95 protein-coding genes and 1 tRNA gene (1 of these 96 running past the window's edge) are annotated in these 115,343 nt (G+C 66.6%); 66 read left to right on the top strand and 30 right to left on the bottom strand.

Annotation, left to right across the window (positions count from 1 at the left end; all coding sequences use genetic code 11):
• From AC5P60_RS12065 to AC5P60_RS12020, 10 genes are all read left to right on the top strand, one after another.
• Nucleotides 1-14, top strand: partial view of a type B 50S ribosomal protein L31 gene (locus AC5P60_RS12065; protein WP_005410871.1) — the end only. 229 nt of this gene lie to the left of the window's left edge; the window shows 14 of its 243 coding nt (coding positions 230-243); its start codon lies beyond the left edge, outside the window; its stop codon occupies nucleotides 12-14.
• A gap of 296 nt (nucleotides 15-310) precedes the next feature.
• Nucleotides 311-1,588 (top strand): citrate synthase, encoded by a 1,278-nt coding sequence (locus AC5P60_RS12060; protein ID WP_033834945.1) that lies wholly within the window; start codon nucleotides 311-313, stop codon nucleotides 1,586-1,588.
• Between the two features lie 436 nt (nucleotides 1,589-2,024).
• Nucleotides 2,025-3,095, top strand: coding sequence for a hypothetical protein (locus AC5P60_RS12055; protein WP_483693668.1), 1,071 nt, complete (start codon nucleotides 2,025-2,027; stop codon nucleotides 3,093-3,095).
• Between the two features lie 428 nt (nucleotides 3,096-3,523).
• Nucleotides 3,524-3,889 (top strand): NirD/YgiW/YdeI family stress tolerance protein, encoded by a 366-nt coding sequence (locus AC5P60_RS12050; RefSeq protein ID WP_033834960.1) that lies wholly within the window; start codon nucleotides 3,524-3,526, stop codon nucleotides 3,887-3,889.
• 340 nt (nucleotides 3,890-4,229) lie between these two features.
• On the top strand, nucleotides 4,230-4,736 hold the full coding sequence (locus AC5P60_RS12045; protein WP_049453695.1) for a CS1 type fimbrial major subunit: 507 nt from the start codon (nucleotides 4,230-4,232) through the stop codon (nucleotides 4,734-4,736).
• 51 nt (nucleotides 4,737-4,787) lie between these two features.
• Entirely contained in the window at nucleotides 4,788-7,511 is a 2,724-nt protein-coding gene (locus AC5P60_RS12040; protein WP_495201746.1) for a TcfC E-set like domain-containing protein, read from the top strand.
• A 20-nt stretch (nucleotides 7,512-7,531) separates the two neighbouring features.
• On the top strand, nucleotides 7,532-8,641 hold the full coding sequence (locus AC5P60_RS12035; RefSeq protein ID WP_483693680.1) for a CblD like pilus biogenesis initiator family protein: 1,110 nt from the start codon (nucleotides 7,532-7,534) through the stop codon (nucleotides 8,639-8,641).
• An 18-nt stretch (nucleotides 8,642-8,659) separates the two neighbouring features.
• Nucleotides 8,660-9,367, top strand: a complete 708-nt coding sequence (locus AC5P60_RS12030) for a pilus assembly protein (RefSeq protein ID WP_483693665.1) — start codon at nucleotides 8,660-8,662, stop codon at nucleotides 9,365-9,367.
• Nucleotides 9,368-9,431: 64 nt separating this feature from the next.
• Nucleotides 9,432-14,552, top strand: a complete 5,121-nt coding sequence (locus AC5P60_RS12025) for an ESPR-type extended signal peptide-containing protein (protein WP_483693664.1) — start codon at nucleotides 9,432-9,434, stop codon at nucleotides 14,550-14,552.
• Between the two features lie 69 nt (nucleotides 14,553-14,621).
• Entirely contained in the window at nucleotides 14,622-15,365 is a 744-nt protein-coding gene (locus AC5P60_RS12020) for a hypothetical protein (protein WP_483693679.1), read from the top strand.
• A gap of 176 nt (nucleotides 15,366-15,541) precedes the next feature.
• On the opposite strand, the gene AC5P60_RS12015 is transcribed toward AC5P60_RS12020, so the two are convergent.
• Both AC5P60_RS12015 and AC5P60_RS12010 read right to left on the bottom strand, forming a co-directional pair.
• Nucleotides 15,542-16,186 (bottom strand): hypothetical protein, encoded by a 645-nt coding sequence (locus AC5P60_RS12015; RefSeq protein ID WP_483693663.1) that lies wholly within the window; start codon nucleotides 16,184-16,186, stop codon nucleotides 15,542-15,544.
• Between the two features lie 207 nt (nucleotides 16,187-16,393).
• The gene (locus AC5P60_RS12010; RefSeq protein ID WP_164133533.1) at nucleotides 16,394-18,817 is read right to left on the bottom strand and encodes a PBP1A family penicillin-binding protein; all 2,424 of its coding nucleotides are present in this window, start codon (nucleotides 18,815-18,817) and stop codon (nucleotides 16,394-16,396) included.
• A gap of 219 nt (nucleotides 18,818-19,036) precedes the next feature.
• Here AC5P60_RS12010 and AC5P60_RS12005 point away from each other — a divergent pair, with 219 nt between their 5' ends.
• The 13 genes from AC5P60_RS12005 to tkt all read left to right on the top strand — a co-directional run bounded on the left by AC5P60_RS12005 (nucleotide 19,037) and on the right by tkt (nucleotide 34,897).
• The gene (locus AC5P60_RS12005) at nucleotides 19,037-20,095 is read left to right on the top strand and encodes a pilus assembly protein PilM (protein ID WP_010484061.1); all 1,059 of its coding nucleotides are present in this window, start codon (nucleotides 19,037-19,039) and stop codon (nucleotides 20,093-20,095) included.
• Nucleotides 20,095-20,973: a PilN domain-containing protein gene (locus tag AC5P60_RS12000; protein WP_049453328.1), complete on the top strand. Its 879-nt coding sequence runs from the start codon at nucleotides 20,095-20,097 to the stop codon at nucleotides 20,971-20,973. The genes AC5P60_RS12005 and AC5P60_RS12000 overlap by 1 nt, the downstream gene beginning before the upstream one ends.
• Nucleotides 20,970-21,626 carry a type IV pilus inner membrane component PilO gene (locus tag AC5P60_RS11995; protein WP_005410857.1) on the top strand — a complete coding sequence of 219 codons (657 nt, stop codon included), beginning with the start codon at nucleotides 20,970-20,972 and terminating at the stop codon, nucleotides 21,624-21,626. The genes AC5P60_RS12000 and AC5P60_RS11995 overlap by 4 nt, the downstream gene beginning before the upstream one ends.
• 26 nt (nucleotides 21,627-21,652) lie before the next feature.
• The gene (locus tag AC5P60_RS11990; RefSeq protein ID WP_044571441.1) at nucleotides 21,653-22,156 is read left to right on the top strand and encodes a pilus assembly protein PilP; all 504 of its coding nucleotides are present in this window, start codon (nucleotides 21,653-21,655) and stop codon (nucleotides 22,154-22,156) included.
• A gap of 21 nt (nucleotides 22,157-22,177) precedes the next feature.
• A complete protein-coding gene (locus tag AC5P60_RS11985; RefSeq protein ID WP_033834937.1) occupies nucleotides 22,178-24,145 on the top strand; it encodes a type IV pilus secretin PilQ in 1,968 nt (655 codons plus the stop codon).
• Nucleotides 24,146-24,343: 198 nt separating this feature from the next.
• Nucleotides 24,344-25,369 carry an AAA family ATPase gene (locus AC5P60_RS11980; RefSeq protein WP_049404036.1) on the top strand — a complete coding sequence of 342 codons (1,026 nt, stop codon included), beginning with the start codon at nucleotides 24,344-24,346 and terminating at the stop codon, nucleotides 25,367-25,369.
• Between the two features lie 8 nt (nucleotides 25,370-25,377).
• A complete protein-coding gene (locus tag AC5P60_RS11975; RefSeq protein WP_049453324.1) occupies nucleotides 25,378-26,307 on the top strand; it encodes a DUF58 domain-containing protein in 930 nt (309 codons plus the stop codon).
• Entirely contained in the window at nucleotides 26,304-26,753 is a 450-nt protein-coding gene (locus AC5P60_RS11970; RefSeq protein ID WP_049453322.1) for a DUF4381 family protein, read from the top strand. The genes AC5P60_RS11975 and AC5P60_RS11970 overlap by 4 nt, the downstream gene beginning before the upstream one ends.
• Nucleotides 26,750-27,754, top strand: coding sequence for a vWA domain-containing protein (locus AC5P60_RS11965; RefSeq protein ID WP_483693662.1), 1,005 nt, complete (start codon nucleotides 26,750-26,752; stop codon nucleotides 27,752-27,754). The genes AC5P60_RS11970 and AC5P60_RS11965 overlap by 4 nt, the downstream gene beginning before the upstream one ends.
• Complete coding sequence (locus AC5P60_RS11960) at nucleotides 27,751-29,595, top strand: VWA domain-containing protein (RefSeq protein ID WP_483693678.1); 1,845 nt, start codon at nucleotides 27,751-27,753, stop codon at nucleotides 29,593-29,595. Before AC5P60_RS11965 ends, AC5P60_RS11960 begins: the two co-directional genes overlap by 4 nt.
• Nucleotides 29,592-31,307: a BatD family protein gene (locus AC5P60_RS11955; protein ID WP_483693661.1), complete on the top strand. Its 1,716-nt coding sequence runs from the start codon at nucleotides 29,592-29,594 to the stop codon at nucleotides 31,305-31,307. Before AC5P60_RS11960 ends, AC5P60_RS11955 begins: the two co-directional genes overlap by 4 nt.
• Before the next feature lie 57 nt (nucleotides 31,308-31,364).
• A complete protein-coding gene (locus tag AC5P60_RS11950; protein WP_005410848.1) occupies nucleotides 31,365-32,684 on the top strand; it encodes a dicarboxylate/amino acid:cation symporter in 1,320 nt (439 codons plus the stop codon).
• Nucleotides 32,685-32,899: 215 nt separating this feature from the next.
• Nucleotides 32,900-34,897, top strand: coding sequence for a transketolase (tkt, locus tag AC5P60_RS11945; protein ID WP_005410847.1), 1,998 nt, complete (start codon nucleotides 32,900-32,902; stop codon nucleotides 34,895-34,897).
• Nucleotides 34,898-35,022: 125 nt separating this feature from the next.
• On the opposite strand, the gene AC5P60_RS11940 is transcribed toward tkt, so the two are convergent.
• Nucleotides 35,023-36,975, bottom strand: a complete 1,953-nt coding sequence (locus tag AC5P60_RS11940; protein WP_033834930.1) for an acetyl-CoA hydrolase/transferase C-terminal domain-containing protein — start codon at nucleotides 36,973-36,975, stop codon at nucleotides 35,023-35,025.
• Nucleotides 36,976-37,009: 34 nt separating this feature from the next.
• On the bottom strand, nucleotides 37,010-37,567 hold the full coding sequence (locus AC5P60_RS11935; protein ID WP_033834929.1) for a flavin reductase family protein: 558 nt from the start codon (nucleotides 37,565-37,567) through the stop codon (nucleotides 37,010-37,012).
• Between the two features lie 118 nt (nucleotides 37,568-37,685).
• Here AC5P60_RS11935 and AC5P60_RS11930 point away from each other — a divergent pair, with 118 nt between their 5' ends.
• From AC5P60_RS11930 to AC5P60_RS11920, 3 genes are read left to right on the top strand one after another with little or no spacing between them, the layout of a single operon-like run.
• The gene (locus AC5P60_RS11930; protein ID WP_033834928.1) at nucleotides 37,686-38,051 is read left to right on the top strand and encodes a BlaI/MecI/CopY family transcriptional regulator; all 366 of its coding nucleotides are present in this window, start codon (nucleotides 37,686-37,688) and stop codon (nucleotides 38,049-38,051) included.
• Nucleotides 38,044-39,243 (top strand): M56 family metallopeptidase, encoded by a 1,200-nt coding sequence (locus AC5P60_RS11925; RefSeq protein WP_049404053.1) that lies wholly within the window; start codon nucleotides 38,044-38,046, stop codon nucleotides 39,241-39,243. Before AC5P60_RS11930 ends, AC5P60_RS11925 begins: the two co-directional genes overlap by 8 nt.
• A complete protein-coding gene (locus AC5P60_RS11920; protein WP_024958475.1) occupies nucleotides 39,240-39,803 on the top strand; it encodes a hypothetical protein in 564 nt (187 codons plus the stop codon). The genes AC5P60_RS11925 and AC5P60_RS11920 overlap by 4 nt, the downstream gene beginning before the upstream one ends.
• 55 nt (nucleotides 39,804-39,858) lie before the next feature.
• Here the strand turns inward: AC5P60_RS11920 and AC5P60_RS11915 are convergent, their stop codons facing one another.
• The 3 genes from AC5P60_RS11915 to AC5P60_RS11905 form a co-directional block, all read right to left on the bottom strand.
• Complete coding sequence (locus AC5P60_RS11915; protein ID WP_322535007.1) at nucleotides 39,859-40,659, bottom strand: MBL fold metallo-hydrolase; 801 nt, start codon at nucleotides 40,657-40,659, stop codon at nucleotides 39,859-39,861.
• 11 nt (nucleotides 40,660-40,670) lie between these two features.
• Nucleotides 40,671-41,489, bottom strand: a complete 819-nt coding sequence (locus AC5P60_RS11910; protein WP_024958473.1) for a S1/P1 nuclease — start codon at nucleotides 41,487-41,489, stop codon at nucleotides 40,671-40,673.
• Nucleotides 41,490-41,721: 232 nt separating this feature from the next.
• Complete coding sequence (locus AC5P60_RS11905; RefSeq protein ID WP_005410839.1) at nucleotides 41,722-42,351, bottom strand: OmpW/AlkL family protein; 630 nt, start codon at nucleotides 42,349-42,351, stop codon at nucleotides 41,722-41,724.
• Between the two features lie 191 nt (nucleotides 42,352-42,542).
• On the opposite strand from AC5P60_RS11905, the gene gap reads away from it, so the two are divergent.
• The 8 genes from gap to AC5P60_RS11865 all read left to right on the top strand — a co-directional run bounded on the left by gap (nucleotide 42,543) and on the right by AC5P60_RS11865 (nucleotide 54,366).
• Nucleotides 42,543-43,547, top strand: a complete 1,005-nt coding sequence (gene gap / locus AC5P60_RS11900) for a type I glyceraldehyde-3-phosphate dehydrogenase (RefSeq protein ID WP_005414333.1) — start codon at nucleotides 42,543-42,545, stop codon at nucleotides 43,545-43,547.
• 125 nt (nucleotides 43,548-43,672) lie between these two features.
• Complete coding sequence (locus AC5P60_RS11895) at nucleotides 43,673-46,342, top strand: DUF2339 domain-containing protein (RefSeq protein ID WP_495201745.1); 2,670 nt, start codon at nucleotides 43,673-43,675, stop codon at nucleotides 46,340-46,342.
• Nucleotides 46,339-47,715: a DUF3999 domain-containing protein gene (locus AC5P60_RS11890; RefSeq protein WP_495201744.1), complete on the top strand. Its 1,377-nt coding sequence runs from the start codon at nucleotides 46,339-46,341 to the stop codon at nucleotides 47,713-47,715. Before AC5P60_RS11895 ends, AC5P60_RS11890 begins: the two co-directional genes overlap by 4 nt.
• 666 nt (nucleotides 47,716-48,381) lie before the next feature.
• Nucleotides 48,382-49,557 carry a phosphoglycerate kinase gene (locus AC5P60_RS11885; RefSeq protein ID WP_012481128.1) on the top strand — a complete coding sequence of 392 codons (1,176 nt, stop codon included), beginning with the start codon at nucleotides 48,382-48,384 and terminating at the stop codon, nucleotides 49,555-49,557.
• Nucleotides 49,554-50,207: an HAD hydrolase-like protein gene (locus tag AC5P60_RS11880; RefSeq protein ID WP_111187921.1), complete on the top strand. Its 654-nt coding sequence runs from the start codon at nucleotides 49,554-49,556 to the stop codon at nucleotides 50,205-50,207. Before AC5P60_RS11885 ends, AC5P60_RS11880 begins: the two co-directional genes overlap by 4 nt.
• A 216-nt stretch (nucleotides 50,208-50,423) precedes the next feature.
• Nucleotides 50,424-51,890 (top strand): pyruvate kinase, encoded by a 1,467-nt coding sequence (gene pyk, locus AC5P60_RS11875; protein WP_005410833.1) that lies wholly within the window; start codon nucleotides 50,424-50,426, stop codon nucleotides 51,888-51,890.
• Nucleotides 51,891-52,086: 196 nt separating this feature from the next.
• The gene (locus tag AC5P60_RS11870; RefSeq protein WP_005410832.1) at nucleotides 52,087-53,091 is read left to right on the top strand and encodes a class I fructose-bisphosphate aldolase; all 1,005 of its coding nucleotides are present in this window, start codon (nucleotides 52,087-52,089) and stop codon (nucleotides 53,089-53,091) included.
• Between the two features lie 129 nt (nucleotides 53,092-53,220).
• The gene (locus tag AC5P60_RS11865; protein ID WP_495201743.1) at nucleotides 53,221-54,366 is read left to right on the top strand and encodes an ABC transporter substrate-binding protein; all 1,146 of its coding nucleotides are present in this window, start codon (nucleotides 53,221-53,223) and stop codon (nucleotides 54,364-54,366) included.
• 92 nt (nucleotides 54,367-54,458) lie between these two features.
• Here the strand turns inward: AC5P60_RS11865 and AC5P60_RS11860 are convergent, their stop codons facing one another.
• Both AC5P60_RS11860 and cysK read right to left on the bottom strand, forming a co-directional pair.
• Complete coding sequence (locus AC5P60_RS11860; protein ID WP_049406609.1) at nucleotides 54,459-55,058, bottom strand: O-acetyl-ADP-ribose deacetylase; 600 nt, start codon at nucleotides 55,056-55,058, stop codon at nucleotides 54,459-54,461.
• A 266-nt stretch (nucleotides 55,059-55,324) separates the two neighbouring features.
• The gene (gene cysK / locus AC5P60_RS11855; RefSeq protein ID WP_005410829.1) at nucleotides 55,325-56,284 is read right to left on the bottom strand and encodes a cysteine synthase A; all 960 of its coding nucleotides are present in this window, start codon (nucleotides 56,282-56,284) and stop codon (nucleotides 55,325-55,327) included.
• A gap of 207 nt (nucleotides 56,285-56,491) precedes the next feature.
• Between cysK and AC5P60_RS11850 the strand changes: the two genes are divergently transcribed.
• The 8 genes from AC5P60_RS11850 to AC5P60_RS11815 all read left to right on the top strand — a co-directional run bounded on the left by AC5P60_RS11850 (nucleotide 56,492) and on the right by AC5P60_RS11815 (nucleotide 68,175).
• The gene (locus tag AC5P60_RS11850; protein WP_483693659.1) at nucleotides 56,492-57,475 is read left to right on the top strand and encodes a LysR family transcriptional regulator; all 984 of its coding nucleotides are present in this window, start codon (nucleotides 56,492-56,494) and stop codon (nucleotides 57,473-57,475) included.
• Between the two features lie 585 nt (nucleotides 57,476-58,060).
• Nucleotides 58,061-58,492, top strand: coding sequence for a DUF2946 domain-containing protein (locus AC5P60_RS11845; protein ID WP_033834416.1), 432 nt, complete (start codon nucleotides 58,061-58,063; stop codon nucleotides 58,490-58,492).
• Nucleotides 58,493-58,565: 73 nt separating this feature from the next.
• On the top strand, nucleotides 58,566-60,629 hold the full coding sequence (locus AC5P60_RS11840; RefSeq protein WP_483693658.1) for a TonB-dependent copper receptor: 2,064 nt from the start codon (nucleotides 58,566-58,568) through the stop codon (nucleotides 60,627-60,629).
• 275 nt (nucleotides 60,630-60,904) lie between these two features.
• Entirely contained in the window at nucleotides 60,905-62,011 is a 1,107-nt protein-coding gene (locus AC5P60_RS11835) for an efflux RND transporter periplasmic adaptor subunit (RefSeq protein WP_033834418.1), read from the top strand.
• On the top strand, nucleotides 62,008-65,133 hold the full coding sequence (locus AC5P60_RS11830; protein ID WP_005410824.1) for an efflux RND transporter permease subunit: 3,126 nt from the start codon (nucleotides 62,008-62,010) through the stop codon (nucleotides 65,131-65,133). The genes AC5P60_RS11835 and AC5P60_RS11830 overlap by 4 nt, the downstream gene beginning before the upstream one ends.
• On the top strand, nucleotides 65,126-65,722 hold the full coding sequence (locus AC5P60_RS11825) for a GNAT family N-acetyltransferase (RefSeq protein WP_483693657.1): 597 nt from the start codon (nucleotides 65,126-65,128) through the stop codon (nucleotides 65,720-65,722). Before AC5P60_RS11830 ends, AC5P60_RS11825 begins: the two co-directional genes overlap by 8 nt.
• A gap of 106 nt (nucleotides 65,723-65,828) precedes the next feature.
• Nucleotides 65,829-67,349, top strand: a complete 1,521-nt coding sequence (locus AC5P60_RS11820; protein ID WP_005414320.1) for an alanine/glycine:cation symporter family protein — start codon at nucleotides 65,829-65,831, stop codon at nucleotides 67,347-67,349.
• Complete coding sequence (locus AC5P60_RS11815) at nucleotides 67,342-68,175, top strand: TrmH family RNA methyltransferase (RefSeq protein ID WP_483693656.1); 834 nt, start codon at nucleotides 67,342-67,344, stop codon at nucleotides 68,173-68,175. Before AC5P60_RS11820 ends, AC5P60_RS11815 begins: the two co-directional genes overlap by 8 nt.
• 161 nt (nucleotides 68,176-68,336) lie before the next feature.
• Here AC5P60_RS11815 and AC5P60_RS11810 read toward each other — a convergent pair whose 3' ends face one another.
• The 4 genes from AC5P60_RS11810 to AC5P60_RS11795 all read right to left on the bottom strand — a co-directional run bounded on the left by AC5P60_RS11810 (nucleotide 68,337) and on the right by AC5P60_RS11795 (nucleotide 71,515).
• Nucleotides 68,337-69,758 carry a M28 family peptidase gene (locus AC5P60_RS11810; RefSeq protein WP_033834422.1) on the bottom strand — a complete coding sequence of 474 codons (1,422 nt, stop codon included), beginning with the start codon at nucleotides 69,756-69,758 and terminating at the stop codon, nucleotides 68,337-68,339.
• Between the two features lie 224 nt (nucleotides 69,759-69,982).
• A complete protein-coding gene (gene mscL, locus AC5P60_RS11805; protein ID WP_014038282.1) occupies nucleotides 69,983-70,387 on the bottom strand; it encodes a large-conductance mechanosensitive channel protein MscL in 405 nt (134 codons plus the stop codon).
• Nucleotides 70,388-70,441: 54 nt separating this feature from the next.
• Complete coding sequence (locus tag AC5P60_RS11800; RefSeq protein ID WP_350259533.1) at nucleotides 70,442-71,158, bottom strand: fumarylacetoacetate hydrolase family protein; 717 nt, start codon at nucleotides 71,156-71,158, stop codon at nucleotides 70,442-70,444.
• Between the two features lie 75 nt (nucleotides 71,159-71,233).
• The gene (locus tag AC5P60_RS11795) at nucleotides 71,234-71,515 is read right to left on the bottom strand and encodes a hypothetical protein (protein WP_005410817.1); all 282 of its coding nucleotides are present in this window, start codon (nucleotides 71,513-71,515) and stop codon (nucleotides 71,234-71,236) included.
• Between the two features lie 178 nt (nucleotides 71,516-71,693).
• Between AC5P60_RS11795 and AC5P60_RS11790 the strand changes: the two genes are divergently transcribed.
• The gene (locus AC5P60_RS11790) at nucleotides 71,694-72,029 is read left to right on the top strand and encodes a Rieske (2Fe-2S) protein (RefSeq protein WP_049452127.1); all 336 of its coding nucleotides are present in this window, start codon (nucleotides 71,694-71,696) and stop codon (nucleotides 72,027-72,029) included.
• Nucleotides 72,030-72,215: 186 nt separating this feature from the next.
• Here AC5P60_RS11790 and AC5P60_RS11785 read toward each other — a convergent pair whose 3' ends face one another.
• The 4 genes from AC5P60_RS11785 to thiS all read right to left on the bottom strand — a co-directional run bounded on the left by AC5P60_RS11785 (nucleotide 72,216) and on the right by thiS (nucleotide 75,971).
• Nucleotides 72,216-74,063, bottom strand: coding sequence for an SLC13 family permease (locus tag AC5P60_RS11785; protein ID WP_033833121.1), 1,848 nt, complete (start codon nucleotides 74,061-74,063; stop codon nucleotides 72,216-72,218).
• A gap of 27 nt (nucleotides 74,064-74,090) precedes the next feature.
• On the bottom strand, nucleotides 74,091-74,825 hold the full coding sequence (gene trmB / locus AC5P60_RS11780) for a tRNA (guanosine(46)-N7)-methyltransferase TrmB (RefSeq protein WP_033833120.1): 735 nt from the start codon (nucleotides 74,823-74,825) through the stop codon (nucleotides 74,091-74,093).
• The gene (locus tag AC5P60_RS11775; protein ID WP_049452335.1) at nucleotides 74,825-75,619 is read right to left on the bottom strand and encodes a thiazole synthase; all 795 of its coding nucleotides are present in this window, start codon (nucleotides 75,617-75,619) and stop codon (nucleotides 74,825-74,827) included. The genes trmB and AC5P60_RS11775 overlap by 1 nt, the downstream gene beginning before the upstream one ends.
• 151 nt (nucleotides 75,620-75,770) lie before the next feature.
• Entirely contained in the window at nucleotides 75,771-75,971 is a 201-nt protein-coding gene (thiS, locus tag AC5P60_RS11770) for a sulfur carrier protein ThiS (RefSeq protein WP_005410812.1), read from the bottom strand.
• Between the two features lie 206 nt (nucleotides 75,972-76,177).
• On the opposite strand from thiS, the gene AC5P60_RS11765 reads away from it, so the two are divergent.
• The 4 genes from AC5P60_RS11765 to AC5P60_RS11750 all read left to right on the top strand — a co-directional run bounded on the left by AC5P60_RS11765 (nucleotide 76,178) and on the right by AC5P60_RS11750 (nucleotide 80,139).
• Nucleotides 76,178-78,013: an autotransporter domain-containing esterase gene (locus AC5P60_RS11765; RefSeq protein WP_049431796.1), complete on the top strand. Its 1,836-nt coding sequence runs from the start codon at nucleotides 76,178-76,180 to the stop codon at nucleotides 78,011-78,013.
• 115 nt (nucleotides 78,014-78,128) lie between these two features.
• Nucleotides 78,129-78,202, top strand: a tRNA-Gly gene (locus AC5P60_RS11760).
• A gap of 303 nt (nucleotides 78,203-78,505) precedes the next feature.
• Nucleotides 78,506-78,910, top strand: coding sequence for a DUF805 domain-containing protein (locus AC5P60_RS11755; RefSeq protein ID WP_033833118.1), 405 nt, complete (start codon nucleotides 78,506-78,508; stop codon nucleotides 78,908-78,910).
• 74 nt (nucleotides 78,911-78,984) lie between these two features.
• Entirely contained in the window at nucleotides 78,985-80,139 is a 1,155-nt protein-coding gene (locus AC5P60_RS11750; protein WP_483693677.1) for a hypothetical protein, read from the top strand.
• Here AC5P60_RS11750 and AC5P60_RS11745 read toward each other — a convergent pair whose 3' ends face one another.
• The gene (locus tag AC5P60_RS11745; RefSeq protein ID WP_483693655.1) at nucleotides 80,140-80,577 is read right to left on the bottom strand and encodes an acyl-CoA thioesterase; all 438 of its coding nucleotides are present in this window, start codon (nucleotides 80,575-80,577) and stop codon (nucleotides 80,140-80,142) included.
• 128 nt (nucleotides 80,578-80,705) lie between these two features.
• On the opposite strand from AC5P60_RS11745, the gene rimK reads away from it, so the two are divergent.
• From rimK to AC5P60_RS11715, 6 genes are all read left to right on the top strand, one after another.
• Nucleotides 80,706-81,584, top strand: a complete 879-nt coding sequence (gene rimK, locus AC5P60_RS11740) for a 30S ribosomal protein S6--L-glutamate ligase (RefSeq protein WP_033833116.1) — start codon at nucleotides 80,706-80,708, stop codon at nucleotides 81,582-81,584.
• Between the two features lie 246 nt (nucleotides 81,585-81,830).
• On the top strand, nucleotides 81,831-82,307 hold the full coding sequence (locus AC5P60_RS11735) for a hypothetical protein (RefSeq protein WP_483693654.1): 477 nt from the start codon (nucleotides 81,831-81,833) through the stop codon (nucleotides 82,305-82,307).
• 89 nt (nucleotides 82,308-82,396) lie between these two features.
• A complete protein-coding gene (locus AC5P60_RS11730; RefSeq protein WP_005410805.1) occupies nucleotides 82,397-82,867 on the top strand; it encodes a hypothetical protein in 471 nt (156 codons plus the stop codon).
• A gap of 8 nt (nucleotides 82,868-82,875) precedes the next feature.
• Nucleotides 82,876-83,553: a response regulator transcription factor gene (locus AC5P60_RS11725; protein ID WP_005410804.1), complete on the top strand. Its 678-nt coding sequence runs from the start codon at nucleotides 82,876-82,878 to the stop codon at nucleotides 83,551-83,553.
• A gap of 4 nt (nucleotides 83,554-83,557) precedes the next feature.
• Nucleotides 83,558-84,886: a sensor histidine kinase gene (locus tag AC5P60_RS11720; RefSeq protein WP_005410803.1), complete on the top strand. Its 1,329-nt coding sequence runs from the start codon at nucleotides 83,558-83,560 to the stop codon at nucleotides 84,884-84,886.
• Nucleotides 84,887-85,380: 494 nt separating this feature from the next.
• Nucleotides 85,381-85,767, top strand: a complete 387-nt coding sequence (locus tag AC5P60_RS11715) for a hypothetical protein (protein WP_005410802.1) — start codon at nucleotides 85,381-85,383, stop codon at nucleotides 85,765-85,767.
• A 192-nt stretch (nucleotides 85,768-85,959) separates the two neighbouring features.
• On the opposite strand, the gene coaE is transcribed toward AC5P60_RS11715, so the two are convergent.
• From coaE to AC5P60_RS11700, 3 genes are read right to left on the bottom strand one after another with little or no spacing between them, the layout of a single operon-like run.
• Nucleotides 85,960-86,571 carry a dephospho-CoA kinase gene (coaE, locus tag AC5P60_RS11710; protein WP_483693653.1) on the bottom strand — a complete coding sequence of 204 codons (612 nt, stop codon included), beginning with the start codon at nucleotides 86,569-86,571 and terminating at the stop codon, nucleotides 85,960-85,962.
• Between the two features lie 11 nt (nucleotides 86,572-86,582).
• Nucleotides 86,583-87,446 (bottom strand): prepilin peptidase, encoded by an 864-nt coding sequence (locus tag AC5P60_RS11705; RefSeq protein WP_005410800.1) that lies wholly within the window; start codon nucleotides 87,444-87,446, stop codon nucleotides 86,583-86,585.
• A gap of 7 nt (nucleotides 87,447-87,453) precedes the next feature.
• Nucleotides 87,454-88,713, bottom strand: coding sequence for a type II secretion system F family protein (locus tag AC5P60_RS11700; RefSeq protein WP_033833111.1), 1,260 nt, complete (start codon nucleotides 88,711-88,713; stop codon nucleotides 87,454-87,456).
• A gap of 352 nt (nucleotides 88,714-89,065) precedes the next feature.
• On the opposite strand from AC5P60_RS11700, the gene AC5P60_RS11695 reads away from it, so the two are divergent.
• The 3 genes from AC5P60_RS11695 to pilB all read left to right on the top strand — a co-directional run bounded on the left by AC5P60_RS11695 (nucleotide 89,066) and on the right by pilB (nucleotide 92,016).
• Nucleotides 89,066-89,500 (top strand): pilin, encoded by a 435-nt coding sequence (locus tag AC5P60_RS11695; RefSeq protein ID WP_062605782.1) that lies wholly within the window; start codon nucleotides 89,066-89,068, stop codon nucleotides 89,498-89,500.
• A gap of 152 nt (nucleotides 89,501-89,652) precedes the next feature.
• Entirely contained in the window at nucleotides 89,653-90,060 is a 408-nt protein-coding gene (locus tag AC5P60_RS11690; RefSeq protein ID WP_164133196.1) for a pilin, read from the top strand.
• A gap of 222 nt (nucleotides 90,061-90,282) precedes the next feature.
• Nucleotides 90,283-92,016 carry a type IV-A pilus assembly ATPase PilB gene (gene pilB, locus AC5P60_RS11685; protein WP_005414305.1) on the top strand — a complete coding sequence of 578 codons (1,734 nt, stop codon included), beginning with the start codon at nucleotides 90,283-90,285 and terminating at the stop codon, nucleotides 92,014-92,016.
• 110 nt (nucleotides 92,017-92,126) lie between these two features.
• Here pilB and AC5P60_RS11680 read toward each other — a convergent pair whose 3' ends face one another.
• Both AC5P60_RS11680 and AC5P60_RS11675 read right to left on the bottom strand, forming a co-directional pair.
• On the bottom strand, nucleotides 92,127-93,500 hold the full coding sequence (locus AC5P60_RS11680) for a sigma-54-dependent transcriptional regulator (protein WP_005410795.1): 1,374 nt from the start codon (nucleotides 93,498-93,500) through the stop codon (nucleotides 92,127-92,129).
• 60 nt (nucleotides 93,501-93,560) lie between these two features.
• Nucleotides 93,561-95,174 carry a sensor histidine kinase gene (locus tag AC5P60_RS11675; protein ID WP_005414304.1) on the bottom strand — a complete coding sequence of 538 codons (1,614 nt, stop codon included), beginning with the start codon at nucleotides 95,172-95,174 and terminating at the stop codon, nucleotides 93,561-93,563.
• Between the two features lie 357 nt (nucleotides 95,175-95,531).
• Between AC5P60_RS11675 and sucC the strand changes: the two genes are divergently transcribed.
• The 3 genes from sucC to AC5P60_RS11660 all read left to right on the top strand — a co-directional run bounded on the left by sucC (nucleotide 95,532) and on the right by AC5P60_RS11660 (nucleotide 99,464).
• Complete coding sequence (sucC, locus tag AC5P60_RS11670; protein WP_004154430.1) at nucleotides 95,532-96,701, top strand: ADP-forming succinate--CoA ligase subunit beta; 1,170 nt, start codon at nucleotides 95,532-95,534, stop codon at nucleotides 96,699-96,701.
• 21 nt (nucleotides 96,702-96,722) lie between these two features.
• Complete coding sequence (gene sucD, locus AC5P60_RS11665; protein ID WP_005410793.1) at nucleotides 96,723-97,598, top strand: succinate--CoA ligase subunit alpha; 876 nt, start codon at nucleotides 96,723-96,725, stop codon at nucleotides 97,596-97,598.
• A gap of 231 nt (nucleotides 97,599-97,829) precedes the next feature.
• Nucleotides 97,830-99,464, top strand: coding sequence for an NAD+ synthase (locus tag AC5P60_RS11660; protein ID WP_483693652.1), 1,635 nt, complete (start codon nucleotides 97,830-97,832; stop codon nucleotides 99,462-99,464).
• Nucleotides 99,465-99,536: 72 nt separating this feature from the next.
• Here AC5P60_RS11660 and AC5P60_RS11655 read toward each other — a convergent pair whose 3' ends face one another.
• Complete coding sequence (locus AC5P60_RS11655) at nucleotides 99,537-100,736, bottom strand: lipase family protein (RefSeq protein ID WP_184013981.1); 1,200 nt, start codon at nucleotides 100,734-100,736, stop codon at nucleotides 99,537-99,539.
• A 190-nt stretch (nucleotides 100,737-100,926) separates the two neighbouring features.
• Nucleotides 100,927-101,814 carry an outer membrane protein assembly factor BamD gene (locus AC5P60_RS11650; protein ID WP_024956778.1) on the bottom strand — a complete coding sequence of 296 codons (888 nt, stop codon included), beginning with the start codon at nucleotides 101,812-101,814 and terminating at the stop codon, nucleotides 100,927-100,929.
• A 113-nt stretch (nucleotides 101,815-101,927) separates the two neighbouring features.
• On the opposite strand from AC5P60_RS11650, the gene rluD reads away from it, so the two are divergent.
• Genes rluD through AC5P60_RS11630 form a run of 4 tightly spaced genes read left to right on the top strand, consistent with a single transcriptional unit; the run spans nucleotide 101,928 to nucleotide 104,626 of the window.
• Nucleotides 101,928-102,917 (top strand): 23S rRNA pseudouridine(1911/1915/1917) synthase RluD, encoded by a 990-nt coding sequence (rluD, locus tag AC5P60_RS11645; RefSeq protein WP_019660164.1) that lies wholly within the window; start codon nucleotides 101,928-101,930, stop codon nucleotides 102,915-102,917.
• Entirely contained in the window at nucleotides 102,917-103,687 is a 771-nt protein-coding gene (gene pgeF, locus AC5P60_RS11640) for a peptidoglycan editing factor PgeF (RefSeq protein WP_266192586.1), read from the top strand. The genes rluD and pgeF overlap by 1 nt, the downstream gene beginning before the upstream one ends.
• Nucleotides 103,688-103,689: 2 nt before the next feature.
• Nucleotides 103,690-104,214 (top strand): DUF4166 domain-containing protein, encoded by a 525-nt coding sequence (locus tag AC5P60_RS11635; RefSeq protein WP_033833012.1) that lies wholly within the window; start codon nucleotides 103,690-103,692, stop codon nucleotides 104,212-104,214.
• Nucleotides 104,189-104,626: a thiol-disulfide oxidoreductase DCC family protein gene (locus tag AC5P60_RS11630; protein WP_266192587.1), complete on the top strand. Its 438-nt coding sequence runs from the start codon at nucleotides 104,189-104,191 to the stop codon at nucleotides 104,624-104,626. Before AC5P60_RS11635 ends, AC5P60_RS11630 begins: the two co-directional genes overlap by 26 nt.
• A 70-nt stretch (nucleotides 104,627-104,696) precedes the next feature.
• On the opposite strand, the gene otsA is transcribed toward AC5P60_RS11630, so the two are convergent.
• The 4 genes from otsA to AC5P60_RS11610 form a co-directional block, all read right to left on the bottom strand.
• Nucleotides 104,697-106,061 (bottom strand): alpha,alpha-trehalose-phosphate synthase (UDP-forming), encoded by a 1,365-nt coding sequence (otsA, locus tag AC5P60_RS11625; protein ID WP_005410785.1) that lies wholly within the window; start codon nucleotides 106,059-106,061, stop codon nucleotides 104,697-104,699.
• Nucleotides 106,058-107,839 (bottom strand): glycoside hydrolase family 15 protein, encoded by a 1,782-nt coding sequence (locus AC5P60_RS11620; protein ID WP_012481088.1) that lies wholly within the window; start codon nucleotides 107,837-107,839, stop codon nucleotides 106,058-106,060. The genes otsA and AC5P60_RS11620 overlap by 4 nt, the downstream gene beginning before the upstream one ends.
• A 41-nt stretch (nucleotides 107,840-107,880) precedes the next feature.
• Nucleotides 107,881-108,639, bottom strand: coding sequence for a trehalose-phosphatase (gene otsB / locus AC5P60_RS11615; protein ID WP_005410783.1), 759 nt, complete (start codon nucleotides 108,637-108,639; stop codon nucleotides 107,881-107,883).
• A 214-nt stretch (nucleotides 108,640-108,853) separates the two neighbouring features.
• Nucleotides 108,854-111,289, bottom strand: a complete 2,436-nt coding sequence (locus AC5P60_RS11610) for a TonB-dependent receptor plug domain-containing protein (protein ID WP_483693651.1) — start codon at nucleotides 111,287-111,289, stop codon at nucleotides 108,854-108,856.
• Nucleotides 111,290-111,504: 215 nt separating this feature from the next.
• On the opposite strand from AC5P60_RS11610, the gene AC5P60_RS11605 reads away from it, so the two are divergent.
• From AC5P60_RS11605 to AC5P60_RS11595, 3 genes are all read left to right on the top strand, one after another.
• Nucleotides 111,505-111,987, top strand: a complete 483-nt coding sequence (locus tag AC5P60_RS11605) for a DUF3574 domain-containing protein (RefSeq protein ID WP_483693650.1) — start codon at nucleotides 111,505-111,507, stop codon at nucleotides 111,985-111,987.
• A gap of 36 nt (nucleotides 111,988-112,023) precedes the next feature.
• Entirely contained in the window at nucleotides 112,024-112,881 is an 858-nt protein-coding gene (locus AC5P60_RS11600) for an XAC2610-related protein (protein ID WP_495201742.1), read from the top strand.
• 131 nt (nucleotides 112,882-113,012) lie between these two features.
• On the top strand, nucleotides 113,013-114,731 hold the full coding sequence (locus tag AC5P60_RS11595; protein WP_483693648.1) for a thiamine pyrophosphate-dependent enzyme: 1,719 nt from the start codon (nucleotides 113,013-113,015) through the stop codon (nucleotides 114,729-114,731).
• 478 nt (nucleotides 114,732-115,209) lie between these two features.
• Here AC5P60_RS11595 and AC5P60_RS11590 read toward each other — a convergent pair.
• On the bottom strand, nucleotides 115,210-115,343 hold a 134-nt coding region (locus tag AC5P60_RS11590; RefSeq protein ID WP_197586112.1), incomplete at its 5' end, for an integrase core domain-containing protein.

The following is a 115,343-nucleotide window of genomic DNA, read 5'->3' as shown; positions in this document are numbered from 1 at the left end:
GCTACGCGCGCTGATCTGTCGATCCAGCTTCGAACCAACGGCCGCGCTCTGCGCGGCCGTTTGTTTTTCCCCAACGCCAACCCAACGGGCGTTTGGATGGACGGAACACTGCGTTCGTGTGACAACGCTTTTGCCGATCCGGGCCGCTCAACGGCCGGTGTCTGGCTGCCTGTCGTATACGACTTCTGTCTAGCGCCGGGCAAATGCTGCTGTGCGATAATGACCTGATCCCCGGCACAGGCCGAGGACGTCATTCACGTGCCTGACCAATGCGCTTGGGCAGGCGCCTTCCCATGAAGGAGCGCACACAGTGTCCGATCTTGATCAGGTCACGCTCAACGCCGGCGACAAGTCGGTCGTTCTGCCCGTCATCAAACCCACCCTTGGCAACGACTGCGTCGACATCGCGAAGCTGACCAAGGAAACGGGGTTCTTCACCTACGATTCCGGCTTCACCGCGACGGCCAGCTGCAAGTCCGCCATCACCTACATCGACGGCGACAAGGGCGTGCTGCTGTACCGCGGCTACCCGATCGAACAGCTGTCGGAAAAGTCGAGCTACGTCGAAGTGGCCTACCTGCTGATCAACGGCGAGCGCCCGAGCGCCGAGCAGCTGAAGGCCTTCACCGATGAGCTGACCGCCGAAGCCAACGTCGATGAGTCGATCAACACCCTGATCGGCAGCTTCGCCAAGGATGCCCATCCGATGGCGATCCTGGCCGCTGCAATCGCGCAGCTGTCGGCCATCTACCACGACTCGCTGGACCTGTCCGACGCCGAACAGCGCCGCCAGGCCGCCGTGCGCCTGATCGCCAAGGTGCCGACCCTGTCGGCGCTGATCTACCGCCACGGCAAGGGCCTGCCGGCCAACAAGCCGGACACCTCGCTGGACTACGTCAGCCGCTTCCTGAAGCAGACCTTCGAGTCGGCTGACGGCCAGTACGACCTGAACCCGGACGTGGTGAAGGCGCTGGACCTGCTGTTCATCCTGCACGCCGACCACGAGCAGAACGCCTCGACCTCGACCGTGCGCCTGGTCGGTTCGACCGGTGCCAACCCGTACGCGTCGGTCGCCGCTGGCGTCACCGCGCTGTGGGGTCCGGCCCACGGCGGTGCCAACGAAGCCGTGCTGAAGATGCTGGAAGAGATCGGCACTGCCGACAACGTCGAGTCCGCCGTGGTCAAGGCCAAGGACAAGACCTCCGGCTTCCGCCTGATGGGCTTCGGCCACCGCGTCTACAAGAACTTCGACCCGCGCGCCAAGGTCATCGGCGAGATGACCAGCAAGGTGCTCAAGCAGCTGGGCGTGCAGGATCCGCTGCTGGACGTGGCCGTGAAGCTGGAACAGGCCGCCCTGCAGGACGAGTACTTCGTCGCCCGCAAGCTGTACCCGAACGTCGATTTCTACAGCGGCATCATCTACAAGGCGCTGCAGATCCCGACCGAAATGTTCACCGTCATGTTCGCCCTGGGCCGTACCTCCGGCTGGGTCTCGCATTGGCTGGAACAGCAGGTTGATCCGGAAATGAAGATCGGCCGTCCGCGCCAGGTCTACACCGGCAGCGACGTGCGCGACTACCAGGGCTGATCGCCCCGCGTGAGTTGTGAGAAGAACGCCCCGCATCCGCGGGGCGTTTTTTTGGGGCGGACCTGGTAGGTGCGGACCGTTGGTCCGCACGATTTCGGCGCCCGCGAAAAATCATCCACGCACGGCGTGGATCTACCACCGCAACCGCCTTCGGTAGGTGCCAACCTTGGTTGGCACGCTTTCCCATCCGTGCACGGCGCGGATCTACCACCGCAACCGCCTTCGGTAGGTGCCAACCTTGGTTGGCACGCTTTCCCATCCACGCATGGCGCGGATCTACCGCCGCACCCGCCTTCGGTAGGTGCCAACCTTGGTTGGCACGCGCTTCATCGCGCCAAGACCGCGTGATTCAAGGGTCTCACCAGCTTCACAAGCGCTCGCGCAGCCTCAGGACGCCAGCTGCATCCGCAGCACCTGAAATGGAGCGTCCATCCCGATGAATACCCGATTCGACCCACCCGAGCGCGGACCGCTCGGCCCTGACGTCGCCGCCGTCGTCACCGCCCCCATCGTCGCCCCTCCCAGCGAAAGCGCCGTTTCCTGGGGCGCGATCTTCGCTGGCGCCACCGCTGCCGCTGCACTCTCCCTCATCCTGCTGATCCTCGGTGTTGGCCTCGGCCTGTCGTCGGTGTCGCCATGGTCGTTCGAAGGCGTCAGCAAAGAGACCTTCGGTTGGTCCAGCATCATCTGGCTCACCTTCACCGCATTGGCCGCGTCCGGCCTGGGTGGCTATCTGGCGGGCCGCCTGCGTACCAAGTGGACGCAGATCCATGGCGATGAAACCTATTTCCGCGATACCGCGCATGGCTTCGTGTCGTGGGCGGTGGCCACGCTGCTGACCGCGGGCCTGCTCACATCGGCCATCGGTGGCGTGCTGGGCGCCGGCGCAAAGGTGGCGGGTGCCGCCGCAGGCGCTGCCGCATCCACGGCCGGCGTTGCCGCAGCGGGCGCGGGCAGCACTGCTGCGGCGGCCCCGGAAGGCGACCTCAACTACTGGGTGGATTCACTGTTCCGCAGCACGACCAGCGCAGGGCCGTCTGATCCGACAGCGCCGCCGCCGGGTGCGCCGATGGATCCGAATGCTCCCTCGCCGCCGCCGCCGGCCGCTAGTGTCGGCCCGCGCGACGCGCGCATGGGTCCGCCGCCACGCCCGATGCCGGGCAACGGCCCGGTGGGCGACCGCCGCGAAGTCCGCGCCGAAGTGAACCGCATCATCGTCAACAGCCTGCAAGGCGATGGCCTCGACCCGGCCGATACCCAGTACCTGTCGCAGCTCATCGCGCGCGAGACCGGCATGAGCCCGGCCGAAGCGCAGGCCCGTGTGACCGATGTGCAGACGCGCATGCGTGCCGCGCTGGAGAAGGCAAAGACCACCGCCAAGCAGGCGGCCGACGATGCCCGCAAGGCCGCAGCGTATGCCGCGCTGTGGCTGTTCATCACCCTGCTGATCGGCGCGTTCTTCGCCAGCCTCAGCGCCACCTGGGGCGGCCGCCGCCGCGACCTTTGAACGAGGAGACCTGAGATGAAAATGATTCTGCTCTGGCTGTTGGGCGTGCCGATTCCGCTGCTGATCCTGTACGCAATCTTCTTCTGAGATTGCATCGTTGAGTGGGACCCGTCAGGCCGCCGCACGGCGGCCTGATGCCATCCCGTCGTGCGTGAGCATGTGTCTGCAGCGTCGAGTCCTGCTCGACGCTACAAAAGCAAGACGCGGCAGCTGAACTACGACTCCGCATACCGGCTCGGCGAACACCCCAGCGCACGCCGGAAGGCCGCAGAAAATGCGCTCGGAATCATTCCTGAAAGACGTGTCGGGTCCACGATGAATGGTTTCTGACATTGGATGTCGTTTTCACATCTTTTCGGAGTTATTGCATGGGCGCCACAGTCGAGACGAAGGAAGCTGTGGGCACCTATCCCTGCATGGACAACACCATGAACCGACGACTCACCCTTGCGCTCATCGCCACCACGTTGAGCCTGCTCAGCGCTGGGGCCTTTGCCCAGTACACCGGCCCGGGCGCCACCCATGCCGTCACCACGGTGGCCGAGGCGCGCGCCCAGCGTGACGATCAGCCGGTGGTGCTGCGGGGCACGCTGGTGGCCAGGATCGGCCACGAGCGCTACCGCTTCAAGGACGCCACCGGTGAGATCGATGTGGAAATCGACGACAAGGATCTGCCCAGCCACCAGGCCGTCAGCGCGACCACCGTGGTGGAGCTGCACGGTGAGGTGGATACGCACCGCTTCAAGCCCATCGACATTGATGTGGAGTACGTCGCCGTGGTGCCTGCGCATTGAAGGTCGTTCGCGATTTCTACACGTAGCGTCGAGCCGTGCTCGACTCATGCGCACACGGTGCGCCTCAAGCGACAGTCGAGTATCGCTCGACGCCACAAATGCAACGCAATGAGGTTTCTTGCATTCAAGTCGTGAGGAAATTTGCATAATCCTCAAACATTGAAAGCCCTCAAGAATTCTTCTTAACGTCCAGCTCTTTAGGAATCGTTGCATGGCCTGCGTGCGGTAGGCCTACCTACCATTCTCTCGTCGCCCGTGACCACCTCCACGGGCGGCGCCTCCCTCCCTTTCTCCTTGGGGAGGGGGGCTTTCAAATTCCCCCTGTCCGAGAGAGACACACATGCACGCCATTCTGAAGAAGGCCACGCTCGCTGCAGCGCTGGCCACCGTTTCGCTGTCCGCCAACGCGTTCGACGCCGACATCAAGGTCTGGGCCAACGTCGACCCGACCCTGGCCCTGCTGAAGGCCGATGGCACCGCGCTGGACTCCGTCGTGAACCTGGTCCACAACCCGGTTAGCGGCCTGGTGCCCTGGACCCAGCAGGTGCGCATCTACTCCAACGACGAAGACAAGGACATCGAAGTGCGCGTCGGCAGCGCCCCGCAGCTGCTCAATACCGATGGCAGCGGCGCCCCGGTACCACTGACCGTCAGCCTCAACGGCAAGGCGCTCACCGTGGCCGCACAGGACTTCACCGCCTCCGACCTGTTCGACGGCGCGCTGCCGGGCGCATCGATCCCGATGCCGCTGCGCATTGCGCAGACCACCCAGGCGCCGATCGCCAAGGGCGGTACCTACGAAGGCATCGTCACCATCGCCATGCAGCAGAAGACCGCCAGCCCGTAACGCGCCCGCGCCGGCCCGCATCCCGGGCCGGCCGCTTCCGGTAACACCCCCATGAAATTTCCCGCACCCGCCGTCACCCGGCTGGCGGTCGCGCTCGCCCTGTCGTTGGCCACGCCCCTGGTCGCGGCGCGAGGCGTTCCCGCCGGTTTCGAGGATCTGGTCGAAGGCCAGACCGAACAACTCGAGGTGCGCCTGTTCGGTCGCTCGACCGGGCTGGTGCCGGTGCGCGTGACCCTGGAGCACGTGCAGCTGGAAGCCCCGGCCGATGCGCTGCAGGCATTGCAGCTGCCCGCCGAGGCACAGGCCGCGTTGTTGCCAGCGCTGTCGCAGCCGCTACCGCGCAACAGCCATCTGGCCTGCCGTTACGGTGGCGCCAGCGCCGGTTGCGGTTACATCGATCCCCCCGAAGAGCCCACCGCCGTGCGCGCGCTGTATGACGAAGGCGAGGGCGCCGTGCGCCTGTTCGTCGCCCGCCAATGGATTCCCGGCGAACCGGCCGCCGAGCGCTACCACCAGGTCAGCGCCAATGCCGAAAATGCCTTCCTGCACCAGCACACGCTCAACGTCAGCGGCGGCCGCAGCTACCAGTCGCTGGCCGCGCAGGGCATGGGCGCGCTGGGCGTGTTGCAGCGCGGGCACCTGTCTGCCGATTGGACCTTCAGCCAGCAGCACTATCGCGGCGGCCGCGCCAACCGCGACTTCCAGCTGGACAACGCCTATTACCGCCATGACCTGGGGCAGCAGCACTACCTGCAGGCCGGGCGCATGGACCGCCGCAACCTGAGCAGTCCGCAGGGCGGCACCTTCAGCTTCAGCATGCTGCCGATGGACCGCTTCCAAGGCCTGCGCCTGGGCACCACGCAGGCCTACGTGGATTCGGCGGCCGCCGTACAAGCCACGCCGCTCACCGTGCTGCTGGCACGCGATGCACGGGTGGATGCGTTCGATGGCGAGCGCCTGCTGCAGACCTTCTACCTGCAGGCCGGTATCAACCAGCTCGATACGCGCCGGTTTCCGCTGGGCAACTACACCGTCACCCTGCGCATCTACGAAGACGGTGTGCTGGTGCGCAGCGAGGACGCGCCATTCGACAAGGGTGGCGACTGGACCGACAGCAGCGTGCAGTGGTTCATGCAGGGTGGCCGCCGTAACGAGCGCCGCAGCGACCGTTTCAACGACGAGCTGGCAGCGATGGCCGGCCTGCGCGTGCCGGTATCGCGCAACGTGGCAGTGACGGCCGGCATCGCCGACCTCGGCGGCTTCAGCTATGGCGAACTGCGGCTGGACCTGCGCCATGTGTTCGCCACCCAGGAGATTCGCGGCACCTTCAGCGGCATGCACGGCAGCGATGGCAGCCGTGGCCAGCAGCATCAGCTTTCGTATCGTCGCCGCGCCTCGTGGAATGTGTACCACCAGCGCATGCGCGGCCGTGCCTGCCAGTTCGAGGACGACGCACGCGACCGGCTCGGTTGTGCTGATTCGCTCAGCGCCTCGATGGCGCTGCCGGTGGCGGGCGGCAACGCCTACGTGGCCTACACCCGCCGTCAGACCTGGCGCGCAGGCACGCTGCAGCCGGGGCTGGGGGATGACCCGCTGGCCGGGCTCGACCCGCTGTTGCCGCCGTGGGTGCCACAGCCCACGCGCGTGCCGCAGCTCAGCCGCACCTGGCAGGCCAGCTACAGTCGCAGCCAGCGCTGCGGCGAGTTCAGTGTCTCCAGCCGCATCGGCGTGTGGCAGCAGACCAGTGGCGGCGGCCTGCGCGATGGTCGTGACCGCGGCATCTATTTCAACGTCAGCCTCAACCGCCTGCAGCGCGGCGACCACGGCAGTTCGCAGCGTCGCTACGGCCTGGATGTGCGCCAGCCGCAGCATGCACGGCCGGACGTCAACTACAGCGCCGGTCAGACCCTGCGCCAGGAATACGAAGACCAGTACCGCGAAGTGTCGGGCGAACTGCGCGGCAACAACAACGAACGCTACAGCGCCACGCTCAGCGGGCAGCTGCAGAACCGCATCGGCCAGACCGGTGCCACGGTATCGCGCTACCAGCACCAGGGTGGCAATGAAGTGGCGTACAGCGCCACGCACAGTTCCGGCCTGGCCATCGGCTCGCGTGGGCTGTACTGGGGCGCAGGCGTGGGCGCCGATGCCGGGCTGGCGGTGCAGGTGGATGACACCGACGACCTGGACCTGACCGGCGTTGCCGCCGAACTGCAGGTGGGTGGACTGCGCCGGCAGCGGCTGAAGCTGGGCGAACGCCGCCTGCTGCCGGTGTCCGCCTACCAATCGCACCGCGCCGAAGTGCAGGACGCCAGCGCACTGGACAGCATCGCCGCGGTGCGTGTGAGCGGTGTGGGCGGTGCGCGCCCGCTGTTTCTCTCGCCCGGGCGGCTGGTGCGCATGCCGGTGCCGATTGAAGTGACCTACACCTTCATCGGCAACGCCCACGACATCGCCGGTGCACCGCTGCGCGGCGCCCGCATTCTCAATGCGCCGGTGCCCGGCACCGGCAACAACGGAGGCTTCGTGGCCGACTTCCCACGACGCGAGAAGACCCTGTACCTGCTGCAGGACGACCGCCTGCTGCACTGCCCGCTGCAGGTGCGCGAGCGCCGCAGCGTGGTGATGCTGGTGGGTGCCGTGCAGTGCGAACCGCTGGCCGTGGCGCAGCTGCCTGCCAACATCCGCCATCAGGCACGGGTGACGCGACTGCTGCAGGAGCAGGCATTGATTGCCGCCACGCCGCAGACCGCGGCAGCGGGAGGTGCGCAGTGAACCGGCGGGTGTGGTGGGTGATGGTGGTGTTGTGTGCGCTGGTGGTACTGGCGCCGCGGGCGATGGCGCAGCGGCCGCCGGAAACGCATCCGACGAGTGAGCATCGCGACATCGTGATGAGCTGGGATCGCGCTGCGATGCCTGGGGATATCGAGTTGTGGGCGGCAGATACATTGCTCGCCTACCAATCAACAGGCGGACTCCCCTACGCAAAATCCCATCTTGTCTGCTCGTCGGCTAGCGAATCATCCAACGGCAAGTGCCCTGTGCTCGGCTCAGAGGCGAGCTTGCATGGCGCCGGAGAAATATGGATTCAGGCAATCGAAACCAGATCAGGCCTGCGAGAGGAAATCCGGGCAATCGGTAGCCGACGCCGCCCCATGACCGGGCAGGCCTGCTCGTCCGACTATTGGGCACCTGTAATCAGGCCTCTTTGGGCTGCGGACATCGATGTTTGCGGGAGAGACCAGTCGGCCGGCATTGGAGCGAGTCTCCGAGTCCCTGTCTCTGAGTTGAATCGGCTCGTAGCAGGAAAATGGCGTGCACAGCTGGTGCTTGGCATGTACAGCGAAATCGCGGGTGCGTTGCTGGCTGAATACACCTTTGCATTCGAGTTCACCATCACCGACTACAACGCGGTCTCCATCTACTTCCCGCTGTTCGACCAGGTCACCCCGCACGTCGGCCTGAACCTGCAGTACGACCCGATTGCACAGACCGTCGGCGGCCGAACCCAACTCGACATGTGCCTGTATGACGGTCTGGGCTCGCAAAGCCAGTACCTGGGCGTCACCGTGCGCGACAGCGGGCCACGTCCTCCGGGACCTTCCGGCTATTCGGTCTGGCATACCGACGGCGGCAGCGACGCCACGCAGCGCGTGGACTACACCGTCACCCTCGATCACAACGGCAGCGCTTTGCCCATGCGCAACGGTGTTGAGCAACTGCTGCACGGCATCGATACCGCAAAGCTGCGCCTGGTGCTGTTGCCCGGCATGACGCAGCCGGTGTTCTGCGTGCCCACGCCACTGACGCTGGATACCCCCCGCGTGCCGGTCAGCAGCAAACGCCCCGGCTACTACGACGGCGACCTCAAGGTGGAACTGCGCGTTCCCACTGTCACGCCCTGATTCCCATGGAGCCCCCCGATGAAGCCTTTCATTCGCTGCCTGCTTCCCTTGTCGCTGCTGATGGCGATGCCTGTCCACGCCAATCTCACCGTGCACCCCATGCGCACGTCGGTAGACGTGAAGAAGGGTGCGCAGATTCGTATCTATTCGCAGTCCACCCAGCCGCAGTACGTGCAGGCCTCGATCAAGCGCATCGTCAATCCAGCCAGCGCGGATGAGCAGGAGGTCGAGATCGAGCCCGGCGAAGCGGCCATCGCCATCACCCCCGGCAAGTTTGCGCTGGCCGGCGGCGGCAATCGCCTGATCCGGGTGATTCCGCTGCAGCCGGTCGAGAAGGAAACCGCCTACCGCGTGTATTTCGAAGGTGTGCGTGGCCCTGAAGGGATCGAGCGCGCAGGCGAGGGTGAGCGTGCACAGGCCAACATCGGCGTCAGCCTGGTCTGGGGGGCGCTGGTCAATGTGCTGCCCGCGCAGCCAGCCATGGCGGTACAGGTGGAGGGCAATCGCCTGCGCAACACCGGCACGGTGCGCGTGGGCATCACCAGCATCGCCGACTGCGATGGCGCGCGCTGCACCGCGCACGATGTGTCGCGAAGCCTGTACCCCGGCAGTGCGTTGGAGCTGCCGTTCCCCGTGCAGCCGGGACACACGTTGCAGATGCGTTACCGGCTGACCCGCGATGGCTATCGCGAGCACGTACAGACCCTGGCGCCCAGCGCCGGTTGATTCCCCAGCCCCGCCAGCGGGTGCTGGCGGGCTTTCACTTGAACTGGCTGTTAAGGAGTAAGCAATGAACCGTATCTACAGACGTGTGTGGAATCGAACCCGCCAATGCTGGGTTGTCGCCAGCGAACTGGCGTCGACCGCAGGTAAGCCGCGGTCAACGGCTGCGGGCGCAGTGTTGCTTGGGCTTGTTCTTGCGGTTCCCTCTGCGGAAGCCAGCGACATCATCGCGGCTGATGAGTGCGATGAGTCCATCTGGCAGGCGCTTTGCCTGAACGCGGGGGGGCGCGCAGGATCCTCTTCCGCATACTCGCTGTTCTCAGCTACGCCACGTGCGGGCATCAATGCGCTGGAACTTGGCTATCAAGCGAAAGCCAATGGCTATGGCAGTTCGGCCGTGGGTCCGGAAGCGAAGTCCGAAAACTTCTACTCCGCTGCGTTCGGCTGGAGGGCGCTTGCCGGTGCATCCTACAGTGTTGCCGCGGGTGCCAACGCTCAGGCGACCGAGTCCTTCGCCATAGCGATGGGCAGGGATTCAAAGGCATCCGCCATGAGTGCAGTTGCTATTGGTGGTCAGGCCGCCGCCAGTGGACGATCATCGGTCGCACTTGGAAGTTCTGCAGTTGCCTCAGCCGAGACCGCACACTCGCTTGGCTACCTCAGCCAAGCAACCTCACAGTACGCGACCGCGGTGGGGGCCGTCTCCAAGGCATTCGGCGCATACTCAATCGCGGTGGGCAACCACGCGACGGCCATTGGCGACGACGCCATCGCAATTGGACGAAGCGCGAGGACCGTGGACAGTTCCGCTGGCGTCTCGCGAATTGCCATCGGTGGTGGAGCGTTTGCCGGAACAGGCGGCTACACGGGAGCCATCGCTATTGGTGGCTCTGCCAGTTCGGAGTACGACGCAGTTTCAATTGGTTACGGTGCGAAGGCAGCAGCCTCCAGTAGCGTCGCGCTGGGGGCTCATTCACAGGCCAACGAGGCCAATTCCATCTCTGTTGGCAATGGTTCGATCAAGCGGCGCATCGTGAATCTGGCCGACGCACGACTGTCGACAACCAGTACCGATGCGGTAACGGGCAAGCAGCTCAATGCCACCAACGGTAATGTAGCCAGTGCTCAGGCCGCAGCCGATGCTGCAAAGGCGACGGCCAGTACGGCCAATACCAATGCCAATACAGCGTTGGCCAAGGCCAATGCGGTCAGCGGCCTGGTCAGCCAGGTCTCGGCCAGTGGCAACGTGCGCCTGGGCGGCGAGAACACCGGCACCGTGCTGGATGTCCGCAACAAGTCCAATGCTGTTCGAAGCATCACCGGCCTGAAGGATGCGGCGCTTTCTACATCCAGCACTGAGGCCGTGACGGGTAAGCAACTCAATGCAACCAACGCCAATGTCAGCAAGGCGCAGGCAGCAGCCGACGCAACGGCTGCACGGCTGAATGCCATTGCGGTGGCACTGGGCCCGGGAGCTGTCGCGGAGCAGGCCAGCTACGGCATCAGTACGGCGCTGGGCAACAACGCCAAAGCCTACAACGGCAAGAGCGTCGCCATGGGCGCAGACGCTCGCGCGACGGTGGATGACGCGGGTAACAAGATCAGTGGCAACGCGGGTGTGTCCATCGGTGCTGGAACCCGCAGTGGCAACGGTGCGGTGGCACTTGGACTGGACGCTGTGGCAACGGGTGATCGTGGTATTGCCGTCGGTCATGAGGCATCCGGCAAAGGCACGCACGCAATGGCACTAGGCTTCCAGAGCAACGCGTCGGCCAACCAGGCCACGGCCGTTGGGCGCGGGGCCGTAGCCAGCAGCCTGTATGCCTCGGCACTGGGCAATCAGGCCACTGCCACGGCGCAGAGCGCATTGGCCCTCGGTGATCGCGCCAGTGCGACACATGCGGGCGCGGTTGCGCTGGGCAATGGCTCAGCCACGACTGCAACCAATCAGGTCTCGGTGGGCAACGGCTCGTTGAAGCGCAAGGTGGTGAACGTGGCGGACGGCGCCTTGAGTACGTCCAGCAGTGAAGCGGTGACCGGCAAGCAGCTGCATGCCACCAACACTAGCGTGGCTGCTGTGAAGGCGACCGCAGACGGTGCGCAGGCGCGGCTGGCGGTACTGGATGGCCTGGTGGGGCAGGTGTCGGCAACCGGCAACATGCGCCTGGGCGCCGACAACACCGGCACCGTCATCGACGTGGCTAACAAGACCGGGGCCAAGCGCAAGCTGCAGAATCTGGCCAATGGCGTGCTCAGTACGTCCAGCACGGATGCAGTGACCGGGCAGCAGCTCAATGCCACCAATAGCGAAGTGACCAGCGTGCGCACGGCGGCAACCGCGGCGAAGACGGCGGCCGACGCTGCCCGTGGCGTAGCCGATGGCGCTGTTCTGAAGGCTGATGCCTTGGGCGGACTGGTGGGCCAGGTGTCTGCCAGTGGCAACGTGCGCCTGGGTGCGGAGAACACTGGGACTATCGTGGATGTTGCAAACAAGAGCGGTGGCAAGCGGCGCATCTACAACATCGCCAACGGCACGCTGAGTACGGGCAGCACGGATGCGGTGACCGGACAGCAGCTGTTTGCGACCAATGCCACGGTGGAGACACAGCGACAGGATTTGGCTGGGCATGCGCAGCAGCTGGCGGATCAGGATGGGCGTATCACCGACAACCGGGTCGAGTTGGATACGCTGCGTGCGGACTTCGATAACTTCGATCCGGATCTGGATGGTGTGGTGAAGTTCAGTGCTGATCGTCTTCTGGTGGATATGGAGGGTGCCCGCGTATCCGGTGTGGCGGCGGGTGATATCAGCTCTTCGGCCAGTACGGATGCGGTGAATGGCGGGCAGCTGTTTGCGACCAACTCTCGGATAGGAGCGCTTGAGTTGAAGGATCGCTTGGTTGACTTCGGCAAGGAGCTTGGAGCTATGGAGGCAGAATCCGGGCTGTTTGGCGTCGCCCTTGGAAATGGTGCGCAGGCGTCGCTCCGTACAGAGGGGGGAACTGCAGTTGGCAGCTACTCCACTGCATTGGGCGAAAATTCGGTTGCATTAGGTCGTGGCTCGCTAGTCGAGGAAATTGCTGAAGCGGGTTTCGCGTTGGGTGCTGGCGCTTCAGTTGCTCAGGACCACGGCGTCGCCTTGGGGTCATACTCAGAGGTGAGGGCTGGTGCGTTTAACTCGGTTGCACTAGGTGCAAATTCGATCGCCGAGGAGGAGCGAGTGGTATCCATAGGGAGCTCAACCCTGAAGCGCAGGCTTACGAATGTTGCGCGGGGTACCTCCGGTGACAACGCCGCAACCATCGCGCAGTTGAGCGAGTCTGTCTCTGCCCTCGGTGGAGGTGCCGGTGTCGATTCAAATGGTAGCGTTGTAGCCCCTGTCTATGGCATGCAGGGCGGAACTCAGAATAACGTCGGGGACGCTTTGGCCGTCCTGGACGGCGCGGTGGTCAGAGCTGATGGCCGCGTAGAGAACATCGAAAGCCAGTTGCGTGCGACGTTCCAACAATCATCCTCGACCGGGGTGGATGGAGTTGGTCAGCTGAATCTGGCCGGTGCGCAAGGCATGGTTCTTTCGAATCTGGCCGATGGACGCATTGCTGCAGGCAGCCGTGATGCGGTGACTGGCAATCAGCTGCATGCCACGGAGCAGAAGATCGAGCGCAACAGACGCGACCTTGATGCAATGCAGCGCGATTGGAGCTCGGATCAGAAGAATCTTCTGACTGAGACCAGCGATGGAAACCTCATCGATTTCGGCGGCGCACGCCTGACCGGTGTTGCCGATGCGCACCTCTCCGCTGATAGTTCGGATGTGGTGCGTGGGAGCCAGCTTTACAGCACGAACCTACGACTGAGCTCCATTGAAGAAATGGGCAGCAACTTCGCATTTGGCTGGATCCCTGAGGATTGGCAGTATCCAGCTCAAGCAGGCCCAGCTGGGTTGGCGATTGGCAAGAACGCAAAGGCATCATTGCATTCAGAAGGCGGCGTGGCTGTAGGTGCATGGGCAACGGCCCAAGGAAAAAATTCGGTGGCATTGGGGCGCGCGTCCTACGTCCATGAGCAAGCAGAAGATGGCTTCGCTGTGGGTGGCAGGACCCAAGTGGCTGCTAGAGGGGGCATCGCTCTCGGTGCAGGGAGTGAGGTCCGTTCTAATGCCAGCAATTCGGTTGCCATCGGCTATCAATCTATCGCCGATGATGCAGACACTGTGTCCTTCGGCAATGACTGGCTGAAGCGCCGTCTCACGGGCGTAGCCAACGGCCGCAACGCCAACGACGCAGCCACCATCGGCCAGCTCCGCGGCGCCCTGTCCACCCTCGGCGGCAACATCGACGCCAACGGCAACGTCACCACCCCCGGCTTCACCGTCCAGGGCCAGCACCAGAACACCGTCAACGACGCTCTCACCACGCTGGACTCCGCCGTAGTCACCACCGGCTCCCGCATGGACCGCGTCGAAACCCAGCTCCGCTCGGTCTTCCAGGAAACCCCGTCCACCCGCAGCGACGGCACCGCCCAGCTCACCCTGGCGGGCGCCAACGGCATGGTCATCTCCAACGTGGCCAACGGCCTGATCGCGGCCGGCAGCCGCGAGGCGGTCAACGGTGGCCAGCTACACGCCGTGCAGCAGCAGCTCAATGGCCGCATGGATGGTCTGGAGCAGCGCGTCGATGGCCAGCCGCAGTCGCGTGCGCTGGCTACGGCTTCGGCCGCGCCCACCGAACAGGCCACGCCGACGCCGGAAGCCAGCGATTCGCCGCAGGTGGCCTCGGCAGGCGAGGGCACTTCGCCTACGCCGCAGCCGAAGTCGAAGCAGGACGACACGCCGTCGCCCACGCCGCAGGTCGATACCGCTGAACTGGAGAAGATGCTGGCCCGCGCCAACGAGTACACCGATGGCGCCATCAGCAACTTCGAGCGTCGCCTGGACAAGATGGACAAACGCTTCAACCGCATGGCCGCGATGAGCAGTGCGCAGACGGCCATGGCCATGAACACCGCCGGCCTGGCCACCTACAACCGTCTCGGCGCGGGCGTGGGCTATGCCGAGGGTGAGTCCGCCATGGCGGTGGGCTACCAGCGCGTGCTCAACGAAAAGGGCTCGGCCACCTTCAGCCTCAATGGTGCGTTCACCAACAGCGGTGAACGCAGCATGGGCGTGGGTGTGGGCATCGGCTGGTAAGCGATGGAGCCCCGGCGTGACGCGCGTAATCCACCCCGTCGCGCCGGGGTCCTGGCCAAGGAGATGGCAATGTACAGATGGGTAAGCGGCTTCATCAGCTATCGCACGTTCTATATCTGGCGGGCGCGCTTTCGCTACTACACCCGGAACCTGGATCTGTGGACGCTGATGAGCGGTCTGTGCATCGTCGGTCTACTGCTGGTCCTGTGGTACCTGTGGCAGATGCTGGGCGTGCCGCCGCCGCGCATACATCCGGATACAGCGGCGCTGCGCATCGAGGGCGTCACCCACGAGGCGATCCATCGCATCGTGCTGGTGCGCCACGCTGGCAGCACGCGGGGGGCCGAGTTCACCACGCCGGAGGACGTGCGGGCGAGTACGCTGCGCATGATGCGGGTGCGGCAGGTGATGGACAGCGAGGTGGTGTGGCGTCTGAAGGCCGACATGCTGGCGGACATTGCTGACTACATCAACGTCACAGGCGGGTGCTTCCCCTACGACTGCCGGCAGATTCGGGATCGGTTGGATCCCGTGCGCAAGGCCGCTGTGGAGAATGCGCAGATCAACGCCTCACTGGCGACGATCCTGGACGTGCCGCTGGACCAGATGCCGCTCTTGAAGGGCGGCGAGCGTGAGCGGGTGAAGAGTGGGTGGTCGGATACGTTCAACGACGTCTACTTTCAGGCCGGCTTGCTGCGGGACCTGCAGGCCATGCATGCGCAGATGATGCGGGAGTATCCGCAGCGGGCCCCCGCGCCCTGGTTGCCGCGGTTGCTCAGCGACCCGCTGCGCGATACCCGTTTCGTCTGGTAGCGGGAGCATGATGGGCGCCATCTGCCAGAGCAGGTAGCGCAGCTTTTGTAGAGTCGAGCCGCGCTCGACTGCTCTTCGGCCAGCAATCGATTGCCTGAAGCACGGTGCGGACCAACGGTCCGCACCCACCACTGGCAGGTACCGCTGCGCTCGCCGGCCATGGGCCGGCGCCACCGTCATCCGCCGATGTACGCGGTGATCTCGGCCTCGGCCAGCACCCGCCGCAACTGCGCGACAGACGCGCGCCGCATCGGCTTTTCGTCCACCGGCGACAACGGCGCCTGACGCAGGGCGTCGTACGGCAGCACGGCCAGGTCGAAGGTCAGTTCCTCGGCACTGAACACCCACACCGGCACGTCCAGGCAGCGTTCGCGGTCCATGCGCAGGCGGCGCGTCCGTGATTCGGCGGGAATGCCGTGCTCGTCCAGGAAGCGGTGCACGGCTTCCGGGTCGTCGCTGTGCAGGTGCAGCTGCACGGGGCTGTTGGCGTCGGCGGTGCCCTCCAGCACCGGGCCGGCTAGGCGAGGGGCGAAGCCGTGCAGGAACTCCAGCGCACGCATGGCGGCCTCGCGGCGGCGCTGCAGTTCGTTGCCGTGTTGGGGGCCGGAGAACAGCCGCTGGTACTCGCGCAGGGCGTCTTCGATCTCGGTGTTGCGGGGCAGGGAGGCATCGTCGTGGATGCCGAGCCGGCTGGCGGCCTTCAACTTGGCCTGGTGGTAGTCGCGGATGCCGCCTTCGGCCATCAGGCGGGCGGCTTCGTGGGCGAGGCGGTGGCGACGCTCGCGGGTCTGGCTGGCAGCATGCTGACGGGCGCGATGCATGCGATGACTCCCTGTTGCGACCTGGCTACAGAGTAGCGCAGGGATGTGACATCTGCGTGGGTATGGCGCAGAGATGCCAACCAACGGTTGGCACCCACCAACGCTTTGGTAGGTGCCGACCTTGGTCGGCACGAGGCGCCAACCAAGGTTGGTAGCTACCGGAGCCGCATCGGTGCCAACCAAGGTTGGCACCCACCTGATCCTTCCTCAGAAGATATCGAACGCGGCGGCGTCGGCCTGCGGCGTATTGAGGTTCAGGTCGTAGTCGGTCAGGCGGTCCATGTCTTCCACCTTCACCCATTCGGTCGCGCCGTTGAGGGTGGCCTGGACCATGCCGCTGGGCGGCTCGTTCTGCGCGATCGGGGTGTCCTTCAGCGCGGTGCGCATGTAGTCGATCCAGATCGGCAGGGCGGCCTTGCCACCGTATTCGCGGTAGCCCAGCGAGCGGAAGTCGTCGCGGCCCACCCACACAGTGGTCACGTACGGGCCACCGAAGCCCGAGAACCAGGCGTCGCGGTGGTCGTTGGTGGAGCCGGTCTTGCCGCCCACGTCCTCGCGGCCGAGCACCTTGGCCTGCACGCCGGTACCGCGCTGGACCACGTCGCGCATCATCGACACCAGCTGGTAGGCGGTGCGGGCGTCGATCGCGCGCGGGGCGGTGCGGGCATCGGGGTTGGCCGGCGTGGCCGGGGTTTCGGTCTTGGCTTCGGCCTTCGCCGCAGCCGCCGGGTCCACCTTCGGGGCCGGGGCGCCGAAGTTGAAGCCGTCCACGACCTGGTTGACCGGCTGGTCGCTGCTGCCGGCACAGTCGCGGCAGGCCAGGGCGGGGTTTTCCTTGAACACCAGGTTGCCGTCGCGGTCGTTCACCTGGTCGATCAACCAGGTATCCACCCGCGAGCCGCCATTGGCGAACACGGCGTAGCCACGGGCCACCGACAGCGGGGTCAGCGAGGCGGTGCCCAGTGACATCGACAGGTTCGGCGGCAGTTCGGATTCGGCGAAACCAAATTCGCTGATGTACTTGCGCGCGTAGTCCACGCCCATGCCGTCGAGCAGGCGCACCGAGACCAGGTTGCGCGACTGCACCAGCGCCTCACGCAGGCGCATCGGGCCGCGGAAGCCGCCGCCGTCGTTCTGCGGGGCCCAGGTCTTGCCGCGGCGATCGCGGAACACGACGGGCGCGTCGAGCACGATCGAGGCCGGGTTGTAGCCCTTGTCGAAGGCCGCGGCGTAGATGAAGGGCTTGAAGCTCGAACCCGGCTGGCGGCGGGCCTGGGTGGCACGGTTGAACTTGTTGCCGGAGAAGCTGAAACCGCCAACCAGCGCCTTCAGTGCACCGCTGTGGGCATCCAGCGAGACCAGCGCGGACTGGCCGCGCGGGATCTGGTCCAGCAGCCACTCACCTTCCTTGGCACCGGCACGCACGCGCACGATGTCGCCGCGCTGCACCAGCTTGCCCGGGGTCTTGTTGGTCCACTTGGCGGCGCCGGCCGGCAGCACGATCTCGCTGCGGTTGGCCAGCACCACGGTGGCGCTGCCATCGGAGCCGGTGCTGGCGACGATCGCCGGCAGCAGGCCGGCCTGGCCGTACAGGCCGCGCAGGTGCTCGGCCAGGGCGGCGGCGTCTTCGCCGGCACCCACCTGCACCTGCTTCTCCACGCCGTGCCAGCCGTGGCGGTGGTCGTACAGCAGCAGGCCGTCGCGCACCGACTGGTTGGCGGCGGTCTGCAGGGTGGAGTCGATGGTGGTGGTGACGTGGTAACCCTTGTTGACCACATCCCCGCCGAAGCGGGCGATCATTTCCTGGCGCACCAGTTCGGCCACGTACGGCGCGTCGACCTGCACCGGCGGCTCATGGGCGGTGGCGTGCATCGGCACGGCCTTGGCCGCGTCGGCTTCGGCCTGGCTGACGAACTTCAGGTCGGCCATGCGCTGCAGCACGTAATTGTCGCGGCGCTGGCGGGCGCGCTCCGGATTGGAGATCGGATTGCCCGAGGACGGGAACTTGGGGATGCCGGCCAGCGAGGCCATCTCGTCCAGGTCCAGCTCGTTCAGCTTCTTGCCGTAATAGAACTCGGCGGCGGCGGCCACGCCGTAGGCACGATTGCCGAAGAAACTCTTGTTCAGGTACAGCTCGAAGATCTCGTCCTTGCTCAGCTCGGACTCGATCTTCCGCGCCAGCAGGATCTCGGCCAGCTTGCGGGTGTAGCTGTACTCAGAGCTGAGGAAGAACTGGCGGGCCACCTGCTGGGTGATGGTGGAGCCACCCGGCACGCGCTTGTCGTTGGTGGTGGCCAGCAGCCACACCGCACGGCCGATGCCCATGTAGTCCACGCCGCCGTGCTCGTAGAAGCGGGCGTCCTCGGTGGCCAGGAAGGCCTGCTTCAGGCGCTCGGGCACGTCCTTCATGGTGATCGGGGTACGCCGGGTCTCGCCGAACACCGCCATCAGCTTGCCGTCGGCGGCATAGACGTACATCGGCTCCTGCATTTCCACGTCGCGCAGGGTCTGCACGTCGGGAAGCTTGGAGGACACGGCGTAGTACAGACCGCCCACGGCGGCCGCGCCGATCAGCGCCAGGACCAGGACAATCAGGAAGATCCAGCGCAGCCAGCGGCGGAGTCGAGTCATCGGGTTCAGATTCCGATTGCGAATTTCGTGGTCGCAGAGTATAGATTACGCAAGGTGGCGGCTGGGGTCGGCACCGGGGAGCGCAAGGGGAACAGTCAGGGGCTGCATGGTGAATCCGTGAGGGACTTCACAGCAGGGCCGTTGCCATTTGCTAAGAATACGTTATTAATGCTCGGGCGCAGGTCTTGCGTCCAAGTGCCCGTCGGCAGGGGAGAAACCGTGGGGCTCATCCCAAAAAGTCAGTCGCCGCTTGTAGGCGTCGACATCAGTTCGACTGCGGTAAAGCTTTTGCAGCTGTCCCGCAGTGGCAACCGTTTTCGTGTGGAACATTACGCCGTGGAACCTCTTCCGCCGAACGCGGTGGTGGAGAAGAACATCGTGGAAGTGGAGGCCGTGGGTGAGGCCATCCGCCGTGCGATGAACCGCTCGGGGAGCAAGGCCAAGCTGGCCGCTGCCGCCGTCGCCGGTTCGGCGGTGATCACCAAGGTGATCCCGATGCCGGCCGAGCTCGACGAGAACGACATGGAAGCCCAGATCGAGCTGGAAGCGGTCAACTACATTCCGTACCCGATCGAGGAAGTGAACCTGGACTTCGAGGTGATCGGGGCGATCCCGAACAACCCGGAGATGGTCCAGGTGCTGCTGGCCGCGTCGCGTTCGGAGAACGTGGAACTGCGCCAGTCGGCATTGGAGCTGGGGGGCCTGCAGGCCAAGGTGATGGACGTGGAGGCCTTCGCGGTCGAGAACGCCTATGCCCTGGTGGCCAGCGAGCTGCCGGTGTCCATCGAGGGCGTGGTCGCGCTGGTCGATATCGGCGCCACCATGACCACCCTCAACGTCCTGCGCGGCGGCCGCAGCCTGTACAGCCGCGAACAGGTGTTCGGTGGCAAGCAGCTGACCGACGAGATCATGCGCCGTTACGGCCTGAGCTACGAGGAGGCCGGCCTGGCCAAGCGCCAGGGCGGGCTGCCGGAAAGCTACGAGATGGAAGTGCTGGAGCCGTTCAAGGAAGCTACGGTCCAGCAGATCAGCCGCCTGCTGCAGTTCTTCTATGCAGGCAGTGAGTTCAACCGCGTTGATCACATCGTGCTGGCCGGCGGCTGCGCCGTGCTGGGTGGCCTGCCGGAGATGGTCGAGGAACAGCTGGGCGTGCCGACCGTGGTCGCCAATCCGCTGGCACAGATGACCCTGGGCCCGAAGGTGAACGCACATGCGCTGGCCCAGGATGCCCCCGCGCTGATGATCGCCACCGGTCTGGCGCTGAGGAGCTTCGACTGATGGCACGCATCAATCTATTGCCCTGGCGCGCCGAGCGGCGCAAGCAACGCCAGCGCGAGTTCTACGCAATGCTGGGCATGGCCGCAATCGGTGGCCTGCTGCTGTCGCTGCTGATCTGGTTCTATTACGACCGGCAGGTGAGCGGCCAGATGGACCGCAATGCCTATCTGGAAGCCGAGATCGAGAAGGTCAAGGAACAGAACAAGGAGATCGATCGCCTCGATGCGCAGAAGGACCGCCTGCTGGCCCGCAAGAAGGTGATCGAGGAACTGCAGGCCAAGCGCTCGCAGATGGTCCACCTGTTCGACGCGTTGGTGCGCACGATTCCCGACGGCGTGGTGCTGACCGCCCTGCAGCAGGAGGGGGACATGCTCACCCTCGAGGGACGCACCCAGTCCAATGCCCGCGTGTCGGCTTACATGCGCAACCTGGAAACCTCCGGCTGGATGACCAACCCGGAGCTGTCGATCATCCAGGCCAGCGCCGGAGACAAGAGTGCAGCCGGCCCGGTATCGGACATCAAGGCGCTGCCGTACATGTTCAAGGTCACGGTGAAGCTGCCTGCGCAGAGTGAAGAGACCGGCACCCCCGGTTTGAACGCCGATGGTTCGGTGGCAACGCCGGCTCCGCCCGCAGTGGCCCCGCTTGCCGCCGGCCCGGATGCAGCGGCGCCTGCTGCACCGGCCGCAGGCCAGCCCGCTGCTGCTCCGGCTGCACCCGCCCCCGCCGCCGCTCCGGTCAACGCACCTGCTGCCACCCCGGCCGCGCCGAACCAGCCGGCAGCCCCGGCTGCCAAGCCTGCGCCGAAGCCCGAGGGCAGCCGCCTGGCGCAGCCGCCGCAGGCCTTCAACGCCCCGCTGCAGGGGGATCGCGCATGAGCCAGAAAATCGATCTGAAGAACCTGGATTTCAACGACATCGGCAACTGGCCGCAGAAGGCCAAGATCGTCTTCTGCTCGCTGTTGGCGCTGGTGATCATGTTCGTTGCGTGGATGCTGCTGATCAGTGGCAAGCGCGATGAACTGGCCAGCCTGGAATCGAAGGAAAGCGATCTGCGTACCGAGTTCTCCAAGCAGCAGGAACGCGCGGTGAACCTGGGGCCGCTGAAGCAGCAGCTGGCGCAGATGGAGCAGGTGCTGCAGCAGATGCTGCGGCAGCTGCCCAGCAAGACCGAAATGCCGGACCTGATCATCGACATCTCGCAGACCGCGCTGTCCAGCGGCCTGACCAGCCAGCTGTTCGAACCGGAACAGGAGCAGGTCAAGGAGTTCTACGCCGAGAAGCCGATCAAGCTGAAGATGGTGGGCAGCTACCACCAGTTCGGTGCGTTCGTCAGTGGCGTGGCCTCGCTGCCGCGCGTGGTGATCCTGACCATGCACGACATCAACCTGAAGCCGGCGGACAAGGCCGGCGGTGGTTCGCGTGCCGGTGCGCTGGAATTGTCCGGCACGGTCAAGACCTACCGGTATCTCGACGAGACCGAGGTGCAGGAACAGCAGAAGGCTGAAGCCGGCAAGGAGGGCAGCAAGTGATCCGTTCCTTCTTTGCACGCTGCGGGATGGCCGCTGCCGTATTGCTGCTGGCTGCCTGCGGCCGTGGCGTGACCAGCACGCCGGGCGATGCGCCGAATCTCGAGAAGTGGGTGGAAGGCGAACGTGCCCGGCCGGCGCAGCCGCTGGAACCGTTGCCTGTGATGCAGCAGTTCGAGACCTTCGAATACTCCGCGCAGGGCCTGCGTGATCCGTTCACCGATGCCTGGACCAATCCGCAGGGGAATGGCGGATTGCGGCCGGATCCGAACCGGCGCAAGGAGCCCCTGGAGGGCTTCCCGCTGGACGCACTGGACATGGTCGGTACCATCGGCACCGGCGGCGGCACCGTCGCACTGGTGATGGGGCCGGACAAGGTGACCTACCGGGTGCGCCCGGGCGGTTACCTGGGGCAGAGCGACGGGCGGGTCACTGCGGTCTTCGAAGACCGTGTGGAGCTGATCGAACTGGTGCCGGATGGCGCGGGTGGCTGGCTGGAACGGCCGGCAACGCTCTCGCTTGAAGATCAATGATCGTTTACTGGGGATAGCACGATGACCTTTCACCAAGCCAAGGGGCTGCGTCCCAACCGGCGCTCTACCTTGAACCGTGTCAGCGCGTTGGGAGTCGCGCTGATGCTGGCCTGCGCTCCGGCGCTGGCCGCCGCACCGGCGGAGAAGCCGGTGGGCACCACCGTCGCACCGGCCGCGGCACCGGCCGGCCTGTCGGTGGCCAAGATCGATTTCAAGCGCGGCGATGATGGCGCGGGCCGCCTGATCGTGCAGTTTGACGGCCAGGGCGCGATCCCGGACCTGCGCACGCAGGGCAACAGCGTGGTGGTCGACGTGGGCAATGCCCGCCTGCCGGCCAACCTGCAGAAGCCGTTGAACGTCGTCGACTTCGCCACGCCGGTGCAGCGCATCGACGCCAAGCCGTCCGGCGCCGGCACCCAGCTGGTGCTGAGCACCGGCGGTGCGGTGGAGTCGCTGGCCTACCAGAGCGGCAACGAATATGTGGTGGAGATCAGCGCGCGACAGGCTCCGGCCGCCGTCGGTGCAGTGACCGCCGGCAGCGTCACCCAGGCCGCAAAGGCCGTCGGCCAGCGTGGCTTCACCGGCAAGCCGGTGACCTTCAACTTCCAGGACGTGCCGGTGCGCACCGTGCTGCAGTTGATCGCCGAAGAGTCCAACCTCAACGTGGTGGCCTCCGACTCGGTGCAGGGCAATGTGACGCTGCGCCTGGTCAACGTGCCGTGGGACCAGGCACTGGACATCGTGCTGCGTGCCAAGGGCCTGGACAAGCGACGCGATGGCAGCGTGATCTGGGTCGGCCCGCAGGCCGAGCTGGCCAAGTTCGAGCAGGAGAAGGAAGACGCGCGCATCGCCATCGAGAACCGCGAAGACCTGGTGACCGATTACGTCCAGATCAACTACCACAGCGCCACCCAGATCTTCAAAGCCCTGACCGAAGCCAAGGGCATCGGCGGCGGTGGCGGTGGTGGCGCAGGTGGCGGTGGCGGTGGGTCGTCGCAGGAGGAAAGCGGCTTCCTGTCCGGCCGTGGCCGCATCGTTGCCGACGAGCGCACCAACACGCTGATGATCAGCGACATTCCGAAGAAGATCGCGCGCATGCGTGAGCTGATCAACGTGATCGACCGCCCGGTCGACCAGGTGCTGATCGAAAGCCGCATCGTGATCGCCACCGATACGTTCGCGCGTGAGCTGGGTGCGCGGTTCGGCATCAGTGGCAGCCGCGACAACGCCTACTTCAGTGGCAATCTGGAAGCCAACGAGGCAACCCGCAAGTCGCAGGTCGAAGCCAACGCGACCAACGCCAAGGCCTACCGCGACTGGCTGGCCGGTGGCAGTACGGGCCCGGCGCCGGTGCCGGTCGGCTCGGCAATCACCCGTGGCCTGAACTGGGCCATGCCGGCGGCGTCCACCAACCCGGCAGGCTCGCTTGCGCTGTCGATCCTCAATGCCGGCTACCTGCTGGACGTCGAGCTGTCGGCCATGCAGGAAGAGTCGCGTGGTGAAGTGATCTCCAACCCGCGCGTGGTCACCACCAACCAGCGCGAGGCTCTGATCAAGCAGGGTAAGGAAATCGGCTATGTGACCATCAGCGCCGGTGCGGGCGGTGTCGCTACGCCGAACGTGCAGTTCAAGGAAGTGGTGCTGGAACTGAAGGTCACCCCGACCATCACCAACGACAACCGCGTGTTCCTCAACATGCAGGTGAAGAAGGATGAAGTGGACCGGCTGATCCAGCTGGAAGGCTATGGCACCGTGCCGTCGATCAACCGCCGCGAGGTGAACACCGCGGTGCTGGTCGAGGACGGGCAGACCGTGGTCATCGGTGGTGTGTACGAGTTCACCGACCGCAACAGCATCAGCAAGGTTCCGTTCCTGGGCGATGTGCCGTTCCTGGGCAACCTGTTCAAGAAGCGTGGCCGCAGCAAGGACAAGGCCGAGCTGCTGGTGTTCGTCACCCCGAAGGTGCTGCGCGTGGCCAAGCAGAACTGAGCCAGCGCACCCGCGATACGAAGAAGGGCCGCCATGTGCGGCCCTTCTTCGTTCATGCCGGACGTAATCCGCGGATGATCCGGTAGATCCACGCCATGCGTGGATGAGTTGCCCGTTCAGCCGTTCTTGATGCCAATCGCAAGGCACCCTGCGATGATGTCGGGAACCCGTGCCGTCCCGCGCCGGTCAAAGGCCCCCATGAACCTGCCACCGCCGATGCCCGAAACCATCTCCCCGCCGCCCGCGCCGGCCACCTCCCGCCTGCATGGCGCCTTCAACCAGCTGCGCGACGCGCTGTCGGCCGAAATCGTCGGCCAGGCGGCCCTGGTCGAACGCCTGTTGATCGCATTGCTGGCCGACGGCCACCTGCTGGTGGAGGGCGCGCCGGGCCTGGCCAAGACCACGGCCATCCGCGCGCTGGCCTCGCGCCTGGAGGCGGATTTCGCCCGCGTGCAGTTCACCCCCGACCTGCTGCCGGCCGACCTGACCGGCACCGAGATCTGGCGCCCGCAGGAAGGGCGCTTCGAATTCGTACCCGGCCCGATCTTCCATCCGATCCTGCTGGCCGATGAAATCAACCGTGCGCCGGCCAAGGTGCAGTCGGCCTTGCTGGAAGCGATGGGCGAGCGCCAGGTCACCGTTGGCCGCCACACCTATGCATTGCCGCCGCTGTTCCTGGTGATGGCCACGCAGAATCCGATCGAGCAGGAAGGTACCTTCCCGCTGCCGGAAGCGCAGCTGGACCGTTTCCTGATGCACGTACGCATCGGCTATCCGGACCAGGCGGCCGAATCGGAGATCCTGCGGCTCGCCCGCGAGCGTGCCCGTGGCGCACTGGGCGAAGCGGCACCCGCACCGGAGAAGCTGCCGATGCAGGATGTGTTCGATGCCCGCCGCGAAGTGCTGGACCTGCATATGGCACCGGCATTGGAACGCTATCTGGTCGAACTTGTGCTGGCGTCGCGTGATCCGTCGCGCTATGACGCCGGCCTCGGGCGCCGCATCGCCTGGGGCGCAAGCCCGCGTGGCTCCATTGCGTTGGAACGCTGCGCACGTGCACGCGCCTGGTTGGCCGGCCGTGACTTCGTCACCCCCGACGATGTGCGTGCGGTCGCCGCCGACGTGCTGCGCCATCGCGTGCTGCCCAGCTACGAAGCCACCGCCGAAGGCTGGGATGGCGAACGCCTGGTGCAGGAGCTGCTGGCCCGGGTGCCGGCACCCTGAGCCCGCGCATGACCGATCGATCCCTGGAAGCCGCATCCACCGTCAGTGATGGCGACGGATTGCGCCCGCACCTGTCCGAGCTGGTGGCGCTGCGCCGGCTGGCACAGCGGCCGCCGCCGCCGCGCCGTGGTCGTGCCGGTAATGCCGGGCAGGCGCCGTCGCCGCTGCGTGGGCGTGGCATGGAGTACGCCGAGTCACGCGAGTACGTGGCCGGTGATGATGCCCGGCATATCGACTGGCGCGTGACCGCGCGGACCGGGCGTGCCCATACCAAGCTTTTCCAGGCCGAACGCGAGCGGGTCAGCCTGATCGTGGCCGATACGTCGCCGGCGCTGTATTTCGGCACCCGCGTGCGATTCAAGTCGGTGCAGGCGGCCCGCGCGGGCGCCGTTGCCGCGTGGTCGGCACAGCGTCGCGGTGACCGCGTGGGTGCCCTGCGCGGGAGTGACCGCGAAGCGCCGATTGCACCTGCGGGTGGGCCGCGTGGTGTACTGCGCGTGCTCGACGCGCTCACCCGCTGGTACACACAGCCGCCCGCCGACGATCTCGGCCTGGAGCGCGCGCTGGACCATGCCGCCCGCGTGCTGCGCCCCGGGGCGCGCATGCTGGTGCTGGCCGATCCGCAGCAGGCCGCGCGGATTCCCGTCGTGCGCTGGAGCGCGCTGGCCCAGCACCATGACCTCAGCCTGGTGCTGCTGGTCGATCCCCTCGAGCTGCAACCGCCCTCGGCGGCCCTGCAGTTCCAGGCCGCGCAGCAACGCATTGGCCTCGACCTGCGTCGCAGCGAGGTGCAGGCGCACTGGCAGGCGCACTTCGTCGAACCACTGCAGGCGCTGCGCCGCCAGCTCGGCGCACGCCGCGTTGACGTGCAGGTGTTGTCCACCGATGCGCCCAGCGACGCTTGGTTGGCACCACCGGTAACCGAGGTGCCGGCATGAGCGCCAACCTTCCGCTGCGCGATGTGCAGTTGCCGCCGGCACCGTCGTGGTGGCCGCCGGCCCCCGGCTATCTGATGGTCGGTGGCGCGGTGTTGCTGGTGATCCTGGCGCTGGCACTGCTGTGGTGGAAACGCCGCCGTCGTCGCCAACGCTGGTTGCAGGCGTTCGACCAGGAGCTGGCCACCACCGCCGATGCCACCGCGGAACTGGCGGCGATCGCCGGCCTGCTGCGTCGCGCCGCGCGACAGGCACAGCCCGGCAGTGAATCCTTGCGTGACGATGCCTGGTGGCAGCGCGTGGATCCGAAGGGCACGTTGCCGGATGCGCGCCGCAGCCTGCTGGCCGAAGGTGCCTATCGTCCCCGCGTGGACGCCAGCGAAGTGGCGGCCGTGCGTAGCTGGGCGCGCGAGCGCTACCTGGCGATGCTGCTGGAGCGCCGCCAATGAACCTGCTGGCAAGTTACTGGCCATGGCCGGACCTGCAGCTGGCGTGGCCGCTGGCCCTGCTGGCGTTGCCGCTGCCACTGCTGATGCGCTGGTGGAAGCGTCGTGCCGATCCCGGCGCTGCGCTGCGCGTGCCCTATGCGGCGACGGAACTGGAAGCGCTGGCCGGTGGCGGCCGCGTCGATGTGTCGTGGCTGCGTACGCTGCTGTTGTGGCTGGGCTGGTGCGCGCTGTGCGTCGCACTGGCTCGCCCGCAACAGCTGGGTGAAGCGATCACGCCACCGCAGCAGGGCCGGCAGATGATGCTGGCGATGGACGTGTCCGGCAGCATGGGCGAGGGCGACATGGTGCTGGGGGGGCAGGCGGTGGATCGCCTCACCGCAGCCAAGGCCGTGCTGGCCGATTTCCTGGATCGTCGTGCTGGCGATCGCATCGGCCTGCTGATCTTTGGTGACCGTGCTTATACGCTCACGCCGCTAACTGCCGACCTGGCCAGTGTGCGCGACCAGCTGCGCGACAGCGTGGTCGGCCTGGCTGGCCGCGAGACGGCCATCGGTGATGCCATCGGCCTGGCAGTGAAGCGCCTGCGCAGCCAGCCCGAAGGGCAGCGTGTACTGATCCTGCTGACCGACGGCGTCAGCAATGCCGGCGTGCTCGAACCGCTGCGTGCGGCCGAAGTCGCGCAGGCCGAAGGTGTACGCATCCACACCGTTGCGTTTGGTGGCGATGGCAGCATGCGCCTGTTTGGTATCCCCATTTCCGCCGACCAGGACCCGGTCGACGAGGCCACGTTGAAGAAGATTGCCAGCCTGACAGGTGGCCAGTTCTTCCGCGCACGCGATACCGCGCAGCTGGCCGGCATCTACGCCGAACTGGACCGGCTGGAGCCGATCGCGGCGAAGGGACCGAGCCTGCGCCCGCGTGAGGAACGCTACGCATGGCCGCTGGGCCTGGCGTTGCTGCTGGGGGCATTGGCCTGGATGTGGCCGGAGCGCCGTCGATGATCGCGTTGGCATCCCATCTTCCCGACTGGAATGCGCTGCACTTCCTGCGCCCGGAATGGCTGTGGGCCTTGCTGGCCTTGCCGGTGATTCTCGCCGTGGCACTCTACCGGCAGCGGCGCAGCGATGCGTGGCGGCAGGCGGTGGATGCGCACCTGTTGCCGCATCTGCTGGTGGCCGGTGCTCGCCGTCGCGTGCGGCTGCCATTGGCAGTGCTGCTGGGGTGGACGCTGGCAGCACTGGCGATGGCGGGGCCGAGCTGGCGGCAGCAGTCACAGCCGATGTTCCAGCCCAGCGCACCGCTGCTGATCGTGCTGGATCTGTCCAGCCGCATCACTGCCACCGACCTGCCACCGTCGCGCCTGCTGCAGGCACGGGCCAAGGTCGGCGAGCTCCTGCGCGCGCGCAAGGGGGGGCAGGTGGGGCTGGTGGTGTACGCCGAAGATGCCTACACCGTCGCGCCGCTGACCGATGACGGCAGCAACGTCGCGCTGTATCTGGATGCCTTGTCACCGGATGTGATGCCGCGCGATGGCCAGCGTGCCGACCGTGGCATCGACTGGGCCACGCGGCTGATGCGGCAGATCGCTGCACCGCAGGGACAGATTCTGCTGGTCACCGATCAAGCCGATGGTGAAGCTGCATTGGCGGCCGCGCAGGCACGTGGTCTCGGCCTGCAGGTGTCGGTGCTGGGGCTCGGTACACCGGCGGGTGCGGCGTATCGTGACGACAGCGGACAGATCCGCCAGGCTGCGCTGGACGAAGGCCGCCTGCGTGCGGTGGCGACGGCAGGTGGCGGTCGCTATGCGCGCATCACCGCCGATGGCAGTGACCTGCGCGCACTGGGTGTGCTTGATGCACGCGAAGGTACTGCGGCGCAGCGGCCCGGCGAGGGCAGGCAATGGCGCGATGAAGGATTCTGGCTGCTGCCACCGGTGATGCTGCTGGCGCTGCTCGCCTTCCGACGCCGCGCGCTGCTGGCCGCAGTACTGGCGGTGGGCCTGTTGCCTTGGATGGGGGATGTGCAGGCGCAGGCACCTTCAGCGCCCGCTTCGCCGCCATCGCAGGGCACCCTGTGGAAGCGCGCCGACCAGTTGCAGCACCAGCGCCTGGCCGACGGCGTGCAGGCCTATCGCGCGGGCGACTTCGCCACTGCGCGCAAGCAGTTCGAGGGCATCGACAGTGATGCGGGCTGGTACAACCTGGCCAACACGCTGGCGCGCCAGGGCAGCTACGACGAAGCCATCGCCGCCTACGACCGCGCGCTGGCGCTGCATCCCGGCATGGCCGATGCAGCCGCCAACCGTGCCGTGGTTGATGCCGCACGCAAGCGCAAGCAGTCGGGGGGGCAGGACCAGGACCAGCAGAAACCGCAGCAGAACGGGCAGCAGAAGCAGCAGAACAATTCACAGGGCCAGCGGAACCCGCAGGGCCAGCAACCGCAGCAGGGCCAGAAGGATCCAGGACGGGGTCAGCCACCATCTCAGCAGGGCCAGCAGGGGCAGCCCAAGGCGGGTGACGACGACGCGCAGTCGGCGCCTCAGCCCGGTGAGCGTGGCCGTGATGGACAGCAGGCGCCACCACAGGTGGAGGATGCCAAGGCGCAGGCCCAGGCTGATGAGCAGCAGCGCCAGCGCATGCAGCAGGCAATGCAGCAGGCACGTGAGGGCAAGGGCGAACAGGATGGCAAACCCGTGCCAGGCAGTGACGGCACTACTCCGCGTCAACGCGAGGAGCAACAGGCGGTCGAGGCGTGGATGCGGCGCGTGCCGGATGATCCGGGCGCATTGCTGCGGGCCAAGTTCCAGCTGGAAAATGAACGCAGGAAGAGGGAAGGGCGATGACGCGGGCGATCAACATGCACGGGCACTGGCCCCGACAGGTACTGGCGGCGCTGCTGCTGTGGCTGCCGCTGCTGGCCTGGGCGCAGCCGCGCGCTTGGCTTGACCGCGACCGCATCGCGATGGGCGACACGGTCACGCTCAATGTCGAGAGCGACCAGGGCGCCCCTGACTTCACACCGTTGCGCACCGATTTCGACCTCAGCGGGCAGACCAGCAGCCGCCAGGTGGAGTGGAGCAACGGCAGCATGCAGCAGCGCAACCTGTATGGCGTGGCGCTGACGCCACGGCGCAGCGGTGCACTGGTGGTGCCGGGCCTGCAGGTGGGCAGTGCACGTACCGCGCCGCTGACCCTGCAGGTGGATGCCGCTGCCGTGGCCGGCCCCGACAGCAATGCGGTGGCATTCATCGAAACCGTTGTCGATGACGAAACGCCGTACGTGCAGCAGAGCGTAGGCGTGGTGGTGAGGCTGTTCTTCGCCTCTCAGCTGGCCTCTGGCGAACTGGTGCTGGATACCCCGGCGGGTGCGTCGCTGCAGCGGGTAGGCGATGACCGCACCGATGTGCGGCAGGTCAACGGCCGCCGCTACAACGTGGTCGAGCGCCGCTTCCTGCTGATCCCCGAGCGCAGCGGTGCACTTCGGCTGGCCGGTGCGCGCTTCAGTGGGCGCAGTGCCGGTGGCTTCTTCGACGACTTCTTCGGCGGCGGCGACGGCCGCATGAATGCCACCGGCGCCGACCGCACGCTGCAGGTGCAGGCGCAACCGGCACAGGCGCCGCAGCCATGGCTTCCGCTGCAGAGCCTCCAGCTGCGCTACACCAGTGCGCCGACCAGCGCCCGTACCGGTGAGGCCGCCACTGTGGTGGTCGAGGCGATTGCCGAAGGGGCAACCCGCGCACAGTTCACCGACCTGCCGGTGCCGGATCTGGGCACCCACGCGCAGGTATTCGCCGAACCTACGCAGTACGAAGAATCGTTCAATGGCAGCACCCCGCGGCTGAAGATCACCCGCCGCTATTCGATCGTGCCGCGCCAGCCAGGCTCGCTGGTGGTGCCGGGGCCGCGCCTGCCGTGGTGGGATGTGCGCGCAGGCAAGGCGCAGGAAGCGACGCTGCCGGACCTGACACTGGCTGTCGCAGCCGGCAGTGGCGGTGGCAGTGCTTCACCTGCGCCGCTGCCGCCGATCGACACCGATGCTGCGCTGCCGGGTGGCGATGGCCAGGACAGCCGCATCGCCGCGACCGATCCGCGCGCCAGCGGCCTGGCCGAACGCTCGTGGCCGTGGATGGGCGCGGTCATCGGACTGGCGCTGCTGTGGCTGCTGACCCTGTTGTGGGGCTGGCAGCGAGGCCGCCGACCGCGTGCGGCGACGCCTGCAGCCGGCAAGCCCTCTGTGCCGACTGTGGCGCGCGGACGTGCCGGCCTGACCGAACTGCGCCGCACGCTGGATGGCGAAGGCTTCGATCAGGTGGAAGCGCAGCTGTGCGCGATGGCCGGGGTTGAGCGCATCGAGCAGGTCATCGCGCGGTTGGATGACCCTGGCCAGCGCCAGGTGCTGCAGGACCTGCAGCAGGCACGCTGGGGCGGGCAGGGCGACCTGGCATCGCTGCGCGCGCGTCTGCGCGAGGTCTTCCGTGACGGACCGCACTGGTCGGCGGCTACCGGCGCCGCTGACACTGGCCTGGCGCCGCTGTATCCAACGCGGCGAACCTGAACCGGCGCCGCTTGCGCGCTTTGTTAGAGTGCATTCATTTTTCGAGGAAACCCGCGCATGACAGCAGCTGCTGCCGACAAGAAGAAGTTGCCCCTGCATTGGAAGATGGGCATCGGCTTTGCGATCGGCCTGATCCTGGGACTGATCGTGCACGCACTGGGCGGCAGCGTCGATGGTCTGCAGGCCGGTGCCAAGTGGGTAATGGACTACATCACCACCCCGGCGTCGGGCCTGTTCCTCAACCTGATCTTCATGCTGATCGTGCCGCTGATCTTCTCGGCGCTGATCATGGGCGTGTCGGAGATGGGCGACATCCGCGCCCTCGGCCGCATCGGCTGGAAGACCCTGGCGTATACCGTGCTGCTGTCCGGCATTGCCGTGGGCATCGGCCTGGTGCTGGTCAACCTGCTCAAGCCGGGTGCCGGCGTCGATCCACAGGTCGCCGCGATGATGCTCTCGGAGAACGCCGAGCGCAGCAAGGAAATCGTTGCTGGCATCCATGGCACGCCGAAGGGCATGGACATGCTGCTGTCGATCGTGCCGAGCAACGTGCTGCAGGCCGCGTCCGACAACGGCGCGATCCTGTCGCTGATGTTCTTCGCGCTGATGTTCGGCATCGGCATGGTGCTGACCGACAACGAGAAGGTGGCCCCGCTGCGCCGCGCCATCGAGGGCGTGTTCGAAATCTCGATGACCCTGATCAACCTGGTCATCCGCCTGGCTCCGTATGCGGTGGCCTGCTTCATGTTCAACCTGGCCGCGCTGTTCGGCTTCGAGCTGATCATCCGCCTCGGTGCCTACGTGGGCGTGGTAGTGCTGGCACTCGGCCTGCACATGATCGTGACCTACGGTACCGCCGTGTGGCTGTCCGGCCGTTCGCCGCTGTCGTTCTTCCGCGATACCCAGGAAGCGACGGTGATGGCGTTCTCCACCGCCTCCAGCAACGCCACCCTGCCGACCGCGCTGCGCGTGGCCGACCAGATGGGCCTGCCGCAGCGCGTGTCGCGCTTCGTGCTGACCGTGGGCGCCACCGCCAACCAGAACGGCACCGCGCTGTTCGAGGGCGTGACGGTGATCTTCCTGGCCCAGTTCTTCGGCGTGGACCTGAGCATCGGCCAGCAGATCATGGTGATGGCGGTCTGCATCCTCGGTGGCATCGGCACCGCCGGCGTGCCGTCGGGCTCGCTACCGGTGGTGGCGATGATCTGTGCGATGGTGGGCGTGAACCCGCTGGGCATCGGCCTGATCCTGGGCGTGAACCACTTCCTGGACATGTGCCGTACCGCGCTGAACGTGACCGGCGACCTGGCCCTGACCACCCTGGTGGCCAAGGGCGAATCGCACGACGGCCCGGCGCTGGGCCCGCAGCAGGACTGAGTCCAACGCCACTGCTGGCGACCTGATCGGGGTCGGATTCCTTTCCGCAGGGAAAGGGCTCCGACCCCGCTTCACATGCGGAATCCGGGGGAGATGACGACGTTGCCGGCCAGCGGCCGGCACGACCGGGCAAGGTGAACCGACCCCCCGCCCGGCGACTATGGGACAATAGGCCGCCCGCACGTCCGCGGCCGCCTCCCGATTCCGACAGAACCATGACGCAGCCTACCCGTCGCCAGTTGGCCAACGCCATCCGCTTCCTTGCCGCCGATGCGGTTGAAACCGCAAAGTCCGGCCACCCCGGCATGCCCATGGGCATGGCCGACATCGCCGAAGTCCTCTGGAACGACTACCTCCGCCATAACCCGAGCAACCCGCACTGGTTCAACCGCGACCGTTTCGTGCTGTCCAACGGCCACGGTTCGATGCTGCAGTACGCGCTGCTGCACCTGAGTGGTTACGACCTGCCGATCGAGCAGCTGAAGCTGTTCCGCCAGCTGGGCAGCCACACCGCCGGTCACCCGGAGCGCCACGAGACCCCGGGCGTGGAAACCACCACCGGCCCGCTGGGCCAGGGTTTCGCCAATGCCGTGGGCTTCGCCCTGGCCGAGAAGCTGCTGGCACAGCGCTTCAACCGCCCGGAGCTGGAAGTGGTCGACCACCGCACCTGGGTGTTCATGGGCGATGGCTGCCTGATGGAAGGCGTGTCGCATGAAGCCGCTTCGCTGGCCGGTACCTGGGGCCTGCACAAGCTGGTCTGCTTCTGGGACAACAATCACATCTCCATCGACGGCAACGTCGAGGGCTGGTTCACCGACAACACCCCGGAGCGTTTCGAGGCCTATGGCTGGAACGTGGTGCGCGATGTCGATGGCCATGACCCGGAGAGCATCAAGGCCGGCATCGAGGCCGCGCTGTCGCAGAGCGACAAGCCGACCCTGATCTGCTGCCGCACCACCATTGGCTTTGGTTCGCCGAACAAGGCGGGCAAGGAATCCAGCCACGGCGCACCGCTGGGCAAGGACGAACTGGAAGCCACCCGCAAGCAGCTGGGCTGGGAATACGGTCCGTTCGAGATCCCGCAGGCGATCTACGACGGCTGGCGCGCCAACGGCGCCGGCACGCTGCGCCAGGCCGAGTGGGAACAGCTGTTCGACAAGTACGCCAGCCAGTACCCGGCTGAAGCAGCCGAACTGACCCGCCGCTCGCATGGCGAACTGCCGGCCGACTTCGTTGCCAAGGCCGATGCCTACATCGCCCAGGTGGCCGCCGAAGGCCCGACGATCGCCTCGCGCAAGGCGTCGCAGCTGGCCATCGAAGCCTACGCACCGCTGCTGCCGGAAATCGTCGGCGGCTCGGCCGACCTGGCGCACTCCAACCTGACCCTGTGGAAGGGCAGCAAATCGGTTGCCAGCGACGACGCCAACGCCAACTACGTGTACTACGGCGTGCGCGAGTTCGGCATGACCGCCATCGCCAACGGCCTGGCCCTGCACGGTGGCTTCATTCCGTTCGACGCCACCTTCCTGGTGTTCAGCGACTACGCCCGCAACGGCGTGCGCATGAGCGCGCTGATCCCGGCCCACGCCATCCACGTCTACACCCACGACTCGATCGGCCTGGGCGAAGACGGTCCGACCCACCAGCCGGTGGAGCACCTGGCCTCGCTGCGCTACATCCCGAACAACGACGTGTGGCGTCCGTGCGATGCGGTCGAGTCGGCGGTGAGCTGGAAGGCTGCGATCACCCGCCAGGACGGCCCGAGCTGCCTGGTGTTCAGCCGCCAGAACCTGCCGCACCAGCCGCGCAACGCCGAGCAGATCGCCCAGATCGAGCGCGGTGGCTACGTGCTGGCCGATGCTGCTGGTACCCCGGACGTGATCCTGATCGCCACCGGTTCGGAAGTCTCGCTGGCCACCGAAGCCAAGGCCCAGCTGGACGCGGCCGGCCTCAAGACCCGCGTGGTCTCGATGCCGTCCACCGACGTGTTCCTGCGCCAGGATGCGGCCTACCGTGAATCGGTGCTGCCGAACGCCGTGCGCAAGCGCGTGGCGGTGGAAGCCGGCGTCACCGGTTTCTGGCGCCAGTTCGTCGGCCTGGACGGTGCCGTGATCGGTATCGACACCTTCGGTGCCTCGGCCCCGGCCGACCAGCTGTACAAGCACTTCGGCATCACCACTGCCCACGTGGTGGAAGCGGCCAAGTCGCTGTAAGCAGCTTCGCGACGTAATGAGGAAAGGCCGGCGCACGCCGGCCTTTTCTTTGCCGCAGGAAAAAGGGGACGGAGGGGATTAAGTCGTTTGTGCACATGCGACTTAATCCCCTCCGTCCCCTTTTCTCAGGCGGTACGCGCCAGCGCCAGCCGCAGCAGTCGCGCGTCCAGGCGCTCGGCGAAATCCTTCGGGGCCTGCAGGCCCATGCGCTGCAGGTACACCGCATCGCCGTCGCCGGCCGGTTGCCGCAGAGCCGCCCAGACCGTGCGCAGCTTGTCGCCGCGGGTCTGCGTGTTGGCCTTCAGCCAACCCAGCGCCTTCACCAGCACCTGCTCGATCTCGTTGAAGTCGCTGCCCAGCGGATAGTCCGGCAGGCTGCCGTCGGCGCGGAACGGTGCCAGTGCCGCCGCCAGTGCCTGCGGCGTGTTGCGCTGCTGGCGCTCCGGATCCGGTTGCGTGGCTGCCAGCAGCTTGCGCGAGGCCTGTGCCTGCTGCAGCAGGCCGCTCTGGAACGGGGCCTCGGTGATCGCCGTCATCGCATGCACGCAGTCCTCGTCGGTCAGTCCACGCAGGTCGGCGATGCCGTATTCGTTGAGGTAGATGTCGCGCAGGTGGCGCGGGATGGTGGTGTGCCCGTAGTTCCAGCGCACGTTGGATTCGCGCTGGCCCTTGTCATCGCGCGCCGCGCGGAACATCAAGACGCTGCGCGCTTCCGGCAGGGCATGTGCCATCGCCACGAAGTTGTACTGGCCACCCACGCCGGACACCACACGTCCGTCGTCCAGCGCATCCGACACGGCCGCGCCCAGTGCAGTGGCCATCATGCAGGAGTTGAAGAAGCGCGCATGGCGGCGTTGCAGGCGCTCCAGCGTCTCGTTGCCGCCATACAGCTGGTTGATTTCGCTGATGCGGCGCATGCCGATCGCACGGCATTCGTCTTCCGGCAGCGTGCGCAGCCACTCGTAGAACTCCGGCGAGCCCAGGTAGAACGCGCCGTGCAGGTACTCGCCCTCGGCGGCCAGGGTGGCGTGGTCGATGGACAGCGTGCTGCCGTTCTCGATGCGCTGCATCAGCGCCAGGTCGTCGTGCACCTTGCGCTTGATCACCCCGGTCTGCACCAGCCGGCGGAAGCCTTCGTTGAGCATCTCGCTGCAGCCGTACAGGCCCACCTCGAACGGATCCAGTCCGCCGATCTCCTGCACCAGCGGGTGGCTGGCAAGCTGTGGATCCAGCGCATGCAGCACGCGGCGGTAGCGCGCGTTGTCGGTGTGGCGCAGCACCAGCGCATGGCTGAGCGCGTCGGCCAGCGTGCCGATGCCGATCTGCAGGGTGCCGCCGTCGCGCACCAGCGTGCTGGCGTACAGGCCGATGGCGTAGTCGGCATCGCCCACCGGCTGCCGCGGCAGCCCGAACAGCGCCGGGTACGGCGGCGGCGGGGTGATCACCAGATCGAAGAACGACACATCGACCGTGGCCGAGCCGCCCATGTAAGGCAGCTGCGGATCGATCTCGGCGATCAGCAACGGGCGCGGCAGCCCGCGCGCGGTCATCGCATCCAGCGTGTCCTGGGTGATGTCGTTGTTGCACGACAGCGAAAGCCGGCGATCGTTCGGCCGCATCGCCACCTTCTGCACGATCACCTGCGGCGCGCGCTGCGCGACCGCATCGGCGGCGTGGGTGTAGTTCAGGCTGGTATAGGTGGATTGCGCCTGGCGCGAACCGAGCAGGGCGCCGGACTGCATGTAGAACTCTTCCACCTGCACATGTGCCGGCAGTGCATCGCGCGCGATCGCATCGGCATAGGCCAGGCGCGGGAAATCGTCGCCGAAATGGCGCTGCGCGAACGGCGCCATGAAGCGCGCTTCCAGGCCGTTGCCGCGCGCCTTCGGCGGGTTCAGCGACAGCGCGGTATACAGCTGCAGCGGTCGCGATGGATCGTGCTCGACGCGTGCATAAAGGGCATTGAGCAGCCGATGCGGCTTGCCCAGTGCCAGCGGTGCCCCGATCCGCAGCGGCCCGTCCACGCGCGCAAACAACCAGTCGACGGCGGCGTCCAGGTCGGTGAGGTGTTCGGTCATGCGCGGCGGTCCTGCGTGTGGGGGAGTGCTGGCATTACAGCATGTCGGGCTTGAACCGCCGTCGACGCGAGACTTCGGTGCCAGACACCATGAACTGGCCATCGCCCCGGTAATGCACCGTGCGCGGCAGTTTCGGCCGGGGCGCGACGTGGGCGCGCACGATTTCCCAGATGAACAGGTTGCTCGATTGCACCTGGCTGTCGTCGTAGAGTCGGCATTCGAAGCTCGAATGACATTGGCCGACCAGCGGCGCGCCGACCTCGCGCGCGGGCAGCGCATCGAGCTCGAAACGGGCGAACTTGTCGACCTCGCGGCCGCTGCAGTTGCCGATGTCCACCACGGTGTCGAGCAGTTCCACGCCCGGCACATTGATCACGCACTCGCCGCTGCCACGGGCCAGCGCGTGGCTGTGGTTCGCGTCCCACAGGTAGGTGGCGACCAATGACGGCGAGAAGCCCATCACCATGTGCCAGCCCATCGTCATCAGGTTGCGCTGGCCACGCCAGGCGGTACTGACCAGCACGATCGGGCCAGGTTCGAGGAAGCGGCGGGCCTGCTCGACCGGGAAATCCTTCTTGGGCAGCGCTTTCATCCGGGGCCTGGAGCGGGAGGCATCGATGCTGGCGCAGCCGGGATGAACCTGGAGTCGAGGGGCTTGACAGACGATTCGATTACGCGCGTAATCGTTGCGTCGATTACGGATGTAAACCATGACCCCGATCAGCGAAGCCGAAGCCGTTGTGATGGATGTGCTGTGGCAGCAGGCACCGCGTAGCGCCGATGAAGTGGTAGCCGCACTGGCCCACCGCGACTGGGCCGAACCGACCATCAAGACCCTGCTCAATCGTCTGCTGACCAAGGGCGCGATTGCTGCCGAACGTGATGGCCGGCGCTACCTGTACCGGCCGCTGCTGCAGCGCCAGGCGTGGGTGGAGGCGCAGAGCCAGGACTTCATCGGCCGTGTCTTTGAAGGGCGCGTTGCGCCGTTGGTCGCGCACTTCAGCGAACGCGGCCAGTTGAGTGCGCAGGACATCGCCGAACTGAAGAAACTGATCCAGGAGCTGGACCATGACTGAGCTGCTCAACGGAGTGTGGCAGGCCAGCCTGTGGTTGGCGGTGGGCGCGGTCCTGCTGGCGGTGATGCGGCCGCTGCTGGTGCGATTGGGGGGCGCTGGTCTGGCATACCGCAGCTGGTGGCTGCTGCCGATGCTGCTGGTGGCACTGATGCTGCCGTTGCCGCAGGTTGCGTTGTTGCAGCAGGTACCCACGCTGCCGCTGAAAGTGCTGCCCGGTGCCATTGATGGCGCGGCCGGCCAGTCCTTGCCATGGGCCGGGTTGTTGCTGGCATTCTGGGCCGTGGGCATGGGCCTCTGCCTGCTGCGCGACCTGCGTGCGCAGCGCCGTTTCGAACGGAGCATGGGTCCACTGACGCCGCGCACCGATGGTAGCTGGCAGGCGAGCGGCGACCCGGGCCTGCCAGCGCTGGTTGGCCTGTGGCGGCCGCGCATCGTGGTCGGCCCTGACTTCGACCAGCACTTCAGTGCACAGGAACAGCACCTGATCCTGCAGCACGAACGCAGCCACCGTCGCAATGGCGACCACTGGGCCAACGGCGCGCTGCTGCTGGTGCGCGCGGTGTTCTGGTTCCACCCGTTGCTGCCTTGGGCCGCACGCCGCTTCCTGCGCGACCAGGAACTGGCCTGCGATGCCCGCACCATCGGCCCGCAGCCTGCGCTGCGCGGCCTCTACGCCAGCACGCTGCTGAAGGCGCAGCTGGTCCAACCGGTTGCGCCCGCGGTCTGCCATTGGCGCAGCCAACCCGTGTTGAAGGAGCGCATCGCCATGTTGAAGCAGTCCAAGCGGAAGGCATTGCCGTGGGTGTCGGGACAGGTACTGGTGGTCGGGGTGTGCCTGGGAATGGGAGCGGTGGCGTGGGCCAGCCAGGGCGGAGGCGCGGGAGGCGCGGCAGGGTCCGTCATGGACCGGGAGATCCAGGTCGACAAGATGCCGCCACCGTCCTATCCGAAATCTGCGGTCGAGCAGCGCCAGGTGGGCGTGGTGAACCTGCGCGTGGAAGTGGACGCCCAAGGCCATCCCACCGACGTCCAGGTGCTCAGCGCCACCAATCCGGGGGTGTTCGATGCTGTCTCGATTGCTGCGGCGCGCAGCTGGAGCTATCGGCCCGCAGTGAAGAACGGCAAGCCGGTGGCCGGTGCCGTGCGCGTCCCGATTACCTACGCCATGGATGACACCGAGGACACGAAGTGAAGCGAGCGCCGCTGCTGATGATGGCCGTGCTCCTGGCGGGATGTGCAACCCAGGATCGCCTGACCACGGCCGATACCCGCAGCGAGAATGTCGGTCACCAGCGCCTGCGACCCGATGCGGGGGGAGGGACCGGCCAGATCCAGCCCTACGCACTGGCCGCCAGCGAAGGCTACCGCATGCCACAACTGCATACGGCACCGGACCCGGTAGTGGGCGAGCGTGATCCACGCACCTCGCTGCCGCCGACTACGGTCTGCCTGCAGGTGGTGGTGGATGCGCAGGGCAGCGTTGAGCGCAGCATCCCGCTGACCGACCGCAGCGAATGCAGTGCGGGTGAGGCACCGGAGAATGCGCCCTTGCTGCAGGCAGCGCAGGAGGCGGTTGCCATGTGGAAGTACTCGTCTGCCGCAGTCTGCCACTTCGCGGCAGGTAAAGTGCCGGCAGATCGCGGCGACTGCCGCAGTGCCGAGCGGGTCGAACCGGTGGCCGTCACCCTGCAGTACGCCTTCACCTTCGAGGTCGTGAAGGGCCGGCAGACGGTCCGCACGCAGGGAAAATGATCGCGCGTGATGCCGGGTGGCGCCGGGCCATGCCCGGCCAGTACAGCGGCGTCGATCAGGCCCCGCCCTGGATGTTGGCCTTCACTGCGGGCTGCATCAGTTTCGGTTCTTCCAGCATGGCATCACGGGCCTGTCGCACGCTGACGAACTCCGCCTCGGCTACGCCGTCATGCACGTGGATGTTGTGCGCGCGCTGTTCGCCGATGGTGGTTTCGTTGGCGAAACTGCGTCCACCCGGGCCGTAGTCGTGGCAGACGAACACGCGCGTTGCATCGGGCAGGGCCAGCAGGCGCTGGATCGAGCGGTACAGCTGCGCGGCATCACCACCCGGGAAGTCACAGCGGGCGGTGCCGCCATCGGGCATGAACAGCGAGTCACCGGTGAACAGCGCATCGTCGATCAGGTAGGCGATGCTGTCGCTGGTATGGCCGGGCACGGCGATCACCTGGCAGCGCAGTTCGCCCAGAGCGAAGGTTTCGCCGTCGCTGAACAGGTGATCGAAGATTTCATCTGCGGCAGGAAGCTGCAGGCCATAGCGTGGTGCAAACGTTGCCTGTACCGCGCGGATGCCTTCGCCGATGGCCAGCGTGGCCTGCGGGAACCGATGCTTCAGGCGCCGCCCGGCCGACACATGGTCAGCGTGGGCATGGGTTTCCAGCAGCCAGCGCAGCTGCAGGCCGTGTTGCTCGATGGCCTGCAACGCGGCATGCAGCGGCGCTTCACTGCTGGCGTCGGTATCCGGGTCGTAGTCCAGGACCGGGTCGATCAGCGCTGCCTCGCTACTGGCCGGGTCGCTGACCAGGTAGCTGAAGGTATTGCTGTCACGGTGGAAGAACGACTGCACCTGGACTGACATTGGAATCCTCCTCAGCGCGCGCCGAGCACGCGGTTCAGCAACTGCGCCAGGTTTTCACCGGCCAGTCGCAGCTGCGCTTCGGCCAGCGGCCGGTAGCGCTCGGTGTATTCGTCACCGATTTTACGCGTGGCCGGATAAACGCCAGCTTGCATGGAAATGCGGCAGCTGGCCTCGGCCCACGTCTGCGGGTCGCGCTGCGGGTTGGACTGGCGCGCCAGCTTCGGCGCGCGCTGGCTCTGCAGCAGCGGCAGGTAGCCCGCGTCGTCCAGCTTGCGGGTGTTGAGCATGCCGCTGTCCCACAGCGAGTGCAGGTTGGTACCGCGGTTGCCGAACTGCAGCTGGAAATCGTTGCCGCCCTTGTCGTGCGCGTAACCGGCGTGCATCGGCTGATGGATGTCGCCGACCAGGTGCACGACGAACTTCAGCGCCTGCAGGCGCTCGCCATCGGTCAGGCTGCGGTCGCCGAGGATGGCGCTCTGTGCTTTCAGCGCCTCGACAATGCAGTTGCCGTTCCTGCAGTGCTTCGGTGCTTCGTAATGGCAATTGTCTTCGGCGATGTTGACGTAGTGCCAGCCGGCCGAGCGACGGCCCAGGCCCGGATCCTTGGCGCGCAACTGGTCGGCCCAGGGCGCGATGCTGGCCAGCGTGGCGTCCGGTTCGGTGGCCAGCAGGCGATCCACTTCGGCACGGGCGGTGGGATTGAGGCGGGCGTCGGCGACTTCGGCGACAAGGCGGTGGCCTTGTGCGCCCCAGGCATGGGCCGGGGCGGAAGCGGACAGCAGGGCCGGCGCCAGGGCGGCGGCGAGGAACAGGGAATGCAGGGCTTTCATGTGCACATTCTAGCGGGGTAGGTGGATTGAAAAGCGGTGCGTCCCAGTTCCGAAGCGGGAGCGCAGCGGGAGGCGCGGCGTGTCCCGGCTCTGCTCCCCGCCTCGCCCCAGCTCCGGAACCGCTTCAGTCCCAGGCACAAAAAAAGCCCCGGCAATCACCGGGGCAACATGCTGCGAGGGTTTTGCGTATGGCGGGGGAGCGGGGGCGAAGCCCCCGCGCCCAACACACCGCTTAGAACTTGAAGACGTACGACGCGCCGTAGACCAGCGGATCGATGTTGACCGTGCCGATCTTCTCGCCGTTCAACTTCACCTTGCTGTCGATGTCGATCCAGCGCATGTCCACACGCAGGGCGCCCTTCTCGCCGATCGCGAAGTCGATGCCCGCATGCGCGGCCAGGCCCCACGAATCCTGCAGCTTCAGCTTGCTGCCGGCCAGCGCACCGGTGGTGTCTTCGCTGAAGAAGGTCGTGTAGTTCACGCCCGCGCCGACGAACGGCGAGACCTTGCCCTTGCTGTTGAAGTGGTACTGCAGGGTCACCACCGGCGGCAACTGCTTGGTGCTGCCGACGCGGCCGAGGCCATTGATGTTGATGTCGTGCTTGAACGGCAGCGCGGCCAGCACTTCGATGCCCAGGTTGTCGGCAATGAAGTACTCGCCGGTGATGGTCGGCTTGACGTCGTTGTCGACGTCGACCTTCAGCGTGTGGCCGGCCAGCCAGCCGTTGTTCGACTTCGGCGCCACCTGGTGGACGCCGGCCGAGACGGTCCAGTCGCCCTTGGACTGGGCCATGGCCGGGGCGGCGGCGAGGGACAGGGCGGCGGCCAGGCCGGCCAGGATCAGGGGGGAGGTCTTGCGCATGGGGGTGATCTCGTTGCTGGGTGGATGGCGACAGTCTCGGCCTCACGCCGTGCTAACGCTTTGATCCGGATCAAATCCTGTCCGCCGGCCCTCTGGCCCGGGCGCTGGCCCACGGTGGCCAGCCCCGGTTTGCTAGACTTGTGGGCCCTATCCATCCCGCCGCACCCGTAGCGGCCGCAGGAGCTTGAGAAATGGCAATCAAGGTTGGTATCAACGGTTTCGGTCGCATCGGGCGTAACGTCCTGCGCTCGGCGGTGCTGAACTTCGGCGACGACATCGAAATCGTGGCCATCAACGATCTGCTGGAGCCGGACTACCTGGCGTACATGCTCAAGTACGACTCCGTGCACGGCCGCTTCAAGGCCGACGTGGCAGTGCAGGGCAACGACCTGCTGGTCAACGGCAAGAAGATCCGCCTGACCCAGGAACGCGACCCGGCCAACCTGAAGTGGGATGAAGTCGGTGCCGACGTGGTGCTGGAAGCCACCGGCCTGTTCCTGACCAAGGAAACCGCGCAGAAGCACATCGATGCCGGCGCCAAGAAGGTCATCATGTCGGCGCCGTCGAAGGACGACACGCCGATGTTCGTCTACGGCGTGAACGACAAGACCTACGCCGGCCAGGCGATCATTTCCAACGCCTCGTGCACCACCAACTGCCTGGCCCCGCTGGCCAAGGTCATCAATGACAAGTGGGGCATCAAACGCGGCCTGATGACCACCGTGCATGCGGCAACCGCCACCCAGAAGACCGTCGATGGCCCGTCCAACAAGGACTGGCGCGGTGGCCGTGGCATCCTGGAGAACATCATCCCGTCGTCCACCGGTGCGGCCAAGGCCGTCGGCGTGGTCATCCCGGAACTGAACAAGAAGCTGACCGGCATGAGCTTCCGCGTCCCGACCTCTGACGTGTCGGTGGTCGACCTGACCGTCGAACTGGAAAAGGAAGCCACCTACGCCGAGATCTGCGCGGAAGTGAAGGCACAGAGCGAAGGCCCGCTGAAGGGCATCCTGGGCTACACCGAAGACAAGGTGGTGGCCACCGATTTCCGCGGCGAAACCTGCACTTCGGTGTTCGACGCCGACGCTGGCATCGCCCTGGACGGCACCTTCGTCAAGCTGGTCACCTGGTACGACAACGAGTGGGGCTACTCGAACAAGTGCCTGGAAATGGCCAAGGTCATCGCCGCCAAGTAAGGCCGGCGAAGATCGCACACGGACCCCGGCCTGGCCGGGGTTCGTCGTTTATGGGGCCGGCCCTGTCGTAGCATGGGCCGGTCGACCGCTGCCGCTGGGGCGCGGGAACGCTATGGAAGCACGCAATGGAAGCACTGATTGCCCTGGTCGTACTGGTCCTGCTGGCCATCCCGCTGCTGCTGGTGGTGGCGCTGGTGATGATTGCCGGCCTGCGCCGCCGCGTCGCCGCGCTGGAAAGCGCCATGGCTGCCGCGCCGGTCGCCGCCATGCACGCGCCTGAACGGCCTGCGGCCCCCCCTGTGGCCAGTGCCGATCCACCGTTCCTGCGGCCGGTGGCGGCTGCTGCACCGCCTCCGCCTCCGCCTCCGCCTCAGCCAACGCCGGTGCGCGAAGCGGTGCCTGCGGCAACGGAGGCGCCGCGCCCGATCGCACCACCGCCGGTGCCACCCGCGCCGATGCAGCCACCGTTGCCTTCCGGACCGGCGCTGCCGAACTTCATCGAGCGCGGCAGTGGCGCGGTCAAGCGCTGGTTCACCGAGGGCAACGTGCCGGTGAAGATCGGCATGCTGGTGCTGCTGGCCGGTGTCGCTGCGCTGCTGAAGTACGTCAGCGACCAGGGCTGGCTGGTGCTGCCGATCGAGCTGCGCCTGGCCGGTGTGACCGTCGGTGCACTGGGCCTGCTGGCGTTCGGCTGGCACCAGCGCGAGCGCCGGCGCCTGTTTGCGCTGGCCTTGCAGGGCGGTGCCATCGGCGTGCTGCTGTTGACCATCTTCGCGGCCTTCAAGCGTTTCGAGCTGATTCCGCCGGGCTTCGCCTTCGTCAGCTCCATTGCACTGGTGGCCGCGCTGTGCGTGCTGGCGGTGGTGCAGAACTCGCGTACGCTGGCGGTGCTGGGCATCCTCGCCGGCTTCATGGCACCGCTGTGGCTGTCCACCGGCAGCGGCAACCACGTGGGGTTGTTCAGCTACTACGCCGTGCTCAACGCCGGCATCTTCGCCATTGCCTGGTTCCGACCGTGGCGCGCGCTGAACCTGCTGGGCTTCGCCTTCACCTTCGGTATCGGCACGTTCTGGGGCGTGCTGCAGTACGCGCCTGACAAGTTCAGCAGCACCGAGCCGTTCCTGCTGCTGTTCTTCGCCTTCTACCTGCTGATCCCGTTGCTCTACGCACGCCGGCAGCCCGCCGGGCAGCGTGACCTGGTCGATGGCAGCCTGGTGTTCGGTACGCCGTTGGTCGCGTTCTCGTTGCAGGCGGGGATGCTGTACCAGCAGCCGATGACGCTGGCGCTGTGCGCAGTGGGCCTGGCCGCGATCTACGCGGCGCTGGCGTGGGCGTTGATCAGGCGCGCGTCGTACACCGTGCTGGCGCAGTCGCACGCGGTGCTGGCGGTGGGCTTTGCCACGCTGGCGGTGCCGCTGGCCTTGTCGGCGCGGGCCACCGGCGCGGTCTTCGCGCTGGAAGGCGCCGGACTGGCCTGGTTGGGCCTGCGCCAGAAGCGCTGGCTGCCGCAGGTGTCCGGCGCGCTGCTGCAGATGGGCGCTGCGTTCGCCTTCGTGGCCGGTGGCGATCACTGGCATGAGGACCTGCGTTTCCTGATCAATCCGACTGCCATCGGGGCGCTGCTGCTGGCCCTGGCCGGCTTCGCGTCGGCCTGGAGCTACCAGCGCAGGTCACGCCACGAGATCGCCCTGGTCTACTACCTGTGGGGCCTGCTGTGGTGGCTGGGCGGCATGGTGCATGAGATCACCCGCTTCTTCCCGTACCGCGCCGAAGTGGACGCGTTGCTGGTGCTGGCCGCCGTCACTGCCTGGCTGGCCGCCGAAATGCAGCGCCGTCAGCCGGCACGCGCACTGGGCGTGACCGCGCTGGCCATGCTGGCGCTGGGCTTCCCGCTGGCGCTGATGCAGAGCGACGCGCACCATCAGCCATTCGCCGGCTACGGTGCGCTGGCCTGGGCGGTGTTCGCGGTGATGGGCGTGCGCACGCTGCTCTGCCTGCGCCAGGGGGGCGACAGCGTGGCAAGCATCGCGCAGTTCCTGTGGTGGCTGTTGTGGCCGTCTCTGCTTTCGCTGCTGGCCCTGTGGGGCGGTGGCGAGGCCGGGCTGGCACAGGGCTGGACCACGTTGCTGGTGACGGTGCCGTGGCTGCTGATGGCGGCGCTGTCGCTGTGGCGCTGGAATGCGCTTCGCTGGCCGCTGGGTGCAGCGTTCGATCGCGTGCGCCAGCCGCTGCAGTGCGTGCTGTTCGGCCTGTTGTCGATCGGCTGGCTGTTCGGACAGCTGCTGCCGGGCGATGCTGCGCCGCTGCTCTGGCTGCCGGTATTGAATCCGGCCGAGCTCGGACAGTGGCTGAGCCTGTTGCTGCTTGCACGCTGGCTGTACAGCGATCAGGCGCCGAAGACCCTGTCGGGAATCCGCATGCCGCTGCTGTCACTGGCAACGTTCGTCGCGCTGACCAGCGTGGTGCTGCATGGCGTGCATCAGTGGGGCGGCCTGTCGTGGAGTGCGTCGATGATGCGTTCCAGCCTGGCGCAGACCAGCCTGACCGTGCTGTGGAGCGTGCTTGGCGTGATTGCCTGGGTGTGGGGATCGCGCCGTGGCCAGCGCGTGTTGTGGATGGTCGGTGCCGTGCTGATGGGCGTGGTGCTGGCCAAGCTGGTCATCGTCGATCGCCAGCACCTGGGCAACCTGCTGGGCATCGCATCGTTCATCGCCTACGGCCTGCTGTGCACGGTCGTGGGTTATCTGGCACCGGCACCGCCCAGCGCGGCGCCGTCCATGGAGGAAAAACGATGAGGAAGTGGAGCAGGGCGCTGCTGCCGGCGATGTTCGGCATGCTGGCCGCCGTCGCGGTGCAGGCCGCCGACTACCGCACGCAGTACGCCGAGCAGTGGCCGTTGACGCTGTCCAGCGCACAGTCCGGTGCGTACAGGGTGGTTCTGGAGCCGGCGATCTATCGCCGTGCAGGTGCCGCAGACCTGGGTGACCTGCAGGTGTTCAACGCCGCCGGCCAATCGTTGCCATCGGCATTGCTGGCGCCGGACCAGCCGCTGGCACAGCCGCCGGTGCAGCGTGAGCTGCCGTGGTTCGCGCTGCCGCCGCTGGCCGAAGCACAGCGCAACGATCTGCAGTTGCTGACCGAGCGCGATACCGATGGCCGTGTCCGTCGCGTCGAAGCACGCGTGAGCGGCGGTGCGGCAGCGAACGGGCAGGGTGGTTGGCTGATCGATGCCAGCGTGCTCGGCCAGCAACCGTTGGCGGCACTGGTGCTGGACTGGGCTGACAGCGGACAGCCGTTGCAAGCGCAGGTGCAGCTGGATGCCAGCGACGACCTGCAGCATTGGCGTCCGATCGGGCGTGACATCCCGCTGGTCGACCTGCAGCGTGCTGGCAAGCGCCTGCTGCAGCGCCGCCTGCAGGTGGACGGCGAGGCGCGCTATCTGCGCGTGCTGGCGCAGGGCGATGCGCGCCTGCCGACGCTGCGCAGCGTGCTGGCCGAGCTGCCGCCGGCGCCGGCCACGCTGCCGTGGGAGTGGCTGTCGCTGGAACCGGTCTCGAAGGGCAAGGGTGAATACACCTTCGAACTCGACGGCCGTTTCCCGGTAGCGCGCGTGGATGTGACCAGCACCGACAACAGCCTGGTGCAGTGGACGTTGTTCAGCCGCGATGACGAGCGTGCGGAATGGCAGCGCCGCAGTGCGCCATGGATTGCGTACCAACTGCAGCAGGGCGCGCAGGGCCAGCGCCAGCAATCAGCGGCCCAGCCGCTGGGGGGCGTGCATCGTGACCGCTACTGGAAGCTGGTGGCGAACCCGGCGGTAACTGCGACCGCACCGACCCTGCGCTTGGGCTACCAGCCGGAAGTACTGGTGTTCCTGAGCCAGGGGGCAGCGCCGTATGCACTGGCAGTGGGCAGCGCGACCGCGCGCCGCATGGAAGCGCCGATCGGTGTGTTGATCGAGGAACTGCGGCAGCGCAATGATCCGTCGTGGCAGCCGACGCTGGCGCGCCTGGAGGGCAGCCCGGAGCCGCTGGCCGGTGACGCGGCGCTGAAACCGCAGCACGATTGGAAGGCGTGGTTGCTGTGGGCGTTGCTGGGGCTGGGTGTGTTGGTTGTTGGCGGCCTGGCGGTCAGCCTGCTTCGGCAGAAGCCGGCGCCTTCGGAATAGGTTCCAGCGAACGGCGCAGCCCCTCGTGGGTGGCTGCAAAGCGCGATCCCGGGGATGGGCCGAGCGGGTGGGCAGGGCAGGGGACGCCGTGAATCCGTCCCTGGAGGCTTAGCCGCGCCATCCATGGCGCGGATACCCCTGCCCAGCCCACCCGCCCGGCCTCTGACAGTTTCCGTGTGCGTCCACCCACGGAAAGAAAAAAAGAAGAGCAAAAGCTGCTTGGCTGGGCGCTCTTTCTAGAGCCGAGCCCACGCTCGGCTGCTCTCCAAGAGATCTCCAGCCGAGCATCAGCTCGGCTCAACCTTCCATCTCCCTCCGACACCAGAAACCGCCTTTGCTTTCGCCGTCCGCTCCGCCTCATGAACCTGTCGAGGCCGGGGTGGTCTGGGCTCGCGGGGGCGTAAGCGCCATGGATGGCGCGCCCGAGCCTCCAGGGATGGATTCACGGCGTCCCCCGCGAGCCCACACCGCCCCGGCCCACTCACGGCACCACGAAGCGCCAGCGCTTTGGCTCTGGCTGTGCTGTTGCTGTTGCTGCTGCAGTTGCAGTTGCAGTTGCAGTTACGCCTCTGCCTGCCGCAGGCATCGACCCTCCCACCACCCGCACCCGATACAATGGCCGCCTGCCGCATTCCGGCATCCCGTCCCCGAGCCAAAGAGTTGCCCATGTCCATCGTCCGCATGACCGACCTCGACCTCTCCGGCAAGCGCGTGCTGATCCGCCAGGATCTGAACGTGCCGATCGAGAATGGCCGCATCACTTCCGAACAGCGCATCACCGCTTCGCTGCCGACGCTCAAGCGCGCGCTGGAGCAGGGCGCGGCGGTGATGGTCACCTCGCACCTGGGGCGCCCGAAGGAAGGTGTGTGGAGCGAAGCCGATTCGCTGGCGCCGGTGGCCCAGCGCCTGTCCGAGCTGCTCGGTCGCGAGGTTCCGCTGGTGCGCGACTGGGTCGACGGTGTAGAGGTCCAGCCGGGCCAGCTGGTGCTGCTGGAAAACTGCCGCATGAACGTCGGCGAGGGCAAGGACGATGAAGCCCTGTCGAAGAAGTACGCCGCCCTGTGCGATGTGTTCGTGATGGACGCCTTCGGCACCGCGCACCGTGCGCAGGCCTCCACACACGGTGTCATCCGCTTCGCCCCGGTTGCTGCCGGTGGCCCGCTGCTGATGGCCGAACTGGACGCGCTGGCGCAGGCGCTGGATGCACCGGCCAAGCCGCTGCTGGCCATCGTCGCCGGCAGCAAGGTCAGCACCAAGCTGGAACTGCTGGCCAACCTGGTCGGCAAGGTCGACCAGCTGATCGTCGGTGGTGGCATCGCCAACACCTTCATCGCTGCCGCCGGCTACAACGTCGGCAAGTCGCTGTACGAGCCGGACCTGCTGGACACCGCGAAGAAGATCGTGGCCGATGCCAAGGCGCGCGGCGCCGACATCCCGCTGCCGGTGGACGTGGTGACCGCCAAGCAGTTCATGCCCGACGCGGTCGCCGAGGTGAAGGCAGTCGACGCCGTTGCCGAAGATGATCTGATCCTGGACATCGGCCCGCAGACCGCGGCGCAGTACGCGCAGCTGATCGACAAGGCCGGTACCGTGGTCTGGAACGGCCCGGTCGGTGTGTTCGAGTTCGAGGCCTTCAGCAAGGGCACCGAAGCGCTGGCCCGCGCCATCGCCAGCTCCAGGGCGTTCTCCATCGCCGGTGGCGGCGACACCCTGGCGGCGGTCGACAAGTTCGATATCGCCCAGCAGGTCAGCTACATCTCCACCGGCGGCGGCGCGTTCCTGGAGTTCCTGGAGGGCAAGACCCTGCCGGCGGTGGCCGCACTCGACGCGCGCGGCGCATGAGTGCCGGGCACGGCAAGGATGTCCTGTTCTTCGACCTGGACGGCACGCTGATCGACTCGCAGGTGGGCATCACCGCCTGCATCGCCTATGCGCTGCAGAAGATGGACCATCCGGTGCCGCCGGAGGAGACGCTGCTGGGCTGGATCGGTCCTTCGCTGCGTACCACCTTCACGCCACTGTTCGTCGAACCAGCGCGGGTGGAGCAGGCGGTGGGCTATTACCGCGAGCGCTTCGATGCCGAAGGCTGGCGCGAACACACGGTGTACCCGCAGGTGGAAGACACCCTGCGCACGCTGCATGGCCGAGGCCACCGCCTGGCGGTGGTCACCGCCAAGAACGAGCCGCATGCGCGCCGCATCCTTGCGCACCTGCCGTTTGGCGGGCTGTTCGAGGAGATCGTCGGTTCGACCCTGGACGGCTCGCGCAGCCACAAGCCCGAGCTGGTCGGGGAGGCACTGCGCCGCCTGCAGCTGCAGCCCGCACAGTGCTGGATGATCGGCGACCGCCGCATGGACATCGAGGGCGCACGCCACCACGGCCTGCGCAGCGTGGGCGTGCTGTGGGGCTTTGGCGGTGAGGCCGAACTGACCGAAGCCGGTGCGGGCCAGCTGGCTCGCGAGCCGGCACAGCTGACGACGCTGTTGGCCTAGCCACCCCGCCTGGAGAGCTGGCCCCACGCTCGGCTGATTGCGGCCCACGGTGCAGCCGGGCATGGCCCGGCTCTACAGAACACCCTGCGCCAGCGTATGTCCGGGTGATGTCCGTTCCATGACCCGCGAAGTCAGGCAGCACAAGGCTGTAACCGTATACATGCGGCGTGAAGGATGTGCTAATTTCCGTTCTTTATCGGGAGAGGCCCATTCACCATGTTCGAGCGTCAGCGTCGCACCAAGATCCTTGCCACCCTCGGTCCGGCCACTGATCCGCCGGGCGTGCTGGAGGATCTTTTCCGCGCCGGCGTCAACGTGGTGCGCCTCAACTTCAGCCATGGTGACCCGTCCGGCCAGGCCAAGCGTGCCGCCGAAGTGCGTGCCGCCGCCGCCCGCGTCGGCGTGGAAGTGGGCATCCTGGCCGACCTGCCGGGCCCGAAGATCCGCATCGAGCGCTTCGCAGAAGGCAAGGTGCAGCTGAAGGCGGGCAACCGCTTCGACCTGATCGCCAGCACCAGCGCCGGCCCGGGTGATGCCACCCAGGTGGGTGTGAGCTACCTCGGCCTGCCGCAGGACGTGGGTCCGGGCGACGTCCTGCTGCTCGACGACGGCCTGATGCAGCTGCAGGTGGTGGAGGTGCAGGGCGAACGCATCATCAATACCGTACTGAACGACGGTGTGCTGTCCGACCGCAAGGGCCTGAACAAGCAGGGCGGCGGCCTCTCGCTGGGCGCGCTGACCGAGCGCGACAAGGAACTGATCGGCATCGTCGCCAAGATCGGTGTCGACTTCATCGCCGTGTCGTTCTGCCGCAACGCACAGGACATGAACGATGCGCGTGACATCGCCCGCTCGCATGGCTGTGATGCTGCGCTGGTGTCGAAGATCGAGCGCACCGAGGCCATCGAGAACCTGGAAGAAATCGTCGAGGCCAGCGACGTGGTGATGGTCGCCCGTGGCGACCTTGGCGTGGAGATCGGCGATGCCGAACTGCCGGGCCTGCAGAAGAAGATCATCAAGGCCTCGCTGGCACAGAACAAGGTGGTGATCACCGCCACGCAGATGCTGCAGTCGATGGTGGAAAGCCCGATTCCGACCCGTGCCGAAGTGCTGGACGTGGCCAACTCGGTCATCGACGGCACCGATGCGGTGATGCTGTCGGCCGAAACCGCTGCAGGTGCCTGGCCGGTCAAGGCGGTCGAAGCAATGGCGCGCATCTGCCTGGGGGCCGAGCGCCAGTTCCAGACCGAGACCGACTTCAACGCTTCGCCGCGCAACCTCGAGCGTGCCGACCAGGCCATTGCCATGGCCACCATGTTCCTGTCCCAGCACGTGGGCGTGCGCGCGATCGTGGCAATGACCGAGTCCGGTGGCACCGCGCGTTACCTGTCGCGTTTCCGCGCCAAGGCGCCGGTGTTCGCGGTGACCCGCCATGATGGCGCGCGCCGGCAGATGGCGCTGATGCGCGATGTGTTCCCGATCAACTTCGACAGCCGCGGCCTGACCCCGCGCGAAGCCGCGCGCGGCAGCATCCGCCTGCTGGTGGAAGCCGAACTGCTGCAGGCCGGCGACCGCGTCGTGTTCACCAGCGGCGAGCACATGGAAACCCACGGTGCCACCAATACCCTGCGCCTGCTGGAAGTGGGTGAAGACGGCCGCGCCATTGGGCTGGGCGATCTGTAAACCCAGTCGGTCTTGGGTCGGAGCCGCTGCGCGGATCCGACCCGGGGTCAGATCCCCAAAGGGGCTCTGACCCCATGCCGCAGGACATCCCTTGTCCTGCGCGGACATTGGAATCGTTTCCATCCTGGCCTCGACACCGGGGCAACGGGCAGCGGGGCTATACTTACGTTTTTCCCGCACCCGCCACAGGAAATACATGAGCATCGAACAGCTGGCCGAAACCGCCCAGGCCATGGTCGCCCCGGGCAAGGGCATCATCGCGATCGACGAATCCACCGCTACCATCGCCAAGCGTTTCGCCGGCGTCGGTATCGAGAACACCGAGGAGAACCGTCGTGCCTACCGCGAGCTGCTGCTGACCACGCCGAAGCTCAACGAGCACATTTCCGGCGCCATCCTGTACGACGAAACCATCCGCCAGTCGACCAGGGACGGCGTGCCGTTCGCCAAGTACATGGCCGACCACGGCATGATTCCGGGCATCAAGGTGGACAAGGGTGCGCACCCGCTTGCCGGCTGCCCGGGCGAGCTGGTCACCGAAGGCCTGGACGGCCTGCGCGAGCGCCTGCAGGAGTACTACAAGCTGGGTGCGCGCTTCGCCAAGTGGCGTGCGGTCATCAACATCGGCGAGAGCATTCCGTCGGGCACCTGCATCGAGTCCAACGCCCATGCGCTGGCCCGTTATGCCGCCCTGTGCCAGGAATGCGGCCTGGTGCCGATGGTCGAGCCGGAAGTGATCATGGACGGCGACCACGACATCGAGACCTGCTACGAAGTCACCGAAGCCACCCTGCGTTCGCTGTTCGACGCGCTGTACCAGCAGAACGTGCTGCTGGAAGGCACCATCCTGAAGGCGTCCATGGTCATCTCCGGCAAGAACTGCGATGAGCAGGCCGACGTCGAGGAAGTGGCCGAGTCGACCGTGATGTGCCTGAAGAGCACCGTGCCGGCCATCCTGCCGGGCGTGGTGTTCCTGTCCGGTGGCCAGAGCGACGAGCAGTCCACCGAGCACCTGAACGCGATGAACCAGCTGGGCAACCTGCCGTGGCCGCTGAGCTTCTCCTACGGCCGCGCCATGCAGCAGGCCGCGCTGAAGCTGTGGGCCAAGGACATGAAGGGCAACTACGCAGCCGCCCAGAAGACCGTGTACGAGCGTGCCAAGGACAACGGCCTGGCTGCGCTGGGCAAGTGGAACGGCTGATCCGTCCCATCGCTGGATGAACAAGGCAGCGCCGGCATCACGCCGGCGTTTGCTTTTGCGGGTATCTTTTCCGCCCCCGCGTGCCCGGCCGGTACGCGGGAACCACATGGAAGGCCAAGGAGAAACAACATGCGTTTGGCAGCAATCACACTGGCCGTAGCCACGGTCCTGGTCGCCGGCGGGTGCAACCGTATCGGCGGCGGCGCAGAGGCAGGCAAGGCCGCGTCGCTCGATTTCGACAAGCCGGTGTCCGGCGAGATCACCTCGCGCAGCGGCATCAACTTCAATGATGGCAGCCATCACCAGCTCTACCAGATCAAGCTGGAAGACAAGGATCTGGTCGGCCTGAAGCTCACTGGTGCCCTCAGCGGCTCGATCGCCGTTTTCAACAACGGCAGTCTTGTTTCCACCAGCAACACCGGTTACGAACGCGAAGGCGACGTCTCGCTGGCGTTCAGTGCCAATGGCGGCGGCACCTACCAGGTGGCGGTCAATGCCGATGGCCCGACCGCCTTTGGTCCGTATCGCCTGCGAGCCGAGAAGCTGAAACCTTACGACGGCAAGCCGTTGGCGGGCAGTGGCGAAATCGTGGACATGCTGGCCAGTGACTCGCAGGACTACACCTTGCAGGTGGACAAGGCCGGCCTGTACGAAATCCGCCTGGTGTCGGATGTCTTCGATCCGGTGCTGAAGCTGTCGGGCCAGGGCGTTGAAGCCGAAAACGACGATGGTAACGACAGCACCAACTCGCGGCTGACCCTGTCGCTGAAGCCGGGCAAGTACACCCTGACCGCGCGCGGCCTCGGCAGCGGTGTCAATGGCATGTTCACCCTGTCTGCCACCCGCATCGAACTGCCGGGGAATCTGGTCGAGCGCGATGGCACCGCCCTGCCGAAGTCGGGCAGCGTGTACACCATGCTGGACAACGAAGGCCGTCGCCGCTTCCTGCTGACCCTGGACCGGCCGGCCGACGTGCGCCTGGATGCGATTTCCAGCCAGGTCGATACCGTGCTGCGCGTGGTCGGTGGCGATGTCGAGCTGACCGACGACGACGGTGGCAACGGTACCAACTCGCGCCTGGAAGAGACTCTGCCGGCCGGTCATTACACCGTCGACGTGTCCAGCCTGAACAATGGTGCAGGCATGGTCGAGGTGCGCGTGCAGGTGGAAGGAGCCAGCGCCGAGGGTGCTGCCGCCTCGGCTGCACGTGCCGCTGCCGACGCTGCAGCCGCCGTGGCCGATGACGCCGCTGCGGTGGAAGCTGCCAGTCGTTGAGCGTGATCCACGCCATGCGTGGATGACATCAACGGTGCAACTGAGAAGGCCGGGCAATGCCCGGCCTTTTCCTTTCCGCGCTGCGTTGCGATTCAATGCGCGGCGGCAAAACCCGCGTCACCCAGGGGCGGCAGCATCGACCCGCGCGGTTCGCTGTCGGCGCTTTGCCCGGCGGCACTCAACGCCTGCTGGTAGGCCTTGGCCGTAGCGGTATTGAACGCCACCAGCACGATGCGCATCGGTTGCGCGTGGCTGCGCTGCCAGGCCAGTGTTTCGGTCACTGCGATCTGCGCGGCCTGGTACAGCGGATAGCCGTATACGCCGCAGCTGATGGCTGGGAATGCGATCGACTGCACGCCCAGCGATTCGGCCAGCTGCAGCGACTTCCAGTAGCAGTTGGCGAGCAACGCCGGTTCATCGCGCTGGCCGTCGTGCCAGACCGGGCCCACCGTGTGCAGTACGTAGCGTGCAGGCAAAGCGTAAGCACTGGTGGCGCGCACTTCGCCGGTCGGGCAACGTACGCCCGGGCGCAGCTCCGGCAGCTGCGCGCATTCGGCCAGCAACGCGGGCCCGGCCGCACGATGGATCGCGCCGTCGACACCGCCACCACCGAGCAGCGTTTCATTGGCCGCGTTGACGATCGCATCCACCGCCAGGGTCGTGATGTCGCCCTGCCAAACTTCGATCTTCATGCGTCCGTCTCCTGCCTGTGAGGTGATCCGCGCAGCATCTGCGCCGGCTGTTCCCACGGTAGGGGACAGGGCATCGATACTGCGTCATGACCGTCTCACGCGCTGCGATCCGACGGCCTTCACGCACGATGGCGGGCGACGCCTTCATGCAGGCTGAAGCAGAAGGGGGTCGGAGCCCTTTCCCTGCGGAAAAGGGATCCGCCCCCGGCATGTAACAGGATGGGGTCGGATCCTTCTCCGGGTGGAAGAGGCTCTGACCCCGGGTGTCACGGCAGGCCGGCCAACCAGTCGTCGTCGGAACCCTCATTCACGTCGGCAAACAGCGGCGTGGAGAAGTAGCGTTCACCGGTGTCCGGCAGCATCGCCAGAATCACTGAACCCGGTTCGGCACGTGCGGCCACGTCCAGTGCGCTGGCCACGGTAGCGCCGGCGGAGATGCCGACGAAGATGCCTTCCTCGGCGGCCAGTCGGCGCGCGGTGGCGATCGCGCGGTCATCTTCCACCGTCAGCAGTTCATCCACCACATCACGGTTGAGCACGTCGGGCACGAAGTCCGGGGTCCAGCCCTGGATCTTGTGCGGCTTCCAGTCATCGCCCTTCAGCAGTGCGGCGCCGGCTGGCTCGGTGGCGATGATGCGGGTCTGCGGACGCGCGACCTTCAGCACTTCGCCCACGCCGGTGAGCGTGCCGCCCGTGCCCCAGCCGCTGACGAAGTAGTCCAGCCGCTTGCCGGCGAAGTCGCGCAGGATCTCGGCGGCGGTGGTGTTGCGGTGATACGCCGGATTGGCCGGGTTGGCGAACTGGCTGGCCAGGAACCAGCCGTGCTGCTCGGCCAGTTCGCGCGCCTTGCGCACCATGCCGCTGCCGCGTTCGGCGGCCGGGGTCAGGATCACCTTGGCGCCATAGGCGCGCATCAGCTTGCGGCGCTCCACCGAGAAGGTCTCGACCATGGTCGCCACGAACTTGTAGCCGCGCGCGGCGGCGACCATCGCCAGCGCCACGCCGGTGTTGCCAGAAGTGGCTTCGACGATGGTGTCGCCCGGCTTGAGCAGGCCACGCGCTTCGGCGTCGAGGATGATCGCCAGCGCCAGGCGGTCCTTGACCGAGCCGCCCGGATTGAACGACTCGACCTTGGCGTAGACGCTGACCTGCGGCGGCGCCAGGCGCTGCAGCTTGACGATGGGGGTGTTGCCGACGGTATCGAGGATGGAGTCGTACAGGGCCATGGAAGCGCTCCGGAAACAGGGCCGCGCCGGACGCCGGCGGGCAAAAGGGGAGGGCTGGCTGTTCAGGCCAGCGGCTGCCGGCTGACCGTAGCGCCGGCATATGACGCCCGGAAATGACCAGATACCTTTCTTAAACAACCTTTGGTTATAAGCTGGTGACGGCAATTGACCCTAGAGTGGACCTCCGCCCCACGCCGCCCGCCTCCCATGACGCTGACCCAGCTGCGCTACCTGGTCGCCATCGCCGACGCCGAGCTGAACATCACGCTGGCCGCCTCGCGCGTGCACGCCACCCAGCCCGGCCTGTCCAAGCAGCTCAAGCAGCTGGAAGACGAGCTCGGCTTCCTGTTGTTCGTGCGCAAGGGCCGCAGCCTGGAGTCGGTCACCCCGGCCGGTACCGAGGTGATCGCCCGCGCCCGCGCGGTGCTGGCCGAGGCCAACAACATCCGTACCTACGCGGCCAACCAGCGCCGCGAGAGCCAGGGCCAGCTGATCCTGACCACCACCCACACGCAGGCGCGCTTCGTGCTGCCGCCGGCGGTGGCAGCGATCAAGCAGGCCTATCCCCAGGTGAGCGTGCACCTGCAGCAGGCCGGTGAAACCGACGCGCTGGACCGCTTGAACCAGGGTGACGCGGATATCGCGATCATCAGCACCGCCGGCAGTGAGCCCACCGATGGCATCGCGGTGCCGCTGTTCCGCTGGCGACGCCTGGTGGTGGTACCCAAGGGGCACCCGCTGGACCGCGCCGGCTGCGCACCGGACCTGGCCGCGTTGGCCCGGCAGCCGCTGATCAGCTACGAATCCTCGACCCGCCCGAATTCCTCGTTGCAGCGCGCCTTCGCTGCAAACGGCCTGGCGCCGGACCTGGCGCTGACCGCGCTCGATGCGGACCTGATCAAGACCTATGTGCGTACCGGTCTGGGCGTAGGCCTGCTGGCCGAGATGGCGGTCAGTTCCAGCGACGAAGACCTGCGCTCGTGGCCGGCGCCGGGCCCGATCAGCGAGTGCATTGCCTGGGCGGTGTTGCCGCGCGACCGGGTGCTGCGCGATTACGCGCTGGAGCTGGTGCACGTGCTGGCACCGCAGATTGATCCGCGCGATCTGCGCAGGGTGCTGGATGGCAACCAGGCCGCCGCCTGGCCGGTGCCGCCGACGTGGGAGTCATTGACCCAGACCATCACGGTGTGAGGGGGGGCGAGCAGGGCTTGCAGCCCTGCACCCGCCGAATCAATGGCAACAGCCGAAGCAACAGCTGGCTTCCGTTGGGGGCGGGGCGGTGTGGGCAGGCAGGACACGCCGTAAACCCATCCTTGGGGGCTCGATGGCGCCATCCATGGCGCCAACGGTCCTGCCTGCCCACACCGCCACACCTCTGACAGATCCCGATGGCTGCTGGTAGGTGTCGACCTTGGTCGACACGATAGTTCCACGCCATGCGTGGATGCTTTTCGATTCCAGTTCGAAATATTCGATTCCGATGGAGATTCATCCACGCATGGCGTGGATCTACAGCAGATCGCGGGAATCTGTCGAAGGCGGGGTGGGTCCGGTTGCGGGGGTGTCCGCGGCATGGATGCCGCGGCCAAGGCTACAGGGATGTACTTGCGCCGTCCCCCGCAACCGGACCCACCCCGCCATCCCACGGATTGCCCGCTTTTGACGTTGACGTTGACGTTGATTCAGCGGGTGCAGGGCTGCAAGCCCTGCCGATAAACCCCCTCCTGCGACCGTTCGTCGCACGGGCAACCCTGGACCCGCCTCTACACTAGCGGGGTGCCCCGCCTGTCCCGCCCGCAGCCCCTTCTGCTCCAGCTCGCCATCCTGGCGACGCTGCTGATGGTGCTTGCGCCCCTGGTCAGCCGCGCGCTGCAGGCGCCGCCGATGGACCACACCGCAATGGCGGGCATGGACCACGCCGCCATGGGTCACGACATGCATGACATGGCCATGGCCGGGCACGATCAGCACGGCGCCGCGCCGGCAGCGCCTGACCGCCCGGCCGATCCCCACGCCATGCATGGCGAAGCCTGCGAATACTGCGTACTGGCCATGCGCCTGCTGCCATGGCTGGCGGTGCTGGTGCTGCTGTTGCCGCTGCTGTGGCGGCCGCGCCTGGTGTTCCCGTGGTCGCAACGGGTGCTGCCCGCACCGCACTGGCCCGCACATGCCGCACGTGGGCCACCGCGCGTCTCCATCGTCCGCTGATATCCCCGTGAATCTGCCGCACGACGCGCCTGACCGGGCGCCGTGCGCGCGTGCGTACCTTGGAGCTGTTCCGATGAAAATGACTTCCCGCCCCGCGGGCGCCTGCGCGCGCCTGCCGGTTGCCCTTGGCCTGGCCGTGGCCGCGTCACTGGCCCACGCTGCGCCCGCCGACGAGGCGCGTACCCTCGATACGATGGTGGTCACCGCCGCCGCACCGTCCTCGCCGCTGCACTGGGTGACCGACCCACGCCTGCCGCGGCAGCCGGTGCCGGCCAGTGATGGTGCCGATTACCTGAAAACCGTTCCCGGCTTCTCTGCCATCCGCAATGGCGGCACCAACGGCGACCCGGTGCTGCGCGGCATGTTCGGTTCGCGCCTGAACATCCTCAGCAACGACGGCAACCTGATCGGTGCCTGCCCGTCGCGCATGGACAATCCGCTGTCCTACATCGCGCCGGAAAGCTTCGACCGGTTGACCATCATCAAGGGCCCGCAGAGCGTGCGCTGGGGCGCAGGTGCCTCGGCCGGTACCGTGCGCTTCGAGCGCGACACGCCGCGCTTCGATGAACCCGGCCTGCGTGCCGATGCCAGTGCGCTGGTCGGCTCGCGCAACCGCAATGACCAGGTACTGGACCTGACCCTGGGCAATCCGACCGGCTATGTACGCGCCAGCGGCAACCGCTCCGAGGCCGATGACTACAAGGACGGCCACGGTGACGTGGTGCCGTCGAAGTGGCGCAAGTGGAATGGCGACGTGGCCATCGGCTGGACGCCGGATGCCGACACGCTGCTGGAGATTTCCGCCGGTGCCGGCGATGCCATCGCGCGTTACGCCGGGCGCGGCATGGACGGTGCCGCGTTCGAACGCACCAGCTATGCCGCGCGCTTCGAAAAACGAAATCTGCCCGGTGCGTGGGACACGTTGCAGGCCAACGTGTACTACAACGAAGCCGACCACGTGATGGACAACTACACGCTGCGCACGCCGAATCCCAACAGCATGATGCCGATGCCGATGGCGTCGAACGTGGACCGCCGTACCCAGGGCGGCCGGGTCAGTTCCGAGTGGCACTGGCAGGACGTGCAACTGGTGGCGGGTGTGGACGGCGAAGACAGCCGCCATCGTGGCCGCATGGGCATGGGCCGCGACACCTACCGCCAGGCCGCCTGGGGGACCGATGCCCACTTCCGCCGCTATGGCGTGTTCACCGAGTTGACCCTCGGCGCCGGCACCGATCAGCGTTGGATCAGCGGCCTGCGCATCGACCGCGCCAGCGTCCGAGATGAGCGGCAATCGATCCGCGGAATGATGGGGAACAGGCCCAATCCGACTGCGGGCCAGCGCCGCAAGGACTGGCTCGGCAGCGGCTTCCTGCGCTACGAGCAGGATCTGGCCGACGGCCTGACCTGGTACGCCGGGCTCGGCCACAGTGAACGCATGCCCGACTACTGGGAGCTGTTCTCGCCCAACCATGGCCCGGCCGGCGCAGTGAACGCGTTCACCGGCGTGCAGCCCGAAAGCACCACCCAGCTCGACGTCGGCCTGCAGTACAAGGGACCGCGCGTGCAGGCGTGGGTTTCGGCGTACGCCGGGCAGATCCAGGACTACATCCTGTTCACGTACCACGGCAGCGGCATGATGGGCATGAGCCAGGCCCGCAATGTCGACGCGCGCATCGCCGGTGCCGAGGCGGGGCTGGAGGTAAGCGTGGCCGAGCAGTGGAAACTGGGGGGCACGCTGGCCTATGCCTGGGGCGAGAACCGCGACCAGCAGCGTCCGCTGCCGCAGATGCCGCCGCTGGAAACGCGCCTGAGTGCGAACTGGGAAGGCCAGCGCTGGAGCGCCGGGGCACTGCTGCGTGCGGTGATCCACCAGCATCGTGTCGCAAATGGCCAAGGCAATGTCGTTGCGCAGGACCTGGGGCCGAGTGCCGGTTTCGCCACGTTCGCGCTCAACGCCGCGTACCGTTTCAGTTCGCAGCTGCAGCTCAGCGCGGGCGTCGACAACCTGTTCGACCGCGCCTACAGCGAGCACCTGAACCTGGCCGGCAGTGCCGACTTCGGCTTCCCGGCCGACCCGGTGCGCATCAACGAGCCCGGGCGCAGCTTGTGGATGAAGGTGAACTACCGGTACTGATCCGCCGGGTGCAAAAAAAACCGGGGCCGGATCCCCGCCAGGATCCGTCCCCGCCCGACGCCCTCTGTCGGGCAGCTTCGACTCTACGATGGCAACGCCCGTGGTGCACGGCTGGATACAACCCGACACACGCCGACACCGCCAAGGGCAGCCTTGCACGGAACGGGTTCAAGGCGCTATCACGGCTTCGGTTCCACGATGGTAAACGCTTGGCACATACCGCTTCTGCGGGGCCTTGCCTACACTCGGCGGCCGTGGATCAATCAGGACCCTTCATGTTGGCTCGTATCGCTTCGACCCTGGCCCTTGGCCTCAGCCTGGCCGTGTTGGCCGGGTGCGCAGGCAAACAGGAGGCCGCCGCGCGTCGGCAGGGCGAAGCAGTGCCGGTCACGGCGCAGGTGGTGCAGCCCACGCAGTGGAATGACACCCTGCAGGCGCTGGGCACGGCCAAGGCGCGCGAGTCGATCAGCGTCACCGCCAAGGTCAGCGAAATCGTCGAGAAGGTGCATTTCGAAAGCGGCCAGCACATCGCCGCCGGTGCCCCGATCGTGACGCTGCGCGGGCAGGCCCAGGAAGCGGCGCTGGTGCAGGCGCAGGCCACCTTCCACGAGGCCGACCAGTTGTACAAGCGCCAGCGCGAGCTGGCCTCCCAGCGGTTGGTGTCCAGTGCCACGCTGGATACGCAGAAGTCGATCCGCGATGCCGCCGAGGCGCGCGTGATGCAGATGCAGGCCGACATCGGTGATCGCCGTGTACGCGCACCATTCGCCGGCGTGCTCGGCATCCGCCAGGTCAGCCCGGGCTCGCTGGTGACCCCGACCACGGTCATCGCCACGCTCGACGACATCGAGCACATGCACATCGATTTCCAGGTGCCGGAAGTGGAACTGGCCGCACTGGGCGTCGGTGACAAGGTCAGCGCCACCAGCGTGGCGTGGCCGGGCCGCACCTTCGAGGGCGTGGTCAGTACCATCGACGCACGCATCGACCCGGCGACCCGTGCGGTGACCGTGCGCGGCGATTTCGCCAACAGCGACCACGCGCTGCGCCCGGGCATGCTGCTGGACGTGCGCCTGTTCCGCCCCGAGCGCCCGGCGCTGGTGGTGCCGGAAATCGCCGTGGTGCAGGTGGGCCGCGACACGTTCGTGTACCGCATCAAGAGCGACGACAGCGTCGAACGCGTGGACGTGGTGACCGGTGCGCGCCGCGCCGGCGTGGTTGAGATCAAACAGGGCCTGGAAGCCGGCCAGCGCATCGTGGTCGATGGCACCGGCAAGCTGCGCCCGGGCCTGAAGGTCGCGGCCAAGGATGCGGCCCCGGCCAGCGGTGCCAAACCGGCGGATGCACCGGCGCCGGCCGCGGCCGAGGGCCACGGCGGATGAAGCTGTCCGACATCTCCATCCAGCGGCCAGTGTTCGCCGTGGTGATGAGCCTGTTGCTGCTGGTGCTGGGCGTGATGTCCTTCACCCGCCTGACCCTGCGCGAACTGCCCGCCATCGATCCGCCGATCGTGTCGGTGTCGGTGGACTACACCGGCGCCTCGGCGGCGGTCATCGAAAGCCGCATCACCCAGGTGCTGGAAGATGCGCTGGCCGGCATCGAAGGCATCGATACGATCAATGCGCGCAGCACCAACGGCCGCTCGCAGGTCAGCATCGAGTTCACCTCCAACCGCGATATCGAAGCGGCCGCCAATGACGTGCGCGATGCGGTCAGCCGCGTCGCCGACCGCATGCCCGAAGAAGCGCGTCCGCCGGAGATCGCCAAGGTCGAGAGCGATGCCGACCCGATCATCTGGTTCAACATGGTGTCCTCGACCATGGACACGCTGGAGCTGAGCGACTACGCCGACCGCTACGTGGTCGATCGTTTCTCCAGCCTCGATGGCGTGGCCCAGGTCCGCATCGGTGGCCGCCAGCGCTATGCGATGCGCATCTGGCTGGACCGTGACCAGCTGGCCGCGCGCGGGCTGACCACTGGCGATGTGGAAACCGCACTGCGCAACGAGAACGTGGAACTGCCGGCCGGCCGCATCGAGTCGACCGACCGTGACTTCACCCTGCGCGTGGAGCGCAACTACATCAAGCCGGAAGACTTTGCGACCATCCCGCTGGGCAAGGGCCGCGACGGCTACGTGGTGCGCATGGGCGACGTGGCGAAGATCGAACTGGCTTCGGCCGAGCGTCGCGCGTACTACCGCAGCAACGGCGAGCCGGGCATCGGCCTGGGCATCGTCAAGACCTCCACCGCCAACTCGCTGGACGTGGCGCGTACCGCGCGCGCTGAAGCCGAGCGGGTGGCACTGACCCTGCCCAAGGGCACGCAGATCTTCGTCGCCTTCGACAACACCACCTTCATCGAAGCCGCGGTTGACCGCGTCTATGCCACGCTGGTGGAAGCGATGATCCTGGTGCTGGCGGTGATCTGGCTGTTCCTCGGCAGTTTCCGCGCCGCGTTGATCCCGGCGGTAACGGTGCCGGTCTGCCTGGTCGCGGCGTTCATCGCGCTGTATGCGTTCGATTTCTCGATCAACCTGCTGACCCTGCTGGCCCTGGTGCTGTGCATCGGCCTGGTGGTGGACGATGCGATCGTGGTGGTGGAAAACGTGCAGCGCCGCATCGACCTGGGCGAGCCCCCGCTGGTGGCCTCCAAGCGTGGCACCACGCAGGTCGCCTTCGCGGTGATCGCCACCACCGCGGTGCTGGTGGCGGTGTTCCTGCCGGTCGGTTTCCTGGAAGGCAATACCGGCCGCCTGTTCCGCGAACTGGCGGTGGCGCTGGCGGCAGCGGTTGCGTTGTCCGCGTTCGTGGCGCTGACGCTGACGCCGATGATGGCCTCCAAACTGCTCAAGCCGCACACCGGGCAGGCACCGCGCGGCCTGCATGGCTTCGTCAACCGCAACCTGGAGCGCCTGGCCTCCGGCTATGGCCGCGTGCTCGACCATCACGTGGACCGCACCTGGATCTACCTGCTGGTGATGGTGGCCGCGCTGGCCGCCAGCTGGGGCCTGCTGAAACTGCTGCCGTCGGAGCTGGCGCCGGCCGAAGACCGCGGCTCGTTCCAGATCATGATCGACGGCCCGGAAGGCGCCGGCTACGACTACACCGTGCAGCAGGTACAGCAGGTGGAGGCACTGCTGGCCCCGCACGTGGGCGCCGACAAGCCGATCGTGCGTGCTAACCCGCGCGTGCCCGGCGGCTTCGGTGCCAGCGAGGAAATGCACACCGGCCGCGTCAGCATCTTCCTGCAGCCGTGGCGCCAGCGCAGCGAGGCCACGCCGGACGTGGCCAACGCACTGCAGAAGGAACTGGACACCATCCGCGGCGTGCGCGTGCGTACGCAGGTGGGTGGCGGGCTGGTGCGCAGTGGCGGCCAGCCGTTCCAGATCGTGCTGGGCGGCCCGGAATACGCCGAGATCGCGCAGTGGCGTGACCGCATCCTGCTGCGCATGGCCGACAACCCGGGCCTGGTCGGCCCGGATTCGGACTACAAGGAAACCCGGCCGCAGATGCGGGTAAACATCGACCGCCAGCGTGCGGCGGATCTCGGCGTGCCGGTCACCGCGATCGGTTCGGCACTGGAAACCATGATGGGCTCGCGCCGCGTCACCACCTTCGTCGACAACGGCGAGGAGTACGACGTGCTGGTCCAGGCCGGTCGCGATGGCCGTGCCAGCCCGGCCGACCTGGCTGCGATCCGCGTGCGCGCCACCTCCGGCGAACTGGTGCCGCTGTCCAACCTGGTCACGCTCAGTGAAGTGGCCGAGGCGGGCACGCTGAACCGCTTCAACCGCCTGCGCTCGATCACCATCACCGCCGGCCTGGCACCGGGCTATCCGCTGGGCGAGGCCATCGCCTGGGCGCAGAACGTGGCCCGCGAGGAACTGCCGCAGTACGCGCAGGTGAACTGGAAGGGCGAATCGCGCGAGTACCAGAGTGCGGGTGGCGCGGTGCTGCTGACCTTCGCCATGGCCCTGCTGGTGGTTTACCTGGTGCTGGCCGCGCAGTTCGAGAGCTTCATCCACCCGCTCACCATCATGCTGACCGTGCCGCTGGGCGTGCTCGGTGCCTTGGTCGGGTTGTGGGTGAGCGGCGGCACGGTGAACCTGTTCAGCCAGATCGGCATCGTCATGCTGGTCGGCCTGGCAGCGAAGAACGGCATCCTCATCGTCGAATTCGCCAACCAGCTGCGCGACGACGGAAGAACCGTGCGCGAGGCGATCATCGAATCGGCGATGGTGCGCCTGCGCCCGATCCTGATGACCTCGATCGCCACCGTGGTCGGCGCGATTCCGCTGGTGGTGGCCGGTGGCCCCGGCTCGGCCAGCCGTGGCACGATCGGCATCGTGATCATCTTCGGCGTGACTCTTTCGACGTTCCTGTCGCTGTTCGTGGTGCCGGCGTTCTACGCGCGGCTGGCCCCGTACACCCGCTCGCCGGAAGCGGTGAAGCGCGAGCTGGAGAAGCAGGAAGCCGAATCGCCCTCGGTGGGCGGGCATGCCTGACCGGCCTGCCGACGGGGTCGGTCCAGGGGTCAGAGCCCTTTCCGGAACGGAAAGGGCTCTGACCCCGCCACTACAGGGAGAAGGTTTCCGCCTGCGCCCCTGGCGCCCGGAAGACCTGGAATCGCTGCTGCGCCATGCCAACGACGCCGAGGTATCGCGCGGCCTGCGTGATCGCTTCCCGTACCCGTACACGCGCGAGGATGGCGAGGCCTTCCTCGCCGGCCGCGTGCTGGCCCCTGGCACGCTGAACCTGGCCATCGAGATCGACGGCCAGGCCTGCGGCAGCGTCGGCGCCCAGCAGGGCGTGGCCGAGCGTGGGCACACCGCCGAACTGGGTTACTGGCTCGGCCAGGCCTACTGGGGGCAGGGCGTGATGACCCGCGTGGTTGGCCTGTTCGCACCGTGGGTGATGAACGAACTGCGCCTGTTCAGGCTGCAGGCCACCGTGGTCGACTTCAACCTCGGCTCGGCCCGGGTGCTGGAGAAGAACGGCTTCCAGGAAGAGGGCGTGGAGCGCTGTGCGGTCTACAAGCGCGGCGTCCTGCACGACCTGCGCCGCTTCGCCCGGGTACGCATCCAGCTGCCGTGACCCCATCCTCTTGGCGCTACCGCAGCGGCCTTCGATCAGGGAGAATCGACCGGTCCCTTCCAGCCGACGGGACGTCCTTACAACCCGCCGACTGGAGAGAGCGCGCGTGGAAGCAACCGTACATTTCATCAACAGCATCATCTGGAGCAAGGCACTGATCTTCGTGTGCCTGGGCGCCGGCCTGTTCTTCAGCCTGCGCACGCGCTTCATGCAGATCCGCGGCTTCCTCGAGATGTGCCGCCTCACCGTCAAGGGTGAGAAATCCGACGCCGGCGTGTCCTCGTTCCAGGCCCTGGCCATGTCGATGGCCGGCCGCATGGGTATCGGCAACATCGCCGGCGTGGCCACCGCCATCGCCTTCGGCGGCCCCGGTGCGATCTTCTGGATGTGGGTGATGGGCTTCCTCGGCGCGTCCACCTCGTACGTGGAATGCACCCTGGCGCAGATCTACAAGACCAAGGACGCCGAAGGCCGCTACCGCGGTGGCCCGGCCTACTACATCGAAAAGGCCATGGGCCTGAAGTGGTACGCGCTGGCCTTCGCCATCGCCACGATCATCGCCGCCGGCTTCCTGATGCCGGGCGTGCAGGCCAACGCGATCGCCGACAGCATCATCAACGCCTGCCGTGGCACCGCCCTGTGCGGTCCGCTCGATGGCCAGGCCTTCGGCATGGAATCGGTGCAGGCGTTGAAGCTGGGCATCGGCATCGTGGTCGCGCTGCTGCTGGGCGTGGTGATCTTCGGTGGCGTCAAGCGCATCGCCAACTTCGCCGAAGTGGTGGTGCCGTTCATGGCCGCCGGCTTCATCCTGATGGCCATCGTCATCATGATCATCAACTACGACCGCGTGCCGGAGATGTTCAACATCATCTTCAGCAGCGCCTTCGGCACCCACGCCGCGTTCGGCGCGATGATGGGCCTGGCAGTTGAGTGGGGCATCAAGCGCGGCATCTACGCCAACGAAGCCGGCCAGGGTTCGGGCCCGCATGCAGCGGCCGCCTCGGAAGTCTCGCACCCGGCCAAGCAGGGCTACGTGCAGGCCTTCGCCATCTACTTCGACACGATGATGGTGTGCACCGCTACCGCCTTCCTGATCCTGGCCAGCGGCACCTACAACGTGTACTCGCCGGCAGGTGCTGGCGCCCCGCCGATCTTCCAGGGCCTGGCCGGCATTCCCGAAGGCGCCGGTTACGCCCAGGCCGGCGTGGAAGCCGTGCTGCCGGGCTGGGGTTCGGCGTTCGTGTCCATCGCCATCTTCTTCTTCGCCTTCACCACCATCATGGCGTACTACTACATGGCCGAGACCAACCTCAGCTATGTGAACCACAACAGGAAGCGCCCGCTGACCGTGCTGGTGCTGCGCCTGGGCATCATCGGCATGGTGGTGTTCGGCGCGTTCCATAATGCGACCCTGGCCTGGGCGCTGGGTGACATCGGCGTCGGCCTGATGGCCTGGCTGAACATCATTGCCATCCTCATCATCCAGAAGCCGGCCATGCTCGCCCTGCGTGATTACGAACGACAGAAGAAGCTCGGCCTCGATCCAATCTTCGACCCCGATGCCCTGGGCATCAAAAACGCCGATTTCTGGCGTCAACGCAAGCTGGAGTTGTCCCGTAGTGAATGATCCCTGGAAGAATGCCCGCCGCCCGTCGTCGCGACCGCCGCGGGCCACCCCGCTGCCACCGCGTGAGGGCGGCACCCCGCCGCCGCCGGGGCGCGGCAACGACGAACTGCGCCTGTATGGCTGGAACGCCGTACAGGCGCTGTTCGCCAAGCGCCCGCAGGCGCTGCGCAAGCTGTACCTGGTGGACGCGCTGATTCCGCGCATGCAGCCGGTGCTGAAGTGGTGCGTGGCCAACCGCGTGGGCTATCGCGTGGTGGAGGAAGGCGATCTCAACAAGCTGGCTGCCACGACCCATCACGAAGGCCTGGTGGCCGACGTGCTGCGTGCGCCGGTCGTGCCGCTGGCGCAGTGGCTGGCCGATCTGGAGCAGGGCCCGGTGCTGGCGTTGTGGCTGGATGGTGTCGGCAACCCGCACAACTTCGGCGCGATCCTGCGCTCGGCCGCGCATTTCGGCGTCAAGGCGCTGCTGCTGCCGGCCGGCAGCACGCTGGCGCTGTCCGGTGCTGCCGCACGCGTGGCCGAAGGCGGGGCGGAGTCGGTTCCGCTGGTGCAGCTGCCGGAGACTGCTCAGGCGATGGCGCAGCTGCGCAGTGCCGGTTTCGGGCTGGCGGCGACCCTCGTTGAGGGTGGCGACGACGTGTTCCGTGCGTCGCTGCCGGAGCGGCTGGTGTACGTGATGGGCGCCGAAGGCGAGGGCATGGACCGCAATCTGGCGGGACAGTGCGACCTGCAGGTCTCGATTCCCGGCAGTGGCGCGGTGGAGAGCCTGAACGTGGCCTCGGCCACGGCGGTGCTGCTGGCGCAGTGGGCCAGTCGACGCGGGTGATCCCGTATCCGGGCCCGCATGATCGGGGTCGGATCCCTCGCCGCAGGCGAGGGCTCTGACCCTGCCGGGTTCCTGATTCAGGACCCGCCTTGGTGGGTGCGAACCTTGGTTCGCACCGCTCCTGCCGCTGCGCTCGCCGGGCATGGCCCGGCACTACCGCATCACTCGTTCGGAGGCGTGGTCGCCTTGGCTTCGCTGCCGAAACTACCATCGGCTTCCGCCGCCAGGTACGCGAACACCGTATACGCGGCCACGTTCTGCGCCAGTGCCTTCGGGTCGATCTTGTCCAGCGTGTCGTCGGCGGTGTGGTGCAGGTGGAAGTAGTCCGAGCCGTCCTGCGCCAGCCACGCCCACGCACCGCCCTTGGCGGCCAGCGGGCCGACGTCCGGGCCCGGGCCACCCTTGTCGGCCTGGTACTCGATGCCCAGCGGCTTCATTACTTCGGCAATCTGCTTCGTCGCTTCACGTGAGCCTTCCGGATTCGGCGAACCGGTATTGAAGGCATAGATGCGGCCGGCACCGAAGTCGCTCTCGGCGGCCAGCTGGTGCAGGGCCACGTCCTTGGCGTGTGCTTCGGCGTAGGCCTTGCCGCCGTACAGGCCCTGCTCCTCGTTGGCGAAGGCGATCACGCGGATGGTGCGCTTCGGTGCCTGCTTCAGCTGGCCGATCAGGTGGCCTGCAGCCATGGTGATGCCCACGCCTGCGCCGTCATCGACAGCGCCGGTGCCCAGGTCCCACGAATCCAGGTGACCGCCGATCACCACCACTTCCTTCGGCAGGCTGCGGCCGGTGATCTCGCCGATCACGTTGTACGAAGTGGCCGTGCCATCCCAACCGCAGTCCAGCGCCACCTTCACCGTGGTGCTGCCACGGGCCAGCAGGCGCGCCAGCTGGTCGGCATCGGGCACCGACAGTGCCGCCGACGGCACCGGGGTCAGGCCGTCATCGAAACGGGTGATGCCGGTGTGCGGCACGCGGTGGGAGTCGGTACCGGCCGAGCGCATCAGGAAGCCCACCGCGCCCTTGCGGATCGCTTCTGACGGTCCCTTGCTGCGGATTGCACCGCCGCGGCCGTAGTCGCGGCCATCGCGGAACGGCAGCATCTGGTAATCGACGAAGGCGATCTTGCCCTTCAGCGAACCGGCCGGTGCCGCCTGCAGGGCGGCCAGATCGGCGAAGCGCACCACCTCCGCTTCCACCGTGCCGCCCGGGCTGCCGCCCAGCGCAGTGATCTGCAGCGGCTGCTGGTTCCTGCCGGTCACGGCAGCGTGTTCACTGCGGCGCTCCCATTTCGGGAAGGTCACCGGTTCCTTCCACACCTTGTCGAAGCCCAGTGCCTTGAACTTGGCTTCGGCCCAGGCCACGGCGCGGGCGTCGGCCTCGCTGCCGGCGATGCGCGGGCCGATTTCGGTGGTGAGCGATTCGACCACCTTCCAGCCGGTGTCATCGGCCAGCGCCTGGTCACGCAGCTGTGCGGCGGTGGCCAGCGACGCCGGGGGCAGGGTGGTGGTATGCGGCGCCGCGAAGGCCGGGGCGGCCAGCAGGGCGAGGGAGGATGCGATGGCAAGGACGCGGCGACGCATGGACAGCTCCGGGAAGGGACCAAGCCTTGGAGCTTAACAGTCGTTCAGCCCGGCGCATGGGCGGGAGGTCATGGCTGGCGCGAACGCTGTTTTCCGCCATGTCCGGCAAAGCGAAAGCCCCGCCGGAGCGGGGCTTTCGCGCAGTCGCGGTAGTGCCGGCCGCTGGCCGGCTTCCGCATGTTCCGATATTGCCGGCCAGCGGCCGACACTACCGTTCTGCGGCCTTATTTCTTCAGGCTGTCGCGGATCTCGCGCAGCAGCACCACTTCCTCGGCCGGTGCGGCCGGTGCAGCCTCCTGCTTGCGCGAGAGGCGGTTGATCGCCTTGACCACGATGAAGATGGCGAAGGCCACGATCACGAACTGGATGATGGTATTGATGAAGTCGCCGTAGCCAACCACCACGGCCGGAATCTCCTTGCCATCCGGACCCAGGTGGGCCGGCGACAGGGTCCAGGCCAGGCTGGAGAAGTCCACGCGGCCGATCAGGTAGCCCAGCGGCGGCATGATGATCTTCTCGACCAGCGCCGTCACGATCTTGCCGAAGGCCGCGCCGATCACCACGCCGACGGCGAGGTCGATGACGTTGCCGCGCATCGCGAATTCCTTGAACTCGGTGAGCATTCCCATTGTTGTTTTTCTCCGGTGGGGAAGTGGACAGCGCGCAGGGTAGCGCAGGTAATGTCAGCCGGCGATCACGCCGTGGCGCTCGGCCACGTTTTCCAGGCGCGCGCTGAAGCGGTCGCCGGGCTTCAGTGCAGCCACGCCTGACGGGGTGCCCATGAACACCAGGTCGCCGGCACGCAGCTGCCACAGCTTGGACAGCTCGTGCAGGATCTCCGGCACGTTCCAGATCATCTGGTCCAGCAGCGCTTGCTGGCGCACCTCGCCGTTGACCTCCAATGACAGATTCAACGCGGCCAGATCGCCCACTTCGGCGGCATGCACGATCTCGCTGATCGGCGCGGAGGCGTCGAAGCCCTTTGCGGCATCCCACGGGTGGCCCTTGTCCTTGGCCGCAGCCTGCAGGTCGCGGCGGGTCAGGTCCAGGCCGACGGCGTAGCCGTAGACCAGTGCTTCGGCATCGGCCACGGCCAGTTCGCCTGCGGGCGCATCACGGCCGATCGCCACCACCAGCTCCACTTCGTGGTGCAGGTTGGCGGTCGCCGGCGGGTAGGGGATGGCGTCGTCATGGCCGACCACGATCGCATCGGCCGGCTTGCTGAAGAACATCGGGCGGCCACGGTCATCGGCCGCCGGCACCGCCGCGCCCATTTCGCGGGCGTGGTCGGCGAAGTTGCGGCCGACGCAGTAGATGCGGTGCACGGGGAAACTGCCACCGCCCACCACCGGTACACGCGGCAGGGCTACGGCAGGGATCACATCGGAGACATCGGACATGCGGGCATCCAGGAAGGGCGTGCCCGCAGTCTAGAACGCATGGCGCCCGCCGTCAGCGGGCGCGGAAGACCCGCATCAGCGCGAGGCCGGCAGCACCGGCTTGCGCACCACGCGGTACTCGCCTTCGACCACGGTCGGATCGACCGGACGGGCAACGCCCGGCTTGCGCGAGGCCAGCAGCTTCCACGCCAGGCCGACCAGGATCATCGCTGCACCGACGAACACGCCGATGAACACCATCGCGGCCAGGATCGCCAGGCCAAGCAGGCCCACGGCAACGCGCACCAGCGGATGGCGCGGCTTGCGCGGCGCGAACAGGGTGCGGAACTGGTTGAAGGCGGATGCGCGATTGAACATGGCGGCTCGATAGGCTGGGATCAGCGAAACCAGAGTATCGGGACGCGCCACTGTCATTGAGTGAAAAACTCGTTAAATATAGCCTGTGCTTATTACGGATCAATGACTTGTGTTCATGTCGCAGCCAGTCACCTGAGTGGGCGTGCGACAATGCGGGTTTACTGTCCGAGCCTTCGCCATGACTGCCTCTGCCGCCCTGATCGCCCTTGATGCCATTGCCGATGGCGCGTTTGCCGAGGTCGAAGCGGTGGTTGATGGCGATGCCGAATCGCTGGTGCTGTACCGCGACGGTGCGCAGGTGCGTGCGTTCCTGAACATCTGCCCGCACGCCGGCCGCCGCCTGGACTGGGCCCCGGGCCAGTTCCTGAAGAGCCGTGAAGGCCACCTGGTCTGCGCCGCGCATGGCGCCTCGTTCGCGCTGGACAGCGGCGACTGCATCGCCGGCCCCTGCAAGGGCGACCGCCTGCGCGTGGTGCCGGTGGACGTGCGCGACGGGCAGGTTTACCTGGCTTGAGGCCAGAAACAGTCGATCACGGCTCGACTCTACAAAAGCCGTGTCGACCAAGGTCGACACCTACCAGAGCGAGATCCGTGCCGACCAACGGTCGGCACCCACCCCGCCATCCCACGGAATGCCAGCCTTTGACGTTGACGTTGATTCGGCGGGTGCAGGGCGCAGCCCTGCCAACAAACCCAACTCTCAGAACATCAGGTTGATCATCAGCACCACCACGCAGGTGTAGATCAGCGACAGCGGGCCGCCGACCCGCCACATCTCGCGCGGGGTGTAGTTGGCCGGGCCGGTGATCATCGAGATCACCGGGTTGGAGGCCGTCATCAGATTGTTGGACGCCGACAGCGCCACGATCAGCGCGAACGCGGTCGGGTTGCCGCCCGCCGCCAGTGCCAGGTTCACCGCGATCGGCACCATCACGATGGTCGCGCCCACGTGGCTGATCACCAGCGAGAACGCCGTGGTCAGCAGCGCCAGCGCCACCTCCAGCACCCACACCGGGATGCCGGTCGGCAGCTTGTCGATGGTATGGCCGGCCACCCACGCCGCCGCACCACTGGAGTCCATCGCCCAGCCGAGCGGAATCAGCCCGGCCATCATGAACACCGTTTTCCAGTTGATCGAGGCATAGGCCTCGTCCATGCGCAGCACGCCGGTCAGCAGCATGCCGGCCACGCCGGTCATCAGCGTCAGCGCCACCGGCAGCTTGCTGGTCAGCGCGATCAGGATGGTCAACGCGAAGATCGCCATGGCGATCTTGAACTTGTGCGGGCGTTGTTCGCCGGTCGGGTAGTCGGTCACCACCACGAAGTCGCGGCTCTTGGCCGCCTGTGCCAGGTCGGTCCAGATGCTGTGGAAGACCAGCATGTCGCCTGCACGCAACTGCACGTCGCGCACGTCCTCGCGGATCACCTGCTTGTCGCGGTTGATCGCCAGCAGGCTGATGCCGCGCTCCTTGCGCAGGCGCAGGTCGGCCGCGCTCTTGCCGATCACGTTCGAGGTCGGCGGCACCACCGCCTCGGAAATACCGGCGCGGCTCGGGTTGAACAGGTCACCCAGGTGCTTCAGGCGCGAAGACATGCGCAGGAACTGGTTCTGCGCGAAGTCGTTGATCTGCTCGCGCGGACCCATTGCGCCGAGCACGCTGCCCACCCAGATGCGCATCTCCGCCGGCGGCGCCAGGCGCGTGTCGTTGCCGGTCTTCAGGGCCAGCAGCAGCGGGGCATCGTGCAGGTTCTCGGCCTCGCCCAGGGTCATGCCGACCAGCGGGCTTTCGGCACTGACCACCAGCTCGAACACATCGCCTTCGATGCCATAGGTCTTGGCGAAGTAGCTTTCGGTGCGCGCCGGGGTGACCCCGTCGTTGGCCAGGTTCTCTTCCTCGATCAGCTTGCGGTCGCCGTAGTAGCGGAAGTACATCAGCGAGGCGATCAGCAGCGCCACGCCGATCGGCAGCGGCGCGAACATGCGCAGCGGCTCGATGGTGGCCAGGCCCGAGGGCAGGTTGTTGTTGGCCGAGGCCAGCAGGTCGTTCAGCAGGATCAGCGGTGAATTGCCGACCATGGTCAGCGCACCGCCCATCACGATCGCCGCCGAAATCGGCAGCAGCAGGCGCTGCAGGGTCAGGCCGGTGCGCGCTGCCAGTCGCGAAGCCACCGGCAGGTACAGCGCCATCACCGACGGGTTCTGCATGAAGGACGAGTTCAGGCCGGCAATGGCCGTGGTCATCATCAGCAGCCTCTGCTCGACGCCATGACCGCGTCGCAGCAGCCACGCGGCCAGCCGGTTCAGCGCCCCGGTGCGGTCCAGGCCGGCACCGAGGATGGTGGTGGCGATGATGCTCATCACCGCGTTACCGGAGAAGCCGCCGAAGATTTCCTCCGGCGCGATCAGCCCGGTGACACCGAGCACCACCAGCACCACCAGCGCGACGACGTCGGCGCGGATGCGCTCGAACAGGAACATCGCCATCGTGAAGCCGACCAGCCCGAGCACGAGCTTCATGTCGTTGGTCAGCGTCAGCGCGGTATCCATGTGGGGCGCGGCGTCCTCAGGCGATCGTCAGGTGCGGTCGTACAGCAGGTCCCAGACGCCATGGCCGAGTTTCTGGCCGCGGGTCTCGAAGTGGGTCTGCGGGCGCCAGTCCGGGCGCGGCACGCTGCCACGCGGGCCGGCACGGTTGACCAGGCCGGCGGTGGCATCGAGCACGTGCCACATCTGCTCGGCGTAGTCCTCCCAGTCGGTGGCACAGTGCAGGCGGCCGCCCGGGCGCAGCTTGCGCACCAGCAGTTCGGCAAACGCCGGCTGCAGCAGGCGGCGCTTGTTGTGGCGCTTCTTGTGCCACGGGTCCGGGAAGTAGATGCGCACTTCATCGAGCGCGCCATCGGCGATCTCGTTCTGCAGCACTTCCACCGCGTCGTGGTGGTACAGGCGCACGTGGTCGGCGTTGTCGTCGGCCAGCGCGTTCAGCAGCCGGCCCACGCCCGGGGCGTGCACCTCGATGCCGATGTAATCGCGCGACGGGTCGTGCTGGGCGGCGAAGCGCAGCGCGGCACCGTTGCCGAAGCCGATTTCCAGCACCTTGTGTGCCGGGCGGCCGAAGGTGGCGTCCAGGTCACGCGGTTGGCCGGTGTAGTCGAGGCCGAAGCGCGGCCAGCGTTCGTCGAACGCGCGCTGCTGGGCGGGGGTGAAGCGGCCTTGGCGCAACACGAAGCTGCGCACCTCGCGGCGGCCCTCGTTTACGGTGAAGGGCTTGGGCGGAGCCTTGGAACCGGCGCTGTCGAAAGGATTGGTCATCAGCCGATCAGCCCATCCACCGGCGAGGAGGCGCTGGCGTAGCGCTTGCGCGGGATGCGCCCGGCCAGGAAGGCCTCGCGGCCGGCCTCGACCGCCTTGCGCATGGCACTGGCCATCAGCACCGGGTGGCGCGCACCGGCAATGGCCGTGTTCATCAGCACGCCGTCGCAGCCCAGCTCCATCGCAATCGCGGCATCCGACGCGGTACCGACGCCAGCGTCAACGATGATCGGCACCTTGGCGTCTTCGATGATCTGCATCAGGTTGTACTTGTTCTGGATGCCCAGGCCCGAACCGATCGGCGCGGCCAGCGGCATCACCGCAGCGCAACCGATCTCCTCCAGGCGCTTGGCCAGGATCGGATCGTCAGAGGTATAGACCATCACTTCGAAGCCGTCCTTGACCAGCTGCTCGGCAGCCTTGAGGGTCTGCACCACGTCCGGGTACAGCGACTTCTGGTCGCCCAGCACTTCCAGCTTGGTCAGGTTATGGCCGTCCAGCAGCTCACGGGCCAGGCGGCAGGTGCGCACGGCGTCTTCGGCGGTGTAGCAGCCGGCGGTGTTGGGCAGGATGGTGTAGCGCTCCGGCGGCAGCACGTCGAGCAGGTTCGGCTCACCCGGGTTCTGCCCGATGTTGGTGCGGCGGATCGCCACGGTGACGATCTGGGCGCCCGCGGCCTCGGTGGCTAGGCGGGTTTCTTCCAGATCCTTGAACTTGCCGGTGCCGGTCAGCAGCCGCGAGCCATAGGTCTTGCCGGCGATCACCAGCGAATCGGGGGAGACATGAACGTTCATGGCGCGATTATCGCCTATCCGCCTGAAGATGGGATCACGCAAGGCGGTGCTGTCCGCAGGAGGGCGAGGGTAGTGCCGGCCGCTGGCCAGCACATGCAGGGTGCCTGACAGCGTCGGATTGCCGGCCATCGGCCGGCACCACCCGGAGGTCTCAGCCCCCGCCCAACGCGTGTACGATCTCCACCACGTCGCCTTCGGCCAGGACGTGCTCGCCGTGGCGGCTGCGGCTGACGATCTCGCCGTTGACCTCGACCGCCACCCGGCGCTGCAGCAACTGTTCGGCCTCGAGCAGGTCGTGGAGGGTTGCCGAAGCGGGCAGGGCGCGGGGTTCGCCATTGAGCTGGATGTTCATCCGTGCATTGTCGCCGATAGCCCGCCGGGATCGGAACACTTGCAAATTGAGCGGGGCGCCAGCTCCGGCACAGCAGGTTTTCCGGTGATCGGGCGACAATCCATGCGGCGGCGCAGCGTGAGCAAAACGCGGCGCAGTGAAACCATTCACCGTGCGCCGGCGTACGTCCGCCGGGTCCTCAACGATATCCCCACAGGAGTTTTTTCATGCTGCTCAGCAAACGCCCGATCCGCACCCTGATGGCGGCCGCGATCGCGCTGGCCGCGCTTCCGGCCATGGCAGGCGAATCCCCGTATTCCAAGGCCGTGTTCTTCGGCGACAGCCTGACCGATGCCGGCTATTTCCGCCCGCTGCTGCCGGCCGATGTGCGTCCGGTGACCGGCCAGTTCACCACCAACCCGGGCTGGGTGTGGTCGCAGCAGGTCGCCAACTACTATGGCCTCAATGGCGCCGCCAATGGCAACGGCCAGAGCGGTGACAATTACGCGGTCGGTGGTGCCCGCGTTGGCGTGGACGTGCCGAGCGCAATGGGGACTATCCCCTCGCTGAAGTCGCAGGCGGCCCGTTATCTGGCCGCCAACGGCGGCAAGGCTGACGGCAATGTCCTGTACACGGTGTGGGGCGGCGCCAATGACCTGTTCGCCGCCGCAGCTGCACCGGCGCAGGCACAGGCCATCATCGGCGCCGCCGTCACCGACCAGATCGCTCTGGTGGGTGCGCTGAAGCAGGCCGGTGCGCAGTATGTGCTGGTGCCGAACCTGCCGAACGTCGGCCTGACTCCGGCCTTCCGCGGCCCGAACGCGGCCACCGCCACCGCGCTGTCAGCCGGCTACAACAAGGCTCTTTATGGTGGCCTGAAGCAGGCCGGCATCGAGTTCATCCCGCTCGATACCTTCACCGTGCTGGGCGAAGTCGCCGCCAATCCGGCCATGTACGGCTTCACCAACGTCACCAGCACCGCCTGCAAGATCGATCCGGCCAATTCGACTCAGAGCATCCTGACCTGCAATCCGACCAGCTACGTCAGCCCGGATGCGGCCAACACCTATCTGTTCGCCGATGGCGTGCATCCGACCACGGCGGGCCACCAGCTGCTGGGCCAGTACGCGGTCTCGGTGCTGGAAGCCCCGCGCCTGCAGCAGGTGCTGAGCCACTCGGCACAGACCATCGGTCGTTCGCGTGCCGATCAGGTCAGCATGCACCTGGGCGGTCGTCCGGCCGACGGCCTGTCCTGGTGGGGCGGCGTCCGCGGTGACCTGCAGCGCTACGACCACGCGGATCTGTACGACGGCCTGGCGCCGGCCGGCCTGTTCGGCATCGACTGGGCGCGCGACGGCATGGTGGTCGGCGGCTTCGCTGGCTTCGGCCGCCTCAACGCCGACTTCGGCAACAGCCGTGGCGATTTCACCCAGAAGGACACCACCGCCGGCCTGTTCGCCGGCTGGTACGGCGATCGCATCTGGGTGAACGGCCAGGTCAGCTACACCTGGCTGTCGTATGACGTGAACCGCAAGGTCCAGCTCGGCCCGGCCACCCGCGAGCACGGTGGTTCGCCGGACGGCAGCAACCTGACCGCCGCCTTGAACGCCGGTTACGAGTTCGGCACCGAAGGCGGCTTCCGCCACGGCCCGATCGCTTCGGTGATCTGGCAGAAGGTGAAGATCGATGGTTACACCGAAAGCGCTGCGGCCGGCACCCTGGCCACCGCGCTGGGCTACGACCGCCAGAACGTTGATTCGACCGTTGGTCGCATCGGTTGGCAGGCCCGCTTCGATGGCGGCACCCTCAAGCCGTACGCGCAGCTGACCTACGACCATGAGTTCGAAGACACCAAGCAGGGCAGCGCGTGGCTGCAGACCCTGCCGGAACTGGGCAGCTACCGTGTGCCGGGCCTGAAGTTCGACAAGGACTACGCGACCGTCGTGCTGGGCGCCCGCACCGAACTGTTCGGGCTGCAGAGCAACTTCGGCCTGAGCGCTTCGGCCGGGCAGAAGCGTGCCCAGGACGCAACGCTGTTCGCCAACTTCAGCGGCACCTTCTAAGCAGAAACCAAGCGGGGCCGGCCCTCTCGGCAACGAGAGGGCTTTGACCCCCGGCCTGATGCGATGGGCACCATTGCGCAACACGGGGCCCAGCGCATAGACTTTCCACCGCAACGCGGGCGTAGCTCAATGGTAGAGCTGTAGCTTCCCAAGCTACTGACGTGGGTTCGATTCCCATCGCCCGCTCCATGTCTCCAGCGGTCTGTATCAGGCAGACGCTCCGCGATATCCGAACCCCGCTTTTCCGCGCATGGATCCCGGTCGAGATGCCCGGTGAATGCCAGGGCTGGACGTCGCTTCGCAAACATCCCTCGGCCGGATCGGTCGTGTCCGAATGCATCCTTGCGCATAGCCTGCAGGACAGGAATTCCCCTGCCCCAGCGCTGTGGCCTTCCGGGCTTGGTCAGGCTGCAGGGTTCAGTTGATGCTTGGCTTGGGAATGCTAAAAGATCGTTAGCTGTTGACGCCCATCATCCGTTGCCCGGAGCGTGAATGATCGCTGCACTTGTGCCCATCAGGCGATGCTTTGATTTTTCCGGGCGATCCGACCGGCGGGAGTTCTGGTCGTATTCGCTGCTTGCCGGGTTCGTCATAGCGGTGAGCTACAGCGTGATGGATCGCGGTTACTGGCTGGTCGGCTACCTGTCGTTCGATTGGGAAACGTCAGAGATCCTGTGGAAGCTGGGATGGGTCATGACCGTCTGCGCTGTCATCGTCTTCCTGCCTCCGATGCTGGCCCTGACCGTGCGGAGATTGCACGACATCGACGAGTCAGGCTGGTACACCGTGATCGCGTTCATTCCCTTGGGGGTGTTCGTCCTCTTTCCGGTCATGCTGCTTCCCGGGAGCGAGGAAGAGAATCGATTTGGCGCAGTTCCAGGAGCGCAGGATGCTTGAACCGGCATCGGCCGCAATCGATCGGATCGGCATTGAAGGCGTGGACGGTTCGCTGGGGCGCCTCTCTCATCCGCATGTCCCTTGATCGAACCGCCCTGCGGCGCTACACCCAGTGGTTGCCGTTCCTGGCCCTGGTCGCCGTCTGTGTGGCCTGGTGGTCGCCTCTGGGAGTGATTGTCGGCCTTGCCGTGTGCCTTGCGCTGGGGGGCGCGCTGCAGCGCATCGATCTGGTCGGCGATGCGGTGGGCGGTTCACGCCTGCGCTCGCGATCGATGAAGCCCTTTGCCGAACGGCCGCCCGCACATGATGTGCTGTTGGATTGGGGCGAGCTGGGCATGGGCGGACCGGCGTACAGCACGCAGATGCTGCGCGATGGCGCCATCGTCGAAGGCGTATCCACTGGAGGCAGTCGTGATGCCAGTGGTGAATGGCAGGACCTGCCGGGAGGCGCGCTGCGCCTGGCCAGCGGGTATGTTGATCGATGCGAAGCAGTGATCGTCTACGACGAGCGCCAAAAGACGGTGCAGGTGCTTGCGGCTGCTCCCGGCCTGTTCCGGCAGCAGCTGAGCGAGCGCCAGCAGTCCGATGGGGACGCCGGTGCGGAGGCGTGGCTGCGCAGCCAGCCCGGCGGCATGACCCAGCTGCATCCCTGCCGGGGCCTATGGCTGGAGCAGGGACATCCGGCGCTGGCCGCCGGAGTGCCGCGGGAGCTGAGGCACGTCCTGCCTGATGCCCGGGTGCTGCGCGCGGTCCCGCTGCTTCCCGAGGATCTGCGCGTGACCGCGCATCCGGCGCTGTTCGCGTGCATCTGCCCGTATGCCCTTTACCTTGACGATGCCTCCAGTGGTCGCCACGCCTGTGATCTGGAGACGGTGATCGCGAGCCCGTCGGGACGCTGCCTGGTGGTGGCCGGCAGTGTGCTTGATGAGAACCTGCGACCCATCGAGGGCGTGTGGCTTGTCTGCTGGCAGGGTCGTTGGCAAGCCTTTGCCCGTCAAGCGATGGGGGGCTTCGGTAAGGCCCGGAGCATGGCCTGGATCAATGTGATCGATGCTGACGATGACGGCACACTGCAGTGCGAAGCCTATGAGGAACGCTGGGAGTTCGATGCCGTCCATCGATACCCCACGCGCCACACAGCCTTGGAGCTGCCTGTGGAATGGCGTGAAACCGGGTTGGCGCTGCGCGCCCGTGATGGGCGCTTCAGGCTGCGCCTTCCCTCGCGCTGATCAGGCCTCGGCGGCGCGCGCGCTCGTTTCCCGCAGTGACTGTGCATATTCCTCGGTGAACAGCCCCGACAACGCCTGGCGCTGCTCCGCATCGATCTCGCGCGAGGCGTTGGCCGTGTAGTCGAAATGAACCATCACGCAGCGCCCGCTGGCTACCAGGGCCTCGAACTGCAACGCCTGTTGCACGATCGACAGCGAGGAGCGGGCAATGCTCTCGATCCGGGTCTCGATGCGCACTTCGTGTCCCGCCTGTATCTGCTGCAGGAAGTCGATCTCGTAGCGGCGCAGGATCAGTGCCAGGTCGCGCATGCTGGCCTCGCGGCTGAAATGCCGGAAGATCTCCTGGCGGCCTTCCTCGAACCAGACGGGCAGGGCGGTGTTGGTGACGTGGCCGAGTACATCCACTTCGGAGAAGCGCGGGAATACGGTGATCGACATCGGGTTTCCTTGCGGTCTGGCCTGCCCCGCAGTGTGCCGTCTGCGCCTGAGCAAGCCACGCCGCAGGGCATCATCCGCCCGCCACACGCCCGCGCTATGCTGCGCGCCTGCCGCCCGATCCTGCCGCGATGAAGCTCGCCATCCTGTCCCGCAACAGTTCCCTGTATTCCACCCGCCGGCTGGTCGAGGCGGCGCGCGCGCGCGGCCACACCGTGCGCATCCTCGATCCGCTGCGCTGCTACATGCGCATTGCCGCCGATGGCTTTTCGATGCATTACAAGGGCCGGCCGATGACCGGCGTGGACATGGTCATCCCGCGCATCGGTGCCTCGATCACCCGCTATGGCACGGCCGTGCTGCGCCAGTTCGAACTGATGGGTGCACGCACCCCGAATCCGTCCGACGCGATCCTCCGTTCGCGCGACAAGCTGCGCGCACACCAGCTGCTGGCGGCCAAGGGCATCGACATGCCGGTCACTGTGTTCGGCGACAACCCCGACGACACCGTCGACCTGTTATCCATGCTGGGCCCACCGCCGCATGTGGTGAAGCTCAACGAGGGTACCCAGGGGCGCGGCGTGATCCTGACCGAGAAGGCCAGCGCCTCGCGCGGCATTGTCGAGGCCCTGCGCGGGTTGTACGCCAATTTCCTGATGCAGGAATTCATCGGCGAGGCCAAGGGCGCCGATCTGCGCTGCTTCGTGGTCGGTGACCAGGTGGTTGCCTCGATGCAGCGGCAGGCGCCGGAAGGTGACTTCCGCTCCAACCTGCATGCCGGGGGTACGGCGGTGGCGGCCAAGGCCAGCCGTGCCGAGCAGCAGGTGGCGGTGCGGTCGGCCAAGGCGCTGGGACTGTCAGTGTGCGGGGTGGACCTGATCCGCTCCGAGCGCGGCCCGCTGGTGCTGGAGGTCAATTCAACGCCGGGGCTGGAAGGGATCGAGGCCGCCTGCGGGGTGGACGTGGCCACGCGCATCATCGAGCACGTCGAGAAGCTTAAAAAACCCTGATTATTCAGCGCCTTGAGATTCTCACAGGCGGATGAGGCCGGCTTTAACAAGCCTTTAATCGGCCCACGCGTAGGCTTCAGCGAACCGCAGCTCTGCCTCTCAGCAGGATCGGTATCGGGATACAACTTCAGACCCAGGCGGGGGCACCGCCTAGGTCTTTTTTATGCCTGCCCGCTGTCCCTTGTGGAGGTGGCGTGACGGCCGTAGAGTGGCCCCCATCGTTCCTGGATGGATCGGAGGCTGGCGATGTACCGCATCACGATGATCGCGTTGTTGCTGGGCCTGGCCGGATCTGCTGCGGCCAAGCCGGAGAAAGCCGTTGTGCAGATGGACCGGCAGTCGCCGGTGGCCGAGCAGATGCGCCAGGTCGAAAAGGCCCTGGATGATGGCGATTACAGCGAGATTTCCGCTGATGACCGCAGCACCGTGCGCGAAGCGCTGGCCCGGATCACCGCGAGGATGGGCGGCCACCAGAGCGTGCAGGAACTGCCGCCGCAGGTGCAGGGGGAGGTCTTCAACGACCAGGAGCGGATCAATACCCTGCTCACCCGCGCCCACGAGGACAGCCGGCAGATCTGCCAGCACACGCGCAGTACCGGCAGCAACATGCCCAAAAGCCGCTGCCTGACGGTGGCCGAGCGCCGCCGGATCGAGGAAAAGGGCAAGGCGCTGTTGAACGACCAGCGCACCTTCAACAACTTCAACCCTGCCAGCTCGCGGTAGGGCTTCCGCTGCCCCGACCATTGGCACTTGCTGGCGTGAAGGGGGTGCGAATAGAGTCGGGATTCGCCACAGACAAGGATTTGTTTGCCATGAAACAGGCTTTGATGTCGGCCGTCCTGTTGTCAGGACTCGCCCTGGTCAGTACCGCATCGGCATCCAGGGGCAAGGACGTGTTCGTGCCCGGCCAGCCGCTGCAGCAGCAGATCGCGCGTATCGAGGTGGAGCTCAAGGACGGCGAAACCTATTCGGAACTCAAGCAGGACGAGCGCACCCGCGTCAACGACGCCCTGGCACGCATGCGCGCAGCGGTGGAGCAGTACCCGGCACGCGATTCCATGCCTGAACCGGTGCAAACCCAGGTCTTCAACGATCAGCAGGTCGTGAACACGGTTTTGACACAGGCGCGTGAAGATAGTCGTCTAATATGCCAACGTGAAAAGCCCATCGGTTCCAACCGGACCACGACGCAGTGCATGACCGTTGCCGAGCGCGCTCGGCAGAAGGAACGGGCACAGCAGGACATGAGGCAGGTCATGCGCGCCGGCAGTACAGTCAATTAGAGGTGACAGTGAGAATCCTGGTAATCGAAGACAACAGCGACATTGCGGCCAACCTGGGCGACTATCTGGAGGACCGGGGGCATACGGTGGACTTCGCGGCTGACGGGGTCACCGGCCTGCATCTGGCCGTGGTGCACGAGTTCGACGCGATCGTGCTGGATCTCAACCTGCCAGGCATGGACGGCATCGAAGTCTGCCGCAAGCTGCGCAATGAAGCGCGCAAGCAGACCCCGGTGCTGATGCTGACGGCCCGCGATTCGCTGGACAACAAGCTGGCCGGCTTCGATTCCGGTGCCGATGACTACCTGATCAAGCCGTTCGCGCTGCAGGAAGTGGAAGTGCGTCTGAACGCCCTGTCGCGCCGCGGCAAGGGCGTGCAGACCCGCGTGCTGGAAACCGGCGACCTGGAATACAACCTGGATACGCTGGAAGTGCGCCGCCAGGGCAAGCTGCTGCAGCTCAACCCGACCGCGCTGAAGATCCTGCAGGCGCTGATGGAAGCGGCACCGGCGGTGGTGACCCGCCAGGAGCTGGAAACCCGCGTGTGGGGCGAGGAACTGCCCGATTCGGATTCGCTGCGCGTGCACATCCATGGCCTGCGTGCGGTGGTCGACAAGCCGTTTGAAGTGCCGCTGATCCAGACCCGCCATGGCATCGGATACCGCATCGCCACCCCGGAAGCCTGATTCCGTGGCAGCCAAGGGGGAGCGCCGGCGCACGCCATACCGGCGGCGCCTGCGCAGCCGCATCATCGTCTCGTTCGTGTTGTTGGGCTTCTGCCTGACGACACTGTTCGCGTTCGCCACCAACTGGGCCCGCATGCGGGTGGAAAACCAGTTGGTGGAAGACGTGATCAACCACAACATCGAAGAGTATGCGCGGCGCTTCTACGAGCATCCGGGGCGCAATCCGGCAGTGCCCGTGCAGCAGATCCGGGCGTACGCCTACTCGGCTGACAAGTTCGACAAGGCCCGCGAGTCGTGGCCGCAGTGGGCCGACCTGCAGAACGGCAATTACAACCTCAGTGGCACCGACGAGCAGGGGCAGCCGTATGCCTACAAGCTGGCGGTACGCAAGGCCGACGACGCCTGGTTCTTCCTCGCCTATGACATGACCGACAGCGTGCGCGGCGGCAAGCAGCTCAACCGCGCGCTGGTGTTGTCGGTGCTGGTGTTCAGCGTGCTGTCGCTGGTGCTGGGCTGGTGGTCGGCGTCGAAGGTGATGAAGCCGGTGTCGGACCTGGCCGCGCGGCTGCGTGCGTACCGCGGCGGTACCAGTGAGCCCGAGCCCTTGGCGCCGCGCTTTCCCGATGACGAGGTGGGGCAGCTGGCACAGGCGCTGGACGACTATTCCTCGCGGCTGACCGAAGTGGTGCAGCGCGATCGCGAGTTCAATGCAGACGTCAGCCATGAACTGCGCACGCCGCTGGCAGTGATCCGCGGTGCCACCGAGCTGCTGCTGACCCGGCCCGGCCTGGACGAGAAGGTGCTGCAGCGCCTGCAGCGTATCCAGCGTGCCGAGCAGCAGTGCAGCGACCTGATCGGCGCACTGCTGCTGCTGTCGCGCAACGAGCGCGGGCAGGGCACCAGCAACGTGGCCCGCGTGGCCGAGCAGCTGCTGGATGCGCACCGCGCGCAGCTGGGTGGCAAGCCGCTGGAGCTGCTGCTGGAAGGCGAGCGCAACCTGGTGATCGATGCACCCGAGGCGGCGCTGTCGGTGGCGCTGGGCAACCTGATCGGCAACGCGGTGAAGTACTCACAGGATGGCGAAGTACGCGTCTTCGTGGGCGCCAATTCGGTGTCGGTGACCGACAGCGGCCCGGGCCTGAGCGAGGAAGACGCGGCCAAGCTGTTCCAGCGTGGCTACCGCGGCACGCACGCCGGTCATTCGCAGGGCGGCGGCATCGGCCTGTCGATCGTCAGCCGTCTGTGCGACCTGTACGGCTGGCAGGTGAGCGTGCGCCCCGGTGGCGAGCGTGGCGTGATCGCCACCCTGACGTTCTCGCCGAAGCCGCTGTAAGCACCCCTGCTTTGGTGGGTGCCGACCTTGGTCGGCACGGACCCTGCCGACCTTGCATCACGCCCTGTGTCGCTTGTGCCACTGAATCCACCGCACGCGAACATCCCATCGCAGGCCCGACACGACACCACCGTGATCGCTGCCGCGCCCGGCGCGTGTTCCAACGCACGCATTCGCAAGCCCGCGCTGCACTTGGGAATTTCCTTACAGATTGCCGTGCGCGGTGATGGCCTGATGACCTGGCCGGGGCAGGTGCCTTGGCCGGGATTGGCGTCCTGAAAAAAACCAACAAATCAAAAGCTCCGGATGTGCTCTAGCTCATCATGGAAAATGCATCGTCTGCCCTCGTTTTGGCGGACGGTGCGTGGGGATTCGCCAGAATCCGCTGGAGTCTTTTTCCTTCGCTTTTGAGTTGTTGGGTCTCCGGTACGCCAACCCGCACCGTCCGCCACCTTGCATCTGCAGGTGGCCTGCCGTCTGCGAGGAGCTTCATCATGTCCACCCGCCCGCTGTTCCCCCAGTTGCACGCCCTGATCGGCGATGCCGCCCACCTGCTGCCTGCCGACGTCGCCGAGCGGGTCGAAGTTCTGCTGGATGACCCCAGAGACCTGCTGCCCGCCCTGCTGGCGCGCATGGATGGCCGCGACGCCGCCGACGGCCAGCGGCTGGATGTGCAGGGGGCCAGCCCGGCGCAGGCCGCCACGATGGCCGGTCTCAGCCGCACGCTTGCCGGCCTGAATACCCTGATCCAGCTGCTGCACGCTGCCGAAATCGCGCGGGAGCAGGGTGGCGCCCGCCAGCAGCTCAATCCCGATGTGGTCGACGGCCTGCTGTTGGGCGCCCGCGAACTGGCCCGCTACGCCCGCCAGCAGCTGGAGTAGATCCACGCCACGCACGGATGCGCTTCGGTAGTGCCGGCCGCTGGCCGGCAATCGAATCGGCCAGTAGATCCACGCCACGCATGGATGCGCTTTGGTAGTGCCGGCCGCTGGCCGGAAATCGAATCGGCCAGTAGATCCACGTCACACATGGACGCGCTTTGGTAGTGCCGGCCGCTGGCCGGCAACCAAGCCTCAAGCCCCGGCCAAGCCCAGATACCGCGCATGCAGCTGTTCCACCTGCACCTGCAGGTCCTCCGGCTGCCCATCATTGACCACCACGTCATCGGCCAGCGCCAAGCGCTGCGCACGGCTGGCCTGCGCAGCAATCATCCGGTCGGCCAGCGCAGCATCAATGCCGTCGCGCTGCATCAGCCGGGCATGCTGCACGGCTTCCGGTGCATCCACCAGCAATACCCGGTCCAACCAAGGGTAGGCCTTCTGCCCGCCCACCTCGGTCAGCAGCGGAATGGCCGCAATCGCATAGGGGCTCTCAGCCTGCTCACACTGCTGTTGCATCAGCAGGCGGATGGCCGGGTGGGTGATGGCTTCCAGCGCCGTCCGCTCGGCCGGATCGGCAAAGACGTGGGCGCGCAGGCGGGCCCGGTCCAGGCTGCCGTTGGCCAGCAGCATGTCGGCGCCGAAACGCTCGGCAATGCGGGCCAGCGCCGGGCTGCCGGCGGCGACCACGGCCCGGGCGGCCAGGTCGGCGTCGGCCACCACGATGCCCAGCGCTTCGAAGCGCCGGGTCACTTCACTCTTGCCCGAGGCGATGCCGCCGGTCAGGCCAACCACATAGCGGCTCATGGGGCATCCCCTCAGCGCAGCCCGCTCATCACCATGTACTGCTCCACCAGCGGCGCCCCCCACATGAAGTACAACCAGCCGGCAATGGCCAGGTAAGGGCCGAACGGAATCGGCGTGGCGCGGTCACGGCCCCGGCTGTACAGCCAGATCGAGCCGATGATGGCGCCCAGCACCGACGAGAGCAGGATGATCGGCAGGATGCCCTTCAGCCCGCACCAGGCGCCCAGCGCTGCCAGCAGCTTGAAATCGCCGTGGCCCATGCCTTCCTTGCCGGTCAGCTGCTTGAACAGCCACCAGACCGTCCACAGCGACAGGTAGCCCACCGCCGCGCCCACCAGGGCGGGCTTGGCCGGCATGTACAGGTTGTCGATGCTGCCTATCAGCCCCAGCCACATCAGCGGCAGGGTGAGCTGGTCGGGCAGCAGCTGGGTGCGCAGGTCGATGCCGGACAATGCGATCAGGAAGCAGGTCAGCACGATGGCGCCGAAACCCTGCCAGCCGAAGCCGAACTGCCAGACGCAGGCCACCACCAGCAGCGAGGTCAGCGCCTCCACCAGCGGGTACTGCAGCGAGATCGGTGCCTTGCAGTGGCGGCACTTGCCGCCCTGGATGATCCAGCTGAACAGCGGGATGTTCTCGTACCAGCTCAGCTTGTGCTTGCAATGCGGGCAGTGCGACGGCTCGACCACGATCCCCGGTGGGGGCGGTTCATAGAAGTCCGGCTCCTCCAGGACCTCGCGCGCATCGCGCTTCCACTGCCACTCCAGCCGCTTGGGCAGGCGCAGGATGACGACGTTCAGGAAACTGCCCAGCAGCAGTCCGAAGGCGGCCGCGGCGGGGTAGCCGAGGCCAGGATGCTGGTCGAGAAAAGCCATGTATGTGTTATCCGACGACGGCGCCGAGTTTGAAGATGGGAAGGTACATGGCAATCACCATGCCGCCCACAATGGTACCAATGAACACCATGATCATCGGTTCCAGCAGGCTGCTCAGGGCATCCACCGAATTGTTGACCTCCTGCTCATAGTACTCGGCCACCTTGAACAGCATGGCGTCCAGCGCACCGGCCTCTTCGCCGATGCCGGTCATCTGGATGACCATGTGCGGGAACAGGTTGGTCTGCTTCATCGACATGTTCACCGGGTAACCCACCGAGACGTCGTCGCGCATGCGCAGCACCGCCTCTTCGTACACGGTGTTGCCGGTGGCGCCGGCCACGATGCCCAGCGCCTCCACCAGCGGTACGCCGGCCTTGAAGGTCACCGCGGTGGTGCGCGAGAAGCGGGCGATGGCGCTGTTGTGCATGATCTGCCCGATCACCGGCACCTTCAGCACGAACCGGTCCATCGCATGCTGCATCTTCGGCGAGCGCTTGTAGGACATGACCAGAGCGACCGCCGTACCGATCGCGACCAGCAGCATCAGCCACCACCACGACACCATGAATCTCGAGAGGTTCACCACCATCTGGGTGAAGGCGGGCAGCTCGGCACCAAAGCTCTTGAACACGTCCTCGAACTGCGGGACCACGAACACCAGCATGATGCCGCTGACCAGCATCGCCACCACCACCACCATGATCGGGTAGAACAGCGCTTTCTTGATCTTGCCCTTCAGCGCTTCGATGTTTTCCTTGTAGGTGGCCACCGTGTCCAGCACGGTTTCCAGCACGCCGGCGCCTTCGCCGGCCCGCACCAGGTTGCGGTAAAGCTCGTCGAACTGCACCGGGTGCTTGCTGATGGCTTCATGCATCGAAGAGCCGCCTTCGATGTCGGTGCGGATGGTGTCCACCAGCTTCTTCATCCGCGGGTTCTTGTGCCCGCTGGCGATGATGTCCAGCGACGATACGATCGGCACGCCGGATTTCATCATCGTGGCCATCTGCCGACTGAAGAAGGCGATGTCCTTGGGCTTGATCGGGCTGCCGGCGGCGCCGAACAGCGGCTTCGACTTGGGCTTGACCTGGCCCGGGTTGATGCCCTGGCGGCGCAGCTCGGCGCGCAGCAGGTTGGCGTTCTTGGCCAGCTGCTCGCCCTTCATCTTCACGCCCCGCTTGTCGGTCCCCTCCCAGACAAACGGCTGCAGTTCCATGGTGGCACGCGCCACCGGCTCTTTCTTGATCGCACTGCGACTGACAGACATGTTGGCTCCCCAAGACCCGCCATCCCCAGGCGGGTAACTAGCCATTGATGGTAGCGGGTTCAAGGCCGGATGGGCAGTTGGCAGGCGGCCCAGCGTGCGATTTCGTGCCGGGTGCCGACCAAAGGTGACGTACTGCGTCACATTGCCGCGTCCATCGCAGATTCGGATGCGGGGGGTTCCCATCCGCGAAATTGCTGCCATGATGGGCGCGGGGAAATCCAGGGGGAGGCGTGCCGGGGTTGGCACGCAACCTGCGTTGATCCACCCGCAGGGCATGGGGCCCGCTCAACCGGCGCAGCCCGGTCCGATCCCGTGCACTGAACTCAACCACCACTATCTTGGGGATGTACCAATGAAGAACCAGAAGGGCTTCACCCTTATCGAACTGATGATCGTCGTCGCGATCATCGCCATCCTGGCCGCCATCGCGCTGCCGGCCTACCAGGACTACACCTCGAAGTCGAAGGTCACCGCTGCGCTGGCCGACCTGGCCTCGCACAAGACCCAGTTCGAGATGGAAGTCAGCAACGGCAAGACGCCGTCGCTGGAGACTGCTGGTTTCCAGAGCAAGGAAACTGGTAGCTGCAAGGAAATCGTTGTCGACAAGGATGGCATGACCTGCACCATTCGTGATCCGGGCCGCATTGGTGATGCCTCCTCCCTCAAGCTGGCATACGCTGAAGCTGCTGTGGACGACAAGGGTGCAATCACGAAGGCCGGTGGTTTCAGCTGCAAGGTCACGGACGTGAAGGAAAAGTACCGTCCGGCAGGTTGCACTGGTACCTAATACTCTTGACCTGACAGGCATGGGAGTTTGCTGCTCCTGTAGCTGTCACCAGAGTTGACACAAGGCCCGCTTCGGCGGGCCTTGTGCTGACTGGAGTACGAATTCTAGGCAGCACACAGCAATGGGGATTGCTGGATCAAACAGGGGGAGTCATGTACACACAGAAGGGCTTTACGCTCATCGAATTGATGATCGTGGTGGCCATCATCGCCATCCTTGCAGCGATCGGGACAGTCGTATTTCAGCCTTACATCATTCGTACCCAGCTGACGGCCGCGCTGGCCGATATCAGCCCGGGCAAGATGCTGGTTGAAACGGTCGTCTATGAAAACCGCTCGGCCAGTCTGGTCACCCCCGAGTTCATCGGCGGTGCCCAGAACGCCCACTGCTCCAACGTCGAAGCCGAACTCAGCGAATCCGGTGTCGGCCACATCAGCTGCACCTTGAAGGGGCACAGCGTGCTGGACGGCAAGGACCTGATCCTGCGCCGCTCCGCCGAGGGCATCTGGAGCTGCGATGGCAGCGCGTTCGAAGCGCGCTATCGCCCGACCGGCTGCTGATCACACTTCAGCGCTCCGATGGGATGCTGGCTGCCCCTTGACGGGGCTATCATCCCCGGGGGAGTCAGGATCGTGCCTGCCGGGCCGGGAGTGCCGGGCAAGGCAGTGTTGCTCATGGATTGGCGATGCCAGCGGCCATTGGGTCGCGGCGGGTTCTGCTGCCCCGTGCGGTGTCCGTGCAAGACGCACGGCATGGCATGACCCCATGAGCCAAGGATTCATATGAACGCTGTTACCACCGCCAATCTTGTCGGCATCACCGGCCTGGCCCGTCGCCTGGTGCAGGACGGGGCCCTGGACGAGGCCACCGCCCGCGACGCCATGGCCAAGGCCGCCGCCGCGCGCCAGCCGCTGCCGACGTGGTTCGCGCAGAACAAGCTGGTCAATGCCTCGCAGCTGGCCGCCGCCAATGCGGTCGAGTTCGGCATGCCGCTGTTCGACGTGTCCACCTTCGACGCCAGCCAGAACGCGATGAGCCTGGTCAGCGAGGAGCTGCTGCGCAAGCACAACGTGCTGCCGCTGTTCAAGCGCGGTGGCAAGCTGTTCGTCGGCACCAGCAACCCGACCCACTCGCTGGACGAGATCAAGTTCCACACCAACCTGGTGGTCGAGCCGATCCTGGTCGACGAGGACCAGATCCGGCGCACGCTGGAGCAGTGGCACGCCAGCCATGACACCCTCGGCGATGCTCTGGGTGGCGATGACGATGGCATGGGCAACCTGGACGTGGCGGCCGGCGACGAGGATCTCGGCGCCACCGGCGGCGATTCCGGCATCGACGCCAAGGGTGACGACACCCCGGTGGTGAAGTTCGTCAACAAGGTGCTGGTCGATGCGATCCGCAAGGGTGCCTCGGACATCCACTTCGAGCCCTACGAAGACGATTACCGCGTGCGCCTGCGCATCGACGGCCTGCTGAAGATGGTGGCGCGCGCGCCGGTGAAGCTGAACCAGCGCATCGCCGCGCGCCTGAAGGTGATGGCACAGCTGGACATCGCCGAGAAGCGCGTCCCGCAGGACGGCCGCATCAAGCTCAACCTGTCCAAGACCAAGCAGATCGACTTCCGCGTCAGCACGCTGCCGACCCTGTTCGGCGAGAAGGTGGTGCTGCGTATCCTCGATGGCAGCGCGGCCAAGCTGGGCATCGACAAGCTGGGTTACGAGCCGGACCAGCAGAAGCTGTTCCTGGATGCCATCCACAAGCCCTACGGCATGGTGCTGGTGACCGGCCCGACCGGTTCGGGCAAGACGGTGTCGCTGTATACCGCGCTGGGCATCCTCAACGACGAGACGCGCAACATCTCCACTGCCGAAGACCCGGTGGAAATCCGCCTGCCCGGCGTCAACCAGGTACAGCAGAACAACAAGCGCGGCATGACCTTCGCCGCGGCACTGCGATCGTTCCTGCGACAGGACCCGGACATCATCATGGTCGGCGAAATCCGCGACCTGGAAACGGCGGAGATCGCGATCAAGGCCGCGCAGACCGGCCACATGGTGCTGTCCACGCTGCATACCAACGATGCGCCGCAGACCATCGCGCGCCTGATGAACATGGGTATCGCGCCCTACAACATCACCAGCTCGGTGACGCTGGTGATCGCCCAGCGCTTGGCGCGCCGCCTGTGCGGCAACTGCAAGCGTCCGTCCAGCCTGCCCGAACATGCGCTGTTGGCCGAAGGCTTCACCCAGGCGCAGCTGGATGCGGGCATCGAGCTGTACGAGGCCGTGGGCTGCGACGAATGCACCGAGGGCTACAAGGGCCGGACCGGCGTCTACCAGGTCATGCCGATGACCGATGAGATCGCCACCATCGTGCTGGCCGGTGGCAATGCGCTGCAGATCGCCGAGGCGGCGCAGCAGATCGGGGTGAATGACCTGCGCCAGTCGGCATTGAAGAAGGCGGCGGCGGGCATCACCAGCCTGGCCGAGATCAACCGCGTCACCAAGGATTGATGCAACGCGGTTTTCCGTAGAGCCGAGCCCGTGCTCGGCTCTACGGCAGATCCACGCCATGCGTGGATGGCGCGGTTCCGTCCACCGCGCAGCCGAGCATGGGCTCGGCTCTACTCCATCCCCAGCTTCTTCAGCTTGTAGCGCAGCGCACGGAAGGTGATGCCCAGCTGCGCGGCGGTGCGGGTCTTGTTCCAGCGGTTCTCTTCCAGCGCACGCTGGATGGCGCTGCGCTCGAGCTGCTCGATGTAGGAGGGCAGGGCGGCGCTGCCCGGCTGCAGGTCGGCCACGGCTTCGGCGGGCGCGGCACTGCCGGGAGCACGCGGCGCGTGCTGTGGCAGGCGCAGGTCGTCGGCGCCGATGCAGTCTTCCTCGGCCAGGGCCAGCGCACGTTCCAGGATGTTCTCCAGCTCGCGCACATTGCCCGGGAACGCGTACTGCGCCAGTGCTTCCAGCGCCGAGGGCGCCAGCAGCGGGGTGGCGCGGCCGTGGCTGCGGGCCAGGCGGGCCAGCACGGCGGCGGCCAGTTCGGGCAGGTCCTGGCGGCGTTCGCGCAGTGGCGGCACCTTCAGTTCGATCACGTTGATGCGGTAGTACAGGTCGTGGCGGAAGCGCCCGTCCTCGACCAGCTCGGCCAGGTCCTTGTGGGTGGCCGAGAGGATGCGGACATCCACCGGCTCCTCGTTGGCCGCGCCCACCGCGCGCACCGACTTTTCCTGGATCGCGCGCAGCAGCTTCACCTGCATCTGCAGCGGCAGTTCAGCCACTTCGTCCAGGAACAGGGTGCCGCCGTGCGCAGCCTGGAACAGGCCAGGCTTGTCAGCGTGTGCGCCGCTGAAACTGCCCTTGCGGTGGCCGAAGAATTCGCTCTCCATCAGCTCGCCGGGAATGGCACCGCAGTTGACCGGCACGAACGGGCCGGCCGCGCGCGCGCCCTGGGCATGGATGGTGCGTGCAACCAGCTCCTTGCCGACGCCCGACTCGCCGAGGATGTAGACCGGCGCCTGGCTGCGCGCGACTTTGCCGATGGTGGTGCGCAGCACATCCATGGCCTGCGAGTGGCCCAGCAGGCGCCCGCCCTGTTCGGCGTTGGGGCCCGGTGCCGGGCGCTCGGCGTTGTTGAGTTCCAGCGCGTGCTTGACCAGTCCGCGCAGCACCGAGATGTCCACCGGCTTGCTGACGAAATCGAACGCACCGGCCTTCAGTGCCTCCACAGCGAGATCCATGCTGCCGAATGCGGTGATCATCGCCACCGGCGTGCGCGGGTAGTGCTGGGCGATCTCGCTGACCAGCTCGATGCCGTTGCCATCGGGCAGGCGCATGTCGGTGATGCACAGGTCGTACGGATTGCTGGCCAGCAGCTCACGTGCCTCGGCCAGGTTGGCGGCGGTACTGATGCGCAGCCCCATGCGGCCGAGGGTCAGCACCAGCAGTTCGCGGATGTCGCGTTCGTCGTCGACGACGAGGGCGCTGCGGGTTTCATTCATGGGCGTGAAAGATAAACGAGGGGGCTGGAAGCGACAAATGTTTGACGCACAGAATGGGGATCAGCTCGGCAGCAGCGTATGTGGACCGGGCAGCACCAGGCGGAAGCAGGAGCCACCGGCCGGCACCGCGATGTAGTCCAGGCGGGCCTGGTTGGCCCTGCACAGCTCGCGCGCGATGTACAGGCCCAGTCCCGTGCCATGCTCGGACGTGGTGAAGAAGGGCCGGAACAGCTGCGCAGCCACGCTCTCCGGGATACCCGGGCCACGGTCCATCACGTCGATCACCGCGCTGCGTTCGTGCTGGGCCACGCGCAGCCGCACCCGTGCAGGCTGCTGGCCGATGCGGCCGTACTTCAGTGCGTTGTGCACCAGCACGGTCAGCACCTGGTAGAGATGCTTGGCGTCGACCTGGGCCATCACCGATGTGTCGCTGATGATCGGTTCGATGCTGTCGGTCTCCAGGGTCTGGCCCTGCTTGTACTCCAGCACGAAGCGGCGCACGAAGGCGACCAGGTCCACGTTCTCGGGCGTTGCGCGTTCGCGCCGTGCCAACCCCAGCACGCTCTCGACGATGCCGTTGGTGCGCTGGCACTGCTGGCGGATGATCTGCAGCAGGCGGCGGTCGCTTTCGTTGAAGCCGGTGCCTTCCTCGAGCAGCTGCACGGCATAGTTGATCGCCGCCAGCGGATTGCGGATCTCGTGCGCCAGGCTGGCCGAGAAGCGGCCCATGGCCGACAGAGTGAGCGATTCGGCGCGGCGCGAGACCACGCTGGAATCGTCCAGGAACACCAGCGCAAGGTCGCTGCCGGCCAGCAGGCGGGCAAAGCGCGGCTGCACTTCCGGCTGGTCGGGGTTGAGCTGCAGCGGCAGTTCGTCCTGTGCCCAGCCATTGCGCCAGCGCTGCAGCCGGCGCGCCAGTTCCGGTGCGGCACTGGCCAGGTCCAGGCGCCCGCTTTCGCCATTGCCGTCGTTGTCGCCCAGCAGCATCGAGGCGGCTTCGTTGGCCAGGGTGATGCGGTTGTCGGCGTCCACCACCAGCACGCCGGTGCGCATGCGGCGGATGATCAGTTCGTTGATCTGGAACAGGTTGGCGACTTCATCGCCGCGCTGGTTGGCCAGCTGCTGGTTGCGGCGGGCGCGGTTGCCCACCTGGTAGCTGATGAAGGCCAGTGCCAGGTAGCTGGTAGCGAACATCGCCAGTTCAGCGAGGGTGCGGGTGGGGTCGCCGCCTTCCAGCAGCTTCCAGGTGTACTCGACGCCGGTGGCCAGGCTGGCGGCCAGCGCCAGGCCCAGCCCCAGGCTGAGCGGCAGCAGAGTGGCGGCGGCGGCGATGTTGAACAGCAGCGACATCGAGATACCGGCACTGGCGCCGGGCAGGGCGTGCGACAGCAGGGTGGCGGCCACGATATCCACCAGCACGCCACTGACCACGATCGGGCGCAGCCAGCGTTCGTTGCGGCCGACCACCAGGGCCAGCAGCGACAGGGCCAGGTAGATGACCGCAACGACATCGGCCAGCCGCGGGTGGTGGGCTTCGCCGACCATGGCCGACAACGGGCTGTAGAGCAGGGCGGCAATGACCGTAGCGATCAGCACCCGGTACAGCGCGAAGAAATACAGTTCACGCCGCGGAATCGATTCGATGCGGTCAATCAATGAAGCACTGGGTGACACGCCGGAACTCCCCTTCTGGCTGCCTGGGTCTGGATTCTGCGGCGGGCCTGCCCGGCGTCCCCTGAAGCCGGGCCGGCACGTCGCGTTTGCAAAGGGCAGTATAGGGCCCCCGGCCGGGCGCCGCCGAAGTGACCCGGATCGCGCATTTGGCCCGGTGCGGACACCGGTGGCCAGCCCCGGCCCGGGTGCAACTGCCTGAATGACCGTGGAAATCTGCCCGCGTCTGGCGTTTTGTACAGACTTCTTTGCGCCCCGGCGCTGGCTCGGCCACAATAGTGGGCCCGCCGCGGTCCATGCCGGCGCCCCGCCGGGGCCCTGAGGAATTGCGTGCGGTCGTTCCTATTCCCACGGTGACGCATGAATTTCCACGAATACCAGTCAAAACAACTGCTTGCCGAGTACGGCATCCCGGTCCCGGCCGGCAAGGTCGCTGCGACCCCGGACGAAGCGGTTGCCGCTGCCAACTCCCTGGGCCAGGGCCCCTGGATGGTCAAGGCGCAGATCCACGCTGGCGGCCGCGGCAAGGCTGGCGGCGTCAAGTTCTGCAAGACCACCGACGACGTGAAGGCCGCCGCAGCCAAGATGCTCGGCACCAAGATGGCCACCTACCAGACCGCTGGCGTTGAACTGCCGGTCAACCTGGTGCTGGTGACCACCGCCGGCGAGATCGTCAAGGAACTGTACCTGTCGGTGCTGGTCGACCGTGGCACCAAGACCATCACCTACATCGCCTCTTCGGAAGGCGGCGTGGAGATCGAGCAGGTCGCTGCTGAAACCCCGGAGCTGATCCACTCGCTGAACGTCGACTTCGTCGAAGGCGTGCAGGGTTACCACGGCCGCGATTTCGGCTTCAAGCTGGGCCTGACCGCCAAGCAGGCCGGCCAGTTCGCCAGCATCATGGTGAACCTGTACCGCCTGTTCAACGAAAAGGATCTGGCCCTGGTTGAAATCAATCCGCTGGCCATCCTGGACGACGGCAACCTGTACGCGCTGGACGGCAAGTTCGACAGCGACGACAACGCCGCGTTCCGCCAGAAAGCCCTGGTCGCCATGCGCGACAAGACCCAGGAAGATCCGACCGAAGTGATCGCTTCGGAACTGGACATCAACTACGTCACCATGGACGGCAACATCGGCTGCATGGTGAACGGCGCCGGCCTGGCCATGGCCACCATGGACGTCATCAAGCTCAACGGCGGCGAGCCGGCGAACTTCCTGGACGTGGGCGGCGGTGCCAACAAGCAGCGCGTCATCGAAGCCTTCAAGCTGATCCTGTCCTCGGACAAGGTCGAAGGCATTTTCGTCAACATCTTCGGCGGCATCGTCCGCTGCGACATGATTGCCGAAGGCATCATCGCCGCCGTGAAGGAAGTGGGCGTCAAGGTTCCGGTCGTGGTGCGCCTGGAAGGCACCAACGTGGAAGAAGGCAAGCAGCTGCTGCGTGACAGCGGCATGGCCATCATCCCGGCTGACAACATCAACGATGGCGCCAAGAAGATCGTTGAAGCTGTCAAGAACGCCGCCTGATACCGACACCAAGGAATTCCAATGTCTGTTTTGATCAACAAGAACACCAAGGTGATCGTGCAGGGCTTCACCGGCCAGCAGGGCACCTTCCACGCCACTCAGATGATCGAGTACGGCACCCAGGTTGTCGGCGGCGTGACCCCGGGCAAGGGTGGCACCACCCATATCGACCTGCCGGTCTTCAACACCGTTGCCGACGCCGTGCAGAGCACCGGCGCCAACGCCTCGGTCATCTACGTGCCGCCGCCGTACGCGGCTGACGCGATCCTGGAAGCCGCTGCTGCCGGCATCAAGGTCATCGTCTGCATCACCGAAGGCATCCCGGTGCTGGACATGCTGCGCGTCAAGAACGTGCTGACCCGTTCGCATCCGGACACCGTGCTGATCGGGCCGAACTGCCCGGGCGTCATCACCCCGGGTGAGTGCAAGATCGGCATCATGCCGGGCCACATCCACCAGCCGGGCAAGATCGGCATCGTGTCGCGTTCGGGCACCCTGACCTATGAAGCGGTCAAGCAGACCACCGAAGTCGGCCTGGGCCAGTCCACCTGCATCGGCATTGGTGGTGACCCGATCAACGGCCTGAACTTCGTCGACTGCCTGAAGCTGTTCAACGAAGACCCGCAGACCGAAGGCATCATCATGGTTGGCGAAATCGGCGGCGACGCCGAAGAAGCCGGCGCCGAGTACATCAAGAACCACGTGAAGAAGCCGGTCGTCGGTTTCATCGCCGGTGCGTCGGCTCCGGCCGGCAAGCGCATGGGCCACGCCGGTGCGATCGCCTCGGGCGGCAAGGGCACTGCCGAAGGCAAGTTCGCCGCCATGGAAGCTGCCGGTGTTGTCACCGTCCGCTCGCCGGGCGACCTGGGCGCTGCCATCGCCAAGCTGGTGAAATAAGATCGACTGCCTCCGGCAGACGGTGCTGTAGAGCCGGCCGCTGGCCGGCTGCTGAAACAGAAGGGCCGCCTCCGGGCGGCCTTTCTGCGTCTGGCGCCCTGGCCATCCCGGCAAGCTCATCCACGCATGGCGTGGGTCTACTGAGCCGGGGCTGTCCACGCAGCGAGCGCGCCCGGCGCGCGCATGGCGCAGCGCTACAATGGCGGCATTGCAACCACAGGCTGGATTCCCATGGCTTCGATCCGCATCGCGATGGCGCAGTTCGACTTCCCGGTCGGCGACGTCGCCGGCAACACCGAGCGCATCATCGAGATGATCGGCCAGGCGCGCGACGAGTACGGCGCCGAGCTGGTGATGTTCCCCGAGCTGGCGGTGAGCGGTTATCCGCCGGAAGACCTGCTGCTGCGCCCGGGCTTCCTGTACGAGTGCGAGCAGGCAATGATGCGCATCGCCGCAGCCTGCCGCGGCATCACCGCGGTGGTCGGCTGGCCGCAGGCGGCTGGCGCGGTGGTCTACAACGCCGCCAGCGTGCTGCGCGATGGCCTGGTCGAGCAGACCTACCGCAAGCGTGAGCTGCCCAATTACGCCGTGTTCGACGAACGCCGCTACTTCGATGTTGATCCGGACGGTGGCAGCTGCGTCTTCGAGGTCAACGGCATTCCGGTGGGTTTGCTGATCTGCGAGGACCTGTGGTTCGCCGAGCCGCTGGCCGACACCGTGCGCGCCGGCGCGCAGCTGGTGGTGGTACCCAATGCCTCGCCGTACGAGCGCGGCAAGCACGCCCAGCGCGATGCGGTGCTGGCCGCACGCACCCGCGAGAGCGGGGCAGCGATTGCCTATCTCAATGTGGTCGGTGGCCAGGATGCGCTGGTGTTTGATGGCGCCTCGGTGGTGGCCGATGGTGATGGCACGGTGCACCCCGCCGCCGCCGCCTTCGTCGACCAGTGGCTGGTGGTGGAGTACGACGGCGAAACGCGCCGCTTCATGCCGCACGTGTGGATGGACGACGGCGACGAGAGCATGGACGCGCTGGCCTGGCGCGCGGTGACCCGTGGCATCCAGGACTACTGCCGCAAGAACGGTTTCAAGAAGGTCTGGCTGGGCCTGTCCGGTGGCATCGATTCGGCGCTGGTACTGGCGCTGGCGGTCGACGCGCTCGGCGCCGAGAACGTCACCGCTGTGCGCCTGCCGTCGCGCTACACCGCCGGCATGTCCAACGACCTGGCCGCCGAGCAGTGCCAGGCACTGGGCGTGAAGCTGGAAGCGGTCTCGATCGAGCCGGCGTTCAAGGGCCTGATGGAATCGCTGGCGCCGATGTTCGAAGGCACTGCGCCGGACGTGACCGAAGAGAACCTGCAGTCGCGCAGCCGTGGCGTGATCCTGATGGCACTGGCCAACAAGTTCGGTGGCCTGCTGCTGACCACCGGCAACAAGAGCGAGTACGCCGTCGGCTACGCCACCATCTATGGCGACATGTGCGGTGGCTATGCGCCGTTGAAGGACCTGTACAAGACCGAGGTGTTCGGCCTGTCCAAGTGGCGCAATACAGTGGGCGGTGCGCCGGTGATCCCGCCGGCGGTGATCAGCCGGCCGCCGTCGGCCGAACTGCGCGAGAACCAGCTGGACCAGGACTCGCTGCCGGCCTATGACGTGCTGGACGGCATCCTGTACCGCTACATCGACCAGGAGCAGTCGCGCACGGAGATCGTTGCCGCCGGTTATGACGCGGCCGTGGTCGACCGCGTGCTGCGCCTGGTGCGCATCAGCGAGTGGAAGCGGCACCAGGCCGCGCCAGGCCCGAAGGTGTCGCGCCGCGCTTTCGGTCGCGAGCGTCGCTACCCGATTAGCAACGGCTACAAGGGTTGAGGTAGCCGTTGGCAGGTAGTGCCGGCCGCTGGCCGGCAACCCGTATCCCGCGTATCCACGCATGGCGTGGATCTACCGGGCGTCGTCGAGCAGCTGTTCGAGGCCGGCGGTTTCCGCAGCGTCGTTGAAGTGGCCGTCTTCAAGCCGTGCACGCACAAACGCCAGGCCATCCGCCGCCGCGTCCAGCGTGCCGCGATGGTCGACCGGGTAGCGCCGGAACGCTACCGGCTCGCCGCGCAGCGCCAGGCCTGCGGCATACAGCAGGGTGGTCAGATAGGGCACGTCGCGGTCCTCGCTGCCGTGGCCCAGGATCAGCGGTTGGCTGAAACCGCGGCGCGGTACGCCAAGATAGTCGTACAACACGGCCCAGATGCCTGGCACGCTGGTCAGCGGTGCGGTGAACATGCTGCCGGTATCCGCGCCGTCCAGCGTGGTGGCGAGTTCGCCCAGGCACTGCTCGCGTGCCACTGCCACGCGAGCGCGGCCGGTGTCGCTGAGGACGCGGTCGATCTGCGGCGCAACCTGCAACAGACCATCGAGCAGATACGCGTGATACGCGCTGAGCGCGCCAGGATTGGCGATGCGGTTGTCCGGCTTCATCACCAGTGCGGTCAGCTCGACGGCGGTGGGCGTGCCGGTGGTGAAGCTGCCGCGGTAGTGCAGCGACGGGCCAGCATAGGTGGGCGCCAGATGCCCGGCAGTGAGCGCGGCGGCACCACCCTGCGAATGGCCGACCGAGACCCAGCGCGGCGACAGCGTTGCGGTGCCCAGGTACTGGCGGCTGGCTTTGACGAGGTCGATGGCATTGCGCGCGGCAGCGCGCACATGCAGATAGGCATGGTCACCTGGACTGCCGAGGCCCTGGTAGTCCGCAGCAACCACCGCATAGCCCTGTGCCAGGAACTGATCGAGGAAGCGGCCGTCGCGTTCGGGTTGGTAGGGGCCGGAGACCGAGGGCGCACAGTAATCCGCGATGCCCTGGGTGCCATGTGCCCAGGACACCACCGGCCAGCCGCCTGCAGGCGCCGCGCCGGCGGGCAGGTACGGCAGGCCGGCGCCTTCGGCCAGCTGGCCGCGATGATCCGGGGTGCGGTAGCGCAGCTTGTAGGCCTGCGCGGCCTTGGACGGCACCCATGACGCGCGATAGGGGGCAGCAGACAGCAGATCGCCCGGTGCGGGTGAGGCAGCCGCCACGGGGCCCGAGGACAGCGCCAGCAGGCCAGTGGCGAGGAGGCAGGCGAGCGGGCGGAAACGGCGGGGCGGTGGGGTCATGGGGCGCTCCTTCACGGCCGGGATGGCCGTTGCGCCGCAGTGTGGATGGCCTCGCCTACGCCGATCGGGACCGGCGTCGCATCCGCCGGGGATTCGTAGAATTCCTAGTGTCATGGTCCATGGGCGCACGAACCCTCCACGCATGGCGTGGATCTGCCGACAAAGAAAAGGCCCCTTGCGGGGCCTTCTTTTACTTCTTTTCCAGTCGCGCGTTGCGCTGGCCGGTGCTGGCGGACTTTTCGCCAGCGAACGGGTTCAGCTTGCGGATCATCCACGGGTACTTCGGCCACTTGCCTTCCAGCCACGGGTGGTCCGGCTGGTTCAGCTGCAGGACGCGGCGGGCGTCGTCGGCCAGGGTCTTGTTGCCCAGGTGGGTGTAGGAATCGGCCAGGACGGCGACGGCATCGTACTGGAACGCGCTCTGCGGATAGGTTTCCAGCAGGTAGTTGGCGCGGCCGGCGGCCGAGACCCAGGCGCCGCGGCGCATGTAGTACAGGGCGTTGTCCAGCTCATGCTGGGCGAACACGTCACGCAGCTCCAGCATGCGCTGGCGCGCATCGGCGGCGTAGCGGCTGTTCGGGTAACGGTCGACCACGATGTTGAAGTCCGAATATGCCTGGTGCGGCGTGGACAGATCGCGGCGGCTGGCATCCAGCGACCATACGCGGCGCAGGAAAACCGTACTGCGGTTGGAGTTGGCCAGGCCGCGCAGGTAGTACAGGTACGCGATGTTGCGATGGGTCGGGTAGGTACGGATGAAGCGGTCGATGCTGGACACTGCATCGTCGTGCTTGCCGGCCTTGTACTGCGCGTAGGCGGTTTCGATCATCGCCTGTTCGGTATACGGGCCGTACGGATATTGGGCCACGAGGCGGCGGAAGCTGGTTTCAGCCCCGCTCCAGTTGCCACCCTGCATCAGCTTGTGGCTCTTCTCGTACAACTGTTCGACCGGCGTCCCTTCATCGGGGCGATCGCCCTTCTTGGCGCCACGGTGGCAGCCGGTGGCGGCGATGACCAGCACCAGCAGCAGGGCGGTGAGGCGGACGGGCGCGGAGAGCATGGAGGAGCGTCGGATCATGAGGTCAAGGCGGGACGCGGCTGGAATACGAAGGGTCGATGATAGCCTAGTGTCCTGTCCAGCGACTGAAACCGGCCGCCGGGACCCCAAAATTTCAAAGAATCCCCCCTGCCATGTCTGAACAACCCTCTGAATCGGCCCGCCAGGCCATCGTCCCCGATACCGCTGCCGGCCGCCGTTTCGACGCCGTGGTGGCCGAACTGTTCCCCGAATACTCGCGTTCGCGCCTGACCGAGTGGATCAAGGCCGGGGAGGTCCTGCTGGACGGCGCCCAGGTGCGCCCGCGCGATCCGCTGCGCGGTGGCGAGGTGGTGACCCTCAACGTGGTGCTGGAAACCCAGACCGACGCCCAGCCGGAGGACATCCCGCTGGACGTGCTGTTCGAGGACGAGCACCTGCTGGTGATCAACAAGCCGGTCGGCCTGGTGGTGCACCCGGGCGCGGGCAACCACAGCGGCACCTTGGTCAACGCCCTGCTGTTCCGCGACCCGTCGGTGGCGGTGCTGCCGCGCGCGGGCATCGTGCACCGCCTGGACAAGGACACCAGTGGCGTGATGGTGGTGGCCAAGACCCTGGAAGCGCAGACTGCGCTGGTCGAGCAGCTGGCCGCACGCGACGTGCACCGCCAGTACCTGGCCATCGTGATGGGTGCGCTGGTGGCCGGCGGTACCGCCGATGCCCCGATCGACCGCCACCCGCGCGACCGCCTGAAGATGGCGGTGCGCGAGGACGGCAAGGAAGCGATCACCCACTACCGCCTGCGCGAGCGCTTCCGTGCGCACACCGCGCTGGAGTGCCGCCTGGAAACCGGCCGTACCCACCAGATCCGCGTGCACATGGCGCATGTGCGCCATCCGATCATCGGTGACCCGCTGTACGGCGGTGCGCTGAAGCTGCCCAAGGGGGCCAGCGATGAGCTGGTGGCCGCGCTGCGTGGCTTCAAGCGCCAGGCCCTGCACGCCGAGACCCTGGAGTTCACCCATCCGATCACCGGTGAGCCGGTGCGCAACACCGCGCCGGTGCCGGAGGACATGCTGCACCTGATGAAGGTGCTGCGCGAAGACAGCGAGGCCTTCGCCGCGCGCGAGCGGGACCGCTGGTGATGGCCGCCGCGCTGCCCGTGCTGCAGGCGGACTGGCCGGCGCCGCCGGGCGTCCATGCGTTGACCACGCGTCGGCACGGTGCGGGCATTTCGCCGGCGCCGTTCGCGCAGTTCAACCTGGGCAACCGGCACGCGGCCGACGGTGATACCCCAGCCAACGTAGAGCACAACCGCCAGCTGCTGCAGCAGGGGCTGGCGCTGCCCTCGACACCGCACTGGCTGCGCCAGGTGCACAGCAGCACCGTGCTGCGCTTCACCGCGCCGCCGGTGCCCGGCGCAAGCGAGCCGGTGGCTGATGCCGCAGTGACCTCGGTGCCGGGCGTGGTGCTGGCGATCCTGACTGCCGACTGCCTGCCGGTGGTGTTTGCCGCCGCCGATGGCAGTGAGGTGGGCGCGGCCCACGCAGGCTGGCGTGGCTTGGCCGACGGCATGCTGGAGGCCACCGTGGCCGCCATGCAGACGCCGCCGGCGCAGCTGCGGGCCTGGCTGGGCCCGGCCGCCGGACCGGCCGACTACGAGATCGGCGAGGAGGTCTACCACGCCTTCGTCGGCCATGATCCGGCCGCCGAGGCGGCGTTCGTTGCCACCCGCGCGGGCCACTGGAGCGTGGACCTGTTCGCGCTGGCGCGGCAGCGGTTGCAGGCGGCGGGCATGGACCCGGCGCAGGTCCATGGCGGCACGGTGTCGACCATGGCCGATCCGGACCTGTATTCGCACCGGCGCGACCGTCGCACCGGGCGCATGGCGACGCTGGCCTGGATCGCGCCCTGACCTTGCCGCTGTTCGCGCGCGTGCTGGGGCCGGCCTTCGCCACCCTCGCAGGGCCGGTGCAGGCGCTGCATGCCGCGCCGTTGCCTTGCCGCTACGTGGGGCGGGCGCACATCGTGAGGGGGCGGCACTGGCTGGTGCCGCTGCTGGCCGCGTTGGCGCGGCTGCCGAAGGACGGTGGAGCGTTGCCGACCGAAGTGGCGTTCAGTGCACACGGGCAGGGCGAGCAGTGGGCGCGGCGTTTTGGCCGCTGGCCGATGGTGTCGCGTCTATGGGCGCACGAGGGCTGCCTGCGCGAGCAGTTGGGCGCGGTGCGCTTCGAGTTTGATCTGCAGGCCCGCGAGGGTGGCATCGACTGGTCGGTGCGCCGGGTCTGGGCGTTCGGGCTGCTGCCGTTGCCGAGGCGCTGGTTTGGTGGCGTGCGTTGCCGCGAAGCCTGGCAGGGCGAGCGTTACACTTTCCTGGTCGATGTGACGCTGCCCTGGGCGGGAGCCCTGATCCGCTATGAAGGTTGGCTCGAACCGCAGTGAGGCCGCCGCCGAGGCGGGCAGCGCGGTGATCGTATTCGATGGCGTATGCGCGCTGTGCAATCGCTGGGTGCGCTTCCTGCTGCGTTTCGGCCGCGCGGGGCGCTACCGCTTTGCGGCGATGCAGGGGCAGCAGGGCAGCGCGATGTTGCGCGCGCACGGGCTGGACCCGCAGGACCCGATGTCGTTCCTGCTGCTGGACGCGCAGGGCGCCTGGACCGATACCGATGCGATCCTGCGCGTGCTGACGGGGCTGGGCGGCGCCTGGCGCCTGATCGGCGTGGTGCGGGCAGTGCCGCGTGGCTGGCGTGATGCCGCGTATCGCGCGCTGGCGCGCAACCGCTACCGCTGGTTCGGGCGGCACGACGCCTGTCATCTGCCCGCACCGGAGCAGGAAGCGCGATTCCTGGATTGAAGGAAAAAGGGACGGAGGGGATCAAGTCGTTTGTGCACAAACGCCTTGATCCCCTCCGTCCCTTTTTTCCTCAACCTTCCAGCGCGTCCAGATAGCTGCGGCGCCAGTGATTGATGTCGTAGGTGCGCAGGTGATCCATCATCGCGTGCCAGCGTTCCTTGCGCCTGCTCAGTGACATCGTTGCTGCCGTGGCGATGGCGTCGGCCACGCCGTCCAGATCGTGCGGGTTCACCAGCAATGCCTGCTTGAGTTCGTCGGCAGCGCCGGCCAGCAGCGACAACACCAGCACGCCGGGATCTTCCGGGTCCTGCGACGCCACGTATTCCTTGGCCACCAGGTTCATGCCATCGCGCAACGGCGTGACCAGGCCGACCGCCGCCGCCCGGTAGAAGCCGGTGAGGGTGGCATGGGTGAAGTTCTGGTTGACGTAGCGCAGCGGCGTCCAGTCAGGTTCGGCGTGGCCACCGTTGATGTGGCCGGCGATCTGTTCCAGCTGGCTGCGCAGCTGCCGGTACTCGGTGACGTCGCCGCGCGAGACCGGGGCGATCTGCAGGTAGGTCAGCGAGCCGCGCTGGTCGGGGTGGCGCTCAAGATAGCGCTCGAAGCCAAGGAAGCGTTCGGGCAGGCCCTTGGAATAGTCCAGGCGATCCACGCCGATCGCCAGCTGGCGATCGCGCAGGCTGGCGCGCAGGTTCTTCACGGCGGCCTTGGTGGCCGCGGTGCCGGCCTGGCGTGCGATCAGCTCGGTGTCGATGCCGATCGGGAAGGCGGCGGCACGGAAGCGGCGCCCGCCCGGTGCTTCCAGCTCGCCGTTGTCGAGCACGCGGCCGCCGCCGAACAGGCGCAGGTAGGTCTGGAAGCGATCAGCGTCGCGCTGGGTCTGGAAGCCGACCAGGTCGTAGGCGTACAGCGCGGAGAACAGCCGCAGGTGGTCGGGCATCGCCTGCAGCAGGTCGGCAGACGGCATCGGGATATGCAGGAAGAAGCCTATGCGGCAGCCGATGCCGCGCTCGCGCAGCAGCGCACCGAGCGGGATCAGGTGGTAGTCGTGGATCCAGACGATGTCGTCCTCGCGCAGCAGTGGCGCGAGCTTGTCGGCGAACAGCGCGTTGACCTTGTGGTAAGTCTCGCGGGTGCCGCGGTCGTAGTCGACCAGATCCAGGCGGAAGTGCAGCAGCGGCCACAAGGTGCGGTTGGCGAAGCCGTTGTAGTAGCCATCGACCTCGCGCTTGCTCAGGTCCATGGTGACGTAGTCGATGTCACCGTCTTTCTGCCGGTGCAGCGTGCCGCTGCCTTCCTTCACCGTCTTGCCACTCCAGCCGAACCACAGGCCACCGCGTTCCTTCAGGGCAGCCAGCAGGCCGACAGCCAGGCCGCCGGCGCGGTTCTCGCCGGGCACGGCCACACGGTTTGAAACCACGACCAGACGACTCACGATGCCTCCTGCCAGGACCGCGACAGGCGCATTGCGGCGGTGATCAGGCCGACGTGCGAATAGGTCTGCGGGAAATTGCCCCAGGCCTCGCCGCTGTCGAAGGCCAGATCCTCCGACAGCAGGCCCAGGTGATTGCGCTGCTTCAGCAGCAGCTCGAACATCTCACGTGCTTCATCCATGCGCCCGATCGCGGCCAGCGCGTCGATGTACCAGAAGGTGCAGATGGTGAAGCTGGTTTCCGGTTCACCGAAGTCATCCGGCGCGACATAGCGGTACAGCGAATTGCCATGCTTGAGGTCGCGGCCGATGGCATCGACGGTGGCGATGAAGCGGGTGTCCAGCGCGTCGATGAAACCGATATCGGCCAGCAGCAGCAGCGAGGCATCCAGCCGATGGCCACCGAAGGTATCGGTGAAGTGGCCCAGCTCCTCGTTCCAGGATTCGGCCATGATGCGCGCGTGGATGGTGTCGGCGCGCTCGCGCCAGTAATGCGCGCGGTCGTCACGCTTCAGGCGCACGGCGATCTTGCACAGGCGGTCGCAGGCGGCCCAGCACATCGCGCTGGTGTAGGTGTGCACTTCGGTGCGGCCGCGGAATTCCCACAGTCCGGCATCGGGTACGTCGTGCAGGGCGAAGGCCTGTTCGCCCAGGGGTTCCAGACGGGCGAAGGTGTGTGCATCACCCGGGTCCTGCAGGCGCCGGTCGAAGAACAACTGCGTGGAGGCCAGCACCACGCTGCCGTAGACATCGTGCTGGCGCTGCACCCAGGCCAGGTTGCCGCGCCGTACCGGGCCCATGCCGCGATAACCGGACAGGCTGGGCACTTCGTCTTCGTCCAGCTTGGCCTCGAAGCCGATGCCATACAGCGGCTGCAGCGTGCCGTCGGTGGTGGCCAGGTTAAAGATGTAGCCGAGGAACTGTTCCATCGTGCGCGTGGCGCCGAGACGGTTCAGTGCCCGCACCACGAAGGCCGCGTCGCGCAGCCAGCAGTAGCGGTAGTCCCAGTTGCGCACGCTGCCGGGTGCTTCCGGAATGGAAGTGGTCATCGCCGCGATGATCGCGCCGCTGTCCTCGTACTGGCACAGCTTCAACGTGATCGCACTGCGGATGACCGCGTCCTGCCATTCCAGTGGAATGGACAGGTAGCGCACCCACTCGCGCCAGTAGTCGCGGGTGCGCTGGAAGGCTTCCTGCACGTAGCCGCTGATCGAACGATTGAGCGATTCATCCACGCCCAGGATCAGGTGGATCGGATGGTTGAGCACGAACGGCAGGCCGTCGCGCACGAAGCGCACCGGCACATCGGTGGTCAGCCGCAGCACGTGCTCCGGCAGGATCCAGCGCACATGGTTGCTGCCCCAGGTGGATTCGGGCACGCGTGCGCCCCAGTCCGCCAGGGGTCGCGCACGCACGGTGATGCGCGGGCTGCCAGCCAGCGGACGCACCTGGCGGATCAGGCTGACCGGACGGTAGAAGCGATCGTTCTGGCGCCAGCGCGGGGCGAAATCGAGGATTTCCAATGCGCCGCCCTGCGTGTCACGCAGCACGGTGCGCAGGATCGCAGTGTTGGTGAGGTATTCCTGCTCGCTGCTCGCGAAGTCCTCCAGCTCGATGGCGAAGTCGCCGCCGGTCTGCTGGTTGGGGCCGAGCAGGGCGCAGAAGGTGGGGTCGCCGTCGAAGGTGGGCAGGCAGCTCCAGACAACGCGGGCATGTTTGTCGACCAGGGCGCCGAAGCTGCCGTTGCCGACCACGCCCAGATCAAGATCGGGTTGGGTCATCACGCGGTACATCTCGGTTGCGGCCGTGGGGGTTGGCCGGGTCAATAGGCATTCTCACGCAGCCAGGCGTGCACGCTGCGTATGTCGGGCAGCGCGAACACGGCCGCACTGGGTTCACGTTCACCCACCAGCACGCTCCAGCCATGCTGGCCGTTGGCGGCATCGAAGCCGAATTCGTCGGTGAGGTCATCACCGAGGAACACCGGCAGGCGGCCGCGGAAGGGCAGGTACTGCATCATCCGGCGCACGGCACGGCCCTTGTCGGTGCCGACAGGCACGAACTCGACCACATGGTCGCCAGGCTGCAGGCGGTAGCTGGTGCGGCCACGAACGTGGCGGTCAGCGAACGCGCGGACATCGCTGGCGGCGTGCGGCGCACCGCGCCAGTGCAAGGCCAGGCCGACGCCCTTGTCTTCCACCAGCACGCCAGGATGCCCATGGGCGAAGCGCATCGCCTGCTGGTGCAGCGCGTGCAGCCATTCGGCGGTGTCGTCGTCGTGTTCGTCGCGCAGCACACGACCGTCTTCGCCACGCAGCTCATGGCCGTGCAGGCCGGCGGCGGGTAGTTGCAGGGGGGCGAACAGTTGATCCAGCTGTTCAAGCGGGCGACCACTGACCAGTGCCACGGCACCTTCCAGGCGGTCGCTGATGCGGCCGATGGCTTCACGCACATCCGGCAGCAGCTGCACGGCATCCGGGCGTGCAGCGAATTCGATCAGGGTGCCATCGACATCGAGGAACAACGCACAGGCGTCGTCCAGCAATGGCGGTGGCGGACGCAGGGGGAGCGGTTCAGCCATGACGCCCAGCTTGCCAGCGTGGGCGTGTACGCGGGGTCGAGGGCAGGCTACGGCGCTGCTTCGGTGGGTGCCGACCGTTGGTCGGCACGGCAGCAGTGCCGACCAACGGTCCGCACCCACCCAAAGCAGATCCGCACCCGGATCACGAAGTTGCCGGCCAGCGGCCGGCACTACCGTGTCCTGCGGACCAACGGTCCGCACCCGCCCAATGCGATCAGAACGTATAGCGGACGCGGCCGTAGTAGTACGCGCCGTTGCTGCCGATCGGCGACAGCACGTCATACGGCAGGTTGCCGAAGTAGTGGATGTCGCTGTTGGATCGATCCGGGTAGTTGTCGGTCAGGTTCTGGCCGCCGATGGCCACGCTCCAGCGCGGAGTGATGCGGTATTCGACCTCCGCGTCCAGCTGCCACTCGGCCTGGTAGGTCTGGCGCGGGATGTAGCCGTCACCGAAGTTGAACACGCGGGTGGCGCTGCCGTAGCGGTTCACGCGGCTGCTCAGCGACCAGTGGTCGTTGCTCCACGCGGCAGAGAAGCTGCCGCGGGTACGCGGCGTGGCATCGGTAAGCGTGTTGGTTTCTTCGATGCCGAACAGCACGTAGTCCGGATTCAGTGCACGCAGCTGTGCCGGCGTGGCCAGCACGTTCTTCAGCGTGGTCTTGGTGTACGCATAGGTGCCGGTCAGCAGCAGCTGGCCGTCGCCCAGCGACTGGCGCCAGTTGCTCACCAGCTCGGCGCCGCGGGTGCGGGTATCGGCGGCGTTGACGAAGAAGCTGGCGCTCTGCAGGCCGCTGACGCCGTAGTTGGCGGCCACGTAGTCGGTCAGCGCATCGCCGGTGATGCTCTCCGACAGCGCGATGCGGTCGTCGATGTCGATCTGGAAGAAGTCCAGTGACAGGTCGAAGTGCTCGCCAATTCGGCTGGTGAAGCCCAGCGAGGTATTGATCGACTTCTCCGGCTTCAGGTTCTGCGCACCGAGGCCACGCGCGATCGGGTTGTTGACCGACAACAGGCGGCCCTGCACCAGCTGGCCGCCAGCGTTGTAGCCGGTGGAGGTGGATTCGTAGCCGATCTGTGCCAGCGACGGCGCACGGAAGTTGTTGGAGATGGCACCGCGCAGCGCGAACGCCGGGGTGAATTCATAGCGCAGGCCGAGTTTGCCGGTCAGTTCACCGCCGAAGTCGTCGTTGTGCTCGTAGCGCGCGGCCAGATCGGTGGAGAACTTCTCGCCGAACTGACTGGACAGGCTGGCGTAGGCGCTGGCGACATCGCGAGACAGGGTGGCCGCGTCCTGCGGGGTCAATCCGCCACCGGCCTGCGAACCGGTCGGGCGGTCGGTGCACGGGCCGGCCGCATAGCTGGCCGGGTCGCCGGGACGGGTCTGGTAGCGCTCGTGGCGTGCTTCCGCGCCCAGGCCGAGCGTGTGGCTGATGCTGTCGCTCTGGGTGAACACGCGGCTCAGGTCGAGGTTGCCCACGGTCTGCGCGTATTCGTAATCGGCGGTCTTGAAGCGGGTCGGGCTGGTCGGGCCCAGCGAGGCGTTGAGCGAATCACGCAGGCGGTAGGTGAAGTCGTTCTGGCCGTAATCCAGGCTGCCGTCGTAGCTCCATTCGCCCCACTGCCCGCGTACACCGGCCACGGCCTGCACGTCGCGGTTCTCGCCCTCGGAGATCGGCCGGTAACCGTTCGGATAGACCTGCTTCCAGTTGGCATCGCCGTTGGGGTAGCGGAAGTAGTTCGCACCTTCGGTATCGCGCTGGTTGAAGGTGCCGAATGCATAGAATGTCGAGGTCTGGCCCACCGGGATCTCGGTGTTCAGCCACAGGTTGATGTCCTTGCTCTTGCCATCGCCCAGCACATAGTTGCGCTTGCCCTGCAGCGCCAGGTTGCCCGGGGTCTGGTCCCACGGCGGAATCTGGTCGAAGCCGGCGCGGTTGGTGCCGTTGCGGTGCTTGTATTCCAAGCCGACGCGCAGGAAGCCGCCGTCCTCGCCCAGCGAGGTACCGACCTTGGCGCTGATATTGCCGGTCTGGCCGTCGGTAAGGGTACGCCCGATCGGCTTGAGGTCGGTGTGGTTGGCGCCGTAGCTGGCCTCGATCTCGCCACCGTCGCCGCCGTTGTCGAGGATCACGTTGATCACACCGGCCACCGCATCCGAGCCATACAGCGCACCAGCGCCATCACGCAGTACTTCGATGCGCTTGATCGCGCTGACCGGGATCGAATTGAAATCAACCGGGGTGGTGCCCTTGCCGATCTTGCTGTCGGTGTTGACCAGCGCGGTGTGGTGGCGGCGCTTGCCATTGACCAGCACCAGCACCTGGTCCGGCGACAGGCCGCGCAATTGCGCGGCGCGCACATGGTCGGCGCCGCCGGAGTTGGACTGGCGCGGGAAGTTGAACGACGGCAGCAGCGCCTGCAGCGCGCTGCCCAGTTCGCCGTTGACCACGCCGGCCTTGCGGATGTCCTCGGCGGTGAGCACATCCACCGGCGAGGTGGATTCGAGCACGGTGCGGTCGGCGGCACGGGTGCCGGTGACGATCACCGTGTCCAGGTTGGTGGCGTCCTGGGCCAGGGCCGGGACGGCGGCGGAGGAAAGCGCGAGGGCGATAGCGAGGCCGAGCGGCGACGCGGGCAGGTGGACGGACATGGGGGCTCCAGCAACAACGACGACGGGGAAGGGGGGAGATGGTTTCACTTACATCCATCCGGATGAAGCGATATATTATCTTCGCGTGATGACCGGTGCCGATGCAAGCCCCTGCCGGTCCGGCATGAGTTGATGCCCTGCTGGCATCAGCACGCCGGGCCGGTGGCGCTGTACGCTGCCGGCTCGCCTTGTCCCCCTTCCCCGGAGCTGTACCGATGAAACACCTTGGCCTCGTCTTCGCCGTGCTGCTGGCCACCAGTGGCTGCGCCAGCCTGTCCTCGCAGGCGCCCAGCGCCTATGTCACGGCCACCACCGCCGAACTGAAGGGCGATGCTGCACGCCCGTCCGCCGGCCACGGCTGGGTGCGCAGCGAGCTGTATTTCGGCGTGGGCGAGGAGCAGGGCGCCGGCAACCGCCCGCAGGCCGATACCATCAGCGAGGCGCAGTGGCGCACCTTCCTGGACAAGGAAGTGACCCCGCGCTTCCCGGATGGCCTGACCGTGTTCGATGCCTATGGCCAATGGCTGTTCCGCGGTGATGCCGCGCCCAACCGCCTGCGCACCAAGGTGCTGGTGGTGCTGCACGAGGACACCCCGCAGCGCCGCGCCGACATCGAAGCGATCCGCCTGGCGTGGAAGCAGCAGACCAAGCATCAATCGGTGCTGTGGTCGCGGCAGCCGGTCGAGGTATCGTTCTGAGTTGAAGGTGCCGCCGCGGTGTCGCAGGGAGCAATGATGAATCACAGGGAATGCGTGCTGGGCCTGGTGCTGGCGGGAGTGCTGGCACCGTCGGCGCAGGCAAGTGGCGACGACGGCGAAACGCTGCGGTTCCAGGTGGCCGCGCATGTGCAGGCGCAGGCCGATCCCCTGCAGGACGGCAGCATTGCCGTGCAGCTGTCACCGTCGGGCAAGCGGCAGACGCTGGCCGGCGCGGCGGATGCCGACGGCACTTCGCGATGGTCGCTCGAAGATGTCGATTCCGATGGTTACCCGGAACTGGTCGCACGCGCCCCGGTGGGCATGGTCAACGAAGCAGTGGCGGTGTACCGGTTCGATCCGGCCACTGTGGGTTTCCGCGCGCTGCAGGCCGACACCCACGGCAAGGACAGTTGCGGTGACCTGATGGGGTTGAGCGTGGATGCTGCCACTCGTACCTTGACCAGCAGTTGCCGCAGTGGCCCGATGTGGTACACCGACCAGTACCGGTTTGCAGGCGCGAAGCTCCATCTGTACCGCTCTGAGAGCGTGCTGATGCTGGGCGATACCTTCAACGCCGCGCTGCAGTGGGAGCAGACCGACGAGCAGGGTCCGCTGGCCGTCTGGCGCACCTATGATCCCGCCGGCCGTGTGCTGGAAAGTGCCATTGCCGATGGCCTGGGCGCACCGCCGGATGGACCGTTGCGCGGCCAGCAGGCCACCGTGGTACCCGCGCGCCTGTTCCTCTTCGACCGACCCGGCGCGTCCAGCACCAAACGTTACCTAGTGCAGGGGGATCGCGTGGAACTGCTGGATGAACAGGACGGCTGGGTGAAGCTGCGCTACCGCAACGTGAAGCAGGGCGCGGTGGTGGGCTGGATCAACGTCAACGATTGAAGAAAAAGGGGACGGAGGGAATTAAGTCGTTTGTGGCACATACGACTTAATTCCCTCCGTCCCCTTTTTTTGCGGAGGCATCACTTCATCGGGTCTAGCCTCGGACGTTCCCCCGTTCGAGGATGTATCCGATGAGCAAGCGCGTGGCCGAAATCGTGGTGGACGCCCTGCAGCAGGCCGGTGTCCGCCGTTGCTACGGCATCGTGGGCGATACGCTCAACCATGTGACCGATGCGATGCATGGCAGCGAGATCGCATGGGTGCATGTGCGGCATGAGGAAGTAGCAGCCTTTGCCGCAGGCGCCGATTCGCTGGTGAGCGGCGAGTTGACCGCCTGTGCGGGCTCCTGTGGTCCCGGTGGCCTGCACTTCATCAACGGCGTGTTTGAGAGCAACCGCAACCGTGCGCCGATGGTGCTGATCGCCAGCCAGGTGGTGACCAGTGAGCTGGGCATGGAATTTCCGCAGGAAGTGGATTTCAAGGCGGTCTATGGCAGCTGCACGGTGTTCTGCGAGCAGGTGCACAGCCCGGAGCAGGCGCGACGCGTGGTGGCCCTGGCCTGCCAGGCGGCGATCAGCCGGCGTGGCGTGGCGGTAGTGATCCTGCCGGCCGACATCAGCCAGGCTGAGGTGAAGCACGATGTGCCGTTCTCGGTGCACTACACCCAGCCGGTGCTGCGCCCGTCCGACGCCGAACTGCAGCGCATTGCCGAGCTGCTGGGGCAGGGCAAGCGTATCGGCATCTATGCCGGTGCCGGTTGCCAGGGCGCGCACGCGCAGCTGCTGGAACTGGCCCGGCGCCTGCAGGCGCCGGTTGCGCATACTTCGCGCGCCAAGGATTTCGTCGAGCCGGACAACCCGTACAACATGGGCATGACCGGAATCTTCGGCATCGAATCCGGCTTCCACACGCTGATGGAGTGCGACACGCTGCTGCTGCTCGGCGCCGACTTCGCCTGGGGCCAGTTCTACCCGGACAAGGCCACGATCATCCAGGTCGACCGCGATGGCAGCCACCTCGGCCGCCGCCACCCGGTAAACCTGGGCGTGGTCGGTGACATCGCACCGACGCTGGATGCCTTGCTGCCGATGCTGCCGCCGCGCGAGGACAGCAGTTTCCTGGACGAATGTATCGAACGTCGCGACAAGGCGCTGAAGAAGCGCGAGCAGGAAGAACAGCCGGGCGAGGGCGAGCTGATCCACCCGCAGCATCTGACCGCGCTGCTGTCGAAGCATGCCAGCGACGATGCGCTGTTCACCGCTGACGGCGGCTCGCCGATGGTCTGGGTGCTGCGGCACATCCGCGTCAATGGTCGCCGCCGCACGCTGACCAGCCTGCTGCACGGCACGATGGCCAATGCAATGCCGCAGGCACTGGGCCTGCAGAAGGCGTTCCCCGGCCGGCAGGTGATTTCGCTGTCCGGCGATGGCGGCCTGGCGATGCTGCTGGGCGACCTGCTGACGGCCGTGCAGGAGAACCTGCCGATCAAGGTGGTGGTGTTCAACAATGGCTCGCTGAACTTCGTCGAGCTGGAGCAGAAGGTGGAAGGCCTGCTGGACAACTACACCGACCTGAAGAACCCGGATTTTGGCCGCCTTGCCGAAGTGATCGGCTTCCACGGCCGCACGGTGACGCGCAGCGAGGATCTGGAAGAAGCGGTGCAGGATTTCCTGTCGCAGCGTGGCCCGGCGCTGCTGGACGTGCATACCAGCCGCGCCGAGCTGGTGATGCCGCCGCAGATCGAGGCCAAGCAGGTGGCCGGTACCGCGCTGTATGCAGCCAAGGCGGTGTTGAACGGCCGCTTCGACGACGTGAAGCATCTGCTGGTGGACAACTTCCTGAAGAAGTAACGGGGCGGGTTTGATGCAGGGCTGCGCCCTGCACCCGCTACGAGCCGGAGCCAGAGCAGAAGCGGGCTTCCTGAGGGATGGCGGGGTGGGTCCGGTTGCGGGGGACGCCGTAAACCCGTCCCTGGGGGCTTGGCCGCGGCATCCATGCCGCGGACACCCCCGCAACCGGACCCACCCCACCTTCGACAGTTTCCTGCGATCTGTCGGTAGATCCACGCCCTGCGTGGATAGCGTGGAAATGATCGAATTGTTCGTGTAGAGCCGAGCCATGCTCGGCTCAGAGCGAAGCGACCCGCTTTTGCTTTTGATCTTCTGATTCTCTTCCGTGGCTGGCATGCGCAGGAAACTGTCAGGGGCCGGGCGGGTAGGCTGCGCAGGGGCGTGAGCCGCATGGATGCGGCGACCGAGCTTACAGGGACGTACTTGCAGCGCCCCCTGCGCAGCCTACCCGCCCGGCCCAACTGGCAATGCCAGTCGACTAACTGTGTAAACCCACCACGTTGTTCAGCGGGATTCTGGAAATAGGCGGTTGGCTGCCGATCCCCATGTGGGGTCGGTGCCAGTTGTAGTAATGCAGCCATTCAGGCAGCACGGCATCACGTTGCTCTGACG

The organism is Stenotrophomonas sp. YJH_SMC_120 (assembly GCF_059368675.1).
This window is presented reverse-complemented; position numbering and strand designations above follow the sequence as displayed.

Coding starts and splice junctions, on each gene's coding strand:
- AC5P60_RS12055 (WP_483693668.1), top strand. CDS start 2,025: ATGAATACCCGATTCGACCCACCCGAGCGCGGACCGCTCGGCCCTGAC.
- AC5P60_RS12050 (WP_033834960.1), top strand. CDS start 3,524: ATGAACCGACGACTCACCCTTGCGCTCATCGCCACCACGTTGAGCCTG.
- AC5P60_RS12045 (WP_049453695.1), top strand. CDS start 4,230: ATGCACGCCATTCTGAAGAAGGCCACGCTCGCTGCAGCGCTGGCCACC.
- AC5P60_RS12040 (WP_495201746.1), top strand. CDS start 4,788: ATGAAATTTCCCGCACCCGCCGTCACCCGGCTGGCGGTCGCGCTCGCC.
- AC5P60_RS12035 (WP_483693680.1), top strand. CDS start 7,532: ATGGTGGTGTTGTGTGCGCTGGTGGTACTGGCGCCGCGGGCGATGGCG.
- AC5P60_RS12030 (WP_483693665.1), top strand. CDS start 8,660: ATGAAGCCTTTCATTCGCTGCCTGCTTCCCTTGTCGCTGCTGATGGCG.
- AC5P60_RS12025 (WP_483693664.1), top strand. CDS start 9,432: ATGAACCGTATCTACAGACGTGTGTGGAATCGAACCCGCCAATGCTGG.
- AC5P60_RS12020 (WP_483693679.1), top strand. CDS start 14,622: ATGTACAGATGGGTAAGCGGCTTCATCAGCTATCGCACGTTCTATATC.
- AC5P60_RS12015 (WP_483693663.1), bottom strand. CDS start 16,186: ATGCATCGCGCCCGTCAGCATGCTGCCAGCCAGACCCGCGAGCGTCGC.
- AC5P60_RS12010 (WP_164133533.1), bottom strand. CDS start 18,817: ATGACTCGACTCCGCCGCTGGCTGCGCTGGATCTTCCTGATTGTCCTG.
- AC5P60_RS12000 (WP_049453328.1), top strand. CDS start 20,095: ATGGCACGCATCAATCTATTGCCCTGGCGCGCCGAGCGGCGCAAGCAA.
- AC5P60_RS11995 (WP_005410857.1), top strand. CDS start 20,970: ATGAGCCAGAAAATCGATCTGAAGAACCTGGATTTCAACGACATCGGC.
- AC5P60_RS11990 (WP_044571441.1), top strand. CDS start 21,653: ATGGCCGCTGCCGTATTGCTGCTGGCTGCCTGCGGCCGTGGCGTGACC.
- AC5P60_RS11985 (WP_033834937.1), top strand. CDS start 22,178: ATGACCTTTCACCAAGCCAAGGGGCTGCGTCCCAACCGGCGCTCTACC.
- AC5P60_RS11980 (WP_049404036.1), top strand. CDS start 24,344: ATGAACCTGCCACCGCCGATGCCCGAAACCATCTCCCCGCCGCCCGCG.
- AC5P60_RS11975 (WP_049453324.1), top strand. CDS start 25,378: ATGACCGATCGATCCCTGGAAGCCGCATCCACCGTCAGTGATGGCGAC.
- AC5P60_RS11970 (WP_049453322.1), top strand. CDS start 26,304: ATGAGCGCCAACCTTCCGCTGCGCGATGTGCAGTTGCCGCCGGCACCG.
- AC5P60_RS11965 (WP_483693662.1), top strand. CDS start 26,750: ATGAACCTGCTGGCAAGTTACTGGCCATGGCCGGACCTGCAGCTGGCG.
- AC5P60_RS11960 (WP_483693678.1), top strand. CDS start 27,751: ATGATCGCGTTGGCATCCCATCTTCCCGACTGGAATGCGCTGCACTTC.
- AC5P60_RS11955 (WP_483693661.1), top strand. CDS start 29,592: ATGACGCGGGCGATCAACATGCACGGGCACTGGCCCCGACAGGTACTG.
- AC5P60_RS11950 (WP_005410848.1), top strand. CDS start 31,365: ATGACAGCAGCTGCTGCCGACAAGAAGAAGTTGCCCCTGCATTGGAAG.
- tkt (WP_005410847.1), top strand. CDS start 32,900: ATGACGCAGCCTACCCGTCGCCAGTTGGCCAACGCCATCCGCTTCCTT.
- AC5P60_RS11940 (WP_033834930.1), bottom strand. CDS start 36,975: ATGACCGAACACCTCACCGACCTGGACGCCGCCGTCGACTGGTTGTTT.
- AC5P60_RS11935 (WP_033834929.1), bottom strand. CDS start 37,567: ATGAAAGCGCTGCCCAAGAAGGATTTCCCGGTCGAGCAGGCCCGCCGC.
- AC5P60_RS11930 (WP_033834928.1), top strand. CDS start 37,686: ATGACCCCGATCAGCGAAGCCGAAGCCGTTGTGATGGATGTGCTGTGG.
- AC5P60_RS11925 (WP_049404053.1), top strand. CDS start 38,044: ATGACTGAGCTGCTCAACGGAGTGTGGCAGGCCAGCCTGTGGTTGGCG.
- AC5P60_RS11915 (WP_322535007.1), bottom strand. CDS start 40,659: ATGTCAGTCCAGGTGCAGTCGTTCTTCCACCGTGACAGCAATACCTTC.
- AC5P60_RS11910 (WP_024958473.1), bottom strand. CDS start 41,489: ATGAAAGCCCTGCATTCCCTGTTCCTCGCCGCCGCCCTGGCGCCGGCC.
- AC5P60_RS11905 (WP_005410839.1), bottom strand. CDS start 42,351: ATGCGCAAGACCTCCCCCCTGATCCTGGCCGGCCTGGCCGCCGCCCTG.
- gap (WP_005414333.1), top strand. CDS start 42,543: ATGGCAATCAAGGTTGGTATCAACGGTTTCGGTCGCATCGGGCGTAAC.
- AC5P60_RS11895 (WP_495201745.1), top strand. CDS start 43,673: ATGGAAGCACTGATTGCCCTGGTCGTACTGGTCCTGCTGGCCATCCCG.
- AC5P60_RS11890 (WP_495201744.1), top strand. CDS start 46,339: ATGAGGAAGTGGAGCAGGGCGCTGCTGCCGGCGATGTTCGGCATGCTG.
- AC5P60_RS11885 (WP_012481128.1), top strand. CDS start 48,382: ATGTCCATCGTCCGCATGACCGACCTCGACCTCTCCGGCAAGCGCGTG.
- AC5P60_RS11880 (WP_111187921.1), top strand. CDS start 49,554: ATGAGTGCCGGGCACGGCAAGGATGTCCTGTTCTTCGACCTGGACGGC.
- pyk (WP_005410833.1), top strand. CDS start 50,424: ATGTTCGAGCGTCAGCGTCGCACCAAGATCCTTGCCACCCTCGGTCCG.
- AC5P60_RS11870 (WP_005410832.1), top strand. CDS start 52,087: ATGAGCATCGAACAGCTGGCCGAAACCGCCCAGGCCATGGTCGCCCCG.
- AC5P60_RS11865 (WP_495201743.1), top strand. CDS start 53,221: ATGCGTTTGGCAGCAATCACACTGGCCGTAGCCACGGTCCTGGTCGCC.
- AC5P60_RS11860 (WP_049406609.1), bottom strand. CDS start 55,058: ATGAAGATCGAAGTTTGGCAGGGCGACATCACGACCCTGGCGGTGGAT.
- cysK (WP_005410829.1), bottom strand. CDS start 56,284: ATGGCCCTGTACGACTCCATCCTCGATACCGTCGGCAACACCCCCATC.
- AC5P60_RS11850 (WP_483693659.1), top strand. CDS start 56,492: ATGACGCTGACCCAGCTGCGCTACCTGGTCGCCATCGCCGACGCCGAG.
- AC5P60_RS11840 (WP_483693658.1), top strand. CDS start 58,566: ATGAAAATGACTTCCCGCCCCGCGGGCGCCTGCGCGCGCCTGCCGGTT.
- AC5P60_RS11835 (WP_033834418.1), top strand. CDS start 60,905: ATGTTGGCTCGTATCGCTTCGACCCTGGCCCTTGGCCTCAGCCTGGCC.
- AC5P60_RS11830 (WP_005410824.1), top strand. CDS start 62,008: ATGAAGCTGTCCGACATCTCCATCCAGCGGCCAGTGTTCGCCGTGGTG.
- AC5P60_RS11825 (WP_483693657.1), top strand. CDS start 65,126: ATGCCTGACCGGCCTGCCGACGGGGTCGGTCCAGGGGTCAGAGCCCTT.
- AC5P60_RS11810 (WP_033834422.1), bottom strand. CDS start 69,758: ATGCGTCGCCGCGTCCTTGCCATCGCATCCTCCCTCGCCCTGCTGGCC.
- mscL (WP_014038282.1), bottom strand. CDS start 70,387: ATGGGAATGCTCACCGAGTTCAAGGAATTCGCGATGCGCGGCAACGTC.
- AC5P60_RS11800 (WP_350259533.1), bottom strand. CDS start 71,158: ATGTCCGATGTCTCCGATGTGATCCCTGCCGTAGCCCTGCCGCGTGTA.
- AC5P60_RS11795 (WP_005410817.1), bottom strand. CDS start 71,515: ATGTTCAATCGCGCATCCGCCTTCAACCAGTTCCGCACCCTGTTCGCG.
- AC5P60_RS11790 (WP_049452127.1), top strand. CDS start 71,694: ATGACTGCCTCTGCCGCCCTGATCGCCCTTGATGCCATTGCCGATGGC.
- AC5P60_RS11785 (WP_033833121.1), bottom strand. CDS start 74,063: ATGGATACCGCGCTGACGCTGACCAACGACATGAAGCTCGTGCTCGGG.
- trmB (WP_033833120.1), bottom strand. CDS start 74,825: ATGACCAATCCTTTCGACAGCGCCGGTTCCAAGGCTCCGCCCAAGCCC.
- AC5P60_RS11775 (WP_049452335.1), bottom strand. CDS start 75,619: ATGAACGTTCATGTCTCCCCCGATTCGCTGGTGATCGCCGGCAAGACC.
- thiS (WP_005410812.1), bottom strand. CDS start 75,971: ATGAACATCCAGCTCAATGGCGAACCCCGCGCCCTGCCCGCTTCGGCA.
- AC5P60_RS11765 (WP_049431796.1), top strand. CDS start 76,178: ATGCTGCTCAGCAAACGCCCGATCCGCACCCTGATGGCGGCCGCGATC.
- AC5P60_RS11755 (WP_033833118.1), top strand. CDS start 78,506: ATGATCGCTGCACTTGTGCCCATCAGGCGATGCTTTGATTTTTCCGGG.
- AC5P60_RS11750 (WP_483693677.1), top strand. CDS start 78,985: ATGTCCCTTGATCGAACCGCCCTGCGGCGCTACACCCAGTGGTTGCCG.
- AC5P60_RS11745 (WP_483693655.1), bottom strand. CDS start 80,577: ATGTCGATCACCGTATTCCCGCGCTTCTCCGAAGTGGATGTACTCGGC.
- rimK (WP_033833116.1), top strand. CDS start 80,706: ATGAAGCTCGCCATCCTGTCCCGCAACAGTTCCCTGTATTCCACCCGC.
- AC5P60_RS11735 (WP_483693654.1), top strand. CDS start 81,831: ATGTACCGCATCACGATGATCGCGTTGTTGCTGGGCCTGGCCGGATCT.
- AC5P60_RS11730 (WP_005410805.1), top strand. CDS start 82,397: ATGAAACAGGCTTTGATGTCGGCCGTCCTGTTGTCAGGACTCGCCCTG.
- AC5P60_RS11715 (WP_005410802.1), top strand. CDS start 85,381: ATGTCCACCCGCCCGCTGTTCCCCCAGTTGCACGCCCTGATCGGCGAT.
- coaE (WP_483693653.1), bottom strand. CDS start 86,571: ATGAGCCGCTATGTGGTTGGCCTGACCGGCGGCATCGCCTCGGGCAAG.
- AC5P60_RS11705 (WP_005410800.1), bottom strand. CDS start 87,446: ATGGCTTTTCTCGACCAGCATCCTGGCCTCGGCTACCCCGCCGCGGCC.
- AC5P60_RS11700 (WP_033833111.1), bottom strand. CDS start 88,713: ATGTCTGTCAGTCGCAGTGCGATCAAGAAAGAGCCGGTGGCGCGTGCC.
- AC5P60_RS11695 (WP_062605782.1), top strand. CDS start 89,066: ATGAAGAACCAGAAGGGCTTCACCCTTATCGAACTGATGATCGTCGTC.
- AC5P60_RS11690 (WP_164133196.1), top strand. CDS start 89,653: ATGTACACACAGAAGGGCTTTACGCTCATCGAATTGATGATCGTGGTG.
- pilB (WP_005414305.1), top strand. CDS start 90,283: ATGAACGCTGTTACCACCGCCAATCTTGTCGGCATCACCGGCCTGGCC.
- AC5P60_RS11680 (WP_005410795.1), bottom strand. CDS start 93,500: ATGAATGAAACCCGCAGCGCCCTCGTCGTCGACGACGAACGCGACATC.
- sucC (WP_004154430.1), top strand. CDS start 95,532: ATGAATTTCCACGAATACCAGTCAAAACAACTGCTTGCCGAGTACGGC.
- sucD (WP_005410793.1), top strand. CDS start 96,723: ATGTCTGTTTTGATCAACAAGAACACCAAGGTGATCGTGCAGGGCTTC.
- AC5P60_RS11660 (WP_483693652.1), top strand. CDS start 97,830: ATGGCTTCGATCCGCATCGCGATGGCGCAGTTCGACTTCCCGGTCGGC.
- AC5P60_RS11655 (WP_184013981.1), bottom strand. CDS start 100,736: ATGACCCCACCGCCCCGCCGTTTCCGCCCGCTCGCCTGCCTCCTCGCC.
- AC5P60_RS11650 (WP_024956778.1), bottom strand. CDS start 101,814: ATGATCCGACGCTCCTCCATGCTCTCCGCGCCCGTCCGCCTCACCGCC.
- rluD (WP_019660164.1), top strand. CDS start 101,928: ATGTCTGAACAACCCTCTGAATCGGCCCGCCAGGCCATCGTCCCCGAT.
- pgeF (WP_266192586.1), top strand. CDS start 102,917: ATGGCCGCCGCGCTGCCCGTGCTGCAGGCGGACTGGCCGGCGCCGCCG.
- AC5P60_RS11630 (WP_266192587.1), top strand. CDS start 104,189: ATGAAGGTTGGCTCGAACCGCAGTGAGGCCGCCGCCGAGGCGGGCAGC.
- AC5P60_RS11620 (WP_012481088.1), bottom strand. CDS start 107,839: ATGACCCAACCCGATCTTGATCTGGGCGTGGTCGGCAACGGCAGCTTC.
- otsB (WP_005410783.1), bottom strand. CDS start 108,639: ATGGCTGAACCGCTCCCCCTGCGTCCGCCACCGCCATTGCTGGACGAC.
- AC5P60_RS11610 (WP_483693651.1), bottom strand. CDS start 111,289: ATGTCCGTCCACCTGCCCGCGTCGCCGCTCGGCCTCGCTATCGCCCTC.
- AC5P60_RS11605 (WP_483693650.1), top strand. CDS start 111,505: ATGAAACACCTTGGCCTCGTCTTCGCCGTGCTGCTGGCCACCAGTGGC.
- AC5P60_RS11600 (WP_495201742.1), top strand. CDS start 112,024: ATGAATCACAGGGAATGCGTGCTGGGCCTGGTGCTGGCGGGAGTGCTG.
- AC5P60_RS11595 (WP_483693648.1), top strand. CDS start 113,013: ATGAGCAAGCGCGTGGCCGAAATCGTGGTGGACGCCCTGCAGCAGGCC.